Origin of the sequence: Persicirhabdus sediminis (assembly GCF_016595495.1) — a bacterium.
GTDB classification, from domain to species: Bacteria; Verrucomicrobiota; Verrucomicrobiia; order Verrucomicrobiales; family Akkermansiaceae; genus Persicirhabdus; species Persicirhabdus sediminis.
This window is the reverse complement of record NZ_JAENIM010000034.1, coordinates 1-115,343: the sequence shown is the minus strand read 5'-3', so window position 1 is coordinate 115,343 and position 115,343 is coordinate 1. Positions and strand designations below refer to the sequence as shown.

The 115,343-nt window shown below is 49.8% G+C and carries 90 protein-coding genes, 1 tRNA gene and 1 pseudogene (1 of these 92 running past the window's edge); 58 read left to right on the top strand and 34 right to left on the bottom strand.

Going from position 1 to position 115,343, the window contains the following annotated elements; genetic code table 11:
* On the bottom strand, window positions 1-584 hold the start of the coding sequence (locus tag JIN82_RS06835; RefSeq protein ID WP_200310892.1) for an acetate/propionate family kinase. It extends 589 nt beyond the left edge of the window; only the first 584 of its 1,173 coding nucleotides appear in the window; its start codon is at window positions 582-584; its stop codon lies beyond the left edge, outside the window.
* A 147-nt stretch (window positions 585-731) separates the two neighbouring features.
* Between JIN82_RS06835 and JIN82_RS06830 the strand changes: the two genes are divergently transcribed.
* From JIN82_RS06830 to fmt, 4 genes are all read left to right on the top strand, one after another.
* Window positions 732-1,628, top strand: a complete 897-nt coding sequence (locus tag JIN82_RS06830) for a LysR family transcriptional regulator (RefSeq protein WP_200310891.1) — start codon at window positions 732-734, stop codon at window positions 1,626-1,628.
* Window positions 1,629-1,784: 156 nt separating this feature from the next.
* Window positions 1,785-2,003, top strand: coding sequence for a hypothetical protein (locus tag JIN82_RS06825; protein ID WP_234041829.1), 219 nt, complete (start codon window positions 1,785-1,787; stop codon window positions 2,001-2,003).
* Window positions 2,004-2,202: 199 nt separating this feature from the next.
* Window positions 2,203-2,808: an adenylate kinase family protein gene (locus tag JIN82_RS06820; RefSeq protein WP_200310889.1), complete on the top strand. Its 606-nt coding sequence runs from the start codon at window positions 2,203-2,205 to the stop codon at window positions 2,806-2,808.
* A gap of 85 nt (window positions 2,809-2,893) precedes the next feature.
* Complete coding sequence (fmt, locus tag JIN82_RS06815) at window positions 2,894-3,853, top strand: methionyl-tRNA formyltransferase (protein ID WP_200310888.1); 960 nt, start codon at window positions 2,894-2,896, stop codon at window positions 3,851-3,853.
* Here the strand turns inward: fmt and JIN82_RS06810 are convergent.
* The gene (locus tag JIN82_RS06810; protein ID WP_200310887.1) at window positions 3,850-4,722 is read right to left on the bottom strand and encodes a helix-turn-helix domain-containing protein; all 873 of its coding nucleotides are present in this window, start codon (window positions 4,720-4,722) and stop codon (window positions 3,850-3,852) included. The genes fmt and JIN82_RS06810 overlap by 4 nt on opposite strands.
* A gap of 350 nt (window positions 4,723-5,072) precedes the next feature.
* On the opposite strand from JIN82_RS06810, the gene JIN82_RS06805 reads away from it, so the two are divergent.
* From JIN82_RS06805 to JIN82_RS06790, 4 genes are all read left to right on the top strand, one after another.
* Window positions 5,073-7,175 carry a leucine-rich repeat domain-containing protein gene (locus JIN82_RS06805; RefSeq protein WP_200310886.1) on the top strand — a complete coding sequence of 701 codons (2,103 nt, stop codon included), beginning with the start codon at window positions 5,073-5,075 and terminating at the stop codon, window positions 7,173-7,175.
* A gap of 219 nt (window positions 7,176-7,394) precedes the next feature.
* Entirely contained in the window at window positions 7,395-8,132 is a 738-nt protein-coding gene (locus tag JIN82_RS06800; protein WP_200310885.1) for a dienelactone hydrolase family protein, read from the top strand.
* Window positions 8,133-8,322: 190 nt separating this feature from the next.
* On the top strand, window positions 8,323-8,778 hold the full coding sequence (locus tag JIN82_RS06795) for a MarR family winged helix-turn-helix transcriptional regulator (protein ID WP_200310884.1): 456 nt from the start codon (window positions 8,323-8,325) through the stop codon (window positions 8,776-8,778).
* A gap of 80 nt (window positions 8,779-8,858) precedes the next feature.
* Entirely contained in the window at window positions 8,859-9,176 is a 318-nt protein-coding gene (locus JIN82_RS06790; protein WP_200310883.1) for a DoxX family protein, read from the top strand.
* A 34-nt stretch (window positions 9,177-9,210) separates the two neighbouring features.
* On the opposite strand, the gene JIN82_RS06785 is transcribed toward JIN82_RS06790, so the two are convergent.
* A complete protein-coding gene (locus JIN82_RS06785) occupies window positions 9,211-9,900 on the bottom strand; it encodes a hypothetical protein (RefSeq protein ID WP_200310882.1) in 690 nt (229 codons plus the stop codon).
* Here JIN82_RS06785 and JIN82_RS17705 point away from each other — a divergent pair.
* The 5 genes and pseudogenes from JIN82_RS17705 to JIN82_RS06765 form a co-directional block, all read left to right on the top strand.
* Window positions 9,835-10,173 (top strand): annotated as a pseudogene (locus JIN82_RS17705) (polymorphic toxin-type HINT domain-containing protein); the annotation flags it as partial. The gene JIN82_RS06785 and the pseudogene JIN82_RS17705 overlap by 66 nt on opposite strands.
* Window positions 10,174-10,260: 87 nt before the next feature.
* Window positions 10,261-10,710: a hypothetical protein gene (locus JIN82_RS17180; RefSeq protein ID WP_234041827.1), complete on the top strand. Its 450-nt coding sequence runs from the start codon at window positions 10,261-10,263 to the stop codon at window positions 10,708-10,710.
* A gap of 11 nt (window positions 10,711-10,721) precedes the next feature.
* Window positions 10,722-11,414 (top strand): pentapeptide repeat-containing protein, encoded by a 693-nt coding sequence (locus JIN82_RS06775; protein ID WP_200310881.1) that lies wholly within the window; start codon window positions 10,722-10,724, stop codon window positions 11,412-11,414.
* A gap of 402 nt (window positions 11,415-11,816) precedes the next feature.
* Complete coding sequence (locus JIN82_RS06770; RefSeq protein WP_200310880.1) at window positions 11,817-12,530, top strand: esterase/lipase family protein; 714 nt, start codon at window positions 11,817-11,819, stop codon at window positions 12,528-12,530.
* Window positions 12,531-12,576: 46 nt separating this feature from the next.
* On the top strand, window positions 12,577-13,809 hold the full coding sequence (locus JIN82_RS06765; protein WP_234041826.1) for a permease: 1,233 nt from the start codon (window positions 12,577-12,579) through the stop codon (window positions 13,807-13,809).
* Between the two features lie 408 nt (window positions 13,810-14,217).
* Here the strand turns inward: JIN82_RS06765 and JIN82_RS06760 are convergent, their stop codons facing one another.
* Window positions 14,218-14,601 (bottom strand): VOC family protein, encoded by a 384-nt coding sequence (locus tag JIN82_RS06760; protein WP_200310878.1) that lies wholly within the window; start codon window positions 14,599-14,601, stop codon window positions 14,218-14,220.
* 262 nt (window positions 14,602-14,863) lie between these two features.
* Here JIN82_RS06760 and metH point away from each other — a divergent pair, with 262 nt between their 5' ends.
* The 7 genes from metH (at window position 14,864) to JIN82_RS06725 (ending at window position 29,306) form a co-directional block, all read left to right on the top strand.
* Window positions 14,864-18,646, top strand: coding sequence for a methionine synthase (gene metH / locus JIN82_RS06755; protein ID WP_200310877.1), 3,783 nt, complete (start codon window positions 14,864-14,866; stop codon window positions 18,644-18,646).
* 426 nt (window positions 18,647-19,072) lie between these two features.
* Window positions 19,073-21,103 carry a TonB-dependent siderophore receptor gene (locus tag JIN82_RS06750; RefSeq protein ID WP_234041824.1) on the top strand — a complete coding sequence of 677 codons (2,031 nt, stop codon included), beginning with the start codon at window positions 19,073-19,075 and terminating at the stop codon, window positions 21,101-21,103.
* A gap of 2 nt (window positions 21,104-21,105) precedes the next feature.
* Window positions 21,106-21,855 carry an ABC transporter ATP-binding protein gene (locus JIN82_RS06745; RefSeq protein ID WP_200310875.1) on the top strand — a complete coding sequence of 250 codons (750 nt, stop codon included), beginning with the start codon at window positions 21,106-21,108 and terminating at the stop codon, window positions 21,853-21,855.
* Window positions 21,852-24,677, top strand: a complete 2,826-nt coding sequence (locus JIN82_RS17580) for an FtsX-like permease family protein (protein ID WP_200310874.1) — start codon at window positions 21,852-21,854, stop codon at window positions 24,675-24,677. Before JIN82_RS06745 ends, JIN82_RS17580 begins: the two co-directional genes overlap by 4 nt.
* A 20-nt stretch (window positions 24,678-24,697) precedes the next feature.
* Window positions 24,698-25,462: an ABC transporter ATP-binding protein gene (locus tag JIN82_RS06735; protein ID WP_200310873.1), complete on the top strand. Its 765-nt coding sequence runs from the start codon at window positions 24,698-24,700 to the stop codon at window positions 25,460-25,462.
* 5 nt (window positions 25,463-25,467) lie between these two features.
* Complete coding sequence (locus JIN82_RS06730; RefSeq protein ID WP_200310872.1) at window positions 25,468-28,278, top strand: ABC transporter permease; 2,811 nt, start codon at window positions 25,468-25,470, stop codon at window positions 28,276-28,278.
* A 68-nt stretch (window positions 28,279-28,346) separates the two neighbouring features.
* Window positions 28,347-29,306 (top strand): D-2-hydroxyacid dehydrogenase, encoded by a 960-nt coding sequence (locus tag JIN82_RS06725; RefSeq protein WP_200310871.1) that lies wholly within the window; start codon window positions 28,347-28,349, stop codon window positions 29,304-29,306.
* Between the two features lie 94 nt (window positions 29,307-29,400).
* Here JIN82_RS06725 and JIN82_RS06720 read toward each other — a convergent pair whose 3' ends face one another.
* Together JIN82_RS06720 and JIN82_RS17575 are read right to left on the bottom strand one after the other, a co-directional pair.
* On the bottom strand, window positions 29,401-30,147 hold the full coding sequence (locus tag JIN82_RS06720) for a PEP-CTERM sorting domain-containing protein (protein ID WP_200310870.1): 747 nt from the start codon (window positions 30,145-30,147) through the stop codon (window positions 29,401-29,403).
* Between the two features lie 460 nt (window positions 30,148-30,607).
* Window positions 30,608-30,976, bottom strand: a complete 369-nt coding sequence (locus tag JIN82_RS17575; RefSeq protein WP_200310869.1) for a PEP-CTERM sorting domain-containing protein — start codon at window positions 30,974-30,976, stop codon at window positions 30,608-30,610.
* A gap of 372 nt (window positions 30,977-31,348) precedes the next feature.
* On the opposite strand from JIN82_RS17575, the gene JIN82_RS06710 reads away from it, so the two are divergent.
* Together JIN82_RS06710 and JIN82_RS06705 are read left to right on the top strand one after the other, a co-directional pair.
* Complete coding sequence (locus JIN82_RS06710) at window positions 31,349-34,282, top strand: hypothetical protein (protein ID WP_200310868.1); 2,934 nt, start codon at window positions 31,349-31,351, stop codon at window positions 34,280-34,282.
* 91 nt (window positions 34,283-34,373) lie between these two features.
* Window positions 34,374-35,423 (top strand): hypothetical protein, encoded by a 1,050-nt coding sequence (locus JIN82_RS06705; protein WP_200310867.1) that lies wholly within the window; start codon window positions 34,374-34,376, stop codon window positions 35,421-35,423.
* Between the two features lie 86 nt (window positions 35,424-35,509).
* Here JIN82_RS06705 and JIN82_RS06700 read toward each other — a convergent pair whose 3' ends face one another.
* Entirely contained in the window at window positions 35,510-37,489 is a 1,980-nt protein-coding gene (locus tag JIN82_RS06700) for a glycosyltransferase (protein ID WP_200310866.1), read from the bottom strand.
* A 420-nt stretch (window positions 37,490-37,909) separates the two neighbouring features.
* On the opposite strand from JIN82_RS06700, the gene JIN82_RS06695 reads away from it, so the two are divergent.
* The 7 genes from JIN82_RS06695 (at window position 37,910) to JIN82_RS06665 (ending at window position 49,390) form a co-directional block, all read left to right on the top strand.
* A complete protein-coding gene (locus JIN82_RS06695) occupies window positions 37,910-39,412 on the top strand; it encodes a GspE/PulE family protein (protein WP_425511512.1) in 1,503 nt (500 codons plus the stop codon).
* Between the two features lie 58 nt (window positions 39,413-39,470).
* On the top strand, window positions 39,471-41,144 hold the full coding sequence (locus tag JIN82_RS06690) for a GspE/PulE family protein (protein ID WP_200310864.1): 1,674 nt from the start codon (window positions 39,471-39,473) through the stop codon (window positions 41,142-41,144).
* Between the two features lie 69 nt (window positions 41,145-41,213).
* Window positions 41,214-42,476 carry a type II secretion system F family protein gene (locus JIN82_RS06685; RefSeq protein ID WP_200310863.1) on the top strand — a complete coding sequence of 421 codons (1,263 nt, stop codon included), beginning with the start codon at window positions 41,214-41,216 and terminating at the stop codon, window positions 42,474-42,476.
* Window positions 42,477-42,963: 487 nt separating this feature from the next.
* Window positions 42,964-44,091, top strand: a complete 1,128-nt coding sequence (locus tag JIN82_RS06680) for a PEP-CTERM sorting domain-containing protein (protein WP_200310862.1) — start codon at window positions 42,964-42,966, stop codon at window positions 44,089-44,091.
* A gap of 525 nt (window positions 44,092-44,616) precedes the next feature.
* Entirely contained in the window at window positions 44,617-45,732 is a 1,116-nt protein-coding gene (locus JIN82_RS06675) for a PEP-CTERM sorting domain-containing protein (protein ID WP_200310861.1), read from the top strand.
* Between the two features lie 526 nt (window positions 45,733-46,258).
* Window positions 46,259-47,380: a PEP-CTERM sorting domain-containing protein gene (locus tag JIN82_RS06670; protein ID WP_200310860.1), complete on the top strand. Its 1,122-nt coding sequence runs from the start codon at window positions 46,259-46,261 to the stop codon at window positions 47,378-47,380.
* A 216-nt stretch (window positions 47,381-47,596) separates the two neighbouring features.
* Window positions 47,597-49,390: an ABC transporter ATP-binding protein gene (locus JIN82_RS06665; RefSeq protein WP_200310859.1), complete on the top strand. Its 1,794-nt coding sequence runs from the start codon at window positions 47,597-47,599 to the stop codon at window positions 49,388-49,390.
* 608 nt (window positions 49,391-49,998) lie between these two features.
* Here the strand turns inward: JIN82_RS06665 and JIN82_RS06660 are convergent.
* Window positions 49,999-50,586 carry an acyloxyacyl hydrolase gene (locus JIN82_RS06660; protein WP_234041823.1) on the bottom strand — a complete coding sequence of 196 codons (588 nt, stop codon included), beginning with the start codon at window positions 50,584-50,586 and terminating at the stop codon, window positions 49,999-50,001.
* Window positions 50,587-50,712: 126 nt separating this feature from the next.
* On the opposite strand from JIN82_RS06660, the gene JIN82_RS06655 reads away from it, so the two are divergent.
* Together JIN82_RS06655 and JIN82_RS06650 are read left to right on the top strand one after the other, a co-directional pair.
* Window positions 50,713-51,318, top strand: a complete 606-nt coding sequence (locus JIN82_RS06655; protein WP_200310857.1) for a tetratricopeptide repeat protein — start codon at window positions 50,713-50,715, stop codon at window positions 51,316-51,318.
* Window positions 51,319-51,353: 35 nt separating this feature from the next.
* The gene (locus JIN82_RS06650) at window positions 51,354-53,642 is read left to right on the top strand and encodes a ComEC/Rec2 family competence protein (protein WP_200310856.1); all 2,289 of its coding nucleotides are present in this window, start codon (window positions 51,354-51,356) and stop codon (window positions 53,640-53,642) included.
* Here the strand turns inward: JIN82_RS06650 and lpxA are convergent.
* From lpxA to JIN82_RS06635, 3 genes are all read right to left on the bottom strand, one after another.
* A complete protein-coding gene (lpxA, locus tag JIN82_RS06645; protein WP_200310855.1) occupies window positions 53,639-54,415 on the bottom strand; it encodes an acyl-ACP--UDP-N-acetylglucosamine O-acyltransferase in 777 nt (258 codons plus the stop codon). The two genes, JIN82_RS06650 and lpxA, sit on opposite strands and share 4 nt — an antisense overlap.
* A gap of 548 nt (window positions 54,416-54,963) precedes the next feature.
* Window positions 54,964-57,213, bottom strand: a complete 2,250-nt coding sequence (locus JIN82_RS06640; protein ID WP_200310854.1) for a molybdopterin oxidoreductase family protein — start codon at window positions 57,211-57,213, stop codon at window positions 54,964-54,966.
* A 4-nt stretch (window positions 57,214-57,217) separates the two neighbouring features.
* Window positions 57,218-58,804 (bottom strand): DmsC/YnfH family molybdoenzyme membrane anchor subunit, encoded by a 1,587-nt coding sequence (locus JIN82_RS06635; protein WP_200310853.1) that lies wholly within the window; start codon window positions 58,802-58,804, stop codon window positions 57,218-57,220.
* 370 nt (window positions 58,805-59,174) lie between these two features.
* On the opposite strand from JIN82_RS06635, the gene JIN82_RS06630 reads away from it, so the two are divergent.
* The 8 genes from JIN82_RS06630 (at window position 59,175) to JIN82_RS06595 (ending at window position 68,789) form a co-directional block, all read left to right on the top strand.
* Entirely contained in the window at window positions 59,175-59,975 is an 801-nt protein-coding gene (locus JIN82_RS06630) for a hypothetical protein (protein ID WP_200310852.1), read from the top strand.
* 76 nt (window positions 59,976-60,051) lie between these two features.
* Window positions 60,052-60,417 (top strand): hypothetical protein, encoded by a 366-nt coding sequence (locus tag JIN82_RS06625; RefSeq protein WP_200310851.1) that lies wholly within the window; start codon window positions 60,052-60,054, stop codon window positions 60,415-60,417.
* Window positions 60,418-60,508: 91 nt separating this feature from the next.
* On the top strand, window positions 60,509-61,234 hold the full coding sequence (locus JIN82_RS06620) for a peroxiredoxin-like family protein (RefSeq protein WP_200310850.1): 726 nt from the start codon (window positions 60,509-60,511) through the stop codon (window positions 61,232-61,234).
* Between the two features lie 123 nt (window positions 61,235-61,357).
* Window positions 61,358-62,761 (top strand): MBOAT family O-acyltransferase, encoded by a 1,404-nt coding sequence (locus tag JIN82_RS06615; RefSeq protein ID WP_200310849.1) that lies wholly within the window; start codon window positions 61,358-61,360, stop codon window positions 62,759-62,761.
* 12 nt (window positions 62,762-62,773) lie between these two features.
* The gene (locus JIN82_RS06610; RefSeq protein ID WP_200310848.1) at window positions 62,774-63,769 is read left to right on the top strand and encodes an SGNH/GDSL hydrolase family protein; all 996 of its coding nucleotides are present in this window, start codon (window positions 62,774-62,776) and stop codon (window positions 63,767-63,769) included.
* Between the two features lie 241 nt (window positions 63,770-64,010).
* Window positions 64,011-65,471 carry a C39 family peptidase gene (locus JIN82_RS06605; RefSeq protein ID WP_200310847.1) on the top strand — a complete coding sequence of 487 codons (1,461 nt, stop codon included), beginning with the start codon at window positions 64,011-64,013 and terminating at the stop codon, window positions 65,469-65,471.
* A gap of 271 nt (window positions 65,472-65,742) precedes the next feature.
* Entirely contained in the window at window positions 65,743-66,135 is a 393-nt protein-coding gene (locus tag JIN82_RS06600) for a hypothetical protein (protein ID WP_200310846.1), read from the top strand.
* 26 nt (window positions 66,136-66,161) lie between these two features.
* Window positions 66,162-68,789: a DUF4132 domain-containing protein gene (locus JIN82_RS06595; protein ID WP_200310845.1), complete on the top strand. Its 2,628-nt coding sequence runs from the start codon at window positions 66,162-66,164 to the stop codon at window positions 68,787-68,789.
* A 59-nt stretch (window positions 68,790-68,848) separates the two neighbouring features.
* Here the strand turns inward: JIN82_RS06595 and JIN82_RS17470 are convergent, their stop codons facing one another.
* The 3 genes from JIN82_RS17470 to rtcR all read right to left on the bottom strand — a co-directional run bounded on the left by JIN82_RS17470 (window position 68,849) and on the right by rtcR (window position 71,443).
* Complete coding sequence (locus JIN82_RS17470; protein WP_267906512.1) at window positions 68,849-68,983, bottom strand: hypothetical protein; 135 nt, start codon at window positions 68,981-68,983, stop codon at window positions 68,849-68,851.
* 143 nt (window positions 68,984-69,126) lie between these two features.
* Window positions 69,127-69,861 (bottom strand): hypothetical protein, encoded by a 735-nt coding sequence (locus JIN82_RS06590; RefSeq protein WP_234041822.1) that lies wholly within the window; start codon window positions 69,859-69,861, stop codon window positions 69,127-69,129.
* Window positions 69,833-71,443 carry an RNA repair transcriptional activator RtcR gene (rtcR, locus tag JIN82_RS06585; RefSeq protein WP_200310843.1) on the bottom strand — a complete coding sequence of 537 codons (1,611 nt, stop codon included), beginning with the start codon at window positions 71,441-71,443 and terminating at the stop codon, window positions 69,833-69,835. The genes JIN82_RS06590 and rtcR overlap by 29 nt, the downstream gene beginning before the upstream one ends.
* A gap of 193 nt (window positions 71,444-71,636) precedes the next feature.
* On the opposite strand from rtcR, the gene JIN82_RS06580 reads away from it, so the two are divergent.
* The 4 genes from JIN82_RS06580 (at window position 71,637) to rtcA (ending at window position 76,332) form a co-directional block, all read left to right on the top strand.
* Window positions 71,637-73,232, top strand: a complete 1,596-nt coding sequence (locus JIN82_RS06580) for a vWA domain-containing protein (RefSeq protein ID WP_200310842.1) — start codon at window positions 71,637-71,639, stop codon at window positions 73,230-73,232.
* Between the two features lie 289 nt (window positions 73,233-73,521).
* Window positions 73,522-73,662: transfer RNA gene (locus JIN82_RS06575), tRNA-OTHER, on the top strand.
* Window positions 73,663-73,745: 83 nt separating this feature from the next.
* Window positions 73,746-75,233, top strand: coding sequence for an RtcB family protein (locus JIN82_RS06570; protein ID WP_200310841.1), 1,488 nt, complete (start codon window positions 73,746-73,748; stop codon window positions 75,231-75,233).
* A gap of 76 nt (window positions 75,234-75,309) precedes the next feature.
* A complete protein-coding gene (gene rtcA, locus JIN82_RS06565) occupies window positions 75,310-76,332 on the top strand; it encodes an RNA 3'-terminal phosphate cyclase (RefSeq protein ID WP_200310840.1) in 1,023 nt (340 codons plus the stop codon).
* 145 nt (window positions 76,333-76,477) lie between these two features.
* Here rtcA and JIN82_RS06560 read toward each other — a convergent pair whose 3' ends face one another.
* From JIN82_RS06560 to JIN82_RS06545, 4 genes are all read right to left on the bottom strand, one after another.
* Window positions 76,478-78,187, bottom strand: a complete 1,710-nt coding sequence (locus JIN82_RS06560; protein WP_200310839.1) for a sulfite reductase subunit alpha — start codon at window positions 78,185-78,187, stop codon at window positions 76,478-76,480.
* A 38-nt stretch (window positions 78,188-78,225) separates the two neighbouring features.
* Window positions 78,226-79,950 (bottom strand): NirA family protein, encoded by a 1,725-nt coding sequence (locus tag JIN82_RS06555; protein WP_200310838.1) that lies wholly within the window; start codon window positions 79,948-79,950, stop codon window positions 78,226-78,228.
* Between the two features lie 850 nt (window positions 79,951-80,800).
* Entirely contained in the window at window positions 80,801-81,226 is a 426-nt protein-coding gene (locus JIN82_RS06550) for a hypothetical protein (protein WP_200310837.1), read from the bottom strand.
* 63 nt (window positions 81,227-81,289) lie between these two features.
* Complete coding sequence (locus JIN82_RS06545; RefSeq protein ID WP_200310836.1) at window positions 81,290-81,733, bottom strand: AlbA family DNA-binding domain-containing protein; 444 nt, start codon at window positions 81,731-81,733, stop codon at window positions 81,290-81,292.
* 199 nt (window positions 81,734-81,932) lie between these two features.
* On the opposite strand from JIN82_RS06545, the gene JIN82_RS06540 reads away from it, so the two are divergent.
* The 3 genes from JIN82_RS06540 to JIN82_RS06530 all read left to right on the top strand — a co-directional run bounded on the left by JIN82_RS06540 (window position 81,933) and on the right by JIN82_RS06530 (window position 84,784).
* Complete coding sequence (locus JIN82_RS06540; protein WP_200310835.1) at window positions 81,933-83,069, top strand: PepSY-associated TM helix domain-containing protein; 1,137 nt, start codon at window positions 81,933-81,935, stop codon at window positions 83,067-83,069.
* A 109-nt stretch (window positions 83,070-83,178) separates the two neighbouring features.
* Window positions 83,179-84,018 (top strand): DUF1194 domain-containing protein, encoded by an 840-nt coding sequence (locus JIN82_RS06535; protein WP_325099479.1) that lies wholly within the window; start codon window positions 83,179-83,181, stop codon window positions 84,016-84,018.
* 22 nt (window positions 84,019-84,040) lie between these two features.
* Window positions 84,041-84,784: a hypothetical protein gene (locus tag JIN82_RS06530; protein WP_200310833.1), complete on the top strand. Its 744-nt coding sequence runs from the start codon at window positions 84,041-84,043 to the stop codon at window positions 84,782-84,784.
* Between the two features lie 2 nt (window positions 84,785-84,786).
* On the opposite strand, the gene JIN82_RS06525 is transcribed toward JIN82_RS06530, so the two are convergent.
* From JIN82_RS06525 to JIN82_RS06505, 5 genes are read right to left on the bottom strand one after another with little or no spacing between them, the layout of a single operon-like run.
* Complete coding sequence (locus JIN82_RS06525; RefSeq protein WP_200310832.1) at window positions 84,787-85,857, bottom strand: DUF2955 domain-containing protein; 1,071 nt, start codon at window positions 85,855-85,857, stop codon at window positions 84,787-84,789.
* Between the two features lie 25 nt (window positions 85,858-85,882).
* Window positions 85,883-86,998: an HlyD family secretion protein gene (locus JIN82_RS06520; protein ID WP_200310831.1), complete on the bottom strand. Its 1,116-nt coding sequence runs from the start codon at window positions 86,996-86,998 to the stop codon at window positions 85,883-85,885.
* Window positions 86,999-87,015: 17 nt separating this feature from the next.
* On the bottom strand, window positions 87,016-87,711 hold the full coding sequence (locus tag JIN82_RS06515) for a potassium channel family protein (RefSeq protein ID WP_200310830.1): 696 nt from the start codon (window positions 87,709-87,711) through the stop codon (window positions 87,016-87,018).
* Between the two features lie 14 nt (window positions 87,712-87,725).
* Window positions 87,726-89,249, bottom strand: coding sequence for an efflux transporter outer membrane subunit (locus JIN82_RS06510; RefSeq protein WP_200310829.1), 1,524 nt, complete (start codon window positions 89,247-89,249; stop codon window positions 87,726-87,728).
* Between the two features lie 22 nt (window positions 89,250-89,271).
* Window positions 89,272-90,402: an AI-2E family transporter gene (locus JIN82_RS06505; protein ID WP_200310828.1), complete on the bottom strand. Its 1,131-nt coding sequence runs from the start codon at window positions 90,400-90,402 to the stop codon at window positions 89,272-89,274.
* Between the two features lie 217 nt (window positions 90,403-90,619).
* Here JIN82_RS06505 and JIN82_RS06500 point away from each other — a divergent pair, with 217 nt between their 5' ends.
* The 6 genes from JIN82_RS06500 (at window position 90,620) to JIN82_RS17165 (ending at window position 98,683) form a co-directional block, all read left to right on the top strand.
* Window positions 90,620-91,159: a sigma-70 family RNA polymerase sigma factor gene (locus JIN82_RS06500; RefSeq protein WP_200310827.1), complete on the top strand. Its 540-nt coding sequence runs from the start codon at window positions 90,620-90,622 to the stop codon at window positions 91,157-91,159.
* A complete protein-coding gene (locus JIN82_RS06495; RefSeq protein ID WP_200310826.1) occupies window positions 91,152-92,720 on the top strand; it encodes a LamG-like jellyroll fold domain-containing protein in 1,569 nt (522 codons plus the stop codon). The genes JIN82_RS06500 and JIN82_RS06495 overlap by 8 nt, the downstream gene beginning before the upstream one ends.
* 200 nt (window positions 92,721-92,920) lie before the next feature.
* Window positions 92,921-93,634 carry a PEP-CTERM sorting domain-containing protein gene (locus JIN82_RS06490; RefSeq protein WP_200310825.1) on the top strand — a complete coding sequence of 238 codons (714 nt, stop codon included), beginning with the start codon at window positions 92,921-92,923 and terminating at the stop codon, window positions 93,632-93,634.
* Window positions 93,635-93,739: 105 nt separating this feature from the next.
* Window positions 93,740-96,361: a sulfatase-like hydrolase/transferase gene (locus tag JIN82_RS06485; protein WP_200310824.1), complete on the top strand. Its 2,622-nt coding sequence runs from the start codon at window positions 93,740-93,742 to the stop codon at window positions 96,359-96,361.
* 446 nt (window positions 96,362-96,807) lie between these two features.
* Window positions 96,808-98,394 carry a glycine--tRNA ligase gene (locus JIN82_RS06480; RefSeq protein WP_200310823.1) on the top strand — a complete coding sequence of 529 codons (1,587 nt, stop codon included), beginning with the start codon at window positions 96,808-96,810 and terminating at the stop codon, window positions 98,392-98,394.
* Between the two features lie 79 nt (window positions 98,395-98,473).
* On the top strand, window positions 98,474-98,683 hold the full coding sequence (locus JIN82_RS17165; protein WP_234041821.1) for a hypothetical protein: 210 nt from the start codon (window positions 98,474-98,476) through the stop codon (window positions 98,681-98,683).
* Window positions 98,684-98,828: 145 nt separating this feature from the next.
* On the opposite strand, the gene JIN82_RS06475 is transcribed toward JIN82_RS17165, so the two are convergent.
* A complete protein-coding gene (locus JIN82_RS06475; protein ID WP_200310822.1) occupies window positions 98,829-98,981 on the bottom strand; it encodes a hypothetical protein in 153 nt (50 codons plus the stop codon).
* Between the two features lie 1,371 nt (window positions 98,982-100,352).
* Between JIN82_RS06475 and JIN82_RS06470 the strand changes: the two genes are divergently transcribed.
* On the top strand, window positions 100,353-101,417 hold the full coding sequence (locus JIN82_RS06470) for a type I restriction endonuclease (RefSeq protein WP_200310821.1): 1,065 nt from the start codon (window positions 100,353-100,355) through the stop codon (window positions 101,415-101,417).
* Window positions 101,418-101,438: 21 nt separating this feature from the next.
* On the opposite strand, the gene JIN82_RS06465 is transcribed toward JIN82_RS06470, so the two are convergent.
* The 8 genes from JIN82_RS06465 to eda all read right to left on the bottom strand — a co-directional run bounded on the left by JIN82_RS06465 (window position 101,439) and on the right by eda (window position 109,150).
* Window positions 101,439-102,074, bottom strand: coding sequence for a CC0125/CC1285 family lipoprotein (locus JIN82_RS06465; protein WP_200310820.1), 636 nt, complete (start codon window positions 102,072-102,074; stop codon window positions 101,439-101,441).
* A gap of 88 nt (window positions 102,075-102,162) precedes the next feature.
* On the bottom strand, window positions 102,163-102,822 hold the full coding sequence (locus JIN82_RS06460) for a cysteine peptidase family C39 domain-containing protein (RefSeq protein ID WP_200310819.1): 660 nt from the start codon (window positions 102,820-102,822) through the stop codon (window positions 102,163-102,165).
* A 225-nt stretch (window positions 102,823-103,047) separates the two neighbouring features.
* Complete coding sequence (locus tag JIN82_RS06455; protein ID WP_200310818.1) at window positions 103,048-103,581, bottom strand: dihydrofolate reductase family protein; 534 nt, start codon at window positions 103,579-103,581, stop codon at window positions 103,048-103,050.
* A gap of 142 nt (window positions 103,582-103,723) precedes the next feature.
* Window positions 103,724-105,094: an FAD-linked oxidase C-terminal domain-containing protein gene (locus JIN82_RS06450; protein ID WP_200310817.1), complete on the bottom strand. Its 1,371-nt coding sequence runs from the start codon at window positions 105,092-105,094 to the stop codon at window positions 103,724-103,726.
* 209 nt (window positions 105,095-105,303) lie between these two features.
* Window positions 105,304-105,519 (bottom strand): hypothetical protein, encoded by a 216-nt coding sequence (locus JIN82_RS06445; protein WP_200310816.1) that lies wholly within the window; start codon window positions 105,517-105,519, stop codon window positions 105,304-105,306.
* A 541-nt stretch (window positions 105,520-106,060) separates the two neighbouring features.
* The gene (locus tag JIN82_RS06440) at window positions 106,061-107,047 is read right to left on the bottom strand and encodes a sugar kinase (protein ID WP_200310815.1); all 987 of its coding nucleotides are present in this window, start codon (window positions 107,045-107,047) and stop codon (window positions 106,061-106,063) included.
* 336 nt (window positions 107,048-107,383) lie between these two features.
* Window positions 107,384-108,484, bottom strand: coding sequence for a PfkB family carbohydrate kinase (locus JIN82_RS06435; RefSeq protein ID WP_234041820.1), 1,101 nt, complete (start codon window positions 108,482-108,484; stop codon window positions 107,384-107,386).
* 33 nt (window positions 108,485-108,517) lie between these two features.
* A complete protein-coding gene (gene eda, locus JIN82_RS06430; protein WP_200310814.1) occupies window positions 108,518-109,150 on the bottom strand; it encodes a bifunctional 4-hydroxy-2-oxoglutarate aldolase/2-dehydro-3-deoxy-phosphogluconate aldolase in 633 nt (210 codons plus the stop codon).
* Between the two features lie 257 nt (window positions 109,151-109,407).
* Between eda and uxuA the strand changes: the two genes are divergently transcribed.
* Both uxuA and JIN82_RS06420 read left to right on the top strand, forming a co-directional pair.
* Complete coding sequence (gene uxuA / locus JIN82_RS06425) at window positions 109,408-110,625, top strand: mannonate dehydratase (RefSeq protein WP_200310813.1); 1,218 nt, start codon at window positions 109,408-109,410, stop codon at window positions 110,623-110,625.
* Between the two features lie 106 nt (window positions 110,626-110,731).
* Window positions 110,732-111,508 carry a hypothetical protein gene (locus JIN82_RS06420; protein ID WP_200310812.1) on the top strand — a complete coding sequence of 259 codons (777 nt, stop codon included), beginning with the start codon at window positions 110,732-110,734 and terminating at the stop codon, window positions 111,506-111,508.
* 71 nt (window positions 111,509-111,579) lie between these two features.
* Here JIN82_RS06420 and rdgB read toward each other — a convergent pair whose 3' ends face one another.
* Complete coding sequence (gene rdgB / locus JIN82_RS06415; protein ID WP_200310811.1) at window positions 111,580-112,173, bottom strand: RdgB/HAM1 family non-canonical purine NTP pyrophosphatase; 594 nt, start codon at window positions 112,171-112,173, stop codon at window positions 111,580-111,582.
* 59 nt (window positions 112,174-112,232) lie between these two features.
* Here rdgB and JIN82_RS06410 point away from each other — a divergent pair, with 59 nt between their 5' ends.
* The 3 genes from JIN82_RS06410 to JIN82_RS06400 all read left to right on the top strand — a co-directional run bounded on the left by JIN82_RS06410 (window position 112,233) and on the right by JIN82_RS06400 (window position 114,004).
* The gene (locus tag JIN82_RS06410) at window positions 112,233-112,748 is read left to right on the top strand and encodes a thioredoxin family protein (RefSeq protein WP_234041819.1); all 516 of its coding nucleotides are present in this window, start codon (window positions 112,233-112,235) and stop codon (window positions 112,746-112,748) included.
* 91 nt (window positions 112,749-112,839) lie between these two features.
* Window positions 112,840-112,995: a small basic protein gene (locus tag JIN82_RS06405; protein ID WP_200310809.1), complete on the top strand. Its 156-nt coding sequence runs from the start codon at window positions 112,840-112,842 to the stop codon at window positions 112,993-112,995.
* Between the two features lie 85 nt (window positions 112,996-113,080).
* Window positions 113,081-114,004 carry a pseudouridine synthase gene (locus JIN82_RS06400; RefSeq protein ID WP_200310808.1) on the top strand — a complete coding sequence of 308 codons (924 nt, stop codon included), beginning with the start codon at window positions 113,081-113,083 and terminating at the stop codon, window positions 114,002-114,004.
* A 64-nt stretch (window positions 114,005-114,068) separates the two neighbouring features.
* On the opposite strand, the gene JIN82_RS06395 is transcribed toward JIN82_RS06400, so the two are convergent.
* On the bottom strand, window positions 114,069-115,283 hold the full coding sequence (locus JIN82_RS06395; RefSeq protein ID WP_200310807.1) for a transposase: 1,215 nt from the start codon (window positions 115,281-115,283) through the stop codon (window positions 114,069-114,071).
* Between the last annotated feature and the right edge of the window lie 60 nt (window positions 115,284-115,343).

Here is a 115,343-nt window from a genome sequence, read left to right as displayed (position 1 = left end):
ACCAGCACACGTGAGTTTTCTAAATCAAAACCAAGTTCAGCGGCAGCTGCTTTGGAGACGTACGAGTGGCTGGTGCCGTGGAAACCATAGCGGCGCACGCTGTAGTCGCGGTAGCATTTTTCTGGCAATGCGTAGCGGTAGGCAAACTCAGGCAATGTCTGGTGAAATGCGGTGTCGAATACGGTGACTTGCGGGAGCTCTGGATAGAGCTCGACCATGGTCTCGATGCCCAGCAGGCTGCCTGGGTTGTGCAGCGGCGCGAGAGGTACGGTAGCGCGGATCTCATCAATCACCTTAGAGGTGACGAGTGCTGGTTCAGTAAAGTGTTCTCCGCCGTGAACGATGCGGTGCCCCACAGCGCGAGGTGTCTCAGGCAGCTGCTCAAGGATGAACTGTAGCGCTTGTTTATGGTCAGCTCCGCTGAGAGCCGTTTCACTTTTCTTCCCATCACGTTTGATGACGACTTGTGCGGCATCAGAGTTGAGTTGCTCAGCAATGCCTTCCACGCTGGCGTCCTCTTGACCTTCTGGGAATATGGCAAATTTGAGTGATGAAGAACCACTGTTTAGAACGAGTATCGACATGATTGTGGGTAAGCTCACCCTGACTAGGCAGGAAAGCAAGAGGAAAGCAGAGATGCATAGCAAATGACACAATTTGCATTTTACGCATATTTTGCTGGATGAGCTTGTCACTGGCGGGCTAGCTAGGCCATGCTGTTGGTGATGAATGTGCACCATCTAGAGCTTTTTTATTATGTAGCTAAATACGAGGGGATTACGGCTGCAGTAAGGATGATGCCCTTTGGCATTCAGCAACCAGCGGTGAGCGGGCAACTGCTACAGCTGGAAAAATCTCTCGGTGTAAAGTTATTCAATCGTCGGCCATTTGCCCTCACTCGCGAGGGGGAGCTTTTATATGATTTTGTATATCCTTTTTTCTCCCGCCTGCCCGATATGGAAACGCGGCTGGCTGGTGATGAAAGCAAACACCTACGCATTGCCGCCGCCGCCAGCATCCTGCGCTACCACCTGCCAGATGTGCTCGCCCAGCTCAAACAACAACAACCAGAGCTCAAGCTCACGCTGCGCGATGTCGATCCCGCCGAGATTCACGGATTGCTCACCAGCCAAGAGGCCGATGTGGGACTCAGCGTGGTGCACGACAAACTTGGCGACGGGCTGCGCTCCATCGAGCTCGCCCAGCTAGAGCTGCTATTATTGCTGCCAGCTGATTGTGATCATACCAGCTTCGACGACCTACTAGTGACCGATGCCCTCGGTCGCCAATTTACCAGCCAGATGCCGCTCATCTCGCTGCCAGAGCACGAGGTGCTCAATGTGATTTTCCAGCGCGAACTCAGCCGCCGCAAGGTAGCGTGGCAGAGCTCGGTAGAAGTCAGCTCGCTAGACATGATGGAGCGGTATGTGGCCAGCGGGTTTGGTGTGGGCGTCGCCGTGCGCATCCCCGGGGTGAAAATCTCACCGCAGGTCAAAGCTATCCCACTAGCTGGATTCCCGACTGTCAAAGTGGGCCTGATGTACCAAGGGGAACTCAAACCCATCGCCCAAGAATTTGTTGATATGGCAGTGGCCAAATCCAAACAACTCGAGCAGCTGGATAACTAATTCAGCCAGCTGAGGATCTGGCGGCGCGTTTGATTCAGCCCTTTGAAACTAAGGATTGTATGCGCTAAATAGGCGATTAGATGCTTGTCGCCTCGGCGATTCGTGTGCAGTTTTTTATTCATGATCAAGAAGACCAAGGTTTATTTGTCTTTAGCAATGGTGTCCTGCTTAGCATTCAGCAGCTGCGCCACTCCTGAACACACAGCCAAGAGCTTCACTGGCGCCATCATCGGTGGTGCCATCGGTGGTGCTTTTGGTGGCTGGGAAGGTGCTGCAGCAGGCGCCGCAGCCGGTGGTGTGCTCGGCTACGCCACCTCCACGGGTGACCCAAAGTACGGCACCTATAGCAATACCAGTAGCTATACTCGTAACTAATTTTCTGCCAGCTGGCGTGGGGGGAAATCCTCCACCCAGCAAGGTATTTTTTCTCTCTGAGGTGTAAATCACTCAGCTAGAGAGCTCACCAGCTGGCTAGCTGGTTTTTTGTCATTCGTAAAAAAAATGAAAATTTGCGACGAATGGTACGCAAATCCTCTTGCATGACGCGGGACATTATCTATGTTCCCGCCCATCTATGACTGACGCATTTCCAAAACGCCTTAAAGCTTTCGTTTTATTCGGTGCTCCAGGATCCGGTAAAGGAACTCAAGGCCGCGTACTTGGTGAAATTCCAGGTTTTTTCCATTGTGCATGTGGCGACGTCTTCCGCGCACTAGACACCAACTCCGAACTCGGCAAAAAGTTCGTTGAAGTCTCATCCACCGGCCAGCTCATCCCTGATGAAATGACTGTGGAACTCTGGGTGGCTCAAGTGAAAAAGTGGATCGACAGTGGCGTCTACTCACCAGACTCAGACATCATCCTGCTCGACGGCATCCCACGTAGCCTCAACCAAGCGAAGATCCTCGACCAATACGTCGACGTTATCCAAGTCATCCATCTCTCATGCCCAGATCGCGAAGAACTCGTTCGCCGCATGAAGCGCCGCGCGGTTAAAGAAAACCGTCTCGACGACGCCAACGAAGAGACCATCAACAAGCGCATCGCCACCTACGAAGCTGAAACCAAGCCAATGCTTGAGTTCTACTCAGAGGACGCGATCGCCAATATCGACGCGCTGCAGACACCAGTCAAAACGCTCTCCGATATCCTCAACAAAATCACCAAGCTAGACCTCTAATCTCTAGCTGAAAATCATTTCTAAAAAGGCGTCCAATAGCGGGCGCCTTTTTTATCTACTTACTAGCAAATATTTCTAACCAATCATGAGTGCTCCACGTGTTATTTTTATGGGAACCGGCGACATCGCCCTGCCATCCATGCAGGCATTGCTAGATTCAGATCTCGAGACCGTAGCGCTGGTCACCCAGCCAGATAAAAAAGTCGGTCGCAAGCAAATCGTCACGCCGCCAAAGATCAAAGTCATGGCCGAGCAAGCGAGCATCCCCGTGATGCAGCCAGAAAAAGCTCGTGATGGCGAATTCCTCGCCCAGCTAGAAGCACTGCAGCCAGACATCATCATTGTCATGGCCTACGGCCAAATCCTTACCCAAGCGCTGCTAGACATCCCTAGCAAAGCCATCATCAACCTCCACGCATCACTACTGCCCAAACACCGCGGCGCCTCATGTATCCAAACTGCCATTGATCAAGGAGATCAGCTAACAGGCATGACCGTCATGCATGTAGTCAAAGAGCTCGACGCCGGCGACATCATCGTCCTGCACTCCACCGCCATCGGTGAAAAAGAAACCGCAGGGCAGCTACATGACCGCCTAGCAGATATAGCTCCAGCCGCCATGATGGAGGCATTAGAAAAACTCATCGACGGCAGTGCCAGCCGCCAGCCACAAGATGATGCATTGTCTAACTACGCGCCAAAACTTCTCCGCGACCACGGACTGCTAGACTGGAGCCAGCCAGCTGAAAACATCGAGCGCCGCATCCGCGCCTACGACCCGTGGCCAGGAACCTACACCACCTTCTCAGATGCCAAAGGGCCGAAACGACTGAAGATTTTCCCGCAGACTGAGCTCGTCGAGCTAGCTGGCAATGACGCCCTAACTCCAGGATCTATCATCTCAGCTGGAGATGACGGCATCACCGTAGCCTGCGGGTCTGGAGCGCTGAAAATCACCACCTTGCAGCCAGATGGTAGCAAGCGCATGAGCGCAGCAGACTTCGCCCGCTCAGGAAAAATCACCACAGGTGATCAGCTTGCTTAGGCGTAGGAAATACGGTAGCTGCGCGGTGTGCAGCCAGTGACTTTTTTGAAGGCCCTGAAAAAGTAGTCGGGGTCTTTGAAGCCCACTTCTGTGGCGATCTGTTTGACTGGCTTACTCGTCGAAACTAGCAGAAGCTGGGCTTTTTCAATGCGTTTTTGTTGGATGTATACTGACGGTCTAACATTTAATATATCCACAAACACATTGGAGAAATACGTTGGGTGCACATTGGCCAAACTCGATAATTTGTCCAGTGTTAGGTTTTCGCTCATGTGGCTCTCGATATAGTCGATCGCCTGCAGAACTCTTTCTTGGTTGAGCTGGTTCTGGCACGGTTTTGGATTCGCATCAGATTCGAGAAAGCGCGAGATGATGAGCTTGATGATTGCCTCCGTTTCCATCGACTCGTGGAAAGGTTGCTGGTAGTCATGTTGCGCTGTTATGGTCGCATTATAGGCTTTGTGAAAGGGATCAGCGATCTTCATTTGCCGGTCCGGGTTGATCTCTACCAAGCGCTCAAATAAGGACGGAATAAATCCCTCAGCACGCTGCGACCAATTGAGATCATTCAAGGTGAACAGGTCAACTTCCGAGCCCAGCTGAGCGGAAAAAATCACCCCGTACATCTCGCAGAAATCTTCGCAGATATAGTTCACCGGTGTATAGGGCGGAGCAATGACCATAGTCCCCGGTTCTAGCAAAAATCGTTCACCGTGATGCTCGATATAGGTGCGCGATGATCGCGGTGTGAAATACAGCCGCGTGAACGGGCTGTTGACATTTTTATATGACCACCAATCGCCAATCGTTAGATGCTCGATCGAGTACACCTTGATTCTCAGTGTGTGAATTAGATCCGCTATCAACATCAATTTCAGTTCAGCACGAGTGTATGATTTGTCCAGTTATTACTTGTTTGTCACAGAGCAAATAAACTTGGCATTTTTGTAAATGAAGTCGATGGCTAGCTAGCATAGAACCGGCATGTCGTGACGCCCCAATAAAGCGATCTACACTCCAATGCGCTGCTGTTGGGCATTGGGAATGGTCCAGATTATCCAGCTCCCTTATTTCTTTAGAATCTGTTGCTTAGGGTGATTTTTTTTGCCTGCGAAATTGATTATCTGCTTTCACGCTCTAACGTGATGTGTAGATTTTCTATATGTACCCGGCTCTTCCACGCTACCCATATCTGTTGCTTCTATTAGCGAGTCTTTGTTTGGCGGCTCTACAACCATCACTAGCAGCTGATATAGATGATCTGCAATGGTCGATTCAAGATGATGAGACGATCATTATTGAGAGATGTAATGATAAGGCTAGTGGTGAGTTGATTATCCCCGAAAAAATAGAAGGCCATCTTGTGAAAGTTATTCAGCAACATGCATTTGATGGGTGTGATTTGCTAACTAAGATAGAGTTGCCAGATAGTGTAATTGAAATTGGTGCTTCAGCATTTTGCGAGTGCAGATCGCTCGTGAGTATCCAATTGTCATCAAACCTTCAAAGCATAGGTTCTGATGCCTTTGTAGCTTGTGTGAGCCTCAATGAAGTCGTTATTCCTGCAAGTGTAGGTCACATAGGTCAGCGAGCTTTCGTTGCCTGTGAATCCCTCACAGACATTTATTTTGAAGGTGACGCACCTTCGATAAATTCTTATATATTCGAGGACATAATAGAAGGTGAGGTGGAATACTGGGTCACTGTTCACTGCCGTGATACTGCTAGTGGCTTCTACCATGAGCATTGGGGAGGAGGCATCGTTTTGTCTAGCCCATTCTTATATGGAATCGAGGCTCTAAGCTATTTTGAATTAGACGGGGCCATTCACATCGAAAGTTGCGACACCTCGTTTTCTGGAGCGATGAACATTCCTGATTACATAGATCAACTTCCGGTGTTAGTGATTGAAGATGGAGCCTTTAAAAACTGTAGTTCTATCACATCAGTAGAGCTGCCAGCCTATCTGACGGATATTGGAGAGGAAGCATTTTCCGATTGTACACAAATGAAGAGCATAGAGTTTCAGCTGAAAGTTAGAAATATCGGGCCTGATGCATTTGCTAGCTGCGAAGTTTTAGAATCTGTTACATTACCTAGCCAGATCGCTCGGATTGATTCTGGCACTTTCTCATGTTGTTATAAATTACAGTCAATAAACATTCCTAGCGGAGTAGATAGCATCGGTGATGCTGCCTTTTTAGATTGTATAAGTCTCGTTGAGATAAGTATCCCCTCGAGTGTGAAGAGTATTGGGCAGAGAGCATTTTATTATTGTGAAAAGATGGAAACGATCAGCCTATCAGAGGGGATCGAGAGCATTGGAGCTTATGCGTTCATTAATTGTAGCTCATTAGGTAAAGTTCGTCTTCCGGGGAGTGTTGAAGCTCTCGCCACTAGTACATTTGCTGGGTGCTCGAGTTTGCAAGAACTAATTTTATCAGAAGGGCTTCTGACGATCGGAAGTAATATTATTGCTTCGTGTACTTCGCTGAGGATGCTAGATTTGCCAGCGAGTGTGGAGAGGATAGATGAGGGTGCGTTTACCCACAGTTCTTTGGGGGCCATCAATGTTACCACTGGAAATGTTAGCTATAGCTCTGTTGATGGAGTTTTGTTTGATGCAGCCCAAAAGCACCTGATCTTTTACCCTGTAGACAAAAAATTGTCAGTTTATCATCTGCCGGACTCGGTAGAAAGTATTGCAGAGCAAGCTTTTTGGGGGTGTACCTATATAGAATCCATGGTTATTCCTACGAGTGTAAATAATCTATCTGTGAGTGCTGTTAGCTGGTGCCTAGCCTTAAGAGCAGTGTATTTCTTAGGGGATGCTCCTGCTGGATCAGAAGCATTTAATAACTTACCAAATGAGTTTATCATTTATTATTTCTCAGACCGCACAGGCTTTACTTCACCTAATTGGATGGGGGTGAAATCAGAAGAAATAGATAGGTCTATTTACCCTGAGGCTGAGTGGTTGATTTCTCAGAATCGTGACCATGACGTGGATGTTTTTGCTGATGACTCTGGAGATGGTGTAAGTTTATTTATGGCGAAGGCATTGGGCCTAGATCCGGATGATCATCTGGCTTCACAGATGCCGCAGGCCGATCTGCAGCAGGAAACTGTGGAGATTACTTTTAAAGCCGAAGAGTTAGGGGTGGATTACTTTGTGGAACAGAGTCATAACCTAATCGATTGGGATAGCCAAGGTGTGAGCCTGACACCTATCAATGCCGATGGTGAAATTACGGCTAGTGTACCAGCTACAGAAACAAAGGTGTTCCTGCGCCTCGTGGTGGCCCGGGCTGGTTTGGAATAGTGAGTGAAGCATGAGACATGCTAGCGTGTCGTAAGTGGGCCTAATCACCTGTAGGAGCACAAGTCTAGCTAGGGTCTCAAAAATCGACCTGTTGGGAGTGAAATCGAATACCAACTAGCTGGATGAGTTAGGCTGGAAGCTGTCGATCCTGCATGGATTCATGCCAGACAAATTTTTCTATGTGATTGAATGGCATCGAGTTTGCGCTAGATCATAGTCATGACTATCACCCAATCATCTGTCGATCTATCAACAGCTACAGGCACGATGCGCTGTGGAATTTTCCGCCCCGAGCGAGCTGGAGCTTATCCAACAGTTATTTTCTATTCAGAGATTTTTCAGATCACCGCACCGATTGCCCGCACCGCGGCATTTCTAGCTGGTCACGGCTATGTGGTAGTGGTGCCCGAGGTTTTTCATGAACTCAATCCTATTGGCACGGTGTTAGCCTACGATGATGAAGGAAAAGACAAAGGTAATGACGATAAGTTTACCAAGCCGCTGAGCGATCACGACACCGATACTGAAGCGATTGTTAGCTGGCTGGACGAGCAGGATTTCTGCAATGGCGTGTTAGGATCCTGGGGAGTTTGTCTCGGTGGCCATCTTGCGCTGCGCGCTGCGCTGCATGCTCGCGTGAGTGCCGCCGCTTGTTACTACGCTACCGATGTTCATTCCTGCACCATGCCAGCTGGAAACTTGCCACAGACTATTGATCGTCTGCGCGAGATCAATGGCGAGGTGATGATGTTATTTGGTCGTCAGGACCCACATGTGCCAGTGGAGGGTCGCCAGCTGATCTATCAAAAATTCACCGATAACGAAGTTAACTTCACCTGGCATGAGCTGAATGCGCCGCATGCCTTCATGCGTGACGAAGGCGATCGCTACGACCCAGAGCTGGCGATGTTAGCCCAGCGCCTGGTGCTCGACTTATTTCACCGCGCGCTGAGGTAATTTGGACTCAGTTAGCCAGCTGGGATTACAAACCCTTAGGTATTGCTAAATTCCTGCGTGGCGGATCAGGGTAGAAAATCTACCTTCGCATAAGCCATTCAGGCCCATCATGCTTGAGCTATTATAGAAAGTATCTGTATAATACAGGTACTTTTTTGACAGCGTGAATTTTACCTGTATAGTACAGGTAATGAGCGAAGAAAAACTAAAATCAATTGATCCAGAAATGGCGACTGGCTTTCTTGTTGGGCGAGTTGCTCATCAGCTTCAGCTACGTTTAGCTACAGCCTTATATGATGCTGGGATTTCCCTATCAGCCGAGGGTGTGAGCATCTTAACGGCGTTAGCCAATATGGATTCGGCCAAAAAGATGAGTGAGCTGGCTGAAATATTAGGCCGCGATGCAACGACATTGAAACGCCAGCTAGATGGCTTGGTGAAAGCTGGCTTGGTAGAACGTATTCCCTCGGTGACTGATCGCAGGGTGGTTGAAGTTTCAGTGAGCGCAAAAGGTCGTCAGTTAGTGGCATCTAGCATGCCTGTGACCATGGCGCTGAGGAAGCAGGCGATGCACGGGATTTCTAAAGCAAAAGAGCGGGAGCTGAAAGCTATGTTGGTGCGGATGCTAGAAAATTTAGCAGGCTAGAGTAACTGAAATATCCAGTGATGAACGAGCATCGAATATCCAAATTGAACGACTAAGATTTAAATTAGAAATTAAAGGACATGAATATTATTATTTATTCAGCAACGATTTTGTTGGCTCTAGCAGGCATTCTGAAAATGGTGGGTATCAAACCCATGGTGGAGCAATTTGCCGAATTTGGCTTACCCAAGATAGCGATGCGTTTGATAGGTTTGGCTGAGGTTGCGGCCGCTGTTGGCTTATGGTTACCTGGCCTGCGTCAATATGCAGCAGGGGGCATGGTTTTGATGATGTTAGGCGCCATTGCGAATCATATTAAAGTAAAGCACCCGATTTCACAGTCATTTCCTGCGATTCTAGTGCTTGTTTTATGTGCGCTGATCGTAGCGTTTGGCTAGATTTTTTGAAAACCATAAGCTAGCTGTGAGGTCCTTAGCTTTTAGCAAGTTTCGCCATCACACCATTGACAGCTGTGGCGAGTAGCTTGCGCTGGGCGGGCAAGATAGGTTTGAGTGTGACCACGACACCGCCGGTTTTTTCTTGGTTGTAATGCAATGTTAGTTGGCATTTTTCCAGCTGCACCTCGGCGTCGGCAATCTCAGACCAATAAATCACTTGTAGGTTTTTCTCAGGTTTGAAAAAGGGGAAAACCTCCACACCCAGCGGCGTGAGCAGGATGTAGGCGTGGCGGCTACAGCGCATGCCCAGCCGCAGGAAAATCACAAACAGTATGAGGGTGGGAAAACATACCCACCACCAGCCAGGTAGCAGCGGGCTGGTGCTCCAGTTCTGTGTAGAGAGGATGAAAAATGCCATCGCCACACAGAATGATATGATAGCTAACAAATAGAACAGCGGCGCCTGAGCAGCACGCGTGAAGCGTAGCTCTTTTTCTGGCTCAGCCACTTCCTTAGGTCCGCTGGGAATGACTTTCTCTTTGATGCTCTCCTTGTCCATCGTCGCCAATGGCATAGCGCATCCCGCCAGCCGTGCAAAGTGAGGAATTTTAATTCTTCTAACTGATCGTGGGGGGTAGGCTTCAAGCCCGTCGTTCAGCTGTTCCGCAGCAAGCCGACCCAGCTGGTTCACCTCACCTACCGTAGTAAGGGTTACAAGACCCATTCATCGCAGAGCAGCCGCACTCTGGCAGCCAGCGATGACGATGACCCCGAGGGGAGTCGCCAACCTGAATCTAGCCAGACCCTAGTCGGCACCCCAGAGCACCCGTTTTGGTCGCTCGACCGCCTCGCCTGGATCACCATGGGCGAGCTGGAAGTGGGCGAAAGGCTCGAGCTGGCCGATGGCAGCACCGCCGTCATCGAGAGCACCGAGCTGGAAACATCCGCTGCTGGCGAGCACTTCTCTACCTACAACTTCGAGGTCGCCGACTGGCATACCTACTTCGTCACCCCACAAGGTGAAAGCTCCACCGAGCAAGCCGTCTGGGTGCATAACCTCTGTGCTGAAGGCACACACCGGGCTATGGAAGGTTACCTGAAGCATGGTAAGAAGTATCTAAACCGCCTCGAAGCGAGAGGCATCGTGAACAAAAATGATATTACAAGGATAAGGGGTTTAGCGATCATGCAGAAACTGACGAATAAATCTGTCAGCGATCTGGCTACTTCTCCCGGTTTAATGAGGGATGTACTTGGTGGACCCAGAATGAAGGCTCTTCGTGACAAACCGGGCCTGTATAAGGCGTTTTACGGCAAAGCTGTTGAGCTAAGGGTGGCTAAGTTAGTGAAAGACAAATCTTCCTTGAGGCGTCTATACTCTCATGTGGGAGATGGAGGCGGCGCGCCAAGCGTAGATTTCATTGGTCACGGGCAGTTTAAAGGGTTGGAATTTGATGTCACCACTGTAAAACAATACCATTCAGGCATCAAATTCCAGAAATATGGAGATGATGTTTTGGTTCCAGCCTATTAACTAACTACAGTATGGAAACTTATTCAAAATGCGATTATAGTCAGGATGAAAATCTACCTTCTTGGAGTTCAGCTCATTATCAAAGATGTATCTTCAGCGGTAGCTATATGGGAACTGATATACGTGATCCGCGTAAAAGAATCGTGATCTCAGACGTCAAATTCACGAACTGTCAATTTAAACAAGTTGATTGGTGTGGGGTTTCTTTTCATAATGTTGAATTTGAGAATTGCTGGTTCAAATCTATCAATCGATTTGATGCGTGTCTGTATTCAAATGTAAAGTTCACGGGCTCACATCGAGGCACATATTTAGGATCTCATCGATGGGATATAGGAAGAGACATCAACAGCCCTGCAAATAAAGCCTTCATAGAAGCGAATCAGCAGGCCTATGAACAGATAGATGTTGCGATAGACTTGAGCGACTACGTCATGGGTGGGCAAGCCTACTCTGAGCTACTGACATCTGGGGTTCCTATCTCTAAGATTGTAAAATCGAAGCATGGCCACTGTGAGTTTATCAACTATAAGCGGATGGTTTCACTCTTGGAGTCAGGGCTCGTGGAAGAGCCTCTCGCTGATGATCTAGAGACCCAGATGTATTTAAACAGTTCTGATTTTGTGTACCTCTATGCCTCAAACGACCTTCATTCAGCGAAGTTTATCGAGTTTTGCGCTCAGAATGATTGCATCATTTCCTGAATGATAGAAATAAAGAGACAAACAAATCATTAGGCTCATGTGCATTTTGCTCCATTCATAGAGCTGCAGTGTGCGATTCAAAAGTCTCATTGGAGCTTAAGCGTAAGCGAGTGGCCGCCCTCCCCACCATTCCCACATCTTCAGCAGTAGTCACCAAACTTAATACAATCGACCGCAATGCATTCTAATCAACTCACCTTTAGCAAGCCTGTGGGCGGTATTTTCCTATCCACGGCGATCAGCCTGACCCTGCTCAGCTCCTGTTCTGATGACAAACGCGAGCAGCAAGTTTACTTGCTGTGGTTATGATCCCGACAGAATGATTGTTAGTTCAATGAGAAGTTGCTAGCAGGAGATTTTTTTTCTTCTCAGCTGGCTGGAGGGGTTTATGCTGAACGGGTGATGAAACGGATTCTTTTTCAGACGACTCTAGCGCTGGCTGGACTGGCGGTGACCACAGCTGCTGAGCATGTAGTATTGCTGCACGGTTTGTGTCGTTCTAGCAAGTCGATGGAAAAGATGAATGAGCAGCTAAGTGAGCTGGGATATACCGTGCATAATGTTGACTATGAATCGCGCACCGCTGAGATTAGCGAGTTGAGCGAGGAGGTGATCTCGGCAGTGCTGCTAGAATGCAATGAGCAGCAGGCAGATAAAGTTCACTTTGTCACCCACTCGATGGGCGGTATCATGGTAAGGCATTATTTGGCCAATAATAAACTTCCTCAGCTGGGTCGCGTGGTGATGTTAGCGCCACCTAACCAAGGCAGTGAGGTGGTGGATAAAATTGGCGACTGGAAGGCATTTAAGAAGCTCAATGGTCCAGCTGGCCAGCAGCTATCGACGGCGGAGAGCAGCGTGCCTAACCAGCTAGGAGCGGTGAAATTCCAGCTGGGTGTAATTGCTGGTGATCGATCTATCAATGGCATCAATAGCATGATGATAGATGGTGACGACGATGGCAAAGTTTCCGTAGAGCGCACCAAGGTAGAGGGCATGAGCGATCATGTAGTGATCCACTCCACCCATCCGATGATCATGAAAAATGACGATGCTATCGAGCTAACAGCGCGCTTTCTGAAGACGGGAAAATTTGCCGACGATACAGCTGATTAATTTCGGTGGCGGGCAGGGCATCTTCGTGTAGACTTTGGCCGACGCGATGATGGTATTTTTGCAAAATCTATGGGCGATCTGTGAGGCGCTGGGGGTGTGGTTCCTGTTGGGGCTCTTGATTGCTGGGCTGATGCATTTGTTTGTGCCAGCTGGATTGTTTCAGCGCTGGCTGGGCAAGAGCTCGTTTGCCAATGTGGTGAAGGCGGCATTTATTGGTGTGCCGATGCCGCTTTGTTCCTGCGGTGTGGTGCCTACTGTGTTGGCTCTTAAAAAAAAGGGGGCGAGTAAAAGCAGCTGCCTATCATTTCTTGTTAGTACGCCGCAGACTGGTGTAGATTCGCTGATGGTTAGTGCGTCATTTCTCTCCTGGCCATTTGCCTTTTTTAAATTAGCTAGCGCCTTTGTGATCGGCATTTTTGCTGGCTGTTTGCACCATGTGCTGGCGAAGTCAAAACCTGCAGCTGCGGGGGAAATTGAATCCGCTCAGCCAGTGGAGCGATCCAGTGTTAGTCTGAAAGAGCTCTACGATTTTGCCATCAATGATCTGTTTTATAACCTCTGGCGGTGGATGTTTGTGGGCCTGATTGCTGCAGCTCTGATCGCTACCTTTGTCAGCGAGGAATTTCTTGGCAATAGCCTGTTTGCTGATCCATTGATGGGATCTATCGCGGCTCTTTTTCTCTCTATTCCGCTGTATGTTTGCGCAACGAGCTCGGTTCCGATAGCGGCGGCATTGGTCGCCAAGGGCATGTCACCAGCGGTGGCGATTGTTTTTCTTATCGCTGGTCCCGCGACTAACATTGCGACTATCGGTCTGATTTATAAAAGTTTTGGACGCCTATTCACAGTGGTCTACCTCTTGTCGGTTAGCGTTGGCAGTGTGATTTGTGCGGTCTTATTTGCCTCGGTGATTCAGGTGAAAATGCCCGAGCATATTGGCCACCACCACGGAGAATCATCTAGCTGGCTGGTTCTAGCTGGAGCTGTGGCCTTTGTTGGGTTTTTGTTATTATTTGCGCTACGCGACGCAAAAACTTGGCTGGCTGGCCTACTAGCTAAAGGAGATGAATCCATCGAGCTCGATGTTGATGGCATGGGCTGCCAAGGGTGTGTGAGTAAAATCCGCGCTAAGCTAGTGGAGGAGAAACTAGCCAGCTCGGTAGTAGGAGATCCAGCTAACAATAAGTTGACGATTACTGGCATCCAGCTGGATAAACAAAAACTTCGTCAAGCTCTAGCTGAGCTTGGTTATGAGTTAGGTGATGATGGAAACTTATAGCAGTTCTTGATCAAATCGGTCGCCAGCTAGGTGTTTTTGCAGATAGTCCCAACTGGCTAGCTGCTATTTTAGCACCCTTTCAGGGTGCGTTAGACGGGGGTATTTCTCGGGGCTGAAGCCCCGAGCTTTGTTCTGACGGGCTTTCAGCCCAATTTTGCGAGCTGGGTGCTTATAGGGCAGCCGTGCAGGTGTCTGGGTTTTGCTCTGATTGACTTTCAGTTCAAGTGTCCTGGTTTTGTTCCAGAGCACCTTCAGCTCAGGTGTCCGAGCTGCGTTCTGATTGGCTTTCAGGCCAGATTCTTTGTGACTGCAGATTCTTTATTATGGGGCGGTCAGAACCCAAGTTAGTAGTGGTGTGCAGAGCATTATTTTCTGCACACTGAAAACTACTAACTGAAAACTATCCCATTAAATCATCGGGTCTTTGCGTTGGCAAAGCTGCAGGGCGATGCCCCATGGGTCGCGCAGCATGACGAGCTTGTCACCGTCAGGCGTGACGTCGTCGCTGAACTCAGTGCAGCCAGCTGCAATCAGTCTGGTTTTATCTGCCTGCACGTCTTCGGAGACAAAGGCGAGGTGGACGAGCAGGGGGTGCATTTCTGAGTAGTTAGGTGTGCTGGCAGCTGGGTTGTTATAAACCTCAATCATGACGGTTCCGCTAGAGTCGGCAATGAAGCGGGCATCAGCTGGAGCTGGACCTGAGCGCTTGGTGGTCATGCCGAGGTGTTTTTCGTACCAGATAGCGAGTTCTTTTGAATCAGCAACTTGAATGGCAAAATGTTCGATTTTCATAGCTGGCTGAAACTTAGACTATGGCAGCGGAAATGTGAAGTCTGGGGTGAGGTGAATCATCATTGGCTGAGCAGGTGTTTAGGGCGCTTGGATTCATGCTTACTTAAGATGCCTGTGGTGCGGTTGGGGCTTGATAGACGGATGCGATGATAATTCCGGGTGATGAAACGGAATTTAGCCACCCATCAACAAATCATGATTTATTGATGGGTGGTCTGGATTGGGGCTTGCCAAGCGGCTTTGTGTCGGTTACGTCGACGGCATGCGTCCTGATTGTACTGAAGAATTAAAGGCCTTGCTGGCGGAGAGAATAGTGATTCTCGACGGAGCGATGGGCACGAATGTGCAGCGATTTAAGCCGACTGAGGCGGATTATCGTGGCGAGAGATTTAAGGACAACGAGAAGGATTTGGTTAACAATAACGAAATGTTATTGCTGACTAAACCTGAGATCATTGAGGATATTCACCGACGATTTTTGACCATTGGTCAGGCGGATATCATTGAGACCAATACCTTCTCGGCGACGACTATTGGACAGAATGATTATTTCATGCCGGACCTTCCTGAGGGCGAGCGCAAAGGGCAGGAGTATTTTCAAGAGACGATTGATAACGAATTTATCCAAGAGGTTGTCCACGATGTGAACTTTATTGGTGCGCAGCTGGCGCGAAAGGTGTGTGACGAGGTGGCTGCTGAAACTGGTCGCCCTCGCTATGTAGCTGGAGCGATTGGCCCGATGCCGGTCACGGCGTCTCTATCACCAGATGTTAATGATCCTGGTTTCCGCCAAGTGAGCTACTCTCAGCTGAAGTTTGCCTACAAACAACAGGTTGAGACTTTGATTGAAGGTGGTGTGGACTTGTTGTTAGTAGAGACCATTTTTGATACTCTGAATGCTAAGGCGGCGCTGGCGGCGATTGAAGAAGTATTTGAGACGACTCCTAACCGCCTGCCAGTGATGATCTCAATGACCATTACGGATAACGCTGGCCGGACTCTATCAGGCCAGACTGTAGAGGCTTTTTGGAATTCAATTTCTCACACCAAACCATTTTCTGTAGGTATCAACTGTGCGCTGGGAGCGGATGCGATGCGACCGTTCGCGCAAGAGCTATCACGCGTGGCGCCATGTTATATTTCTATCTACGCCAATGCTGGCCTGCCTAACCCACTATCAGAAACCGGGTTTGATCAAGAGCCTCACCATATGCATGACTTCATGCAGGACTACGCGCAGAGCGGCTTCTTGAACATCGTGGGTGGCTGCTGTGGAACGACTCCTGAGCATATTGCGGCGATTGCTGATGGGGTGAATGGCATCACGCCACGTAAGTTGCCAACGATAGAGCCAATGCTGCGTCTATCTGGTCTCGAACCTTATAACCACACTTCAGATAAGAATTTTCTAATGATTGGTGAACGCGCTAACGTTGCGGGTTCACCGAAGTTCAAACGCCTAGTGCAAGAAGGTAAGCTGGAGGACGCGCTAGCTATCGTCCGTCAGCAGGTGGACAATGGTGCTGAGGTGATAGATATTTGTTTTGATGACGGCCTCATTGAAGGTGAGGAGATGATGGTGCAGTTTTTGAACCTGATAGGATCTGAACCAGACATCTGCCGCGTGCCTATCATGGTAGATTCATCCAAATGGAGCATCCTTGAGGCCGGACTACAGTGTTTGCAGGGTAAGGCAATCGCCAACTCAATTTCGCTTAAGGGTGGCGAAGAGGCATATCGTGAAGAGGCACGCAAGCTGATGCGCTACGGTGCGGCAGTTGTGGTGATGGCCTTTGATGAAGACGGCCAGGCAGCTACTTATGAAGACAAAGTTAGAATTTGTAAGCGAGCCTACGACATTCTCATTGAAGAAGGATTTGAGAAGGAAGACATCATTTTTGACCCTGCGATTTTGACCGTTGGCACGGGTATTGATGAGCATAACAACTATGCGGTTGATTTCTTCAAAGCGACCCGTTGGATTAAAGAGAACCTGCCTGGAGCTAAAGTTTCTGGTGGTGTGTCTAATATCTCATTTGCCTTCCGTGGCAATAACCCAGTGCGTGAAGCGATGCACGCGGTGTTCCTCTACTATGCTGGTAAAGAAGGCATGGATATGGGCATTGTGAATGCGGGCATGTTAGAGGTTTATGATGAAATCGCTCCTGAAATGCTCAAGCACGTTGAAGCGGTGGTTTTGAACAAATCGCCTGAGGCTACTGACGAACTGCTAGATTACGCTGAGCAATTCCGCGGCATCACTAAGGCAGCCAAAGAAGCTGACCTCAGCTGGCGGGAAGTGAGTGTAGAGAAGCGCCTTGAGCACGCTATTCTGAAAGGCATTACCGAGTTCATCGATCAGGATACTGAAGAAGCTCGGTTGAAGTTAGGTCGTCCGCTAGATGTGATCGAAGGTCCTTTGATGGACGGCATGGGCATTGTTGGAGACCTCTTTGGTGACGGTAAAATGTTCCTTCCTCAGGTGGTGAAATCCGCTCGTGTGATGAAGCGTTCGGTCGCTTGGCTGACTCCATTCATGGAGGAGGAGAAAGCGGCCGCTGGAACGGTAAGCAAGACTGATAAGGTGATCATGGCTACGGTGAAAGGCGATGTGCACGACATTGGCAAAAATATTGTTGGAGTGGTGTTAGCCTGTAATGGTTTTGAAGTTATCGACCTAGGCGTGATGTGCTCGTGTGATAAAATCCTCGAAGCTGCTGAGCGCTTCGAAGCCAAAATTATCGGTCTATCAGGGTTGATTACTCCATCGCTAGATGAAATGGCATTTGTCGCTAAGGAAGCTGAGCGCAAAGGGATAAAGACACCTATTCTGATAGGTGGCGCTACGACTTCAGCGGCTCATACAGCGATTAAGATTTCGCCTCATTACTCAGGAACGATTGTCCATGTGCTCGATGCTTCGCGCTCAGTGCCAGTGGCCACTTCTCTGATCAGTGATGATCAGAATGCTGACTTTGTCGCCAAGAACGAAGCGCGCCACCAGAAGCTGCGCGATAAGTATAAAGGCGGCTCGAAGAATGAATTCATCTCTCTAGCTGAAGCTCAGCAGCTGAAGTTTACTCCAGACTGGACTAACTATGAAGCAGCCAAACCATCATTCACTGGTGGTCGTATCGAAGACTCTATCACTTTGAGAGACCTAGTGCCATATATCGATTGGTCACCATTTTTCCATACTTGGGAGTTGCGTGGCGTATGGGATAGTGAGAAGAAAATCCTCAAGACAAGAAACCCTGAAGCGGCTGAACAAGCGCAAACAATGTATGCGGAGGCTCAGGAGATGCTAGAGGTTTTGATTTCTGAAGGACGACTGCAGCCAAAGGGAATTTATGGGTTCTATCCAGCTAACAGCGACGGTGATGACATTATTGTTTGGACGGACGAATCTCGTAGTGAAGAGAAAACCCGTTTCCACACCTTACGTCAGCAGTTTAAGAAAACCAGCGGCAAACCTAATTACGCCTTAGCTGATTTTGTGGCTCCAGCTGGAGTGGCTGGTAGTGATAGTTTGCCTGACTATCTAGGTGGATTTGTGGTTGGTATTCACGGCGCTCATGAATACGCCGATGAGGTGGAGCACAAACAACATGACCCATACAAGGCGATCATGATCAAGGCTCTAGCTGACCGATTTGCCGAAGCCTATGCCGAGCTGCTGCATCACCGCGCACGCTGTGAGTGGGGGTATGAAACTGAGAATGAGCTAACCAAAGACCAGCTGATTCATGAAAACTACCGTGGTATCCGTCCAGCTCCAGGTTACCCATCCCAGCCAGATCATACTGAGAAACCTATATTGTTTGATTTGCTAGATGCTGAGAAACTGACTGGTGTGGAGCTCACGGAGTCCTGTGCTATGCACCCTGGATCTGCTGTTTGTGGTCTGTACTTCTCGCATCCGGAGAGCCGCTACTTTGCGGTTACGGACATCCAGCGGGATCAGCTAGAAGACTACGCAGCTCGTAAGGGCATGGAGATCGAAGAATGTGAGCGCTGGCTCGGACCATGGCTGGCTGATAGTTAGTGTAATCTTTGAGAGGTAGACGTACGCGCCTGCTGACAATGGGTGGTAGATAACAGGACTGGTTTCCTATTGTCTGCCACCCATTATTTTATACGAGACATCTTCCGCATATGCATAGCGTGGCATCGGCAGTAGCTACAGCTGTATGGGGTGAAATGAGCTTGTGTGAGTAGATGTCAGTGAAATTCGAATTAGTAATAACGATCGAATTAGCGGGAAAATTAGAAATTTATAAAATCTAAACATGCGTATAGCGCAATATGCTAGGATCACGAAATAAAGGTGTTCATGTCATTATTGGCTGACTATAGCTGATTAATCTTAATTGGCTTAGCAATAATGAAGTGTGTTGGAGAGATAAATTTAGGGGGGCGGAAACTGGCAGCCATAAGCGTGCGCAGGTGTACGATAGGCATGCTGGGGGCGATGCTTATATTGGCGCAGGCCGAACCCATGGGTGAGCTGGAGGAGACGGTTATTGAGGCGGTGCCTTTATCTAAATATCACGTCGAATCAGTTTCCACAGCACTATTGCTAGATGTACCACCTGAAGAACTACCTGTGACCATTGATGTGCTAACTGATGATTACATCAAAGAGGCAAACCCACACGATTTGCACGATCTGCTGAGAACAGTTCCAGGGATTTACACGGGCGGGAAGACCTTTCTGGATAGGACATCAGGTCAGTATACAATTCGCGGCATGTCTGGCAGCGAGGCAACGATAGATGGATCGTTAGGTCTAGCTGGACCTATGGGGACATTTATGGATACCAGTGCGCTGGAACGTGTTGAACTCGCTAAGGGGCCAGTTGGCTCTACTCAAGGTGGGGCGGGGTCGACCTTAGGAGCTTATGGCGCAGGCGGGTCAGTGAACTTGGTAATGAAGTCAGCGCGTTTGCATGAGAACTTTAGCGATTACCATTTGCAAACAAACTTTGGCAGTGACATGCAAAGATACCAGCTAGGTGGTGATATCAACCGCTCGCTGCTAGATGATCGATTGGCCATTCGTCTGCCATTCAACTTTGATATAGGGCAATCATTCTGGGCGAGTGATTATCCAGCTAGAGAATCGTATTTTTTTGCCCCTTCGATCACCTACGCCGTGCGTGATGATTTGCGTCTAGGCATGTCGATGAGTTATCAATATCTCGACCAGCCGGGCTATCAAGGAATCCCCATCTATCAGGGGAAGCCACTGCCTGGATTCGATTGGGATTCAAATCTATCCACAGAGGACATGCGGGATCGTTATCACGGTCTAACGCTGCAAGCTTACGTCGAATATGATGCTAATGATAGATGGCAGTATAAGCTAGGAGCTGGCATCTCACGCGCTAGCTTAGACTTTGAACACCTGGGTTCGTCTGCCTATGCGGGTGGCTCGTATGACCAGAAACCATTAGAGCATCAGGCTGGAGATTCTGTCTATCAGCAGAATAATATTTACGCTCGGGCTAATGCGATGCTTTCCAGTGGGAATGTAGATCATCAGGTTTTAATGCAGGCTGATTTCAACCGCAAGGTGAGGAAGGGCTATAGCTTTTTCACTTCTGTGCCCGAGTATGATCCAGGCTGGAGCTGGCGCGAAGATGATTACCAATATACGCGAACAGATAGGTTAGGTTTCTTAGTCCAAGATTACATGAGCTGGAACAAGTGGCGGGCGCTAGCTGGGATACGCTACGATTATCACAAAAGTCATTTGGGCAACACAGCCAATTCTTTCAGCCCACGTGGTGGCTTGAGCTACCTAGCTAGTGATAGAGTTATTTTGTTTGGCAATATATCACTCACTGAATCACCAAATTTTGGTTATATGTCAGGTGTTGATGAAGAACTAACCGATTCTTGGAGGGCGGTGCAGTACGAAGCAGGCATGAGATATTCTCCAATAGAATCACTATGGTTTAGCGGTTCCGTTTATCAAATTGACCAGCGCGGATTTGCTTTGGCGATCCCTGATTCTAATTATTACGAGACTGAGGGCGAGGTTCGTTCACAGGGGTTAGAATTGTCTGTCACAGGCGAGATAAGTGACGATCTATCAGTGTACGCCGCCTACGCCTATAACGACTACAGAAACCTCAGTACGGGGAGTCACTTTGATAGACACCCACCGCACTCGTTTACCGGACGATTGTCCTACCGCATCCCAGCGGGTTATTTGCAAGATGTGCTGTTAGGTGTAAGTTATCGCTATCGAGATCAGTACAGCACTACGCACAGAGCTGAGTACATCAGCGAGGATCACTTCGTGAAGGCGTCACATGTTTTTGATGCTTCCATGAGTATGGCGCTGAGTAAGTTTGGTGGCTCAGATAAGGCAGAGCTTACTTTCAGGTTAAACAATATATTTAATGAACGCTATATCGAGTCCAATAGGCATTACTATCAGGCCTTCCCTGGAGACCCTAGAAATTTCGAAATAGCTATCAGAACTAGTTTTTAAGGATGAGTGAGAAAGAGATATGTCTGGAGATGAGAGACGTTTGTAAATCTTATCGACAGGGGATTAAGCGAGTTGAGGTATTACATGAGGTTTCGCTAACAGTAAAGCGAGGCGAGTTTGTAGCGATCATGGGACCGAGTGGTTCAGGTAAAAGTACGCTATTGAACATTGCAGCAGGAATAGACAGTCCTGATAAAGGTTCGGTAGCTATTTCTGGTAAGAATGTTTGCACGAGTGACGAGAAGCTCTTGTCAAAAATCCGCCAACACCAGCTAGGTTATATATTCCAATCGTATAATTTATTACCGATGCTGACGCTGGCTCAAAATGTCCAGCTGCCCTTGAGATTACGTGGAGAAAAATGCCCATCAGATTGGCTTGATTCACTGTTGGAGCGCCTTGGCCTAGCTGATAGAGCTGGGCATTTTCCTGATCAGCTGAGTGGAGGTGAGCAGCAGAGAGCTGCTATTGCTAGGGCCTTGATTACTGAACCAAGTATTATCTTGGCTGATGAACCGAGTGGTAATCTTGACCGAGCGGCGGCAGATGGCCTGTGTAGTGTTCTAGCAGATTTGTGTGCTAGCGTAGAATGCGCGGTGGTGATGGTGACTCATGAGCCGATAGCTGCGAGCTGGTGCGACTCTGTTCGTGTGCTGATAGATGGCAAGTTAAACGACAATGTTTACCAGCCGAAAGGGCATGATTTAGATGGCCTCAATGATTTTTATCAAAGCTGTTTGTTATCGTCGTGAAAGAGTCATTTTTAGTGGTGTGGATGTTAGCTTTGGCTGAATTAAAAAGCAATAAGCTATACTACCTTGTCGCCGTATTAGGCGTAGCCATCGCAGTCACTGCGGTGGTGTGGATGCACGGTATCTTGGATACCAAAGAAGAGCAAAACACAGCCTATGCAGCTGAGTTATTAGGTTCTTATGATTACTATTTAGCAGCGGAAAACCCCTACCAAAGTAGAGGTGGGCCTGTCAATACAGCTAAGGCCAAGGCTAAAGCCAAAGCTAAGGGAGGCCGAGAGCGAGCGAGGAAGGGAACAAGAAGATCTCAGTCTGAAGGCCAGTTAGACTGGGCGTCAGGCATTGATGGGGTGGACATGGCCTTTGCTAACGAAGTGATGCTGCAGCATTATCTGCCGTGGACTGGTCCCAGCCTGAGAGCGGTGATGTTTGCCGTTGATCCTGAGCATTTTAACCCGCCGCCACAGTTAGATGAGGAGCACTGGCTGAGTTCTCAAGAGGGACAGTCTGCTGGTGTGGTCATTGATAGGCAGCAAGCAGACCGTATGGCTGTTGAGATTGGCGATGAAATTGAGTTAGTTGGCCCAGCTGGTAGAGAGCTGATAGCCGTTGTGGGCATCGTTGAGATTTCCCGTCAGTTTGGTCAAAAAGGAAACGTCTACGTCGTCAAAGAAACGGCCAGAAGCTTGATGGGCGAGGAAAGCGAACTAACTCCAAACTTACTCGCTGTGCGTGGAGTTGATAGGGCCGAGTTAGGTCATTTGCATACTGAGAGTTATGCCGAACTAAATGAATCGAGCCTACAGGCGCTGCTGGACAAGCAGGCGGCTGCGGGGAGTCGAGGGCGCGACCTCAGGCCCTTGGTGGTTGCGCTGGCTTGTATGGTTTCAGGGATTATTATTTATGTTAGTCTCAGCGTTGGCATAAGCAAAAGGATAGGACAGTATTTCACACTGATGATACTAGGAGCTAGGCGGAGGTTTATTAGGGTCTTGGTCATTAGTGAATGCCTCATCGTTGGTTTGCTAGGCGGGGTGTTAGGTTTGGTTGTCGGCGCCTTGTTATTGCAGCTGACAGTTTGGGCCGATCCCTTAGTTTATCCTGATGGCTTGCGCATAGACTATCCAGCGGTGTGTTGGGCGTTCGTGTGTAGTCTAGGTGGATCCGCTATAGCAGCGTGTGTGGCGATATTTCGTTTGTTAAAATCAGATCTAGCAGAGTTGAAATTACCAGCCATGGCACGACAGCCATTGGGGAGACTCTCCAAGAGAAAGGGGGGCATTGCTTTAGCCTGTACTTCTCTGGCTTTAGTCGTTCCTTTATTACCTAACTGTACATTCTCAATCAGAGCGATACTCTACACAACTATTGCTTTGCCTGGCTTTGTGATTGGGGCACTGTGCCTAGCTCCTACGCTGTTGCGTCTGTTTGCCGTTATTCTGATTCCTGCATTTGCTAGAGTGTTACGTTTCCCCGCTGAGCTATTGCTGGGCGAATTTCAGGGCTGTTTCAAGCGCGTACTCAGTCTAACGATGATGGTGGCTATCTGTATCGGCGCCTACACAGCAGTTAGTACCTGGGGGGCTAGCATGCTGAAACCATTTTTACCTAATGCTCAATGTCCTGATTTGGTATTACGTTTTTCGCCAACTGGAGTCTCGGCCGAGACAATGGATGAGCTAGCGAAGATAGACAACTTTGCTAAGTTCGAGCCGATGCAGATGCGTCAGTTTACTCTAGGCAGCGATCTAGCTGGAACCATTGAAAATAACGCAATGGTGAAATCTAAAGCGTCTAACGTACTAGTGCTGTCAGTTGACGGAGCGAGGACTTTTCTTGGGGAAAGACCATTGTTTGACCTCGGTCTATCAACTGGTGAGGCTGAAACTATTTCGCAGAAATTATTAGCAGGCGACGCCTGCGTGATCCCAGCGTCATTCGCTGCGCAGTCAGGTCTGGAGCTTGGAGATCAACTGCAGCTGGGCGCGCCAGCTGATGGCGGAAAAGCGAAAAATGCGATGGATAGGGAGTTCACGGTGGTAGGGATCTATACAACGCCGTGGCATTTATTAACTAAAAAGGGTGGCATGAGAGACGTGCACGGTGCTGGAAATCGATGTATGGCGATGGTTTTTGTTGGGCCGGAATCATTTAAACCATTAGCTTTCGATTCTAGTTATAATGTGGCGTGGGGCCAATATACGGATGATTTTTCTGAAGTAGCTTATGCTGATAGGGTGATGAGCTTGAATCGAGAAATCGATGCTAAGTTAATAAATTACCCGTCATTTAATTATCGATTGCCGCGCGGGGGCAAAAAGTATCACATTGAGAGACCGTGGTTCAGGGTTGGAGATCTGGGGCAGGTGATAGATGAAACCAATAGCCACGCAAGCCGGATGATAGCAAAGATGAGCCGCATTCCGCTCTGGTTCTTGCAGGTAGTTTTACTGGCACTTTTTAGTGTGCTCATGAGCTCGGTGTGGAACCGCAGATGGTCCTTTGGAGTACTGCGATCATTGGGGATGCCGGTGAGTCAGCAGGTAAGGTTGGTGTTAGCTGAAGCATTAATCATTGGATTGAGCGGTGGTTTGATAGGTTTGTTAGCTGGTTTGTATATCGGCTATACGAGTGCAAAGATGGCACATTATGCTTATATCTTTAGCGGGATCACTGTGGAGTTGGTAGTTCCATGGGCTAAACTGTTGTTAGGTATTGTCCTCGCCGTGGTGGTATCATTACTAGCGGTGATCATTCCAGCGATAGGAATGGCGCGAAGGTCTACGCTTCAGCTACTTACAGCAGGGAAACAACATCATTAGATTTTAGGAGAATTGTGATCATGAAAAGTGATAATCGAACATTAGAGATTCGCTCATTAGAAAAGTACTACTCGCACGGCGAGCAGAAAATCGCCGCTTTAGATGGTGTTAGTCTTGCCGTAGACAAAGGAGATTTTGTCGCCATCATGGGGGCGTCTGGGTCGGGCAAAAGTACTTTGCTGCATCTCATTGGGGGCTTAACAAATGCCGATCGTGGAGAAATTATCATTAACGGAACTGATATCAGCGGCTACGGTGATCATGATCTAACTTTGTTTCGCAGAAATCATCTAGGTTTTGTTTTCCAAGCCTATAATTTAATGCCGTTTTTGACAGCTGAGGAGAATATCAAGCTTCCACTGCTTGGAAAGAAAGTGACAGATAGCCAATTGGAGAAGCTGCTAGATAGGCTGGGTTTGAAGGATAGGCGCCATCATCGGCCTGATGCTCTTTCAGGTGGGGAACAGCAACGAGTAGCGATTGCTAGGGCTTTGATCACTGAACCTGATGTTTTGTTAGTTGATGAGCCTACTGGTAATTTAGATTCGGTAGCGGAAGAGGATATTTGCCAATTGCTAAGGCAGCTATGCGATGAACAACAATGCACGATAGCGATGGTCACTCATGAGCCCGCAGTAGCCTTTGCGGCTGACCGAGTTCATGTGCTGAGTGACGGCAAGATTGTAGATAGCTTTGCAACATCTGAATGTGACAACGAAGCTGAGCTGGCTGTTAAATATCAGCAGATCGTTCACCAGCAGAAGCAACTGACAAAAACTCGCTGATGAGAATGATAGTAAAATTCGCTTTGCGGCTGGCGCTGGCAAGTAAGGTGCGGCTGGTGTGGGCAGCGTTAGCTATTGGCTCAGCTAGCTGTTTGGTGCTGTGGATGTTGTCTAGCTACGATGCGGTTTTGCGGTCTCATAAGGAATTTGCGCAGCGTGCTATGGGCGAATACGACCTTATAGTTGATCCTATCAGTCAGCGTTTCGATAGACATCTGAGCAGCGAAGCTGTGGAGTTCGTTAGAGCTTTGGATGGTGTTGAGTCTGCTGACGCGATGTGGTCTGGATCGCTTGCTATTCTAAATCCCCTACAAGAGGAGGTGAAACCGCCACCGGGATCAACTTCTGAGAGCACTGGTGTAGCTGATGAGGTGTTGATTGTGGCTACGGAAGCTGATGCGGCGCCTTTTGATATGGCCAGCGGGAAATGGCTGGCGTCACAAAGTAGAGGTGACTTGTTGGAGGTTGTTATTAGCCAGTCGATTTCTGATCTCTATCACCTCTATGTTGGTGGAGAGTTGTTGTTGGGGAGTCGTGATCATGAGCTGTCGCTTAAGGTGATAGGGATAGTTACGGATCCACCAAAGCCGCTGACAGGAAAAATGGGAGCGAGCAAAAAATTACCAAGTCCTAGCGTAGCGGATGCGTTTGTTAGTTTTCCCGCTGCGGAGACCATCTTCAAACGAGCCAAAATGGTAAGTTTTCTTGGTATCAAACTAGCAGCGGAGACTGATATTCATAAATTTCGTTACCGTTGGGGGCCAAGTTTAGGCCAACTGGATCCGCCGGTTCAATTTCAGCAAGACTTTGATCTGGAGGAGCAGCTGGATGAGCAATCATCCGCGAAGAATTTGAAAATGCAGTCGATAGGGAGCACAGCGCTTGCAATGTTATTGGCCTTTTTAGTCATCTTCCACGCCTTGAATATGGGCGTTTCTGAGCGAGTTAGAATATTTGGCATGCTGCGATCTATCTGCATGACTCGCGGTCAGATTGCCGGCATCGTGATGGTTGAATCGCTGGTTTTTGCTGCGCTGGGATTTATTATTAGCCTGTTTATCTACTATATGCTGCAGATATGGACTAACATGTCGTCTGGCGATGTTTTATCAGAGTTGCTTGTATTGAGCCCAACAGCGGTGCTGGCTGCTGGGGTAACGACATTAGGTGCAGCTCTGCTTGCTGCACTGGTGCCAGCGTGGCGGAGTTATGCGACGAGTCCATTAGATGCTTTGGTTCTTCCCGAGCAGCGTTTGTCAGTTTGGTCACTTTGGAAGGTCTGCTTGTTGGCGTTTCTAGGAATAGTGTGCAGCGCGAGCGCATGTGGCTTGGCCTTCTCAAGCGCTCCTGATGCAGAGTTGCACGCGTTTTTGATCTTACTAGCGGTTGTCGTGTTGTTAGTTTTGGGGGTTATTTTATTAATTCCAGCTACTGTCCAGTTGGTAGAAAAATTGGTTTCTCCAGTACTGGCTAGAGTCTTATCTATTGAGCCGTCATTGCTAAAGCAGCAGATGTCGGCAAACATGGGACGTACTGTGGGTTCAGCAATATTAGTAAGTGTCGGCCTGGGGATTTTTATATCGATTCAAGTGTGGGGCATGACGATGCTTGAGAAGTTTGTGCCTGGGCAATGGTGCCCAACTGAGGTGGTTCGTTTCGAGCCCTATGGCGTTAGGTCACAGGCATTGCTAGACGAAGCTGATAGTTATGAGAAAATGGGGGCTACAGTGAGCCCGGTATTTGTTGAGCAGCCGCGATTGCGAGTAGACATCACCGGCAGCCAAGAACGGGCCAGCATTACCAGACAAGACAATGTCATCATTGTGGGTGCCGATTTTGCTAGGGCGGGTCGTTCATTCAGCCCATTCGATTTTGATTTTTCGGATGCGGAGGCAGAGAGGATTAAAAACGAAATTCGCTACCAACGAGGTTGTATTGTGCCTGAGCATTTTCTCAGTGATACGGGATTGGTGTTAGGAGATGAATTTGAAGTAGTGGCCCCTGAGGATCCTGCAAAGATAGTGCGCTACAAGATTTCAGCTACTGTCGACATGGCTGGCTGGCATTGGCTAACTAAATCTGTTGGGCTGCGAGTTCGCACACACCGAACGGCGGCATTAGTGATTGCTGATGCTCAGGTCGTTGCTGGTGACTTTGACCTATTCAAACCTAGATTTGCCATGGTGCGCAATTCGGCAGCTGATGAGACGTGGCTGGATAAGCTGAGGGCTGACTATCAGTCGAGTCTAGCTGAAGAGGTGACGGTCTATAATTGGGCCGATCGAGCCGAGCACCGGTCGCTGCAGAATAAAGATTCAGCGGACGAGCACAGCTATCTTTATTGGACGGAGATAGAGGACGTGAGGGAAAATATTCGCACGAGCGCGACGAAGTGGCTGTGGGCTGCGAGCGTCTTGCCTTTAGTTGCTTTGTTGATTGGCTGTCTGGGGGTAATGACCGTTATTGTGGCTTCAGTTAGGTCGCGCCGTTGGCAGCTGGGAGTATTGCGAGCGATAGGGTTTTCCCGCTGGACACTCGCGCGCTTGGTGGTTGTTGAGGCTGTATTAATTGGCTTGGTTGGCTGCTTTGTTAGCTCGCTGTTTGGAATTTTATTTGGCTGGTGTGGTACGGCTCTATCAAAGCATGTTAGTTTCTTCGGCGGGATGTCAACAGAGCTAGAATTATCGATCTCTAGCATCCTCATCGGCGTGGTGATGACCTTGGTCTTAGTGATATTTGCATCATTGGTGCCAGCTATCAGCGTCGGTCTCGCTAAGCCGCTAGATTTGTTACGCGTTGGCCGCGGAGGCCAGTAGGCCAAATCACTAGTTTAGCTACTGGGCTATCGAGTTGCCAGGTGGTGATTGGTTGATTATAGATGGGCATGATGAAAATTGCCTTTTTAGATAGCTGTACATTACACCGTGGTGAGTTGGACCTATCTCCGCTAGAAGCGCTGGCGGAGATGGTTTATTATGAGCTTACGCCAGCTGAGTTGATTGCTGAGCGGGTGGCTGGGATGGATGCGGTGATTACTAACAAAGTGCCAATGACACGTGAGACGATGGAGGCTAATCCGCAGCTGAAATTGATTCAAGCCTGTGCTACTGGTGTGAACCTGATCGATCTCGAAGCTGCTAGTGAGTTAGGCATTACTGTATGTAATGTTTCTGGTTACTCGACTGCGGGAGTAGCGCAGCACGTATTCACCTTGCTGCTGAATTTAGTAACTAACATCCACCGTTATGCCGCTGAGATTTCTAGCTGGCCAGCTGAGAAAATGTTCTGTCGCTTAGATTACCCCGTGCACGATCTAGCTGGCAAGACGATGGGCATTGTGGGCATGGGGGCGATAGCTGAGCAGGTGGCGGTGATTGCTGAGGCTTTTGGTATGAAAGTCCAGGTATTGGCTCGCGATGGGTCGAGCAATGCTAGACGCGGCGATCTTGCTAGGGTGGACAGGGAGACATTTTTTGCCAGCTCAGATGTGGTTTCGCTGCATTGTCCGCTGACGTCTGAGACCGAGCATTTTATCAATGCAGAGGTGCTATCATTGATGAAGCCAAGCGCGTATTTGATTAATACTGGGCGCGGGCCATTGGTGGATGAAGTGGCGCTGCTAGAGGCGCTGGAAGCTGGTGAAATTGGTGGTGCTGGTCTGGATGTGTTGGCTCAAGAGCCACCAGCAAAGGAGAATGCTTTGCTCAAATATGCGGCGGGGAATTTGCTAATCACACCACACACAGCGTGGACTTCAGTGGAGGCTCGCCAGCGTTTGCTAGATGGCATGGTGGCTAATGTACAAAATTTCCAGCTGGGGGCTCCTAGCAATAAGGTGAACTGATCTAAGGGGTCAGTTAGCTAGAAATTAAAAAGCCCTCACTTGCGGACAAGTGAGGGCGGAAGCTTGCATAAGCTATGTTAGTTTTGTTGAGCTGCTAGCTGCGGCGGCGAGTGAGCACAAGTGAGCAGAGTGCGCCGCCAAACAAAAGAGCGGTGCTAGGTTCTGGCACAGAATCAAATGGAGTAACAGTGAGGCTAGCGCCAGTCATTGAGCCAGACCATGAATCAGCATTATCACCATAGGCGCCAATGACAAATGAGCTGTTTACACCATTGTTAAAGATAGGATTCAGGTCGCCGATGTCAAAAGGCTCAAATGCATTCTCGCCGTTGACGGTCATGCTCATGGTATTATTTTCCAGATCGTAGCTGATGGAGATGTCTAGTGGCTGGGTAAAGTCGATATCGATGACACTGTGGCCCCTTACCCAACTCTCTTGACCACTACTTAGCCAGAATCTTAATTCCCCTTTATTGATAAGAAGTTCCCAGCCGACTCCGCTATCTGTACGGCTTCCGGCGATGGCTTGCGCTCCGCCACTAACGTTAGTTGTGACACCAGTGAGGTTCAGTGTCCAAGAAGCGTAGCTGTTTGGATCTAGCGATGTGTCAGTTGGATTATCTGAGAAATCATAGAATAGATGGCTACCGGCATCCATCTCTATGCCATTTTCTCCTGGCGTTACATTGCCGTAGTTGGAGAGATCATAGCCGTTGCCAGAGGTATCTTGTAGCGGCGTGCCGCTAGTGAAGTCCCATGAGGCCAGCACCGCTGCGTTGGCGATATTGGACATGAGGGTGAGGGAGAGAACGGGTAGGGCGATGAGTTTTGCTAGTTTCATGATTGCGTCTATGGATTGTCAAGATCTGTCATTCACATTGCCGGATATGAGTGACAGAATTTCATATCTATAGATAATAATTATGCATGTTTGTTTCAATGGTGGGGGTTTGTGCTTTTTGATAGTGGGACAGTCTAATTGAAACGACTTATTGTTTAGTTCGGTTAAAATGAATGTCTGATTATTTGTTATTGTCTGAGGATTAGTTTGTTCAGGGATCGCTATATTTATTTTTGATGAGGTGTTTAGTCGTTAAAACATGTTGGCTAACAAAAAGTTTTTTTGCCTTCGTGGATGTAAATGCATTTAAGTAATCTGTTGATTTTGAGCTTTCAGTGCATTTTTCTAGCTGGATTTGAAGTGGCTATTTGCCTGTTTGTAGGCACAAAAAAAGCCCTCACTTGCGGACAAGTGAGGGCGAAAGGTGAGGGCTTGTTAGGTCTATATGAATGATGAGTTATTATTGGCGTCGGCGATTAAATACTAGTGCGCCGAGGGCTGCGCCAAATAAGAGGGCGGTGCTAGGTTCTGGGATTGGATTGAATGGAGTGACGTCTAGTGTTGCTGCTGTCATCGTGCCGGCCCATGATTGTTCATTGCCGCCATTTTCTCCATAGGCACCAATGACAAATGAGCTGTCTGGGTCGAGTACAGTACTTCCTGAGTTAGGGTTGCCATAGTCGTAGTACAGGTTGTTGGAGCTGCTGAATGTAGCTCCTGTACTGGTAGAGAATGTGACCTCTCCGTTGTTAGTGAGGTCGTAGTCATTTACTGAGGTGCCAGCCAGCGGGTTCACATCAGAGGTAAAATCCCATGATGCGATTACCACGGCTGAGGCGAAATTTGAGCCCAGTAACAAGGCTAGAGCGGGAAGGCATATTTGTTTAGATCATTTCATGTTCTTGTGTGGAAATTAACAGTTTGTTGGTTTCTTAGATCGTGTATCACGCATAGAATAAGAGACTTTAGTAGGTCATTTTTGTTGGGGTGGCTCAATGATGATTGTTTGGATATTTGTGATTTTTTCATATGAGAATGAACAATAGTGATTGTATTGAGGGCTGGGGGAATCCTTTGATTTCATTAGAAATCACTTGTAATCGACTGATTCTGAGCGTTTATTTCACCATTAGATTTGAATGTTTTCTGCGTCGGCGACGTCGAAGGGGCAACTAATGGATCAACGACCTATCCAAGAGATATGAAATTACCTAAACTGAAACTCAGCTGGCTGGCCGCTTGGCCGCTGGCAGTTACTATTGGTATGGTGGCAGCGACGAGTACACTGGCGCAAGAACCAGCTACCAATAGTGAGCAAGAAGCCAATGACATCGGTGATGTCAGCTGGCCCGTCAGCTATCAAGTTGACGATTATGAAGTGATCTTTTTTAGCCCGCAGATAGATGCTTGGGAGGATTTTAAGACATTGAAGACACGCATGGCGGCGTCAGTGCGCTCGCTGAAGAAAAAAGATGCGGAGGCTGCCTATGGTGCGGTGATGCTGGAAACCACTACGGTGGCGGTGAAAGAAGAGAATGTGGTGCACTTTGGTGAACGCAAGATCTTGGCGCTGAGTTTTCCCGATGCGGAGAGCGACGAGCAGAAAAAGCAGCTGGAAGCATTGATGACCAAGGTGGTGAATAAATCTACTGATTTGACCATGAGCCTGGACTCGATGGTGGCGGCAGTGGACCGAGCTGAGGTGAGCGAGAAAGATGCTGAGGTGAGCTTAGACCCACCGCCGATTTTTTATTCTGAAACGCCAGCTGTGTTGGTGAATTTCATGGGCGACCCAAGTTTTAAAGCGGTGAAAGAGGGCGACAATAGCCTGCTTTTTGCCACCAATACCAACTGGGATTTGCTGATGGATGGAACCAGCTCGCAGTATTACCTGCTGGCTAGCGACGTGTGGATGCAGACGGGTGATGTGATGAAGGGGCCGTGGGCTCCGGCAAAGAGCCTGCCTGCTTCTTTCAAATCACTGCCTGAGGATGATAACTGGGAAGCTGTGAGAGAGGCTCTTAGCTTAGAGCCCGTGGCTGAAGGGCCTGTGGTTTTTGTTTCCAACCAGCCAGGTGAGCTGCTGGAACTCGATGGCGGGGCTATTTTAGAGCCGATTTCTGGCACCAAGCTGATGCAGGTGACCAATACTGAGAATGATCTCTTTTTCTACCCAGAAGAGAAAAATTGGTATTATCTGACCGCTGGTCGATGGTTCCGCTCGCAGGAGCTGGATCGTGGCTGGAGTGCGGCTACTTTTGATCTGCCGGAGGAATTCTCCAAGATCCCTGAAGATGGTAAGCAAGCTGATGTGCTGGCCTCGGTAGCGGGAACGTCTGCAGCTGATGAAGCAGCGGTGGCCGCTGCGATTCCACAAACCGCTACGGTGAACCGTGCGGATATGACGCTGGAAGTAGCTTACGATGGTGAGCCGCAATTACAGGCAATCAAAGGCACTACGGTGCAATTTATCACCAATACCGAGAACGATGTCTTTTTGGTCAATAACAAGTATTATTGCTGTTACGACGGGGTGTGGTTTGAGGCGCCTACGGCAAATGGGACATGGGTTGTTTGTGATAACGTGGCAGAGGAAATTTACACCATTCCAGCTGAGCACCCGACACACAATGTGACCTACGTCAACGTGTACAATTCCACCCCAACCACCGTGGATGTGGGGTATACCACTGGCTACACAGGTGGCTATCTGTGGCGGGGATTGCTATTCTTTGGAGCTGGTTACTGGCTGGGCAACAACCACAGCCATTATCATTGGTACCGCCCTGCCTACATTGGCTGGGGCTGCGGCGCTAGATATAGCTGGTATCGCCGTGGTTATTATCGCGGAAGTTACCGTGGTTATGGACCGTGGGGTGGCTGTGTGCGTCCTGTGCCATATCATCGAGGCCGCTACCATCGTGCTCACTATCGCTATGGTGACCGCTACGGATCATCATGGAGACCAGCCTATAACCCAACACGTCCAAGACCTGGCTATCGTCCAGGCCGACCAGGTGCACGCCCAGTGCCAACGCCATATGGGAGTGGCTGGAATAAAGGGGTGAAACCTCACAACAGAGATTGGGCGAATAATAAAAATCGTCTACCAGCTACCGCTGATAAGCGACCTAGTAAACCTTCACAAGGGTTCAGACCTACTGCCCGCCCGAGCACCAGAGACAATGTCTTTGTTGGTAAAGACGGTAAGGTTTATAAAAAAGATAAAGGAAACTGGCAGACTAGGGAAAGTGGCAAATGGAAAGATACCAAGCTGCCGAACAATCCATCTACGAGACCCACTCAAAAACCAACGACGCGACCAAGCCAGCCAGGGGTTAAGCCGGGGCAAAAACCAACAACCCGTCCGACTCAGCCAGGGGTGAAGCCGGGGCAGCCAACGACTCGCCCAAGCCAGCCAACGACTCGCCCAAGCCAGCCAACGACCCGTCCGAGCCAGCCAACGACTCGTCCAAGCCAGCCAACGACTCGTCCAAGCCAGCCAACGACTCGCCCAAGCCAGCCAACGACTCGCCCAAGCCAGCCAACGACCCGTCCAAGCCAGCCAACGACCCGTCCAAGCCAGCCAACGACTCGCCCAAGCCAGCCAACGACTCGTCCAAGCCAGCCAACGACTCGCCCAAGCCAGCCAACGACTCGCCCAAGCCAGCCAACGACCCGTCCAAGCCAGCCAACGACTCGCCCAAGCCAGCCAACGACTCGCCCAAGCCAGCCAACGACTCGCCCAAGCCAGCCAACGACCCGTCCGACGCCGAAGCCTGCAACCCGTCCAGCGCCGAAGCCTGCAACCCGTCCAGCGCCGAAGCCTGCAACCCGTCCAGCGCCGAAGCCTGCAACACGCCCAGCGCCGAAGCCTGCTTCGAGGCCTGCGCCAAAACCGGCAGCGCGACCTACTTATAACAACTCTAGGCCAACATCTAGCAAGTTGAACTTTGATAGTCGTGCTAGGCAGCAGAGTTCACAACGAAGCGTGCAGCGCACTCGTTCAGTGCAGCGTGCCGCGCCACAGCGCTCGTCATCATTCCGCCCTAGCCCAAGTAGATCGGCTCCATCTAGGCCAACACCTAGCCGCTCAGGTTCTCGACCTAGTCCGGCTGGCAGGTCTAGGCGTTAGCTTTTCTAGCTAGCTAGATGTTATCTAATCCCTTATGGGCAAGCTTTGAGCTTGACCGTAAGGGATCGTTTGTTTTGTGTGGTCTTCAGTTATGAAAAAAACCATTCTCACAATAGCGCTAGTTTCGGGTGCTTATCTAACAAACCCAGCTTTGGCTGAAGATCCAACTGCACCACGCGAAGATGCAGGTCCAGCTGCTACAGCTGAGCTAACTGAAGAGGAATACCAGACGCGCAAACTCTCCATCCCTGTGATGGAGTCTCGTATTTCTGACCGTACAGCTCGTATTGATCTTCTTATAGGAGAGATCGAAAAGTTAGATGCACGCATCGAAGAACGTGTTGGCAAGGTTGTTGAGAATTTGGAGAAATATAAAGATTCACAAGATTCTAAAATTCGCGTGGCTGAAACTAAGCAAGACGTGATGCAGGCGCTGGGTGATTCGATTGATAGATACAACAAGACACGCACCGAGGTCATGAACAATATTGCTGCGGGAAAATCTGCAGACGATGAAAAGGCCGAAGAGTTAGTGGATTCCTTTGATGAGAAGATCGACAAGCGTATCAGCCAAATTGTCGACCTATCAAAAACTTTTACTGACCACAAAGACTATAAAAAGTACGTCAACGATGGCGGAGGTTATGGCTATGGTCGCTGGTACCGCAATGGTGGTGAGAAGGTGAATGAGAAGTGGAAGCAAAATCGCCGTGAAACCACTCAGACAGACAAGCAACGCAAAGAGGTTATTGATGCACTAACAAACAGCATTAGTGAGCTAGAGCGCGATATTAAAGCAGTGCAGGCTAAGTTGGACGCGGGTTCACTTTCTGATGCTCAAAAAGGTTTCTATCAGCAAGATGTCGAACGTAACGAGAAGGCTCTAGCTGAACGTAAAGCTCAGCTGGCTAAGATGATGGATTTCTCTAACGAGGCAAGCACAGTGGCGATAGGTCGCAGACAAGCACACGAGCTACAGCTGATGATCCGTGAGCTAATGACTGATATCCGCCAAGACTCAGACGACATGTACCGCAAGTTTGACGACCTTAAGCGCCGCGCTAACGAACTGGCTGGCATGAAGGAGAATCTCGAAGCTCGCAAAAAATGGCTGGCTGAGTACGAGAGCAAGCACAAGTAATTGATTCTAATTGCTAGATATTTTTGATGCCCCCAGCTGGTCAGCCAGCTGGGGGTTTTTCTTTTTAAAAGTTAGCCAGCTAGATTTTAGGCTGACTCTCTGACGAGCTGCTCTTGGATCTCGTTGATGTTGGGGAATGGGACCTCAAACTCCTCGAGTTCGTCGGCTGGAGCTGGCGTTAGCTGGGTACGTTTGAGGAAATCTTGATAGGTGATCACTTCCATCGCGCCATGGTGGTCTTCAATGATGCAAGTTAGAGACTCTACCCAATCGCCACTATTGAGGTAGTGGGTATGGTTGATCATTTTATCCGCTGGCGTATGGATGTGGCCGCAGATGATGCCCTCGCAGTTTTTAGAAACGGCGAGTTCTTCTAGTTTTTCTTCATAGCTGGAGATGAAGTTTACTGCTGACTTTACCTTAGCTTTGATCTTCTTGCTGATAGAGTAGTATTCTTTGCCACGCATGGCCCGGTACTTGTTGTAGAAGCGGTTGATTTTGAGTAGCAGGTTGTAACCCAATGAGCCGAGCACAGCGACCCACTTGTGGTTAGTGGATACACTATCAAATCCGTCACCGTGGATGATGTAGTAATTTCTGCCGTCTGCCGTCTGGAAGTGATAGTCCATAGCGAGCTTAAGCCGGCCCATATTGAGCGGCAAAAATCGCTCTAGGATATCATCATGGTTGCCGCGCAGATAGATGACTTCGACTTTATCTTTTTCTATCTTTTTGAGCAGTGTGCGGATGACCCGTGTATGTGTATTCAGCCACTTAGCGCCGCGCTTGATCTCCCAGCCATCAATGATGTCGCCGTTGAGGATAATGCGCTCACAGTCAGTATTTTTAAGCAAGTCAACGACCTGCCTAGCCTTGGCATCTGGGGTGCCTAGGTGGAGGTCTGATAGAATCAACGTGCGCACATTGAGGCGGTTTTTGACACGTTGTTTTTTAGCTGGATAGCTGCTGCGAATTTCCCGCAGGTGGGATTCAAATTTTTTGGCGACTTGTGGCCAGCTGAGGTGAGAAATGCTCTTTCTCGCCGCCATACCAAGCGATCTATCTTGTCTGCTAACATGCTCTAGCGCGAGTCGGCATTTATTTTTAAACTCAGCCTGATCACCTTTGTTAGCGGTGAAGCCATTCTCACCATCTTTGAGGTAGAGGGCGGCGGCTGCGTAATCATAGGCAACGCATGTTAGCTCGCAGGACATTGCTTCTATGAGCACATTGCCAAAGGTTTCTGTCTCGCTAGGGAAAATGAATAAGTCTGCGGAGGCATAGTGGGCGGCGAGTTCATCATCGCGCTGGGTGCCTACAAATTTGACCTCGGGAAATGCCAGCTGCAGTTTTTCTTTTTCGGGGCCATCGCCCACACAGACTGCTTTGAGTGATGGGAAGTCGACTTGTAGTTCGCGAATCGTCTGCATGGCTAGCGGCAGGTTTTTTTCGCTAGCTAGGCGTCCAACGATGAGAGCAACGGGCTCGTTAGCTTCTGCTTGCCAGTAGCTGCGCAGCAGTTTGCACCTTTTGTTGGGGTGGAAGCGTTCGTGGTTAATTCCGCGCCCCATCAGCTTGACGTTTTTGAACCCAGAGTCTTCTAACATAGCGACGGTGTCGGGTGACGGTGCGATGGTGCAGTCGGCCTTGTTATGGGTGCGCTTGAGGTAGGCCATGGCAATGTCCTGCATGTGCGGGACTTTGCTTTTGTCTAGGTAGTCGTGAAAATTGGTATGAAAGCCTGTGGCCACTGGGATGCCTAGCTGGCGAGCGGCCTTGATAGCGGACGCTCCCATGGGGCTTTCTGTGGCCACGTAGATGACGTCTGGGCGTTTGTGCTTCCAGCGTTTGCGTAATTTGAGCGGGCTTGGCAGCCCAACTCTAACTTCATTGTACCCCGGCAAGCTGAGTGACAGATGGCTAGTTTCACCGCGTCGCGTCTCGCCTGTATGGCAGATATGGACGAGGTGATTTCGCTTTCTCAGCTCTGCGGTCAAATTAGCGAGTGTCATGGCGACTCCATTGACGTCAGGCGGATAGGTGTCAGTGACAAAATCGATACGCATGGTGCAGTTACTGTAAATGACTGTTTCTGTGTGCGTAACTCTCTTTTACGTGCCAAAATCGACACCTATGATAACAAATGATTGTCTGTCTATTGTATGTACGTGGTAATACAAAATTACAAACGTTGGCAAATTAGATGCTTGCATCCTTGACGTGTCTGAAAGTTTTACCCAGTGTGCTCGTATTGCTCGCCTTGTATGCTGCAGGTGGGTTGATAACGCTAAAATAGATTAAACACTGTGTATTCCAACGAAGACTATCTTCTAGAGCTGCTATGTGAGGCACAACTTGTGACTCAAGAGCATATCGATTATGTGCGGGCCAACCTGAACGGGAGCGAAAGCGTAGTTGAGGGACTAATTCGTCACAACTACCTGAGCGAAGAGCAGGTGGCACAAGTTTGTGCTCATAATTCGAGCATGGATTTTATCGATCTGACACATACGCCACTCGACCCTGACTTGATTTCTCGCGTGCCAGCGGATGCTGCCAAGAGATATCATTTTGTGCCACTTGTGGATGATGGTGTTTATATGACAGTTGCGGTGGCTGACCCTCTCGACTTCGAGATGTTGGATAGCTTGCCTCACCTGCTAGGGCGTGAAATTACTCCAGTGGTGGCTACATACAGTGCGGTAGCGCATGTTGTCCACCAGTACTATGGAGGTGCCGCTGCAGACGATGCAGCTGCTAATGAGTTTGTTGTTATTGGAGCCGGTGGCGGTAAAGCAGAGACGGCCAGCGCCGAGGATGCTCCTATCATCCGCATCGTTCAGAATATTCTATCAGAGGCATTTAAGATGCGTGTTAGTGATATTCACATTGAGCCAATGGAGACCTATTTGCGCATCCGCTACCGTGTGGATGGTAAGCTGATCGAAGTGGACCAGCATCCTAAGAAGCTGCACCCAGCTATCATTGCCCGCTGTAAGGTGATGAGCGGAACGATGTCTATCGCGGAGAAACGCCTGCCTCAGGATGGTCGAATCCAGATTCGCTTTGGCGGCAAAGAGATTGATCTTCGTGTATCTTCTGTTCCTAGCAACCACGGTGAAAGTATCGTGATGCGTATTTTGGATAAGTCAGCATTGATGCTTGGCCTCGGCGAGCTCGGTTTCTTATCTGATGACCAGGAAAGTTTTGAAAAACTCATTCGCCTACCAGACGGCATTGTGTTGGTAACAGGTCCTACCGGTTCTGGTAAGACGACCACGCTTTATGCTTGTTTGAACTACATCAACAAGCCGGATCGCAAGATCATCACGGTGGAAGACCCGGTGGAATATGAAATGCCAGGTGTGAACCAGGTGATGGTGAAAACAGATATTGGCATGACCTTTGCCGCCGCGCTGCGAGCGATGATGCGTCAGGCGCCTAACGTCATCATGGTGGGTGAGATTCGAGATGCTGAAACTGCTAACATTGCGATTAACGCGTCTCTCACAGGTCACTTGGTGATGTCTACTCTGCATACTAACGATGCCCCAAGTGCGGTGGCTCGTTTGGCAGATATCGGCGTGAAGAAATTCTTAATTGCCTCATCACTGCGTGCGGTGATCGCCCAGCGTTTGACTCGTAAACTCTGCCCAGAGTGTAAGTCACCAATCGAGCTGGATGATCGCCAAATCCGTATCTTGGGTATCGACCCACAGATGCTAACTGGTAATACCGTCTATGGACCTAATGGTTGTGGCAAATGCCGCAATACTGGCTTCAAAGGACGTATGGGTATTTTTGAATTCCTCAAAGTGGACGATGAAGTGCGTCACATGATTAACCAAGACATGAGCTCGCCACAGCTACGTAGGCGCGCTCGTGAGTTAGGCATGAGAACGCTTCGTGAAGATGGTATTCGCAAGATTCTGGCAGGCATGACCGCGCCGGATGAAGTGATCAACGTAACCATGGCTGATTCTGATTAATAGACAGGTAAGCCATTCATTCATGAACAGACAAACTTCATAGATACAATTTTTCTCAATGGATAATCAGCAATTAGTCGACCTATTTATCAATCGCGGATTGATTGACCAATATTTAGCTACCGACATTTTACAGGAGGTAGATAATAGCGGTAAGGAAGTGGCGGAGATTCTCGCCGACTTCGAAGTCATCAGCCATAAAGACGATATTTGGCCAGCTATCGCCAATGAGCTTGGCGCCGAGATGGTAGACCTTACTAACTGGGTGCCATCACCAGAGCTACTGCAATTGGTGCCAGTTGGCACGGCACGTCTGCATGGGTGTTTGCCTATTGCCGTTAGTGCAGAAGGGCTCAGCATGGCGGTGGTAGACCCACTCAACCCGCAAGTCGTTGAAGACCTTCGCTTTGCCTTAGGGTACGAGATTTTCTTGGTCATCGCGCCAGATCACGTGGTCGAAGCCAAGATCAACGAAGCCTACGGCGGCACCGGTAACGCGATGGAAGATTTGCTCAGCCAGCTATCAGCTACTGAGTTCCAAGTGGACGGCGCTAACGGTGGCGAGTCTGAGGCAAACTCAGCTCCTATCATCCGTTTTGTAGACCTCGTTCTCTATCAAGCGATTAACGAAGGTGCTTCTGATATTCACTTCGAGCCATTCGAAAAAGAATTCAAGATCCGCTACCGTGTGGATGGTTTGTTATTCGAAATGTCACCACCACCAGTGCATCTAGCATTGCCAATTCTATCACGTGTAAAAGTGATGTCGGCGATGAACATTGCGGAAAACCGCGTGCCTCAGGATGGTCGTATCGTTAAGCAAATTGGTGACAAACAAGTCGACATGCGTGTATCTACTCTACCTACTCAGTACGGTGAGAGTATCGTAATGCGTGTGCTAGATCGCGGCAATGTGAACCTCAGCCTCGAGGCTCTCAACATGCCGGAGTACATCTACGACTACATCTGTGAGACGACGATGAAGCCGAATGGTATCTTCATTTGTACGGGGCCAACAGGTGCGGGTAAGACAACCACACTCTATGCGGCGCTGAAGCGAATCAATACCATTGATAGTAAGCTGCTCACAGCTGAGGATCCTGTGGAATATGATGTCGACGGCATTGTTCAGGTTCCCGTCAATGATGCCATTGGCTTGACCTTCTCACGTGTGCTTCGTGCTTTCTTGCGTCAGGATCCAGACCGCATTCTAGTGGGGGAGATTCGAGACCAAGATACCGCGCAGATTGCGATCCAGGCATCACTAACGGGTCACTTAGTTCTATCAACCTTGCATACTAACGATGCCTCCGGTGCGGTGACTCGTTTGGTGGACATGGGCATTGAACCATTCCTTGTGGCGGCCTCCCTAGAGGGGGTGTTGGCACAGCGTCTGTTGCGTACGATTTGCTCTAGCTGTCGTGCCTCCTACGAACCAAGTGAGGCAATTATCAGCCAGCTGGGACTTTCTCCACACGAGCTGGGAGATAAGGAATTCTACACAGGTGGCGGTTGTGACGTTTGCGGCAATACGGGGTACAAAGGCCGTCAAGGTCTGTTTGAACTCCTCAACGTAACGGATCCGCTTCGCGACCTGATTATTGAGAGAGCTCCATCCGTGGTGCTCAAACAGAAAGCTATCGAACTGGGCATGCAGACACTCCGCGAGGACGGGCTGCGCCATATCTACGAAGGGCAGACGACGATCGAAGAGGTACTTAAGTACACCTAGGCCGCGCAGTAGTAGATTAAAAACAACCAACCAAAGACATACACACAATAAATTCGAAACGATAACGCTATGGCGAACTTTGAATACACAGCGTTTAACGCGCAAGGTGAGGAGACTAGTGGAGTAGTAAGTGCGGCTAGTGAGGCTGAAGTGATTCAGCAGCTCAAGGCGCAGGGGCTCTACCCTAGAGAAGTCGTGCCTGCTGGAAAAGGCAGCGGCAAAGCTCAGAAGAGCGTGCCTAAAGGGAAAAAATCAGCCAAGAAAAAGGGCGGCAAGGTGAAGCCTAAGGTGCTGATGATCTTTACTCGCCAGCTGGCGACATTGATTGACTCAGGCCTACCACTTCTGCGCAGTCTTACCGTGCTTGGCAAGCAAGAGCCAAACCCGGTGCTTAAGAATACCATCGATTCTCTAGCTGAATCTGTACAGACTGGTGCCACATTCTCTGAGTCTCTAACTCAGCACCCAAAAATCTTTAACAAGCTCTACATCAACATGGTGAAAGCTGGTGAGCTGGGTGGTGTGCTAGAAGTCGTACTCGACCGTCTTGCCGAGTACATGGAGAAGGCTAACAAGCTGAAGAACAAGATTGTTTCAGCCATGGTTTATCCGGTGATCGTTTTGTTCATCGCGATCTCTATCTTGGTTTTCCTGATGATCTTCATCGTACCTAAGTTCCGCGAAATGTTTGCTGAAGAGGGCGACCTGCCAGCAATCTCACAGTTCGTCTTTGGTATGTCCGACTGGATGTTAGCGCGGGCCTTTGTATTGCCTAACGTCGCGTGGATTTTCCTCGTCAGTGGTCTCGTATGGATGGGCTTGAAAGCCTGGGCAACGACAACCAAAGGGCGTCACATCACGGACAACATGAAGCTCAAATTGCCAGTATTTGGTGATCTAACGCAGAAGAGTTCGATTGCACGTTTCTCTCGTACTCTGGGTACGCTGGTTACTTCTGGTGTGCCTATCCTTCAGGCGCTCACCATTACTCGCGACACTTCTGGTAACGTGATTATTTCTGAGGCCATCGATAAAATTCACGAAGCAGTTAAGGAAGGTGAATCTATCGTGACACCTATGCAGGTCAGCAGCGTTTTCCCATCTATGGTGATCTCAATGGTCGACGTGGGTGAAGAAACCGGTCAGCTGCCTGAGATGCTTCTGAAGATTGCAGACGTCTATGATGATGAAGTGGATAACGCGGTGACCGCGCTGACTTCTATCATCGAACCATTGATGATCGTATTCCTCGCGGTGGTTGTTGGTGGTATCGTATTTGCGCTCTTCCTGCCACTCATCAAGATGATTCAGAACGTGGATCAGGCTGGCTAGAAAAGCTCGCGATTCACAAATTTTCAACCTCAGCTGGCGCAGGCCGGCTGAGGTTTTTTTATCTCAAATCACGGCGATGGGCTGGCTCCAGCTATCAGCTAGTGGCTCAGATGTGTATTAGGCCAGTGTTCTGTTGTGAGCATGGCGGCATGCTCAGCTGAAACTACGGAATAATTGCTCTGCGTATAAGGACGTCTGTTTGTGGTCAGACAGGGGGGCGGGATGCGTTCAAATAATGACACAAATTAAACTAAATGTTTAGCTGTAGCCAATTGATCGTTAATTTGTTAGTGGAGGTTTGTTGGTGGCCATTATTCTTATCAAGTCTGAACTGTCAGTGATCGTTTGTTTCCGTCTACGCTCTTTTGAAGTGTCCGTTTGTCCGTCTTGATAGAGCTCACTCTCACTTGATATTCAATGTCTTTGGCGGGTTAAGTTAGTCAGAACATATCTGTAAAGATAGCAGACAAAAACAACTCCAAGTAAAATGAAAAGACAGACATATAAGATTGCGACGGCGCTAGGTTATCTAGCGAGCATGGGCCTCACCCATGGCGCGCTCATTTTGGGTTCTCCAGATCCTGAGGACCCTAATGTGGCCCCACCGGGAACATCAAATGGCTTAACTTGGGATCTCGATAACCCATCTTGGTGGGATGAGGATAAAAACCAGTACGTCGCATGGAACAATGATGGCAGCGCAGACGCCATCTTCATGCACGACGGTGGCCGAAACGAAGTCAATGTTGGCGAAGGCACATTTAATGTAAATACCATCTCGCGGAGGGCTACTGAAGGCGCTGTGCTAAATCAGGCATTAAAGCTTAAAGGTCTAGGAGCTGATAAAACAACGTTGAATGTAGGTTCATATATCAGCGGTGGTTATGTGGGCACTCCTAAAGTATTTGAGGTAGAAAATCTGACGCTTACGGGCACCTTCGAAGTGAGAGATACCAATAGATTTCTCGCTCTAGGTGGCTCCGTGATTAAGGCTGATATCACGATGGCTTCTACTACTACTGAGTTTCGTATTCAAGGTGGTGACCTTTCTGAGGCGACTCTGCGAATGAATGGTAAAAGTCTAGGTCTGTATGCAGACGGGGTGGTGGGCAATCTCATTGGCCACGGTACACTGGCGTCTAATGGCAATAGGACACTGACGATTGCCAACCTCAATATTGGCGCCAATACTGATGGCTCTGGAGGACTAGCGTCATGGACAACGACTGGAACTGGAACTGTAAATGTTAATTTTGGAGGTTCTTATGGTGGCGAATTAGGCACAGTGGCTATGACGGTCGAACTCGGCAGCTCGCTTTGTGATACCTTTGAGATCAATGGAACTCTTACATTGGGTGGTAACTTAGTGATTAATACGCTTGGCACTGGCGATTTTGTCTCTGGTGATTCGTATACATTGTTCACCGCTGGCAACATCGTTGGTGAGTTTGACTCCATCTCCCTGCCTGAGCTCGATGAAGGCCTCGAGTGGGTTTGGGAAAATACTGGTACCTCGTGGACGATTACGGTGACGGACAAAATTCCTGAGCCAGCTGCGATCATGTTGCTCGGCCTCGGTGGTGTGGCACGCATCCTACGCCGTCGCCGTTGCTAAGGAGTAATTGATTTTCTAGCCAGCAAATCTAGCTGGCTGGCAACCGACGGAGAGGATTCTCTTCGTCGGTTTTTGCTGTCTGCGATGAGCTTTATTTTGTTGTTATTAGCCATTCAGGTCACAAAAAAGGTTATTACTGACTGAAAATAAGCGTTTTGATGGTTTTCTGCTGTGGGCCAATAGTGGAATTAGTTGCCTGCCGATTTGAGACGTGTGTTCTCGAAAATTGGCCAAGCTGACGGCACTGAATTTATGGTGAAATTTTGCCAGTCACTTGACTTTTTCGCCTCATCTAACTAATTAACGCTTAGTTTGTTGGATTCTTTATTTTAATTTTCACGGACAGGTTTAGCTGCATTTTTTTGAAGTCGTTTGTTTTTTGGATACGGCGGCTTGAAGTGGCTGTTTGTTTGATGTGATAGGTGGTTGAATGGCTTGATTATCAATGGGTTCAGCAGCTTAGGTTTGTGGGTACATATTTGCCAAGGAGCCCTCGGAGGCAAATGAAACTAGTAACCAGAAATCATGAAGAATCCTAAATCTACACTCTCGTTGATGCTTGCCTATGCAGCTAGCATGGGGCTGAGTCACGCCGCGCTAATTATTGGGGGGATTGACCCAGATCATCCAGATGGTCCTCCAACTGGCCCAGCAGGTGGCTTGACCTGGGATCTCGATAGTCCAATTTGGTGGGATGGTGAGAATTATGTGACCTGGAAGAATGATGGCAGTGAGGATGCTATCTTTATGCACGACGGGACGCGTAATAATGTGAATGTTGGAGAAGGGGTCTTCAATGCCAGAAGCATCGCTCGTCAGTCAACTGGGGGCCCTCTGAGTGAGGCCATGAAGCTACAAGGTCAGGGAGCTGATAAAACAACGCTGAATATTGGTTCGCATATCAGCGGTGGTTTTGAGGGGGCGCCAAAAGTATTTGAGGTGGCTAATTTAACTCTAACTGGAACTTTCGATGTGAGAGATACGAATCGATTCATCGCTCTAACTGGTTCGGTAATCAAAGCCGATATTACCATGACATCTACAACGAATGAGTTTCGTATTACTGGAGGGGATCTTTCAGAGGCGACTTTGCGCATGGATGGGCAAAGATTTAGCCTGTATTCAGATGGGGTTGTGGGTAATCTCTTTGGCCACGGTACTTTTGAGGCGAAGAAAGATACGACTCAGACGCTTACGATTGCCAACCTCACCATGGGTAATGGTGAAAATGGTCTAGCTTCATGGACTATGGAAGGTCAGGGAACGGTCAATGTTAACTTCGGCGGCCAATACGGTGGTGACATGGGCACGGTTACGATGCGTGTGGAGCTTGGTAGTTCGCTCAGCGATACCTTTGAAATCAATGGCACACTCACGCTGGGTGGTAACCTAGTGATCAATACCTTGGGAACGGGCAATTTTGTAGCAGGTGATTCTTATACTTTGTTCACCGCTGGCAACATCGTTGGTGAGTTTGATTCCATTACCCTACCTGAGCTCGATGAGGGTCTTGAGTGGGTATGGGAAAATACTGGTAACTCATGGACGATCACTGTGACGGATAAAATTCCAGAGCCAGCTGCCATCATGCTGCTTGGCCTTGGTGGAGTGGCTACCATCCTGCGCCGCCGCCGTTGCTAGTATATTGATTGATTTTCTAGCCAGCAAATCCAGCTGGCTGACAACCGACGGAGAGAGCTCTCTTCGTCGGTTTTTTGTATTTATGACCATTTGCCATCCCTCTGAAAACAACGCTCAGAGATTATGCAATGTTGTAATTAGCTGGAAATGAGTGAGCTACTGTTTTTGCTAGTGAGGTGGAAATTGCAAATAATGAGCTGTCGTATTGAGACGTCTGTTCTCTCGTGCGTGTCCTAATGGCTTTTGTCCAAGTGAGGTAAAGTTGGGGCAATTACTTGACTTTTTGATCTGGGTTAATGTTCTTATCCTGAGTTAATTGTGCATTTATTGCAGATATTTCCAGCTAGTTTGCGGTTCATTTTTCTGAGGTCGTTTGTTTTCAGCACACAAAGGTCTGAAAGGGGTGTTTGTTTGGAATGATAGAGTGCGGTAAGCCTTGAAAATGAATGCCTTTGGCGTGTTAAGTTTGTGGTCACACATCTGCATAGGTGCCACTGGTGCCAGCTGAAACCGCTAACTCAAAATCATGATAAGACCGAAAACTACACTCTCGTTGATGCTCGCTTATGCCGCCAGCATGGGGCTGAGCCAAGCCGCCCTCATTATTGGGGGAACTGATCCAGACAATCCAGATGGTCCACCATCAGGTGGTAGCAGCTGGTACTTCTCATGGCATCAATGGTGGGATGAAGAGAGCGGCAGTTACGTTGACTGGGAAGATGGTCGCGATATGGCGGTTATTACTCAAGGTGAAACGGGAATCAACATGAGAGGCGACATTGAAGTTGGCGCTCTCTACCGCATTGCTCACAATGGCAACCAATCTGGTAAATTCAAAATCCTTGGGGAAAATAATAGTGATATCCCAACAAATCTAACCATCAATAACTATATCCAAGGTGGATTTGATGATGGAACCAAGCGCGAGATTGATATGGGGAGAAATCTCCACGTGCACGGCGACTTTGAAGTGCGCAATACGTCTTACCTCAACTTCAATGATGGAGCGACCATTCACGCCACCATCACCATGGCGGACTCTAGTACTGGTATTCGAGTGAAAGAAGGGGCTGATTTATCTCAGGCCACTCTCCGCATGAATGGTCATGCGCTGGATTTCATCAATACAGATGCCTCCATCAAACACCTCTCTGGCAACGGACGATTTTTCACCTCCTTTGAAGGTGGTACCACACAGACACTCAAGCTGCAGAACCTCACCATCGGCGCCAATGCAGATGGCTCAGGTGGGCTGGGTTCATGGGTACAAACCGGCAATGGTGCGCTCAATGTCGAATTTGGCGGTGGCACCGTAGCCATGACAGTAGAAATGAATACTGGCCTCAGCGATACCTTCCAGATCAAAGGTCAGCTGACACTAGGTGGTCATTTGGTTATCAATACGCTGGGAACGGGCGTCTTCCAAGCTGGTGACTCCTACACCTTGTTCACTGCCGATGGCGGTATCACTGGTGAGTTTGACTCCATCACGCTGCCTGACCTCGATGACGGCCTTGAGTGGGTATGGGAAAATACTGGTAACTCATGGACCATCACCGTGCAGGACAAAATCCCTGAGCCAGCTGCCATCATGCTGCTCGGCCTCGGTGGTGTGGCCACCATCATGCGTCGCCGCCGCGTGCGCTAATCCCAGCCAGCTGGATCATGCATTTCCAAACCGTCAGGCCAGCTGCCTGGCGGTTTTTTACGTCTAGCTGAATGCTTGATCAAGCCCAGCATCTACAGCTGAAAGCTAGGCAGGTGGCCTCAGCCCGCAGCCATTGTCACTTATAAACTCGTTGGCATTCTACACTTGTTCTGGCAGGGCAACTGGTAAACACTGACGCGCCCTCGGGGCTAAGTTATGAAAAGATTTCTTCCGTACATGCGCCATCTCGCGGCGGTCAAATGGCAGTTTTTGGCGGCTATTTTATTTGGTCTGATTTACGCTGCAGCGAGCGGCTTTGGTATGCCTGTGATGATTGGCACGGTATTTCCTGTCGTCTTTGGCGACGAAGCTGCACCAATGTGGCTGCAAAACATTGTAGTCTCTGTAGTAGGGGAGGACAAACTTGAACAGAGCCTGTTAATGGGCACTTGCCTCTTGATACCCATCGTCTTCACCGTCAGAGGTCTATCAGGGTTTTTGAACGCCTACTGGGTGAGCTTCTGCGGCATGAAGATCTTGGAAATTCTGCGTGTGGAAATGTTCCGCCGGGTACAGTCATTGCCAATGGCGTTTTTTGGTAAAAACAAAAGTGGTGATTTGATGAGCCGCATCATGGGCGATACCGCGATGCTGCAGTCGGTGATTACTCGCTCATCCAATGATCTCATCAAAGAGCCGCTTACCTTAATTAGTGCTCTGAGTACTTTGATTTATCTATCAATAGCAGCTAAACAAAATGCTATTCTGTTACTTTGTATCATTACGGTGCCTGCTGTCATCATCCCTGTACGGTTAATTGGTAAGCGAATGCTCAAAAAGGCTCGTCAGCTGCAAACTGAGACGGGTGAACTTACTTCATCGCTAACGGAGAGCCTGCAATCGCCGATGGAAATCCGTGCTTATAACATGCAGGACCGCCAGGTGAACCGCTTCGAGAAAGACATCAATAGTATCTTCAAGGTGAACATGAAGATCGTCAAATACGGTAAGATTCTATCTCCAATGATCGAGGCGCTGTCGGCATTTGGTATTGCCATAGCACTTTATTTTGCGGTGGGCTCTGGCATTACCTTTGCTGCATTTTCACAAATTGTTGGTTGTTTGTATATCTGTTACGAGCCAGTGAAAAAGCTCTCTGCGCTGGTCAATACCTTGCATCAAGGTGAAGCGTCGTTAGATCGTCTCGAGTACATTATCAACCAGCCAGATAGTCTGCCAGATCCAGATCATCCTATCGAGCTCGGCAAGGTAGAAGGTCGCGTAACATTCAAAGACGTGCATTTTTCCTACGACGACGAGCCCGTGCTGCGCGGCATCAATGTCGACATCCAGCCGGGTGAAGTAGTCGCTCTAGTTGGCCCATCCGGCGCTGGTAAAAGTACCTTTGCGAACCTCGTCGAGCGCTTTTACGACATCGACTCCGGCGCTATCGAGCTGGACGGCAAAGACCTGCGCTGCGTCACCAAGGCGGAGCTGCGTGAGAACATCGCACTCGTGCCGCAGAGCCCCGTGCTCTTCCACGGCACCGTGGGTGAAAATATCGAGCTGGGCAAACCTGGCGCGCTGCAGAGCGACATCGAGCAAGCCGCTCAGCGGGCGCAAGCACACGACTTCATCAGCCGCGAGCCAGCTGGCTATCAGTCTGAAGTTGGCGAAAAAGGCAGCCTATTCTCAGGTGGTCAGAAACAACGCATCGCTATTGCTAGAGCCTTCCTTAAGGATTCGCCCTTGTTGATTCTCGATGAGGCGACGTCCGCGCTCGATAGCGAGAGTGAAGCGCAAATTCAAAATGCGCTAGACCAGCTAGTTAAAGGTCGCACAACATTCATCATCGCCCACCGATTCAGTTCTATCAAAATTGCCTCACGCATTCTGGTATTCGATCAAGGCGAGATCATTGCCGACGGACCACACGAAGAAATCTATCAGTCATGTGGACTCTATCGCGAACTCTACAAACGCCAAAGCGGCGAGCGTGAAGGAGCCTAAGGCAATCACCTAAGCTAACACTTTAATCATCTCCAGCCTGCGCCCAGCTAGCTGGAGATTTTTTTTGCTGGCGGTGTCCTCTCCTCAGCCAGCTGGGCAGAGCGGCTGGCGCAAGCAGCATGAACAGACGCAGCTAAGAACCAGTGCCCCAGCTAAGAGCAAATGACTTGGCCCCGAACCAATGGTCAAGCTGAGGAAAAATAGCTCAGCGAGTGAGATCATTGATCTTGATGAGCAGCATGAGCAGAGTAGCCCGGAGGGCTAACAGACTTTAGCCATGGATAAGCGAGCTCAGCGAGTGCCATCCATGGATGAGGCCAGCAAGCACCTCATTCCCCGGAGGGGAAATGGAAGGCGTCGGCAGCTGCCTAGCTAAACTTACAGCTAGTTAGGATAATTCACCAATGCTCAGCTGGCTAGTTGTGAACTCAATAGCCCGCGCGATCTTTAAAACGCGAGCTGGCAGCTGGGAAAGTAACCCGGAGGGCTAACAGAGTTTAGTCATGGATAAGCGAGCTCAGCGAGTGCCATCCATGGAAATGGCAACAAAGGAAAGGTTCCCCGAAGGGGAAATGGAAGGTGAAGGCCTAACTTAGCCATTGAGGGGCTTAAAACTTCTTACCAATGCTCAGGTTAAATGGAATATCGATGCCCGGGTTAGGTTTTGATAAATTAGCGTTAGATAAATGCCGGTAGCTGAACATCACCTCCCAGTCTTTATTTTCTCCAAAATAAGCACCTACGCCAAAGTGATCGTCAAAGATGAAGTTAGATCCTTGTCTGCGATAACCCAAACTATCCTCAGTCATATACGCCGGCGCAATGGTCACATTAAGAAATGGTCGAATCCAATCGCGCTCGAGAAAATAATAACGCAGGGTGGTTTTGATAGAAAATAGGTGAAGGTCCTCATTGATATCAGCATCCGTCCATAGATAGGAATAGCCAGCTCCCAGCTGAAATTCCCAGTTGTCACAATCAAACAGGCTCGTACGATAGAAGGTATAGCTGAGATCAAAGCTGCTGTTATTTTGGTCAGGATTTGCGCTTGGCTGTTTGCCATAACCGAGGCCGAGATTCCATTGATCGGCATTGGCTAACTGGCTGGAGAGGACAAGTACGGTGGCGCAAAGGGGAGATAGGATGGTTTTCATAGCGTAAAAAATGAGACGTCTATCACATTGCTGTGAATTCATCAGCTTGGCGAGAACTATTTGTATTGAATGTGTTATGTTGGATTTTCAACATCTCGAGCTATGTTTGATTAGGCGTCTCTTTTTTATCTTCCAGCTAGCTGGAGCTTGTGCTAATGATAGATGGTTATGAAAAAGTGGTTTGTGCACGGCGTCATTATTCTGTTCCTTTGTTGTTTGAGTTACGAGGTGTTTGTAGTGGGGGATCCTGAAAGCCGATCGGGCACTTTCTTCTATGCTCTGGGCACGGTGGTGATGATTGGGATCTACTCTGCTATTTGCTTCCTGCTTTATGTGCTTCCAGCGCTAACAGAGAAGGCGACCGACCTTGTCTACAGCGTGGGTGATGAAGTCGAAGACGATCCGCTGCATGATGCGCGTGCTTGTTTTGCTCAGGGTGACTACGCTGGTGCTATCCGCGAATACCGCAAGGTTGCTGAAACTGACAATTCATCGAGGCTTGCTTGGGTTGAGATTGCTAAAATTCAACATGACCAGTTAGAAAATCCTGATGCCGCGCTGGCTACTTTGATGGAGGCGCAGCAATCTCACGACTGGCCGGTTAATGACAAAGCATTTTTCCACTTCCGCATGGCAGACATTTACGAGAAAGATAAAGACAATGCGGCGGCAGCCATCGACCTCTATCAGCAGGCGATGGTGATGTTTCCTGAAACTCGCCACGCTGCCAATGCTCGCCATAAACTTAACGAACTTGGCGTCAAAGATGCCTAGCTAGTAAGCTGTAAAAAGCTCGCATCCAGCCAGTTGTGCGCATAGGATGCCGGGCGGTGAATACGCTATTCTCATACCGATCTGAGCCGCCACTTGCCAGTAACCGCCGCATGCCCGTGCGCCCTGCGGCCAAGTGGTGGGTGCTCTATCCGCTCGCTCCAGCAGTGATTGCTGTGGCCTTAGCGGTTTTGTTAGCCGATCATTCACCTGCTCTAGTAGTGGCAGGAGTTAGCATTTGCTTGCTTGTTGTCTTAGCCATATTGTTAGCTTCAGGCCGCTATTGGCGCTGTATTTGCTACCTCAGTGTAGCCCTGTTGGTGTGGACTTTGCACACTGCCAGAATCGCCGAGCAATCGCGCTCTCTCGAGCTGGCCGAACCACCAGCGGAATACCTCAGCGAGTTGCGTATTGTTGATGATGCAGCTGGCCCACGCGCTAGTTATCTAGCTGAAATTGTAGCCATTCGTCGGCTAGAAAAATCAGCAGAATGGCTAGAGATGACAACTGTCAGATTGGTTCTTATTGTTCCTGGCCATGAGCTTCGCTGGGGGCAGAGAGTACAGGTGCAAGGTATTATCGAGCAGATCCCATCTGAGCGAAACCCAGCTGTGTTTGATCGCAAAAAGTGGAACCATAGACGCGGTGCCGACATCCAGCTAGTGGCCACCGCTCCAGCTGAAATTCTCAGCTCCGCTGGCTGGCGCGACTATCTAACTCAGCTGAGAATACGTATCAAAAATCAGCTGACACTTGGCTTGGATGATGAGGTCTCAGCCGCGGTGATTCCCGCGATTGCTCTGGGCATAAAACCTCCAGCCACCAGCGAGCTGATGCAGGTATTTCGCCATAGCGGAGCCTTGCATGTCTTTGCGGTTAGTGGACTGCATGTTGCTCTAGTTGGTCTCATTGTTAGTGTGGTGTTGCGCTGGCTGCGAATGCCGCGCTGGGCTATCTTATTGCTCTCGCTGATAGTGATGGTTTTGTATGCTGGTCTCACCGGCTTTCGTCCGCCAGCTGTGCGCGCCTGCCTGATGGCTTTTCTGGTGATTCTGGCATTGATGAGTCGCTACCGGCCTGCGTTGCTCAATGGGCTATGCGCTAGCTTTTTGATAGTGGTCTTGTGGGATTCTCACCAGCTGTTCATGCCGGGGTTCCAGCTATCCTACGGCGTTTTGTTAGCCATCATTTTAAGCGCCAGCTGGTGGAAAAAAGTGTACGCACCATTAGCGGCTATCGATGAATTTATGCCGCGATCCTTGCTAGATCGCTGGCAGCTAGCCAGCCTATATTGCCGCAGGAAAATGGCTGATGCACTGGCGGTTTCTAGCGCTGCCTGGCTGGGTTCATCACCACTCACATGGGTGCATTTTGGTATCCTAACACCAGTGTCGATCTTGATTAGTGTGCCGCTCTTGTTATGTGCTTTTTTGATTCTAGCATTATCGATGGTTTCACTTTTTGTTGGCATGATTTGGTCACCACTATCTATACCTGTGAATCACGTTAATGGCTTGATTGCCAGTGGCGCTAAGGGATCTGCTGAGCTAGCTAGCAAGTTGCCAGCGGGTCATTTCAAAGATACTTCTAGCTGGAAAAATAAGGTCATCATCTACGATGTGGCCGATGGCGGGCAAGCGATCTATCTGGGCTTTGGTGGCGGTGTTTTGCTAGATGTAGGCAGCGAGTACTTTTACCGCAGTCAGCTGCGCCAGTCACTCTTTCAGTTAGGCGCGCCGGTTGACTCCGTGATCATTAGCCACGCGGATATCAATCACTATGGAGCTCTGCCTCTCATCGCTGAGGATTTTCCCCTGCAACAAGTGATGGTGGCCCACCGGCAGGCAGAAAATTACCTCTATCAGCAATGCTTAGATCAGCTGGATGCCCGCCAGCTGAAGCTTTCCGGGCGAGGCATGGTTTTACCATTAGGGGAGGGAATTCAGCTGGAAATCATTTACCTCGGAGGATCCGACTGGCCGCGCGCCGACGAGCAGATGATGGTCGTTGTGCTTCACTGGCACGGTGAGAAAGTGATGATTCTATCAGATGTGGGAATGGTCACTGAGCGGGCCATGATGTCCAGCCAGCCAGCTGGGAAATTGCAGGCAGATGTAATTGTGCGCGAGCAAAACCGCTGGGACCTGCAAGGAAGTGAAGTATTCTATCAGGCTGTTGGCGCCGAGCAGTTGATTCTGCAAGGTGATCGCCAGCCAGCTAGAAATTTTCCAGCTGGAATGGCAGTCTGGCAGCAAAGCCAGCTAGGCGCGGTGACTCTGCAGATGATAGATGGAAAAGTGACCGTCTCTGGTCACCTCTCGGACTAGCTCATTTTTCTGAGGATGCCTTTGGCGGACGGTGATTTTGCCGCCTCTATCAATGCGCTAGCTGCCTCTGACCACTCGCTTTCTTCAGCTTGGGTAACCGCGTCTGATAGACGAATACCGCTGCGGAAGAGCAACTTGTAGAGGTTTTTGATTTCTGATCGGGTCGCGGCGTCAAAGCCAGCGCGGCGCAGCGCAACGACGTTGATAGATGCTAGCTCGTTATCGCGACAAGCTACTGCATACGGTGGCACGTCTTGGCTGATGCTGGCATTTCCTTTGACCATGGCGAAGCTGCCGATTTTGACAAACTGGTGGAATCCACCACCACCACCTAAAAAGATGCGGTTGCCCATCTCGATGTGGCCGCCGAGCATCACATTGTTAGCTAGGATGTTGTGGTCGCCGAGAATGCAGTCGTGGGCGACGTGGCTGACACTCATGAGAAAGTTGTCATTGCCGATGACCGTATTTTTTCCAGCGTAGATGCTGCGGTTGATGGTGACATATTCGCGCAGCGTATTGTTATCGCCAATGATCACGCCGGACGCAGTAGCTGGATCAAAACCAATTGATTGCGGTAGCGCACCAACAACGGCGCCGTAGCCGATGTCGTTATTTTTTCCCAGCTGGCTGTTGCCAGTGATCCACGCCTGAGCGCCAATTTTACAACCAGCTCCAATGCTGCAGCCAGCATCAATGATGGCAAAAGGTCCGATTTCGACGTCGTCAGCGACGCTGGCGTCCGGGCTAATTATCGCGCTAGGATGAATCATGTCGCATCCTTGGCAGATCGTGATCTAACTGACAAGTGAGAAGGCGCTGTATTCTGGGTGAAATAGATCGAGCTAGAAAAACGGCTGCTTATTCATCGGCCGTGGCCAAATAATATGTGAGGGCTAGGCTGGCGATTGCGGCGCAGATGTAGATGTGGATTTCTGCTAGTTGGAAACTAGTCTGATGGTATCCGCCGCCGTAGCTGTTTATCGAGGATTGGTTATTGTAGCCAATGTCCAGGTAGCAGCCGGCTATCAGTGCGGCATATAAGACCCAGCTGCAGGCTAGGCTTGTTAGTACCAAGGTGACAAGCGGAACGCTTTGAAATTTAGCTGTGCATCTGATAGAATAGCCTGCTAGCAGGGCTGAAACTAGAAACAAAACTGGCCAGTAGCTGTGGGTATAGCTGGAGAATGAGAAAGCATAGACGGCTACCGGCAAGCTGCTCAGCAAGGCAAATATGCCAAGCTTCGCGCTATAAATGATGCTATTTGTTAGCTCCATGCATTGGTGTATAGCATAGAGCTGTGGCGACTCAAAGAAAAAGTTAGGTGTGTCCGACTTGCTGGCTTTGCTTCACGGTTTGGTTAATTTTCTTAGCTGGGAAAAGTGCCACTGCTGAGTGCTTGTAGTTAGGCTGGCTGGAGTACGGGTCAAAGACATCTTGAATCAGCTGGTTCACCTCGGAGTAGTGCATTGGCAAAAAGACCTGACCGGGAGACACTGTTGGGGTGATGAAGGCGGTGGCTTCAATGCTCGCGCGGCGGGATTTCAGCGTCACCATTGAGTTGCTCTCAATGCCGAGCTCGTGGGCATCTTTTGGATTAATCTCTACATAACAGTGTTTTGGGTAGAGAGCCTGTAGAACTTTGGATTTTCCAGTTCTTGTTTGGGTATGCCATTGGGCTGAGGTTCCACGCCCTGTTAGCAGGGTGAATGGGAACGCATTGTCGCTAGGTTCGGGGAGTGGTTTCACGGCTTCGTAATGGAATTTTGCTTTGCCGTTAGGGTGATAAAATTGATTATCTGAAAATAAACGGCGCTGGTTGTCAACTAATTCAGCGCCAGCTGGATGTGGCCACTGAATGCCGCCATTCTTATCCAACATTTGGTAGTCTTCAATCCCCGTGATGTCACAAGGCTGATTATTTGTTAGCATTTTCAGCATTTGAAATACCGCTTCCGGTGAAGTCCACTTTTTGAACAGCTCACCACAGCCCCAGTATTGGGCAATGAGACGGAAAATATTAAAATCACTAAGCGCCTGGCCGGGTGCTTTGGCTACTTTTTTAGCCAGTCCAATTCTGCGTTCAGAGTTGATGAAGGTGCCATCTTTTTCTCCCCAAGCGGCAGCTGGTAGAACGAGGTCGGCGTGCACTGCGGTTTCCGTGGTGGAGTACATATCTTGCACCACGAGGAAATCCAGCTGGCCTAGCAGTTTCTTCAGTCTGCCCTGATTGATCCATGAATGCACTGGGTTAGTGGCGATAATCCACAAGCCTCTGATAGATCCAGATTCAATGCCGTCGATGATTTGGTTATAGGGCATGCCGATGGCGTCGGGAATGACTTCGTCGGGAATTTCCAGAACCTCACACACTTTGGCGCGATGCTCTGGGTTGGCAAAATCATGGCCACCTAGCAGGTTGGTAGTATTAGAAAATAGGCGTGATCCCATGGCATTGCACTGACCGGTGATAGAGTTAGCTCCCGTACCGGGGCGACCAATATTGCCAGTCATCAGCGCGAGGTTGATGATGCTTTGCGCCGTGCGGGTAGCTTCGTATCCTTGGTTGACGCCCATGGTCCACCAGAAGGAGACATTTTTCCCTTCGTGAATCATGCACGCTAGCTCGTAGATGTCTTCAGCTGGAATGCCTGATTTCTGGCTAACAAACTCAGGAGTGAATGTTTTGACGTGCTCGATGAAGCCGTCAAATTGCTCGGTATGCTTGGCGATGAAGTCGTTGTCCAGCCAGCCGTTAGCAATCAGAATATGGGCAATGCCATAGAAAAAAGTAAGGTCTGATTTTGGCGCAATCGGATAGTGGTGGGTCGCCGCCACTGCGGTTTCAGTTTTGCGCGGGTCAATGACGATGATCTTTGGCTGGTTCTTGTTGCGCATCACACGCTGCCACATGATAGGGTGGGCGATGCATAAGTTAGAGCCAATGAGTACGATGGTATCGGACTCTTCAAAATCTTGATAGGTATAGGGCGGCGAGTCGAAACCAAAGCTTTGTTTGTAGGCTGCTACGGCGGTAGCCATGCACTGGCGGGTATTGCCGTCGCCATGTTTGATGCCCATGCCAAACTTGCTGAGTGAGCCGAGAAAAGCCATTTCTTCGGTACAAATTTGCCCAGTGCTGATGAAGGCGACGGATTCTTTGCCGTGTTTTTCCTGCACTGCTTTGAATTTGCTAGAGAATGCCTTCATCGCGGTGTCCCAGTCGACCGCTTCTAGCTGGCTGTCTCTGGAGCTGCGCAGTAGTGGCTGGCTAGCGCGTTCGTTAGACTGAAGTGGAGCGAGTGCTTCCCATCCTTTTGGGCAAGCCATGCCGATGTTTACCGGGTATCGGGTATCGGGCGTTAGGCCGACGGCTTCACCTTCTTTGAGGTGGATATTGAGCCCGCAGCCGGTGGCGCAGAACCCACAGACCATGGAGGTAGTGGCGTCTGGTGTTTTTTTATCTGGCACCTGCCCGAGGCCAAACTTTCCGGGGGAGCGCAGCAGTTCGGCAGTTTTAGTACCGTTCCATGCGCGTAGGATTTCTGGCTTTCGTTGATGGCTTTTCATTAGGCTACTGAGTGGAGATATTGCCGGGCATTTTCAGTGGCACGACGGATTTGAAAAATAAAACACGCTCGAGGAGTTCACTAGCAATTAGCAGGCCAACAATCAAACAGCCTGTAAATAGTGAGAGCGGAAGGGCTAGGAATAGCAGCGCGGTGGCTGCTAACAATAGGCGGCAGTTGAGCACTCTAGCTAGCGGTTGTAGCTGGATGAGGGCGCTGCGCTTGGCCGAGATGTTTTTATCCTGCGCAGCTGGAATCAGCGACATGGCTTCAAATAACAGCTTGCTAGCTAGCGTGAGGATGGCAAGCAGCTGCATGTAGGGAACGCCCGCTACTGCCAGCGTGATGAAGAAACTGACGGCCGCTGAACCAAAGAACCTGCCGCCGCTGCGGTGAAGTTTCCAAAACTCACGATGAGTGTCTGCATAAACCATCACCGAGCAGAAAATGCCTAGCAGGCCAGTCGCTGTAGTCGCTAGGCCGACGAGAAGGTCGAGCGGAACTGGCAGCCAGCTGAGCCATTGGTAGGGGATTAGATCCAGCTGGAAATGGCTATCCGTTAGGATGGCGGTGTAGAGAATGGCGAGCGGGAACCAGCCACCTAAGACAACAATCTCGCGGCTCAGCCAGGATTTTCTCAATCCCAAAAATGACCGCCAAGCGCCTAGCGGGCTGCCGAGGTGGAAGACGCTGCTGGCCATGCCAATGCCGCCAATGATGAGGGAGATGACCACCAGCCAGTAGCTGCCAGCAATCATCGCTGCTGCCATCATGCCGATAGAAATCTGCGTTAGCGTGAGCATGCTAACAAGTGGTCCGTGAGTGTGCTCAGGAGTGATGTCGTGAGCGTCGCCGGCTTGCATGTTAGTTGGCAATGGCTGGCTGGATCTGAAGCTGGTGGTTGGTTTGGTATAAATCGAATTGTAAGCACCAGCAATCATCTGGTGGTCTGGATCTTTAGCGCGCTCGCGCATGTCGTCGGTTTTGACGATGCGGATGGCAATCGCTTCTGTTGGACAGGCTTGCACACAGGCGGGCGCTTCACCTTCTGCTAGACGGTCGATGCACATGTCGCACTTGCGCACGATGCCGAGTCGCTTGTTGTACTTGGGCACCTCGTATGGACATTTGAGAATGCAGTACTGGCAGCCGATGCATTGGTCGTCGAGGTGGCGCACGATGCCGGTTTTTTCATCTTTCTCGTAGGCGAGCACTGGGCAGCCATCCATGCAGCCGGGGTCGGCGCAGTGGTGGCAGGCGGAGGTCACGGTTTGCACCTTGGGCTCGATGGTGGTGCCGCCAAATAATACGCCGACGTCGCGCCACGCTTCCCCTTGGTCGAGGCCGTTGAGGTTGTGGCAGGCGGTGACGCAGGCCTTGCAGCCAGTGCAGGCATCTAGGTTGACTTCAAATGAATATTGCTCGCCAGCAGATGGCTCGCGCCCCGGCATGAGTGCCTTATAATAAGGCTCCTGAGCGGGCAGCGCATCTCTATCATGCAGCTGGCTGAAGCGCTCAATTGCGGTGAGCTCCTGCTGTTCTTTGAGGAGATCATCAATCAAGTTTGTAGGTTCTTCGGCGCTGTAAGACATTAATTAGGGAATGATAAGGTGGGCTGGGAAGGTGCCAGCTGGCTGCTGGATGTCTCCTATGGTCGCAACCTGCGTGCCATATTTGCTAAAAAAATACCTGACATGAAAATCATTCATGACCAGCCCATCTGGCTGGGCTTTTAGCGATAGCTTTGCTGTAAATAAAGGCTAATTCGCTGCGAGCTAGCTGGCGGTATGATGGTTCATAGGATTGTCCTTTTTTCAGCTAGCTGGAAACCCTAGCTAGGAGGTCAATCGCACTAAGCCTGATTATAGAGAGTCGGCTAGCAGTTGATTTTCATTGATAGATGACGGTAGTTGCGGTTAGTTGTGGAGCGTGAGTTGATTATGGTCTCACATCTAGACTCCTATGGATACTAACGATACAGCTACAGAGAAATCTAAGAAGGCAGCTGAAATTGATTTGACAAAATATCAGACTCCCGAGCTAGCCGAGCGGCTTACGGAATTGATTAGTGTGCCTCAGGCCTTAGCTAAGATCTTGAAAGTGGCTGCGTTGATTGTCGTTTTGTCCTTAGTCATCTGTTATTTTGTTTCCAGTCGCTACCAGCTTGATCTGTCGCGGCAGCTAGGAGTTGGTATCTATTTTTTAATTGTTGGAGCGATCAGTGGCCTGATATTAGGGCTTTTGCGGGTGATTTCTCAGGCGCTCGAGCACATTGAGTCGATCTTGATCATGGTATTGGAGATGAGTGCTCAGGTAGCATCGGACTACGAGCAGCTGCAGTTAGGTGAGGCTGAACTTCCCGCTGGAGATGAGTTGATAGAAATTGTTTATGACAAGATATTGATGCCTACGCTGGAGAGAGCGGTAGCGTCGGCATTTGGTTTTCTAGCTAGCCCAATGATCTGGCTATACCATCGCTCTATTGGAGTTGCTGTTCGTCGCCTAGTGAAACGAGCTAACAGAGCGTCATCGGCACGTGAACAGACGCAGGGTATAGTGGATACTTTGGGATCTGGTGTGGCGACAATAGCCCAGTACACCTTGGGAATTAAGGCGTATCTACTTACCGCTTCAGAGATAGCTAGAAAAATGGGTAAATCACTGCGCTTCTATGTGATGCTGCCGATGTATGTTTTGTTTTTCATTTCGTTGTCGGCAGCTGTCTTGCCATTAGTCATCATGAGGTATGCGATGATGAGCTAGTGTGGTCCTGCTGCAATAGTGATTCTGGATAGATCGGGTCTGGACAGATGGGCGGTTGTTTTGTAGTTAGAATCTTGTGAACCTTTCAGAGGCAGAGAAGAAACGCATTAGACGCTTTCGTAAGATGAGGCAATGGAGTGGTAGTGGTCAGTCTGATTATGATTTTCTCAATAGAGCTGAAGTTGGGGCTATATCATTGCTAGTTTATTTTGTTATCAAGCTACCAGAAACGATTATCACGGGAATCGAATGCTGTGAGCAAGCTGAGTACCTAGGAGCCGCGAGCGCTTGGTCATGGCCAGTATTTTGTATTTTCTTAGTTTGCCACATCTACAATTTACGCAAAATAAAAGGCATACTCGCTCAACGTGGGCCACAAAACTTCATAGAGTTAGAAAATGCCGACGATCAAGCGGCAGCGGAGCGCGCCTCGCTGTCATAATACCAGCTGGAAATGGGCGCGGGTTTGACAGCTCGACTAGCTGGTAGATATTGACGGGAATTTTTTACTTAGCCCGCACTCATACGATTCCATGAAAATACCAGCCCTATCAAAAATTTGTACCTTTGGCGGATTGTTGACGCTTCTACCGTCCTCATTGTTAGCTGACTCACTACAAGACCAGCTCGATGCACGCCGCGCCGAGTTCACCGCCAATGCGCCAGCTGAAACCATTGAAGAATATAACAAAGGCGTTCAGTCTGTGATTGAGTCTGGCATGCTAGAGCGCGCGCTCAAGGTGGGTGATAAAGCTCCGGATTTCACGCTGAATAATGCCACTGGCCAGCCAGTGACACTTTCCAAGCAGCTGGAAAATGCTCCTGTGATATTGACTTGGTACCGCGGCTCGTGGTGTCCGTATTGTAATATTACGCTCAATGCCTATCAGAAGAGTTTGCCAGAATTTAAAGCCGCTGGCGCGCAGTTGTTAGCGCTGACACCTGAGCTGCCAGATAAATCACTGACAACAAGTCAGAAGTTCAAGTTAGACTACCAAGTGCTCAGCGATGTGGACAATCAGGTGGCGGAGAAATACAAAATTGTCTTCAAGATGAGCCCGTGGGTGGAAAAGGCGATGCGTGAGTTTGCCGATCTGAAAAAGTATAATGGCGCCAGCTATAATGATAGCCAGCTGCCGCTCAGCGCAACCTACATCATTGATCAGAAAGGTATTATTCGTTGGGCATTTCTTGATGCCGAGTACCGTAATCGCGCCACATCTGAGCAGATTCTAGCTGAGTTGAAAAAGCTCAATTAGAAAGGGCTAGATAGGGATCTAGCAGTTGAGGTATCCCTCCAGACTGCTGGAGCTGACGATTAGCAGTAACAAATCTAGCTGATTTGTATTTGCCTTTTTTTGCTAGCTGCTTACAGACATGGCGTGCTCTTTAACAGCTACCTTTTCTGGATATTTTTTGTTCTGCTGTGGGCGGTTTACCGTGTGTTACCGCACCGCGGCCAGAACTTGTTACTGCTAGCGGCGAGTTATTATTTTTATTCCTGTTGGGACTGGCGGTTTTTACCGCTGATCATGACCACTACGCTGGTGAACTACTTCACCGCAATTGGTATCGAGAATAGTGACAAAGCAACGCGCCACCGCTGGCTGCTAGGTTTTTCAGCTGCAGTCTCTTTAGGGCTGTTAGCATTCTTCAAATATTGGGGGTTTTTCACCGAAAGCGCCTACGAGCTGATGACTCTGCTAGGGATTCCGGTGCAGATGTCGACGCTGAATATCATCCTGCCAGTCGGCATTTCCTTTTATACCTTCCAGACGATGTCGTATACCATCGACGTCTACCGCGGGCAGATCAAGGCGAGTCGGTCATTGGTGAATTTTGCTTTGTACGTGGCCTATTTCCCACAGCTGGTGGCTGGCCCAATCGAGCGCTCGGTGTCGCTGATGCCGCAGATAGAAAACCCACGCTCACGCCGACGGGGTGATTTTGCTGAAGGTCTCTATCTGGTGATGTTAGGTCTCTTTCTGAAAGTGGTCGTTGGCGACAATTTAGGATTCATTGCCGATGGTGTTTTCATGGCTGAGCCCGGCACCATCACGGGGACTGACGCGCTGGTTGGTGTGTATTGTTTTGCCTTCCAGATCTATGGTGACTTTGCTGGTTATTCTTCCATTGCTCGCGGGGTGTCCAAATGGTTAGGCATTGATTTGATGACAAACTTCCGCATGCCCTATCTAGCGCGCAACCCGTCTGATTTTTGGCAGCGCTGGCATATTTCGCTATCGTCGTGGCTGCGCGATTACCTCTACATCCCGCTGGGCGGCAACCGCGTTTCAGCTGGAAAAGTCTATCGCAACTTGATGATCACCATGCTGCTAGGTGGTCTGTGGCACGGAGCTGGCTGGACATTTATCGTCTGGGGTGGGCTGCATGGGCTCATCCTCTGTGGCTACCGCGCACTGGGTGATAGATTCACGCTGCCCGGCCGCTGGGGGCGCACATTGGCAACGGTATTTTTCTTCCACCTGATCTGCCTAACGTGGTTATTTTTCCGCGCTGATAGTTTTGCCCAAGCATGGCAAATGTTGAGTCTGATCTTTACGGATCAAGGGCTGAGCGAGCTGTCGCGCTATGGATTTGGCATGATTGCCTTTTTCTGTCTGCCGCTGATGGTTTATGAAATCTGGCTGGATAAAGCACATAGCTTACGCCGCCTCGAGCTCGTTCACTGGGGCTGGCGCTCCGCTGTTTATTGTTACATTGTGTTCATGATCATTGTATTTCCGCCGCCTGTATTTGGTCAGTTTATTTATTTTCAATTCTAACTCACTCAGCTGATGGCTAAGAAATTTCACGATTACGACGCGCTGCCTAACGAAGCTCACGCACCAAGGTTGCGCACCGAGATGAAGGTGGTGGCTGTGGTCGTCATCTTTGTGTTAGTGCTCGAAATTGTAGCGCGGTTTTTAGCTCCGCATCTCGACTACGATAGAAAGCACATCCACGCCTTTGACCAGACGCTATCCCAGCTGGAGAGTGATGCGCTCGAGTCTGGCGCGCCGCGTGTGGTGTTTTTTGGCAACTCATTGATGATGCACGGGCTCAAGCCAGAGATCCTGCACGATGAACTCGACCGTCTCGGCGGGCTGGACATCGAGACGGCTAAGATCACGCCTGTGGGCACGGCGATGCTCGATTGGGTCTATCTCTATCAACGCTACTTTGAAGGACCTGAGAAGCATCCTGATGTCTTAGTTGTTGGCTTCGTTAGGCATCACATTTACGATCAAGAACCTATCAAGCTGCGCCGGCTGTCGCGCCATTTTGTCGCCAGCCAGGACCTGCCTGAACTATGGCAAACTGACCTTCCAGATTTCCACAGCATCGTGCAGTCCAGCCTGTGCAGCGTGAGCGCGCTGTGTGGTGATCAAGAGCTGCATCAACGCTCTATCCTCTACTGCGCGGTGCCAGATTACTCAGCTGGCGTGAAACGTAATAATCGCATTGTTAGTGCTGCCAAAAAACGTCACGCCCAACAAATGGGAGCCGCAGCGCCGCCGACGGATACCTTCCAGCGCATGGAGCGCTTCATCACCGCCTGCAAAGAGCGTGGAGTGAAGCTGTATTTTGTGCCCATGCCACAGCCTAAAGTGTGGCCATTTAATCCAGCTGCCGCAGAGGTGATAGAAAATCACGGTATGCAGGTGCTAGACGCCCGCCAGATTGAAGGCATGGACGCTGAGGATTTCTCTGACGGCTATCACCTCGGCGAATCCGGCGGCGAAAAATTCTCCCGCTGGCTGGCGGGACAGCTGAAGGACGAGCTGGATTAATGCGCTTCTATTGTTGAGCATGTTACAAATGCTCAGGTCTTTAATGGAACGCTAGCTGGTAAATGGGCCATAAGTTTAGCTGAGGCAGTCGCGTAGGATAAAAAGCTAGCTAGCTCAGGGATGTCTAACCATAGATGGGGAGGGGAGGTAGAAAGTAGCTAACTATTTTTTCTGTACGATGCTGACATTTTTGCTGACATGAGCTAACAAATCTTTTTATATCAGGGATATGATCCCTCCGATGAGAATTCTCACATGCGCCCTGTTAGCTGTATCTCTCTGCTGTATCCCAGCACCACTTCAGGCTGGAGGAGAGGTTCGTCAATTCACTAATAAGCAGGGACAAAGCATCCAAGCCTCCGTAGAATCGATCTCGGATGATAAAGTCACCTTGCTGCTGAAATCTGGTAAGTCATATACCATCCCTATCAGCTCGTTGTCGCAAGCAGATCAAGATTTCCTCAAAGAAAATGCTGGCAAACTAAATGCCGGGCTAACAGGGATAGCTGACCAGCTCAACCAAGCCGCTGGCCACCAGCTATTCACAGCGGACAGTCTATTCACTCGCCCAGCTGATGAAATAGCCAGCGCGCTCAAGCTTAAGCCAGAATCGAAGACAGATTATAGCCAGAGCTGGCGTCTCTACGCCGCCTTCCGAGCCAAAGATTACACACTCTTCGGAGCCATGCCTTACTCTATCGCCATGTACGCAGATGCAGAGGGAAATATGCAAAGCCTATCCGCTGTATTTGCTAACAAAGGTGACTTTGGCCAAGAAGCCAATTTTGGCCCCGACCACTTTCTCAACAAACGACCAAACCCACCGGGCAGCTTACAAGAAGCTATGGACATGGATGACGCCGCCGTTCATGGCGCAATCACGCCGATACTAGGGGAACCCAAAAAACAACGCTACGGCGAAGGCAAAGCGCGCCGTTGGACACAGCGCTGGGACTGGAATGGACTCAGCATTTTACTCTCCACGGCTGAGAATGAATATGTCACCCTGAGCATCGTGCCCACCGCTCTAGCAGACAGCAAAGGCAAAACTGAGCGAGTCAAAGACGAGGTCATTAAAGCTCAGCTAGAAAAAAACCTCAGCCAGAACGAAAATGGCGATGTATTGCTGAAAAATATCCCAATGGTCAACCAAGGGCCCAAAGGGTACTGCGTTCCTGCTACCTTCGAGCGCGCGATGCGCTACATGGGTATCGAGGCCGATATGTATTTGTTAGCCATGATTGGCGAAACTAACGAAGGCGGTGGTACCAGCGTGAGCAAACTCGTTGATGGGGTAAAATCCCAAGTCTACTCAAAAGGGCGTCGCACCAAGGATATCGATTTGAAAAATCCAATCCGCATCCGCGACATCAAACGCTACATCGACCAAGGCGCCCCACTCATGTGGCGTATGTGCTCAACTGACAAGTACAACGAGCTAGCCAATAATCGAACCAAAGCTCGCCAGAGCGTTACCGACTGGGCCGAGTATGCCAAAATAGCAGCTGAAGAATCCGCACCATTTGCCGACTATCCATCAGCTGAAGACTCCTATCACATCTGCATGATCATCGGCTACAACGAAACCACAGGGGAAATTGCCGTCAGCGATTCATGGGGGCCTCGTTACGAAGTCCGCTGGATACACAGCTTAGAAGCCAGCCCATACAGCAAAGACGCCTGCTTCATTATTTTGCCATAAAGGGTGAGCTGCTGGTTAAATTATTGGAGTGTTAGTTTGTTGGGGTAGCGCGGAAAGGCAGTCTGCTAAACTCTTCTCTGAAAAGTTTTTCGTTGGATTGATGGAGTTATTGCCGTCTGAATTACTTAGTCCGTGGGATGACTTCATCACATTGTGCAGGGCTGGCATTGAGCTGATCCTTCGGGATCGACGTGCGATCTATCTTTGCTAGATTACCCATTGCGCTCGCTAATCAAGTTTGCTAAGCATTGTTAGCTAAACCGTTGACCTAATGACTACACTTACGATATCTGACCAAAGCCTAGCAGGCGCTATCACTCATCAGTGTGATGTTCATTTCGATAATAAAAAAGTAACTATCAAAGACATCATCAGCTCACGTGTTCAGCAAGAGGTTGAGCAATATAACAAAAGAATGGAAGGTCATTTCTATGGCCTGATCCAGCCGAGTGAGCTCGAGCAAAGGCTTAACTCTTCAGCAAAGAGGACATGCAAAGAGATTGATGCCGAAAAACAAATCTATGTGGCATTAGATGCTTTCCAGAAAAATGGATTTTTCGTTTTTGTGGATGATGTGCAGGTCGATGGCCTGCAGCAGGTTGTTGATATCCAGCCGGCTACTTCCGTCAGCTTTGTAAAACTCACGCCTCTCATTGGAGGTTAATTTCCCACCTTCCATCACACCCTATCATGTCTGAACAATCTATACTTCCTGATTACGCCGCTATTGTCTCTGATTTTATTGAGCAATCCTGCCCGATGTTTTTTACCAACACTGATAGCCACGAGGTGAAGCTGACTCAGCTGCAAGTGAGCGCAGAGTTGAAAAAGTTAAACGCAGAGCAGAAGGCTAAACTCACGCTATATTGCATGGATCTGTTATGCGCTCGGAAGGATTTTACCTCAAATGATCTAGCCAATGGAGATCTGTTGGCGAGAGGGAGAGAGGACTATTCTACCAAAATGTATATACCGACCTATGCGTCATTTATTAGAAAGGCGGCTATTAACCGTAGCCCTCAGCTTGGACCTGCCGTAATCACTCAATATTTGCTTAAATATCTGCTGAAACTTAAGCTGACTCTATCAAACGAAGAGCTGATTATTCTGTTCGAATCAGCCAAGCAACTTGTTCCATGCGACGGCGGTGAGAAGTCGCCAACTATTTACGCAGGGGATTGGGCGATTAAACGAATCATCAACCAGTTAAGCTCGAACATTAAGACCAATGGGCTTTCTGATGAAATCATTGAATTCATCAACAATTACCTTAGCTGGAGATACTTTAAGACCAATGGGAAAGCAATTCTGGCAATGAAGGCTCAGCTATTTGGGCTAGTCAATGAGGGAGGGAGTGCTATGCCGCTGTTCGAGCTAGCAGATGATGATGTGATTGCTGATACGATCAAGAATTTGATAAAGGTAGCGGCCCCGCCAGAGCGAGACATGTTATACCGTATGCTAGAATTGAGCTCGGGAGCTAAAGCTGGCAAACCCACTGCTGCCTTTCTAGAGAAATCTAAGGGAATCATCGAGACGAATAAAGACTTCTTCCGAGAGAGCATGCATAAGATTCTAAAGCAATTGTGCGATGCTGAGCCTATTGAGGAGGCTGGTGACGATGGATACACCTATCATATCTTCATCGATGGAGATAACATCCCTATCATCAAAGGTCTGGTTTGGTCATCGGTGCAGTTTCACGATGAGACCATGATTGATCTGCTAACAAAACTAGCTGAGAAGTCATTTAAAAAGATCCCTGGTCAAGGGCCTATGTGTGTTATTGTTGGTAACGCGTGTTTATACACCTTGGCGAATTCAAAAGGATTACATGGCATCAGCCAGTTGTCTCGGCTGAAGTACTTCATCAAGCAAACGAATGCGAAGAAGATAATCGACAGCTACCTCCAAGAGGAGGCCGAGAAACGAGGTATCAAAGCCTATGAGATTGAGGAAATAGCAGTGCCTGATTTTGGCCTCCAGCTAGGATCACGTGAAGATGAGTTTGACGGCTACAAGCTACAGCTGAACTTGGTATCTCCAGGCAAGACTTCGCTGCAATGGTTAACCCCAGAGGGCAAAGCTCAGAAAACCAAACCGGCGCTGATAGCCAAAAGTAAAAAGCTGAGCGACAAGCTCAAAACGGTTCAGGAGACGAACAAGCAGATTCAGAAATTCTCATCAGCTCAGAAGGAGCGGATTGACCGTTGTTACGTTGAAGATCGTGTGTGGGACTATGAGACTTTCAGAGAATATTACATCGATCACGGTCTTGTTGGGCCGATCGCAGCTAAGCTGATATGGAACTTCAGTAATGGTGATCAATGGGAGGCTGCTATGTTGATAGATAGTGAATGGTTAGCGGCTGATGGTTCGGCTATCTCGCCGCCTGATAGATCGACTAAAGTCCAGCTGTGGCACCCGATCTCATGCACTGAAACAGAGATCGTGCAGTGGCGAGCTAGGGTTAATGAATTAGAGATTCGCCAGCCATTTAAGCAGGCCTACCGAGAGGTCTATCTGCTAACTGATGCTGAAGTGATAACAAAAAGCTATAGTAATAGAATGGCAGCACACCTGCTGAAGCAGAGACAATTTAAGGGCATTACTGCAGGGCGTAGCTGGAAGTATTCGCTGATAAATGAATACTATCACGGCAGTGTAGCTAGGCCAGCTTGCTTGAGGGTGCCCGCCTATCATCTGACGGCTGAGTTTGGTATTAACGAGGTATACGTAGAGGACGGCAATGAGCCGGACGGTGTGAATCGCTATATTTCTACCGACCAAGTGAAGTTTATCAAAGATGATGGCGAGGTATTAGATCTGGTGGATGTGCCTGATCTTGTTTTCTCGGAGATCATGCGTGATGTCGATTTGTTTGTTGGTGTCTGCAGTGTGGGCAATGACCCTGAGTGGAGCGATACCGGTGTTGAGCAATTTAGTAACTATTGGGAGGGCTATTCATTTGGTGATCTCAACGAAATGGCGAAAACTCGCAAGTCAGTTTTAGAGATGTTAGTTCCTAAACTTAAGATTCGTGACCAGCTGAGATTTGATGGAAAATTCCTGCGTGTGCAGGGCAAGTTGCGTGAATACAAAATCCACATCGGCAGCAGCAATATACTGATGGAGCCAAATGACCAATACCTGTGCATCGTACCCTCAAGAGCTTCTGAAACCAAAGCAGATAAGATGTATCTACCCTTTGAGGGAGATCGTGGCTTGTCTCTAGTTTTAAGTAAGGCGGTGCTTCTAGCTGACGATCATAAGATTAAAGACTCCACTATCATCAGCCAGATCAGCCGCGAGAATTAGTCAGAGCGTATGACGTGAGCCATGGGCTCGGTTGTGGAGCTTAGTTCAAATGTACGCTGTTATTCGCTGGGGTATTGGCCGTAGCCGGGGTCCGCATAGGTGAAGTCGCGCAGGTCGTGGGGAGTTATAGACTGGCGAGTGTGTAGAAATAGATTGTAGATTGCCGATTTCATGTTAGTGGATGGTCTGAGCATGCTGCTTAGCAAGTTCCTCTTTCGAATGGTTCGAGGTAACATGCTTATTCATCTAACCCTATCTCGGAGATTTTATCTAATCAAAAAAATCCCAGCTGGGTTTCCGCTGGGATTGGTTGCTAGAGAAATTCTATCTTAAGAGATTACCTTTTCTTCGGTACTCTCACGGCATCGATTATGAATTGGGTGTCTGGGTTTTCTATCGACCCACAAAGTTGTTTTGTGAGCTTTTTCCAGTGTGGGCCATTCCCTTGGTCTAGACCAAACAGGAGTTGGGCATTGCAGACCTTCCAGTTCAGGTCGTCATTTTCGCGGACATCCTTATCATCCTGAATCAGCTGGCTGGCGGCTGCGTCAGCCGCTTTCCAATCAGAGGTCATTTGGGCGAGGAAAATGGAGGCGAAAGTAAAGTAGGGGTAAGTGACTTCGGTGTTTTCAGCTTTAAGGACTTCACGAGCACTGTTGATGGCTGGTCGGAGGAGTTTTAGGTATTCTCTGTCGGCTGAGCCAGCATCTGAAACGATGGCTGCTGTTAACTGGCTGGCTCTCGTTTTATCGTCATCGAATGCCCCTTGTTCGATTAACATCAGCACAGATGATGTGATGAATCGACGGTAATTTAGAAAGCGCTCGAGCTGTTCAAATTTGGGAGAAGATATATTTTCGTAAAAGGCCATTGAGATTGGTTCAGCATCTATGTCGGCTGGAACCTCTTTGGTCTCATAGACTAGTAGCCACTCTCGGAGGTATTCATGATAGCCGGGGTCCGCATAGGTAAAATCGCGAAGGTCACGGGGAGTTATCGACTGGCGAGTGTGCAGGAATAAATCGTAGATTGCCGAGTTCATGTTAGCTGCGGTTTTGGCTTGTGATTTCATTGAAATTCAATCCAAAGCGGGCGAGGTATTTTTTGAGTCGATCGCTGTCGTTAGGGTTTTGTTTCTTGGTTCTGGATACCGCAAAAAGCGCTCGGCCCGCCTCACTGAGGGTTTTGCTATTGCGGCATTGGTGGATGACAGCAGCCAGCTGGGGGCGGTCGAAGGGGTCAATCTGTTCGATTTGTTTGTCACTTAGGAACTCATCCAGCTGAGCCGTTTGCTGCTGCTGTTGATTTGGCCGCAGCCATGAATGTTGAAGCCGTTGGATTTCATCACTAACCTCATCATGGCGAATTCTTCCTCTGGGCGCTAGGGTGGCCATGCGAGTGATAGCGGCATTGAGGTCGCGAAAATTTCCTCTCCATGGCTGAGCTGGATCTTTAGCAAATTTAAGAAATTCCTGTTTGGCCTCTTTGTTGAAGCTAACAACTCTACCGTGTTTGTTGGTGAAGCTGCTGAGTTCGTAGTCAAGGTTAGGGGCGATATCATCACGGCGATCAGCTAGCCCTGGGAGCTCAAATGTCCACAGGTTAATACGAGCGAGAAGGTCCTCGCGGAAGCGTCCCTCTGAGACGTCTTTCCGCAGATCTCGGTTGGTGCCGGCGATCAATTGAAATTGGCTTTTAACCTGATGGTCTGCTCCAACTGGCATGAAGGTTCCTTCTTCAATAGCTCGAAGTAACATCGCTTGCTCATCTAGGCCTAACTCGCCAATTTCATCGAGGAAGAGTAAGCCTTTGTGTGCTTCGCGAAGTAGGCCAGCTCGGTTGTTCTGCGCTCCAGTAAAGGCTCCTTTTTTATGGCCAAATAGGGTGCTCATGGCGGTGTCTCCTCGCAGCGTGGCGCAGTTGACTTCTACAATGGGCCCATCTAACTGACATCTGTGTTGGCGTAGCTCGTAGATTCTACCAGCTAGATGGGATTTTCCTGCTCCTGTGGGGCCAGTTAGGAGGATGGGCGCGTCAGAGCGCAGGGCGACAACTTCGATTTGTTGGATCAGCTGGTTGAACTTTTTGTTACGGGTTGCGATGCCTGATTTGAGGAAGTCTTGCGCTTCGGCTTGCTCCTGATTGAAGCGACTAGCGAGCTGGTCGTACTTCGATAGATCCAAGTCTATCACCGTATTCGAGCCAGTTGGCTGGTGTGCGTCTCGTCCACGTGGTGGTTCTGATTGCAAGAGCTTGCCTGGCAGGTGTCGTGACTCTGTTAGCAGGAATAAACAAATCTGAGCCACGTGTGTGCCTGTGGTCATATGAGCTAGGTATTCCTCGTTCTCTTGGTCAAATTGATACTTGGTGAAGAAGTCGTGCAGCTGGCTGAAAACGTCTTCAAAGTCCCAGTATTTTTTTATACCTATCAAGTTGAGAACGATTGTGGTTTCCGGCGAGATTTGCTCGATATCTGCTTTTACCCGACGAGCTAGACTGCTGCTGTGGTGGTCGTGAAATAGTTCTAGCCGATGAACGATTTCATCTTCGTGGCTGCATAGGCTCACGTTAGGACGCCATTTATCCCAGCGTTCAGGGCCAGATCCTCGATCAAGTTTTGTACCAAGAAATCCAAAGACGACACGTTGCTTCATGCGTGTATCTTAAAAGATAAAGCTGTATAAAAAAAGATATTATTTGGAGGTGTTTTGTCTGGATTGGTTTGCCTGAAAATCTGGCCTTAAACTTTTTAAGTCGCACGGCGTATGGATTACAGAGTTTTCGATATTGTTAGGTTATCAGTTTGGCATGGCGAATGCAATAAGGGGGCCAACAACGCAAACGACGATGGCTAATAAAAATCTATTTCAACGAATCAAAGGAGGACTCATGCCTCACGCTGATACACAGAACAGTGCTGGAGGTAGAGCCTATCAACTTAGCGACAAGCAAGCACTGGCTCAGTATGTGGCGACTGGCTGCTTGAACGGGACTTTTTACAATTCAGACAAACAGCAACTTGAGAATGTATTGAAGCTAGCAGCTAAGGTTGAAACTCGCTTTCTCGCTCAGCTTGCATTGTATGCGAGAACCAAGGCTTACATGAAAGATACACCAGCTTTGCTCTGCGCCATTATTGCGACGCGGGATACTGATCTATTAGCTGAGATTTTTCCTCAGGTGATAGACAATGGTAAGATGCTGAGAAACTTCGTACAGATCATGAGATCTGGAGTCACTGGGCGAAAGTCTTTGGGCAGTGCTCCGAAGCGTATGGTTCAACAGTGGCTGAACAGGGCTAGCGACCAGCAGCTTATCTATGCTTCTGTTGGAAATGATCCCTCACTGTTGGATGTCATCAAAATGGTTCATCCTCGTCCAAAGTCTAGTGAGAGGGAGCAGCTCTTTGCTTATTATCTAGGCCGTGCTTACGATATCTCTAAATTACCACATCCACTACAGGATTTCGAAAATTACAAAAAGACGGGACAAGGGGAGATTCCTCAGGTGCCCTTCCAATTGTTAACTTCGTTAGGGTTAGGGAAGCAAGAGTGGCAGAGTATTGCTAGGACAGCTCCTTGGCACATGACGCGGATGAACCTGAATACCTTTTTGCGCCACGGGGTTTTTGATGATCCAGCTATAATAAAGCTGGTGAGTGATAGACTTCGAGATCCGCAAATCATCAAGAAGGTGAAGGTCTTTCCCTATCAGCTGATGGCGGCATACATGAATGCAAGTGATGATCTTCCAGCTGCGATTCGTGAGGCATTGCAAGATGCTTTAGAGATCTCGCTGGAAAATGTACCTGTTGTTGAAGGTAAGGTTGCTGTATGTATCGATGTTTCAGGATCAATGCACAGCCCGATTACTGGATATCGTGGGACTGCAGGGTCGAAGGTGAAATGTGTCGATGTGGCTAGTCTGATTACCGCTGCAATATTGCGCAAAAACCCATTGGCTGAGATTATTCCCTTCACTGGGGATGTGCTTAAGGTTCGGCTGAATCCGAGGGATAGCGTGATGAGTAATGCCGCAAAGCTGGCTTCATTGCCATGGGGTGGTACGAATTGCAGTGCTCCACTTAGGTGGCTTAATAAGAAGCGGAGACAGGTAGATACCGTCATCTTCGTTTCTGACAACGAGTCCTGGCTGGATTCAGCTCACTACGGCTGTTTCGGTGGGGCCGCGGCCACCGAGACCATGAAGCAGTGGAGTCAGATCAAGCAGCGTTCTCCAAGCGCGAGAATGGCGTGTATCGACCTAACTCCTCACGGAAACACCCAAGCTAAAGAGCGGGACGACATTCTCAATATTGGCGGCTTTTCTGATCAAGTATTCAAGTTGTTAGCTAGTTTTTCTAGTAGGCAGACGACTGCTGATCTTTGGGTCGATGAGATTGAGAAAGAGCGGGTCAGGATGCCTTTGAAAAGCAGTGCCTGAACAATCAAGGGCTGCGGCGGATGCCGGTGGAACTACATCAAATGAAAAATAGGTTTCACCCCACTTGCCGCCGTAGCCCCTAGGTCGATGAATGCATGAGAAATTACATTGGTTAGCGAAAGCGGGCGGGTTCGAGTCCCGTGCAATCGCCACTTCTTCGGGAGAGCGGTTGATTCATTTCTCAACCCTTGTCATCGATCGATACAAAATAACAAATACACACGGGTGAATGCCTGAGAAATTACATCTTTAATGCACAGGTCGCTGGTTCGAGTCCAGCTCGTCATTTATGGCGGTAGCTCAGTTGGTAGAGCCGTGAAACATTTCTCACTTCCTTGTCACCCACCTTAACAAACCTAAATACAAATTTCTGGCGTGATGAATGCTGGAGGAATTACATTTGGCGCGGGTTCAAATCCTGCTCGTTATTAATAACGGTAGCTCAGTCTGGTAGAGCAATGCTTAGCAACGGTTTCTCTCTTTTTGTCATCACTCCAACACTTTAAGAATACCATGAAAGAACAGATACATAAAACTGGGGAAGCGACTGGATTTCTCCCAGCCCGAGAAAATAAGGGCAAGCCGATCACGGTGATCGGCACGGATAAGATTGTCGAGGGGTTTGACGATGGGTGCCTGCGCCAAGCGCTGAATGCTCGTTCCGCTCCTGGAGTGAGCGAGGTGGTTTTGAATCCAGACGCTCACATTGGCTACGGGGCTCCTATTGGCTGTGTGATGGCATCGCCTACACATATCTATCCGGGGCCTGTTGGGGTGGACATCAAGTGCTCGATGAGCCTGCTGCAGCTGGATGTTCCGGATGAGGTGATTGCGGATAAACGAGTCCGTCGCGCCTTGATTAATGCCATTTGTGAACGTACGCCAACTGGCGCTGGCAAGGGGCAGCGCTCGGTGAAGAAAGCTCGTCGGGTTGATATTGAAACTGGTAAAAAGGCAGTCATTTACGGTGCATCTGAAGATGTTTGTGAGCAGTTAGGCATTCCCGTGGAATGGGCCAAGCGCTGTGAGGACAGTGCCCATGTTGGTCATGATGGCACTCACGATGCGCTAGCTCGTCGGCTCCAGCTGATGCTAGATGGAGGATATGCCGGGCGATTTCCTAAAAAAATTGAGCAGCTAGGATCCTACGGTGGTGGCAATCACTTTGGTGAAGCCGAGTCAGTTAGGGTGGCGGATACAGGCGCAGCTCGTTTGGCAGCGGATGTTTTTGGGCTAAAGGATAGACACGTTGCCTTTCTATCGCATTGCGGTTCGCGAGGTTTTGGTCACGATCTAGCGACGAATCAATTCCGTGTCTTGCAGAAGAAATTTGAAGCTTGGGGAACGGAGTTTCCAGCTGGCGATAAACACCTCTGTTATGCACCGCTAGGGACGCCCGAGGCAGATGCATATATTGATGATATGTCGCTGGGGGCGAACTTCGCGACGGTGAATCATCTGCTGATCAACGCATTAGTTTTAGAGGCTTTCCAAGAAGTGTTGCCGGGGACTAAGGGGGGTCTAGTTTATTTTATCAGTCATAATATAGCTAGAGAGGAAGTGATAGCTGGCACAAAACAATGGGTCCACCGTAAAGGCGCGACTCGAGCTTATCCAGCGGGTCATTTTGCGCTCAAGCAGACACCATTCTTTGATACGGGGCATCCTATTTTGTTACCGGGGAATCCGCGTGATGGATCAGTCGTTATGGCTGCTCTAGCAGGTGCAGAGAAATCGTGTTATTCGGTCAACCATGGCGCGGGTCGCCAGCTCGGTCGCAAGCAGGCATTTAGGACCCTAGATCAGTCTAATGTAGACTCTGACTTTGATCAGAATGACATCATGACGAATTGCCGTAAGTATCCACGCGACGAAGCTCCCGATGCTTATAAAGATTTCAATGAGGTGTTGGACTCAGTGAAAAAGGCTGAACTAGCTCACGAGGTAGCTCGATTAGATGCTCGTTTTGTGATCAAAGACGCTAGTGCCGCTGACGATTAATGTCCTGCGAGAATGGTCACGATCATGTGAAAGTTGATCGTGGCCAATTTAACTTTCAATTGATAGATACAAGAATATGTCTGAACTGATTCATATTGACGGTAGCCAAGGTGGTGGACAAATACTCCGCTCTAGCTTGTCATTAGCCATGCTAACAGGGAAGGGGTTCCGGATTAAAAATATCCGTGGGCAACGACGCAAACCTGGCTTGCAACGGCAGCACCTTACCTGTGTGCAGGCAGCTGTAGCTGTGTGTAATGGCTCAGCTGATGGTGTTCATCTGGGGGCGGATGAGCTCATCTTTTGTCCCGGTGAGATCACAGCTGGCGACTATGAATTTAGCATTGGTTCAGCGGGTAGCACTTCGCTGGTATTGCAGACTCTATTACCAGCCCTGCTTATGGCTGATAGCGTGTCGAGTCTACGTCTACATGGCGGGACACATAATCCAATGGCGCCGCCGTTTGAGTTTTTAGCTAGAGTATTTCTGCCTCAGCTAAGAAAAATGGGGGTGAGCTGTGAGTTAGAGTTAGTGAAGCCAGGTTTTGCTCCAGCTGGTGGCGGCGAGCTACATTTAAAGCTAAGCCCTTGGAAAAAACGAAACCAACTGCATCTACGAGACCGGGGAGCCCAGCAGGCAAAACGCGTTGCCGTGTACGCGGCTCATTTGCCCGCCAGTGTGTGCCGACGTGAGTTAAAGACCTCGCTGAAATGTTTGGCTTGGCCGGAAGATTGCGGGCAAGTGGTTGAGATGGATGACAGCTCGTGTTCAGGTAATGTGTTAGCCGTTGAGTTTGAGAGTGAGCATGTCACCGAGCGAGTCTCTGCTTTTGGTTCTTATAGTCGTAGTGCTGAGTCTGTAGCGAAGAAGGCGGCCAAGCAAATGAATGACTACCTCAGCAGTGAAGCGGTGGTTGGTAAATTTTTAGCTGACCAGCTGTTACTGCCAATGGCTATGGCAGGCGGGGGATCATTGATCACTCTGGCTGCGAGTAATCACCTGAGAACTAACGCAAAAGTCATCGAAGCCTTTTTACCTATGAAGGTGGGGATCGAAGAGCTTGATGGTGGGCGATGTTTGGTTCGCGTCGTGGGCTGATGCTCGCGGTGTGATCACAAAAAATCCCAGCTGGGTGGCCAGCTGGGTGGCCAGCTGGGATTGGTTGATGAGTTCGGGAATTGTGGGAGGGGCCAGCTGTGGGCATGGGATGAGCCGTGCTTCAGCTGGGAAATTGTACTGGATGTTAGTAGACGTCGCGGCCGTAGCGTTTGTCGGCTTTGAGCATGTTAACGTACTCGGCAGCTTCTTCGGCGCTCATTTTCCCGTGGGTCTCGATGACTTGGTGGAGTGCTTTATCGACATCTTTAGCCATGCGTGAGGCATCGCCGCAGACGTAGAAGTGGCCGCCTTCTGATAGCCATTGATAGAGGTCTGCGCCGTGTTCTATCATCTTGTCTTGAACGTAGATTTTTTCTTCCTGATCGCGTGAGAATGCGGTGCTGAGCTGGTGCAGGTAGCCGTCTTTTTGTAGCTGCTGTAGCTGGTCTTGATAGAGGAAGTCTTGGGCGACGTGTGGGTTACCAAAGAACAGCCAGTTTTTGCCAGTGGCTTGGGTGGCTTCGCGTTCTTCGAGGAAGGCACGGAATGGGGCGATGCCGGTTCCTGGGCCAACCATGATCATTGGTACTGTTGGGTCAGCTGGTGGGCGGAATGCTTTGTTGCTGTGGACAAATACACGTGGTTGAGCTTTGTCTGTGCGCTCGGAGAAGTAGGTGGAGCAGACGCCTTTGCGTTCACGTCCTAGTGAGTCGTATTTGACCACACCGACAGTGAGGTGGACTTCATCTTCGTGAGCCTTTGGGCTGGATGCGATGGAGTAAAGTCTAGCTGCTAGAGGCTTGAGCATGGCGAGGAAATCAGCAGCTGATGCGAAGCTGATAGGGTGCTCTTTGACGAGGTCAATGATCTCGCGGCCCCATAGGTAATCGCTGAGGGCGGCGCGGTCGTCAGCTGTGGTTAGGGCGCTGAGTGATTCGCTGGCTGAGGCCTCGGCCCACGCTTTGGCTAGCGGCAGGGTGATGTTGCGGATTTCGTAATCTTCGCTAAGCAGCTGGCTGAGTGGCTTGCCGTCAATTTCTTCACTGGCATCAAATCCGAGTGCGTCGATGAGGTCGTCAACTAGCTGGCTGTCGTTGATAGGGTAGACGCCGAGGGCATCACCCGCTTCGTAAGTTAGGCCGGAGTCTTTGAGGGAAATCTCTACGTGGGTGGTAGATCTAGCACTTTCTTCGGCATTGAGGTTTTCTAGCTGGAGGACTTCGGCGGTGAATGGATTCTTTTTGTTATAGCCAGTGTCTTCGTCATCGTCGTCGCTGGCTACTTCTACTGAGCTGAGCTCACCGAGTAGTGAGCTGGTCCAACTGGCGTAGTCGTCGTCATATTCTACGTCGAGGTCGACACGGGCGACGATTGGCTTGGCGCCGAGTTTTTGCAGTGCGAGGTCGAAGTCGATGCCGCACTGGCAGAAATCTGGGTAGCTGGAATCACCGAGTGAAAGCACGGCGTAGTTGAGGTTTTCTAACTTAGGTGCCGCGTCGCTGTGGAGGAAATTGTGGAAGTTTTGCGCGTTGTCTGGCGCTTCGCCATCACCGTAGGTGGAGGTGATGATGATGAGGTGCTCGAGAGTCGTTAGGCTAGCTGGATCGAATTCACCGAGGTCGACGATGCTAGGCTGCAGGCCGGCTTTGGTAGCGGCTTTGGCGAACTTTTTGGCGAGTCCTTCAGAGGTGCCGGTTTGTGACCCCCATGCGATGGTGATAGGGATTCCTGTTGGGGCCTGCTCTGCGCCGCCAGCGAATGGTGCTAACAAACCTGTGAGGTAGCCGTTGAGCCACTCGCGCTGCTCTGGCGAGAATGGGGCGTCTTCTGGAAGGATGGCTGAAATAGGATTCATGGTGAGTGAGAGAGTGTGAAAGTTAGAGTGGATGAAAATTATGCGGCAAGGGGTGAGAAGAGCTCTCTGAGTTCCTCCACGCTGTGTCTTCTGGTGAATGCGCAGAAGTCTTCGTTAGCTTCATGTTTTTCGAGGTAAACTTGCAGCATACGAACGATGAGGTCGGGGACTTCGGTGAATGGGATGGATTGGAAAACGTCCTTGGCGATGGCGCGGTTGTCGTCGACTCCGCCACCGAGCACGATGTGGTAGCCGTCTACGGTTTCACCATTTACCTTGCACGGTGCACCTTGCAGGCCGATGTCGCCAATGTAGTGCTGGGCGCAGCTGTTGGGGCAGCCAGTTAGGTGAATATTGAGCGGGCAGTCTAGGGTGACGCGCTCTTCGATGTATTTGGCTAACAATCGCGACTGGCTCTTGGTAGCGGCGGCGCCTAACTTACACCCTTCGCTACCCGTACAGGCGACGAGCCCGCCGGAAACGTTAGTGGTGGTGTGGCTGAAGCCAATGGCTTTGAGGTCATCGAGGAAGGCTGGGATGTCTTCGTCTTTGATGTGTGGGATGATGAGGTTTTGCCAAGCAGTTAGGCGGATGTCACCTTTGCCGTATTTATCAGCTAGATCTGCAATGGCATGCATCTGGCCAGGAAGTAGGCGGCCAACGGTGGTGACTACGCCGACGTAGTTGAGGCCAGCTTGTTTCTGCTGGTGAACGCCAAAGTGACCTTGGCGGTCTTTGATAGGCATTTCGGCACATTTTTCCAGCTCGGCGAAGCGCAGTGGGAAGGCGAGTTTTTCTTGAACTTTTTCTAGCAGCTTAGCGTGACCCCAGTCATCAACGATGTATTTGAGGCGGGCTTTTTTGCGGTTCGTGCGGTCACCATTTTCAATGAATACACGAAGGATGGCGGCGGCGACAGGAACACATTCGTCTGGGCGAAGCAGCACACCGCAGTCGCTAGCGAGCTGGCGGTGGCCAGTGATGCCACACAGCTGCATGCGGAAGTAGACGCCTGGCTCGACGCCAGCTTCTTCACCTGCTTCGATGGCATAAAATCCGATATCGTTAGTATCAGCACAGGTGCTAACCGCACCGCCACTATCAAAGCAGATGTTGAACTTGCGCGGCATGCCGTAGAGGTCGCGGTTGTTCATGATGTAGTGGTGCATGGAGCGCGCCAGCGGCATCACATCGATGAGTTCTTGTGGGTCAAATCCTGATGTCGGTGTGGCGGTGACGTTTCTAACGTTATCAGCGCCGGCACCACGGGAAGTGAGGCCGAGGTCGGTAAGTTTGTTGAGCGTATTGACGACGTTGCGCGGCATGATCTCGCGGATCTGGAAGTTGCCACGGGTGGTGATGTCGGTGTAGTTGCCACCCCAGTCGGCTGCCATTTCTGCCATGCCGCGGAACTGCAGGCTGTTCATCTGGCCACCGGGAATGCGGCAGCGCAGCATGAATGAATCCTGAGCTGGCTTGACGTGGAACATGCCGTAAAACTTGTAGCGGAACATGTCGTCTGGATCTGGGAAGATGTCCTTGGCGGCGTTGACACACATGGTGTCCCAGCAATCGAGGCCATTTTGTTTGTATTTGATGAGCTCTTCTTTGCACAGGTCGTCAACTGGTGTGCCGTAGACATCTTCTTCTGGGTCATTGGTGAATTGCCCAGCTGCATTCTGCCCGAGAAATGGGTAAGCAGTGCGCACGCGCTCAGCTAAATACTGCTTTTGCTCTTCTGTGAATGGTCCGATGTAGCTCATACGAGCGCTTTATCAGCACAAGTCGTGCCAAAAATCAGAGGACGCTTAAAAAATGATGAAAATTGCTAAATGTGAGATCTAATCAGTCGTTCTAGCTGGCGGCAAGTTATCATGCATGAATTTCATCGATGCCGCCGATGAGTGGTGTTTGTGGTGGTTGGGCCGCTTGAATGGCTTAGTTTTGTCTCGCCCCTTTGGGGCTTCAGACTTGTTGGTGGCGTTATCCCAGACCTGCGTTGGGCTTTCAGCCCTGCCTTGGTCTGGGCTGTAGTCTCTCGGTCCTTTGGACCTTTTTTAGGGGGGCGTCGGTGAGGGTGGCTGGACGGTGGAAAAGCTAGCTGGGCGATGGAAAAGCTAACTGGATGGTGGAAAAACTAGCTGGATGGTGGAAAAGCTAGCTGGGCGGTGGAAAAACTAGCTGGGCGGTGGTGAGGGTGGCTGGACGGTGGAAAAGCTAGCTGGGCGGTGGAAAAACTAGCTGGGCGGTGGTGAAGCTAGCTGGGCGGTGGTGAAGCTAGCTGGGCGATGGAAAAGCTAACTGGATGGTGGAAAAACTAGCTGGATGGTGGAAAAGCTAGCTGGGCGGTGGAAAAACTAGCTGGATGGTGGAAAAACTAGCTGGATGGTGGAAAAGCTAGCTGGATGGTGGAAAAGCTAGCTGGGCGGTGGTGAAGCTAGCTGGGCGGTGGAAAAACTAGCTGGATGGTAGTGAAGCTAGCTGGATGGTGGAAAAGCTAGCTGGATGGAGGAAACGACCTGCTAGATGATGCAAAATTAGACGATGCTGAGATTCTGCTTCATTGAGGGTCATTCATGCCAGAGCCATTTCATCAATGAGCTGGCGGGCTTGTTAGTCAGCTGGTGCGCCGATGAGCCCGCGGGTGTGGCAGCTGGGGCAGGTGAGGAAGGTTTTGGCGCTGTGGTTGGTTTGGCCGATTTCTTCGTGCATTTGGGACTGGCAGAATGGGCAGTTGCTAGGTAGCGGGAGAAATTTATCTAGCAAACGGTGGCGATTTCTAAAAAGGAAAACGAGCGCGATGAGCTCGGCTACGATGAAAGCGCCGATGATGGCTATGGCTGGGCCAGCTGGCTGGATGGTGGTGAAGGCGATGGCGGCGCTAACTAGCGGGCTGACCAGAGTGATGGCTGCTAGGGCGATGGTGACGAGTCCGCGGGAGAATTTGCGCCACGCGTAGCTACGCACTTGTTGGCGAAATTGTTGGGCATCGGCTGAGTCTTCGCTGATGCCAGCTGGGAATGAGAACCATTGGGACACGGCGGTGTGGGTAGCGTTTTTCCAGCTAGCTGGGAAGGCTGGAGTTTGGCTGGGGGAATAGTATTAGCTAGTGAGCTTCATGTCTGAGCTGTGGATGCGCTGGTAGCTGCCGGTTTTGGCGTTGCCGCCGATGTAGACGGGGCGCTGGTGGGCGGGAGCTTGGGGGATATGGATGTGGATGAGGTTTTTGCCGGCTATGGTGAGCACGCGGATGGAGTCTGGTTCTAGCAGGTTGTGGCTAACGATTTTACGATCATTGGCGCCAGCTAGCAGTTCGTCGATGACTTTGCTGGGATTTTCTATGCCTGAGATGATGTAGGATTCGTCTGGCAGCTCTAGCAGCCCGAGGAAAATATCACCGCCGTGGGTATTGGCGAAGGCGCTGTAGGTTTCCCAAATATCATGTGGCAGGTGGCCTGAGCCGTCGCGTCCTTGGGCGAGTTTGCATTCTACGTCGACGCTCTCGCGCAGCTGGGCGATGTCGTCGAGTGAGTAGATTTTGTGCATACGGCAATGTAAACAGAGGTTTGTAGCATGGCAAGGATTGGCGGGTTGTGAGCAATCAGGCGCTAGTTATCTGCGGGTTTTTGCTGTAACTTGTCTATTATCAGCTGGTCGCAAGGTATTGAGTTTCAAGCTGGTGTTTAATCTATCAAGAGCAACTCTGGCCAGCTGGCTGAGTTCATGCCCGCAAGGAATTATTTATATGAAGAAGAAATTACGCAAAGCATTGTTTTGGCTGCACTTAGTGGTGGGGATTTTGGCTGGAGTGCTGATCGCGGTGATGTGTTTCACGGGTCTGGTTTTGGTTTTTGAAAAAGAAATCCTCAGCTGGGCGGAGCGCGATGTTGTGGAGCTGAAGGTGGAGGATGGCGCTGAGCGCTTGTCTGCCGATGTGATGATGGCGCAGGTGAGAGCCGAGCACCCTGAGCGACGATTTTCCAATCTGGTGGCGGCAAATGATGAGGGGAAAATGTGGACGCTGCGAGCTGGCCGCCGTGAGTTTGTGTATCTCAACCCATACACGGCTGAGGTGGTGGAGCCGCCAGCTGCGGGATTGCGTGAGTTTTTCTGGGTGAATTTCCAGCTACACCGCTGGATGCTGATGAAGGGTGAGTCTAGAGATACGGGCAAGGCGATCAATGGCGCGGCGAACCTGGGATTCCTCGGCTTATGCATCACTGGGCTGTACCTGTGGTGGCCAAGAAATCTGAAGTGGAAATCATTCAAGCAAGCGATGAAACTGAAGTGGCCAAAGGGTGGCCAGGCTAGAGATTTTAACTGGCACAATGTGTTTGGTTTCTGGTTTTTGCTGCCATTGATCATTGCTACGGCGACTGGCGCGTATTGGTCTTATGGCTGGGCTAGAGACTTGTACGATGGCGCGCTGGGGCCACGGGTGACGCGAATGCCGCTGGAGCAGCCAGCTGAGCAAATGAGCCGAGGCGCTCAGGGGATTTCGCTAGAAAAGCAGCTGGAAATTGCCGCTGACTGGAGCCCTGAGTGGAAGACGATTTCGCTTCCTGTAGGCAAAAAAGCGATTGCGCCGTGGCTGAAAAATACCATCTCGGTGAGCGAGGGGCAGAATTTCCCAGCTGATCCGTCGCGTCTGGTTATCGATCCAGCTAGCGGCGAGATTGTGGATGAGCAGCGCGCTAGTGAACTGAGCACCAAAGAAAAATGGCGAGCGTCCATCAAGGGGGTGCATACGGGAACTGCTGGCGGATTTATTGGCAAGCTAGTAGGCGCGCTGGCCTGTGTGGCTGGCATGCTGCTGGTGTATACTGGCTTTGCGTTGAGCTGGCGCAGACTGGCTAGGTTTCGCAAGAAAAAGCGCGCTTAGTGAAAATTTGTTTTAAACTTATGTAACGCATTCATTTTTAGTTCGTTAGTAGTTTTGGGTGACGGGGTTACGTCGCCATTAAGGGAAACCTCTAAGGAACGAAATGAAAGTGAAACATAAAATTGAAACCTCAAAATTGAGGAATGCGGCTGCAGTAGTAGCGGTGATGCTGGGGGGATTCAGCCAGCCACTCTACGCAGTGGATGTAGATACGGAGCTCTTGCTGCTGGTGGATGTCTCCGGCAGTGTGGACTCCTCGGAATACGACTTGATGATGCAGGGCTACGCCGATGCTTTTGACTCGGCTAGTGTACTCAGTGCCATCCAGAGCGGTGCTCAGGGAGCGATTGCCGTATCCTTGGTATTCTGGTCAGGCGCTACGCAGCAACAAGTGGGCGTCGACTGGATGCTGATTGACGATGCGGCCTCGGCAGCGGCTTTTTCGGATGCGATAGAAGCATCGACTAGGCCCTTTAACGGAAGTACAGCTATTGGCTCAGCATTACAATATGGAGCTACGGCTTTTGGTACTGAGACGGGCCAAGCTGATAATGGCTTCACCTCAGTATCACAGATCATCGATATCTCAGGTGATGGTACTGATAATAATACACCGCCTGATGAGGTATCGCGTGAGCTCAATGTGCAAGCTGGCCGAGATGCCGCTCTGGCGTCCGGTGTGGACATGATCAACGGTTTGCCGATTGGTGATGAAGACGGAGTGCTTAAGACCTATTACGAAGATAATGTGATTGGTGGCTCAGCTGGCGGGGTGGATGCTTTTGCCCAACAGACTGATACTTTTGGTGATGTACAGACATCATTAGAGGCCAAGCTGATCTCTGAAGTGGGCGCAGGCGCGGTTCAATCCACTGCGATCCCAGAGCCGCGAGTCGCTGCTCTAGCTGGCTTAGGCATGTTGTTTATTTTGTGTAAAAGACGCGTCTAATTGACCTCAAATCAAAATCAGCATGAGCGGGCGTATACATAGAGGCAGTAGTGATCCAGATCGCAGGCACCAGATTCATTGTGAAATCATTGGCAAGGAATTGCTCAATGGTGACTATGAACCTCGTTGTTACGCCCGTGCATGCGCTCAATGCGACGGTGATGAAAATCTACGGCGCTCAATTTATGCTAAGGAGCGAATGGATTCGCTGCAGAAAATAGATGCGGTAGAACCATTCTCCGCAGTGCTCAATACCGATTCCTATGAGAAGCGCAGCTCGCGCAAACGTAGATCCAGCAGCAAAGACACAGCTGATGGAAAATTAGAAATTAGCAAACTAAGTGGTTATATAGATAAGCTGCTAAAGCTGATAGATGTGTCGCTCAAACATTTCTGCATGGCTCTAGCAGCTACGGGTTCATTGATCGTCTATCGCCTCTGGTCCGATGGTGATATCGATGAACGAATTTATTGGCAGGTCATTTTAGTAGTAGTTCTCAGCCTGGTAATGCCGCTAGTGAGCTATCTAATGACATTGCCGTGGGTGGCTGGCATCGAGTACCGGAAAATTCTATCTATCTGGGTGCCGAGCCTATGTTTGTTATCTACCATCTCAGGTTTCTATCTGCTCAAGGCTGGTATCCCTGAGCGTAACAAAATTGCAGAAAAGGCAGCTCCAAAAGTGGAGCATGTTGAGGTGCTAGTGCCAGCCATGAGCATGCAGCAGCCAGATGAGCTGGGCAGCGAGATCACTATGAGTGACTAAGCTTAGGGCTTGCTAGCAGCTGGAGATTTTCTCCAGAACATCCAGCGGCGCGGTTGTTTGCGTCTCTCTAGCATGTGCTCGGTGACGATCAGCGCGACAATGCAGAAGATGCCAGCGAAGAGGATCTGGGCAATGCGAAGGTAGAAGTTAGAGCTAGCCTCGGCGTCATTTCCTGTTGAGCTGCCGAGCAATACCAAAAAGGTAGTAAAGCCAGACATCCACGAAGCAGCGTTTTTGCTAGAGGTCATCTTGTGGCAGAAGAACAATGAGAAACAAAGGGTGAGGGCAACCAGAAAGTCGTATTTAGGAACTGCCACAAGCAGGTTGTAGGCAATGATGATGGCTACCCCGCCAATGGTGCAGGCGATAGAGTTAGCCTTCATCACTTTGATGCTGGCGTTAGTATTTGGTGTGCCAGCCATCATGCAGATGTAAATCATGGCTAGCGAGTATTGTGCTAGATTGAGGGTGAAAAATAACATCACCGCTGTGGTAGATACAATGGTGCTAACCAGCGCTAGGCGAGCTCGTTCTTCGCGCGGCGCTATCGGTGGTTTGGCTGGTGGTGCTTTCTTGGCTCCAGCTGCTGGCGCCGGCATGATGGTCGCTAGGCTGTTGGGAACTAGCTGGAAAAATAGCCAGGTAAAAAACAACCCCAGCGACATGTTGATAAACAAATAAGTCGTGATCAGATGGGCCGCCATCGTCGCCTGCAGCGCAAGGATGGGCACCATGGTCACGCCCATGGTCATGAAGATTGTCGCCATTGGCGGCGCCTTCGCATCGTTATAGTAGATGAAGAAGAATATTAACAGATAGAGCGGCAGGCAGAGCAGCGGGTAGCGAATGAAAAACTCCGCAATCACTAAACCCATAAGTAAACCAACCGTTAGGCGCTTGAGTAGCTGGCTAGCCACTTTCCAGCCAATCCACTGCGGGAATGGCAGCGCCAAAAACATGGCGGCGAAAAGCGGCATGATAAATGACAATGGCCAAGCCATGCCGTAGGCTACCGCCACTGAGGTGGTGGCTCCGAGAGCGATGCGTAGCGCTTTGACGTTGGCTGGTGTCATGATCTTAGCTTGGCCCTGCTAGGGGCTAGTAGATGTGTGAGAAGAAACTAACGATGCGTATCCACGCTTTGCCTAAGCTATTAAAGACAACGCCGTCACCTGTATAGACGATCACGTTAGACTGGCCATTGACTCTTTTGAACCCTTTGGCGTTAGCGTCTGTGAAGTCGATAATGACGGGAAATTGCTGAGCTTCACGAAGCCACCCTTGAGTGGTTTTTACGGTGGTGAGTCCACCTAGCTGGTTGCCTGTGTTGTCGTCTACTCCAAAGGAAACACTGCGCACGTGGCCAGTGAATACCTTACCCGGTGCCGCATCGAGCACGATTTCTACTGAGTTGCCGGGCTTGATTCTGCTGAGGCTATTTTCACGCATGTTAGCCTGAATCCAAACATCCCTCACAGAAATGAAAGTCATGATTGGCGCGCCAGTATTGGCAAAGTGGCCGACGTCGACGGAGAAGTTAGTAATCACACCATCAGCTGGTGCTACGATAGTGGCGCGCTGCAGGTCGAGCTGAGCCTTCTCTAAGTTAGCCAGTGCGGATTTGATGCGTGCATTGTCTTGGCCAGTTTGCCCGAGGTTGCTCTTGGCTTTTTCTAACTCAGATTTTGCGCTGAGCAGTTGAGCTTCGCTAGAGGCGATGCGTGAACGCGCATCATCGGCACGTGACATAGACGCTGCTCCTTGTTCAGACAGACGAATAATGCGCTCACCCTTCACCTTGGCGTTGGTTAGGTTAGCTTCAGCCTCGGTGACTTTCGCCTGAGCTGTGGTGACAGAAGAAACATCCGCACTGGATGTCTGGCTCGCCTGCTGCAGGTCGGCTTGAGCTTGTTCTACAGCCAGCTGGTATTTCTCGGCATCAATTTCAATGAGCTTGTCACCAGCTTTCACCAGCTGGTTGTTATTGACGTAAACTTTGGAAATATTTCCAGACACCTGAGCTGAAAGTGGCACGATGTAGGCGTCGACTCGGGCGTTGCTCGTATAGGGCACATACTTGTCACTGAGAATGTGAGCAAAGAACATGACGATGACCAAAACCACAGTGATCTTTGTCCAGAATTTGATAGGATCACGTTTTGGTTTCTCAGCTGCGGGTTCAGCTGCTTTTGAATCTGATGCTTCTTCTGACATAATGAAGGTGGGTTAGATTAGGAGTCTTGTGATGGTAAGTTGTTTTGTTCCTGCTGTGATTGTTCGCCGTACTTGGTTGTTTTTCCATACATACCAACGAGCCAGGCCACGAGGATGGCGGTGAAAAATTGTCCAACAATAGCCTGCATCTGGCACAGTGATGAGGCGGCTGGGTTTTGTGGAGTGATGTCGCCGTAGCCTAAAGTTGTTAGCGTGACGAAGCTGAGGTAATTGAAAATATGTAGATCGGTGCGGCCATTTTCAGCTATCAGCGTGCCGGAATATGATCCCGGAACCAGATCTTGCAGCAGCGCGTAGGCTGACCCCCACATCAGCCCCATCAGCATGTAGATGCACATGGCGCATAGGATCACAGCAAAGTTGATGGTTTCCACCTTGGCCATTTGTTTGAAAAAGGAGGTGATTACCATGCCATAGAAAAAGATGAATAAGAGGAAGCTGCTTTCTACGCTGAAGCGCACATCGATGATGTGGCCTAACCAATAGACAGCTAACAATGGCAGAAGGATCATGGTCGCGATTGATCGCTGTTTGCGCGCCTTTTGCACAGCTAGGGTGGCCATCAGCAAAACGCCAGTGACACAGCCATGAATGATGTATTCTGTGGCTGTGTTAGCTGGAATCATCGGGCTGATAAAAACGTAAATCAGCAAGATGGCTAGTAGTCGTCCAAAACTGTTTTTATTATTCATACTCAAAGAGGGAATTATTTTTTGTTAGCTGGAGAGCTTTCCACAGCTGGCTGCGGCGGGGTCATGAATTTGCCCCAGTCTGTGCGCTGCATCATCTTGTTCTTTATGTCCTGAGGGATGGTGGCTTCGCGGTCTTTATCCGTCCATCCACCGCCGAGAGCTTTGTACATGGAGATCAAGTTAGTAGCGATGGTTCCCTGAGTGGCAGCGTACTGATCCTGCTTCTGGGTGAGTGAACGTGTAGAGTCTAGCACCCTCTGGTAGTCAGCTAGACCTTCTTTGTATTGCAGCATGGAGAGCTCAGCTGAGCGTTCAGATGATTCCACACCTGTGCGCAAGAATTCTGCTTCGCGCTTTGAGTTAACAAAACCAGTCATGCTGTCTTCAACCTCACGCGCAGCATTGAGCACGACGTTTTGGTAGCTAGTTAGGCTTTGTTCAAAGCGTGCATCTTGCACTCTGACGGAGTTTTTGATGCGTCCGTAGTTGAGAATATTCCAGCGAAATGCTGGGCCGAAGGTAAAACCAAAGTTGTCAGCATCAAAGATGTCGCTGAGCTCGTTAGGGCCAGCGTCGGATGCGCTCCAGCCGAGCGAGCCGAGGAGTGTAAAGCTCGGGTATAGGTCAGCTTTGGCAATGCCGATCTGCTGGCTCTGGGTGATGGCTAACATCTCGGCCTCGCGCACATCGGGCCGGCGGCGGAGAAGCTCAGCTGGTACGCCAACGCCAACGGATGTTGGTGCTTGTGGGATTTTGCCAGTAGTCGCAATCATCGACTTGGTTGACCCAGGTGATTGACCTAGCAGTACAGCCAGAGCGTTATGAAATTTCTGCAGTGATGTCTGCAAGTTAGGAATCTGTGCCTGAGTTGAGCTAAGTAAGGTTTGCGCTTGCAGAACGTCGAGCTCAGTCACCGTGCCTGCTTCAAACTGCAGCTTGACCAGCTCTAATGAATCCGTTTGTAGTTTGGCGTTTTTCTTAGCTAGCCGGATTCGTTCTTCCAGCGTGCGGATGTTGACGTAGTTCGTCGCTACCTCAGCGGTGAGGGAAACGAGAATGTCGTCGTAGCTAGCAATGTCAGCTAACAATGAAGCATTTGCGGAGTCGATAGAGCGGCGGAATTTCCCCCAGAAGTCGAGCTCCCAAGCAGCGTCAAAGCCGAAACTTGCGGTGGTGAAGTTAGGGTCATTTCCCGGTGCGCGGACACGAAGTAAATCACCACTTGCCGCTTGGCTCTGCGGGAACATATTGCCCTGCGAGATGCCGAGGATGGCGCGTGATTCAAGAATTCTCAGTGCTGCGGTGCGCAAGTTTAGGTTCTGATCTGCGGCCGTACTAACGAGATTGTTTAATGTTGGGTCATTAAATTGTTTCCACCACTCTAGGTTGACCTGACTGTTTGGGCCAGAGGCGAGGCTAGCATCAGATTCGCTCCAGCTGGCTTCGATGTCAGTGGCTGGGGCGACGTAATCAGGGCCTATCATGCAGCTGCCGAGTATCAATGGACTGCAGCAGAGTGTGGCGGTAATGACTTTCATGTGAAGTGGGTGAAAAGGTTAGTTAGGCTGGCTCAGCGTCGTCTTGCGCAGCTTCTTCGGAGCTAGTATCCTTGTTATTAATAGCAGCGTCTTTCTCATTCACCCAAGCCATGAAGATGGTGTACATGATAGAGAGAACGACTGCGCCAACGAATAGTCCAACAAGACCTGATAGGATCATGCCGCCAATGGCGCCGAGAAGGATAACGAGCATTGGGGTATCAACACCGCGCGACATGAGCAGTGGCTTGAGAACTCCATCACCAAAGTTAATGATGAGCGCCCAGATGAGGAAAATAGTGGCAGCGGTACTGCTGTTGGTAGAGAATACGTAGGCGGCCACTGGTCCCAAGATGAGGATTGGTGGAAGCTGCATGATCGCACACATCATTACGGCGAGACCGAAGAGACCAGCAGCTGGCACATCGACGGCGACCATGCCAATAGTGGCGAGCACGGCCTGGATGAGGGCAACTCCAACAACACCTTTCATCACGCCACGGATGGTAGCGGTGGTGAGGTCGGTAAACTCGACACCTTTAGGGCCAGCGATGGCGCTGATGACTTTGCTAGCAGCTGCGCGTCCTTTATCTGGAGAGACCATAAAGATGCCAGCGATAATGAAGGAAATGACAAACTGAAGAATAGCAAATACACCGCCTTTGATAGATCCGAGGATGGAGGTGGCTAAGTTTTGCGCAAAGGGATTGGTATTTTCGATGGCTTCCTTGATATCGGTGGAGGCCATGTTCCAGATGTTAGCGATTTTTTTGCCAATGACTGGGATGTTTTCTACTTTTTCTGTAGCTGGTGGTAGGTCTAGCCCGCCAGCTTTGAGGTTCTTAGCTAACCACTGCACGGCCTCTAATGATGATTCAGCTAGTAAGACGACCGGCATGATGAGCGCGGCAACGGCAATCAGTGTGAAAAGCGTACATGCGAGCTTTCGGCGACCACCTAGCATAGCGGTTAGTTTGCCCATTAGAGGGGTAAAAGTAACCGCAATGATAATCGCCCAGAGGACCGGCATCATGAATGGTTGGATGATATTGAACGACCAGATGGCCATTAGTGCGAGCACACTGATTTTGATAGCGGCTTCAATCGCGTTTTTGACAAAGTGATCGTTGCTAGCGTCTGTTGGGCTGTTCATGATAGAGATTTACTGGTGGTGGATTGTTCTAATTAGTGCATTTCCTGCTAGTTGGGTCAAGAGTCATCTAGCGAATGTTTGAGTTAAACAGGTTAATTTGATGGGTTGAGCATTCTGTTGGGAAGGAGTCTAGTGACATAGATTTTAAAACTATTGGTTAACATTAGTGCTGATTTGAGTATAGCTATGAGGACAGGCAATAAACACCACGCAAGCCATGGCATTGACTCCAGAACAAGAACGAGACTTCGTAGGTCTGCTAACTAAGCATCAGGCTTCTATCCAGGCTTACATTATTTCCATGATGCCGGGTTTTTCTGGGGTGGCAGATATTTTGCAGGAAACAAATATCATTCTGTGGGAGAAGCGTGAGGTGTTTGAGTTTGGCACTAACTTTGGTGCTTGGGCGAATACCGTGGCGCGTTTTCAGGTGCTCAAGCAGCGTGCGAAGCTGAAAAAAGCGGACGTGCCTATCATGGATGAAGGGGTGATGGATTTTCTAGCATTGCAGTGTGATGTTTCTGAGGAAGAGAGTGATTACCGGCTAAAATCATTAGATGAATGCTTACGCGGCTTGAGTGAGCCTGATAGATGTTTAATCGAAGCCCGCTATGGTTCGCGGATGAGCTTGCGTGAGTACGCGGGTGAGATCAATCGATCTGAGGGAGTTTTGAGGGTAACCTTGTATCGCATCAGGCAGGGTTTACGCCGGTGCATCAACGGAAAACTAGTGGCAAGGAGTGTGCAAAATGTCTAAAAAGCCAACTGACGAACTGATTAACGATCTGTTTGAAGGGGTGATCACCCATGAGGAACTTGTGCGTTTGGAGGCCGAGTTGTTAGTAGATGCGAATGCTCAGGAGAGTTATAAAGATCATGTGATGCTGCAATGTGGGCTTGAGCAAATGGCCAGCTATAAGGTGACTTCTGTGAACGATGTGATTTCATTTGATGAGGTCTTGCGCCGTCAAAAAATCCGCAACTTCAAACGCTCCTCTCTAGCAGCAGCGGCGATTTTTTTGCTGCTGGGTGTGGCCTTGTACTTTGTTCATTTTGCGCGTCAGGGTGATGGCTCGGCAATGATCACGATGGCACCGCGATCTGTGATTAACCGGACTGGCCAGCCAGCTGAAGAGGGCCAGAATAGCCGTCTATCTGTTGGGTCTGTTATCGAACTCGCACAGGGATCTCTGCAGCTCACATTGGACAATGGTGTCCAAGGTTACGTGATCGGTCCGGCTAAGTTTGAGTACTCGGCTGAGAATGCATTGCGCTTAGATTATGGTTCGGCGTATTTTGATGTGCCACCAGCTGGCCACGGATTTGAGGTGTTAGCTGGCGATTTACGTGTGGTTGATCTGGGCACAAAGTTTGGCGTTTCTGCGATTAGAAATGAAGCGCGTGAAGTTCACGTTGTGCAAGGTCGCGTCTTGCTGAGCGGTGCAGCTGTTGGGCATTCGCTTGAGCTGGCTGGCAGTCAGGCGGTGAAGATAGATGATGCGGGTGAGGTGGTAGAAATCCCGCTGAAGCGAGGAAATTTCATCGAATCATTACCAGAAGATTTGCTCTATCTGCAGTGGTCATTTGAGTCTATTGTTGATGGTCGTGTATTTGCTGGTGGCAACCATCCGATTCTACCAGAATTGCGTACTGAGCTGGTAGAAAGTGAAAATCATCCTGACGTGGAGGCTGGTGGTTGGGTCGAGCAAGGGCCATTTGGCGATGCTTTGAAATTTGGTCGCAAAGGAATGAATGCCGTGACTAACTGGCATGGAGTAGCTGGCGATTCGCCACGCACGATTTGTTTTTGGGCCAAGCTGGATGCATCACGCCGATCAACAATCGTCAGCTGGGGGCGCAATGCTGATAAGAAGCATGCTAGTAAGTGGAAGTTAGAGCTGCGGCCAGATCATGATGGCCAATGGTTGTTTGGCACTAACATAGGTAAGCAGGTTAGCTATAGTCCTGTAGAAAATTTTGTTTTAGGCGATTGGTGCCACTACGCCAGCGTTTATACTGGTCGCGTTGCCGCTAATGGTTGGCCGGAGATCGAGCACTATATTAATGGCCAGCGGGTCACTTCCGAATGGAAGTCCATAGGCAAGCGGTTAGATCGTTTGCCTTCAGTACCGCCGCAGGTGGCTACTAGCTCAGTGGAGTCTGGCGCGCGTCCACTAAGCTTTGGTAAATTGGTAGAGAGTGAGCCTGGGCGCCCTAACGGTGCGATGTCAGGAGCTATTGATGAGGTATTTCTCTTTGCTGGCGCCTTGAAACAGGAGGAAATTCTCCACCTGATGCAGTATAACAGACTGCCCTAGTCATCTCTTCGTGCGCGTGGAGCTAGCTGGGGTTACATAATATAGAAGTGAAACAGTTGTTCGTCCTCTTGTCATACATTGAAGGCTATTTTTGTTAACATGTGGTCGTTATTTTTATGAATAAATATGCCGTGTGATCTTTTTGCACCTGAACGGGGTGGCTATATCGATAAAGCGGCGTGAAATAACACATAAAAGCTATGACTATAAAAAATAAAAAAGCCCTGCTGGCAGCGTTGGCAGTGAGCGCCTGTGCATCGGCTTCGCTGCACGCGGCGACGATTCGTATTGATATTGATCTGGATGCATCGAGCATGCTTAGCAGTGGGGGTGTAGACCCTAACAGCGACTCGAATAATGTAGATAAATTCGATATAGAATTGGGTGAAGAACTCTACAATCCTGATGCGGCAGATTTATATATTCGGCATAACGGTGGTACTGCGACTCGCACATCAAAGGCGAACTTTGTATTCAATATAGCGGACTTGGAGGCCCCAGTTGATGTGGATAATATTGAATCGGTCAATTTGGTTTTCACAATATCACACCAATTAAATGGTAATAACTCGTTAACGCTTACTTTTTCCCAGCTATCTGGTGTTTTTTCGTATGATCTAGATTCTCCTGTATCTGACGACCCTTCCTATATCCATTCTGCGGACGTAAAGGGGAGTGATTGGGCTGCAGGTCAATCAAAGTCAATTGATACTACTGAATTAGTAAAAGCTTGGATGGAGGGTGGTGATTCTGAGTTCAGCATATTTGTTGGTCATGATGAAAGTGGTTCTCAAGGTATTGGTTTTACAGGTATCGCTTTAGAGGTGAATACCTTTGATCCAATTCCTGAGCCTAGCAGCGCTGCTTTACTTGGTCTTGGTGGCTTGGCCATGGTGCTGCGTCGCCGTAAGTAAGTTTTATTATATCCGTGGCCCAGCGCGATGCGTATTTGAGGCCACGGATTTTTTGTTTTTTAGTGATGGTGGGGGATTTCCCATGGCTTGATAGATCGAGTGCTTATGAATAAATATATTTGTTGTGGGTTGTTGTTAGTTTCTGTTGGGCTGCTGGAGGCAGCTGAGCAGCCGAATGTGGTTTTGATGATGGCTGATGATATGGGCTGGGCGGATGCTAGCTATAATGATGGCTGGATTGAAACGCCACATCTGGATGAGATGGCGGCTGAGGGGATTGAGTTTACCCGTTTTTATTCTGCGAGTGCGGTTTGTTCGCCGACGCGAGCTAGCTGTCTAACTGGGCGGAACCCAATTCGTGTGGGTGTGCCATCGGCAAATGTTGGGCGAATTGAGAAGGAGGAAAACCTTCTTTCCGAAGTGCTGCAGGAGGCAGGTTATGCGACTGGGCATTTTGGCAAGTGGCATCTAGGCACGATGACGACTCTGCGTACGGACGCAAACCGCGGTAAAGCTGGCAATACGAACCATTACTCGCCGCCATGGCAGCACGGATATGATTTTGTTTTTGCCACTGAGTCTAAGGTGCCAACTTACGAGCCGATGCGCAAAAATGCTTCATTAGATATGCCTGTTAGCTTTGAGGATGAAAATTATTACGGCACGGCGTACTGGATGTGCCCAGATGACGAGAGTTCCTGGCAGACGGCTCTGGAGGGAAAGAGGGTGGCGCTGGATGACAATCTGAATGGTGATGATTCGCGCATCATGATGGACAGGGTGATTCCTTTTGTGGAATCGGCTGTGGCTGAGGGGAAACCATTTTTCACAGTGATCTGGTTTCATACTCCGCATAAGCCATTGGTAGATCCAGCTGGTGTGGCAGGTAAAGATTCAGCTACCTCGTATGATGCGGCGATTAGAGACATGGACGAGCAGATTGGGCGATTGCGCACTCGGCTGCGTGAGCTGGAAGTTTATGACAATACGATGATGTGGTTTTGCTCCGACAATGGCCCAGAGGGCGGCGATTCAGCGCCGGGTAGAGTCGGCGATTTACGCGGACGCAAGCGCGACCTGTATGAAGGAGGTGTGCGCGTACCTGGTTTGTTAACTTGGCCAGCTGGCATAGAGGCTCCTGTAAAGACTGACTATATAGCAAGCACGAGTGATTATTACCCAACCATTATCGATATGTTGGGTTTGGATTACCCTGCAGATCAAAAACCAATTGATGGCAATTCCCTGCGGCCATTGATAGAGGGTGAGCTTGCTGCTAGAACGAAGCCAATTGGTTTTGATTTCCGCAATCAGCTGAGCTGGGTGGAGCAGCAATATAAGTTGATCCAGCCAGCGGCGGATGCGGACTATGAGCTGTACGATGTTAGCGCTGATCCTAACGAAATAACAGATCTGTCTGATTTGATGCCTGAGAGAGTTGAGTCGATGAAGGCATCACTAGTAGCCTGGAAGCAGGCGATTGATGAAGATTATGGCTACAGCAATGGCATTGTGTTTGAGCCTAATGAGCCAGAGGTGGACCCATTGCTAGATTCAGATTGGGACGGCATTGCGGATATTTATGAGACGGGAACTGGAAGTTATCTGAGCCAGCTGGATACAGGTACTGGGCCAGCTTGGGTTGATAGTGATGGAGATGGCTGGGCTGATGGGCTTGAGTTGCTTCTAGCTACTGATCCAACAGATGACGCATCGGTGCCAGCGTTGAGCCAGCCAGTGACTACTGTGCTCTATCCATCTGAATGGGTAGTGGTGGCGACAAATGGTACGGCTGATGATCCAGCTACTGCAGAGGGCGCTGAGAGCTGGGGCAGCGCTGGAGAATTATTTCTCCGTGAGCGTGCGAGCAGTAATACACAGCGCAAGGCGCGGGTGTATTTGAAATTTGATCTAAGTTCACTGCCGGAGGGGATCGTGCATTCAGCTAATCTCTATCTGCACCAGACTGGTAGAATTAATAACAATGCTGATAGTAGCGAGCTTGAGTTAGCTTGGTTAGGTAAAGCGTGGAGTGCGGCAGCTGGGTCATATCCACTGTATGATCATATGCTAAATGAGCCGTCATTTGCTTTTGGTAAGTTAGACGATTTTGGCACGAATGCTTCGTCAGCTGGTGTTTTTGCAGCGGCACCTGGCCAGCTGGATTTCGCTGGTGGTTCTATCTGGCTGCGACCGCTGGTATCTAGCTGGCTGAATGACGCTACCTCTAACCATGGCATTGGCCTAGCCATTTCTGAGAGTGGCAATACGGGCATTTCCTTTTCCTTAGTAGACGATGAGTCGACTGCTGAGCTGGATGAATCGCTACGTCTGGAGGTGGTACAGTTTGCTTACGATAGCCATGGCAATGAGCTGCCAGACAGCTGGGAATATAAGTATTTTGGCACATCTGGTGAGCAGCTAGCTGAGGGCGATGATGATGGTGACGGGGTGAGCAATCGCGACGAGTGGCTGGCTGGAACCGATCCCACTGACAGCCATTCGGCTTTTGCCATCCAAGAAATCGCCAAGACTGGTGATGGTGCTCAGCTCAGCTGGAATGGTGAAGTGATGAGAAATTACTGGCTGGAAAGCTCAAATGACCTCGTCAACTGGGTCGTGGTCTCTGGCCCGATCTCTGGTGAGGGTAAGCCGATCCAGCTCATGGTGGATGTGGATGCCGAGTCGCGCCAGTTCATGCGCGTGCGGGTGCAGCCAAAGTGGTGAATTTAGCAACTAGCTGAAAGCAAGTCCCACACGTCCAGCTGGATGTGCTGGGGCTTTTTTGTCTCATGGTGACGGGGAAATAGGCTTATTCGCGGGCAAAAAAATACCCGTAACCGCCCCCTATTAGCAGTCACGGGTAATAGCACCACCACATAAATTGTTCAACTTTCGCTATACTAGCCGCTGCTGACCTTTGGTCCTCTAGCTCCCACACAAGAGGAGGTAAACAGTGCCTGGTGTAACTGCCGTTGAACTGCGTTGGTTACGTGAATATTGATAACCCATTTTTAGAATATATAAAGAGATTTTTTTCCGTGATGTGATTTAGTTTAAAACTTAGTATACATACTGTTTTTCTGTGGATTTCCAGAGTGGGCGAATGATCGCTTGCACCTAGGCCGTTGAGGTGCTTGTATCCGCGGCAAGATTAAAGAATTATAAGCACTATGGCTGAACGCGAAAATACCGATCCAGAGAAGATGGAAAAAATCGTTTCCCTGTGTAAACGCAAGGGGTTCATCTTTCAATCAGGCGAACTGTACGGTGGCCTTAACGGCTGCTGGGACTATGGCCCGCTTGGCGCAGAGCTGAAGCGTAACCTTAAGGACTACTGGTGGCGCAAGAACGTGCAAGAGCGCGACGACATCCTAGGCATGGACGGCTCCATCCTTACTCACCAGGCAGTACTCACTGCATCTGGCCACGTGGGTGGATTCTCAGATCCTATGTGTGACTGTCTGCTGACAAAAGCACGTCTGCGTGCAGACCAGATCGATCCACAGACCGGTACCGCCTACCACTACACAGGTGCGAGCCACGAAGAGAGTGGATTTTCTGTAGAGAAACCATACTCAGTACTGGTTACTGGCCCGAATGCAGATGAAAACAAAGCGCGCAAAACTGCCAAACAGTACTACGCACAGTTCCTCTCTGATAAGCAGATCGCGCCGAAGAAACTTAGCCTGCAGGGTGAAAGCACCAGCGAAGAAGTAGATACCATCCAGTACAACCCTGAAAATGGTTCACTGCTTACTGAAGCTCGTGAGTTCAACCTCATGTTCCAGACGAAGATGGGAGCTTCCTCTGACGACAATGATCCAAACGCAGTCGCTTACCTGCGCCCGGAAACTGCGCAGACGATTTTTGTCCAGTACAAGAACGTGCTCGATATCTCCCGCGTGAAGCTGCCATTTGGTATTGCCCAGATTGGTAAAGCATTCCGTAACGAGATCAACCCACGTAACTTCACCTTCCGCTCACGTGAGTTTGAGCAGATGGAAATCGAATTTTTCTGCCGCCCAGAAGATGGCCTCGCGCTGACTGAAGAATGGCTCGAGCGTCGCCTCACATTCTACGCAGAAATCGGTGTGCCGCGTGAAAAACTCCACGTGCTCGACGTTCCAGATGGTGAGCGCGCTCACTACTCAGAGAAAACATACGACATCGAATACGAATTCCCATTCGGCATTCAAGAACTCGAAGGTGTGGCCTACCGCGGCGCCTACGACCTCGGCAAACACCAAGAAGCATCTGGCAAAACTCTCGAGTACTTCGACGAGGAAACCAAAGAGCGCTTCATCCCGCACGTCGTCGAGCCATCAGCTGGCTGCGACCGTACCGTGCTCGCCGTGATCTGCGAAGCCTACGACGTAGAAGACCTCACCAAAGAAGGTGGCAAAAAAGACGTCCGCACCGTGATGCGCTTCAAGCCATGCGTTGCTCCTATCAAGGCTGCCATCCTGCCACTTCTCAAAAACAAGCCAGAGCTCGTTGCTAAAGCCAAAGAAGTGCAAGCACTGCTCCAGCCACACGTCAACGTCGCCTACGACGCCACTGCAGCCATCGGTCGCCGCTACCGTCGCCAAGACGAAGTAGGCACACCATTCTGCATCACTATCGACTTCGAAACACTCGGAGAAGAAGGTGGCGAAGACCTCAAAGACACCGTGACTATCCGCCACCGCGATAGCATGGAGCAAGAGCGCGTGAAAATCAGCGACCTGCTCGGCTGGCTCCTGCCACGCCTTGCCTAAGCAAGATCCAATCATCTACCAAACCGCCAGCTGGACCAATTCCCAGCTGGCGGTTTTTTTGTGCCGATGAGGGCGAAATGTGAGCTTAGAAGCTCCAGCCAGCGTACAAATGGAGCTAGCTCCCGCAGCTCTAGCCAGCTGGAAAGACTCAGGAAAAACCCGCTTTTGTGAAGGTGTAATCATGATTAATCCCTTTATTTATAAGGAATCATCGGTGAGACATAGAAAAAATGCCGTGCATTATTTGAAGGCAAATTCCAGCTGGATTTGGTTCCAACTAGCTGGCTAGCCCGAGAAAAAATACGGTGCATGATTTAGCCACGGAGTGGCGGTCGTTCGTAGCCCTAGGCAACGCCTAGGGGGAGAGTGGAAAAAATGGGAATAGCCACAGCGTGGCGACCGTTCTCCAAGCGACAACCATGATTTCAGCCAGCTCAAATTCCAGCTAGATCTTCTCCAGCTAGATCTTTTCCAGCTGGCTTGGGTTTCAGCTGGCTTGTAAAAAAATGCCGTGCATTATTTGAAGGCAAATTCCAGCTGGATTTGGTTCCAACTAGCTGGCTAGCCCGAGAAAAAATACGGTGCATGATTTAGCCACGGAGTGGCGGTCGTTCGAAGCCCTAGGCAACGCCTAGGGATTGAGATCCAGACAAGGGAATAGCCACAGCGTGGCGACCGTTCTCCAAGTGACAACCATGATTTCAGCCAGCTCAAATTCCAGCTAGATCTTCTCCAGCTAGATCTTTTCCAGCTGGCTTGGGTTTCAGCTGGCTTGGGTTTCAGCTGGCTTGGGTTTCAGCTGGCTTGGGTTTCAGTTTAGGCTGGCTAGCCCGGAGGGCTACTGGACTTTAGCCGCGGGTAAGCGAGCTCAGCGAGCGCCACCCGTGGATAGCCAAGCCAGGAAGAGGATTTCCCGGAGGGAAAATGGAAGAGATAGCTGGCTGGCATGCCCCCAGAAAAACCCACTTTTCAGGCCCATAAAACCATGCTAATCCGCATAGTTACAATGAACTGGAAAATTCTAGCCAAAAAATGCCGTGCATTATTTAGCCACGGAGCGGCGGTCGCTCGTAGCCCTAGGCAACGCCTAGGGATTGAGATCCAGAAAAGGGGAAAGCCACATCGTGGCGATCGTTCTCCAAGCGACGACCATGATTTCAGCCAGCTCAAATTCTAGCTAGATCTTCTCCAGCTGGCTTGGGTTTCAGCTTAGGCTGGCTAGCCCGGAGGGCTAATGGACATTAGCCGCGGGTAAGCTAGCTCAGCGAGCGCCACCCGTGGATAGCCAAGTCAGGAAGAGGATTTCCCGGAGGGAAAATGGAAGAGATAGCTGGCTGGCATGCCCCCAGAAAAACCCACTTTTCAGGCCCATAAAACCATGCTAATCCGCATAGCTACAATGAACTGGAAAATTCTAGCCAAAAAATGCCGTGCATTATTTAGCCACGGAGTGGCGGTCGTTCGAAGCCCTAGGCAACGCCTAGGGATTGAGATCCAGAAAAGGGAATAGCCACAGCGTGGCGACCGTTCTCCAAGTGACAACCATGATTTCAGCCAGCTCAAACTCTAGCTAGCCTGCGGCCAGCATTGAGTTTTAGCTGGTTTCAGCTCGGGCTGGCAGGAACGATCATAGCTGATATCTTTCGAGCGAATTTAGACAGACAATCTGAGCTGGGTGAAGTTTGCGGGCGTGTTGTACCGCATTCCATTTCCCCTCCGGGGAACCCACTAGCTAGCTAGGAAACCACGGCTTGCACTCGCTGGGCTCGCTGACCCGCGGCTAAAATCTTGTAGCCCTCTGGGCTGGCGAGGCTGCCTACAATGTCATCTTGTTTGTCTAGCAAAACTGCCGTCAGCTGGTTATATGCTAGCTAGTGTTATAGTTTCTAACTTTAACGTTTGTCTTTGGATTCTGATCTGCCTAGTGTTAGCACTATTAATAATTTTAGATATTATCTATGGAAAATTTACTAAAACTCTCGTCCATCATTGAAGATAAAGGTCACAATTTAGTTACTGAAGAGGCTACAAAAAACGGACTGATCATGCCTTTCATTGCTAACATACTAGGTTATGATGTTTTTGATGTGGATCAGGTAGTACCCGAATACATAGCTGATATAGGAATTAAAAAGGGGGAGAAAGTCGACTATGCTCTACTGAAGGATGACGAAGTTCAGATCCTCATTGAGTGCAAGAAGTTAGGTGAGCCATTGAAAAATGCCCATGCTAACCAATTGCTACGCTACTTCACCGTAACCAAGTGTCGTATTGCCATTCTCACAAATGGCGCGGAGTATCAATTTTTCACTGATCTCGATGTAGCTAACGTGATGGATAACAAACCGTTCATGTCACTAGACCTCAGGGACATTGACGATCATGTTGTTCCCGAAATCAAAAAGCTTAGAAGAGATACCGTTGATATTGAGGCAATCATGAGCGTAGCTTCAGAACTGAAGTACCTCAACCAAATCAAGAAGCAGCTCAAGGGTGAGTTTACAGAGCCAAGTGAGGAGCTTGTTAAATTTCTTACTGGGAAGGTTTATGAAGGGCGCATAACTCCAGCAGTAAAGGCCCAATTTACAGCGCTAACAAAGAAAGCGCTAAAGCAGTTTCTCAATGACAGTATCAATGAAAGACTGAAAACTGCTTTGAATAGTGACGTTCAGCCAATCGACGTAGAACTTCCTGATCCAGCAGTGGCGACAGAGCAAGAACCAGACAAATCTGAAATCGTGACAACGGTAGAGGAGATCGAAGGCTACAATATTGTGAAAGCTATCTTACGATCTGAAGTTGAAGTAACTAGGGTATGCGCACGTGATACGCTCAGCTATTTTGGCATTTTATTAGACGATAATAATCGTAAACCTCTATGTCGTCTTCATTTTAATCGAGCGCAGAAATACATAGGTATCATTGGTGAAGATAGGAAGGAAACTCGCCATCCAATTGATAGCATGGATGATATTTTTAAGTTTTCCGACCAGCTTCTGGAGGTGCTTAAGCGTTATAATTAGTTAGGTTTACAGCTAGCTAGATTACTCCGTCCCCAGCGCGAGGGCGGATTTGGGGAGGTGGGGCCAATTTTTTCTGCCGTCTTCGAGCAGCTGGGTGGCGTTGTAGTGGTTGTTTCCAGCTGGCTGGCTGCTATTTGTTAGCTGGATGGTCATGCTGCTTTCGATGATAGAGTTTTTCACTCTGTGGGCGGGGATAGATTCTCCCTTCACCCATTGATTGCGGTACTGGACGACGGGAATGCTCTCGCCGTTAGGGAGTTGTTTGTAGGTCTGATAGCCTTCTTTGGTATAAAACCCTGGGGTTTCGTGCGCGGGGATGTCTGAGTATTCAAAGCGGGTGCTGGTTTTCTCCTCGCTAACAACAAATGTCGAGCCGCCGTGTTGCACGGTGAGTTGGGCGGCTCTGAGCAGGCAGAGTTGTCTGCATTGCGCTTCGGTGAATTCGTTATAACAACGGTAGCTAACTTGCCAGCTGGTAGGTGATAGGGGTTTGTCGGAATAACCACCCCAATTTTTTGATGTTCCTTCCCACGGTTGCTGCGGGCGCGAAACTTCAGCTCGGTAGTCACTGCCAATCAGCGAGGAACAACTAGATAGACCAAGCCAGCCAAGCGCGATGGCCACCAAGCTTAACAAATTAAATAACTTACCCTTCATGCTGAGCATTCATAGGAGCGCACCGTTGCTGTGTCTAGCAAACAGTTAGTCTATCTTTGAGGTGTCGTAAATGTCAGCTGCTAGAGAGCTAAGGGCTGACAGTCATGATGAAGCCAGTGTGATGGTATTTCTGGTGAAACTGCTCGATGGTCATGGTTTGTTCAGCGCGCAGTGGATCGGCCACGCTGAGTTGCCCATTGCAGTAGCTAAGGATGGCGATGAAGTGGCCCATCAGCCCCATTTTCACCCCCACGATGGCGGGCAGCTGGCTGTGTTCATCTAGCTGGGCGTGGTTGTGAAAGCTAGTATGATAGCCGCGTGACCGCAGTGCTCTAGCAAGATACCAAACTTCCGTGCCGCCAGTGTAGGAATAGGCATCTCTGGCTATTTCTTGTTCGCTAGCTGGCGTGCCAAAGTAGCTGTGGATGGTAGCGCTGGAGGCGGCTCCACACGTTGAAGGTGTGCTTTGCTGGCAGACTTTGCCTTGCCACTTCTCTTTGAAATCGTCGTCTTTGATAGAGCCAAAGATGGGTTTGATAAATGGCACGGTGACAACGATGATCAGCATCAGAGCGGGCGCGGTGCGGAGGATTTTGGGTAGCCAGCTGGCTAGAATTCCAGCTGGTAGAGCGATGAATATCAGGCAGAGCTCGCTAGCTGGCAGTGAGCGAAATTGAAAATACCACGCGGGAGGATCAATGAGATGAAGGTAATATAAGGAGAAGCTGAGGCCGGGCAGCGCTAACAAAGATGAAATTGTAGCGATGGCTAGCTTCCTTCTGATAGGTGTTTGTTTCAGCTTCAGCTCAGCTGATGGTGATCTTGTTCCTCAACATCATGGGAACCATCCTGTATTGGCTATTCGCGCAATGCAGAGAGACTAGCCAGAAGGCTGCTAGGGTGGCGAATGCTGATGCTGAGAGAGAGCGGGCCATCAAAGAGCGCGCGAATCGCGGCGCATTGTGATGAGTAGTTAGTCTTTTCTCAGGTAGTGGTTTTTGACCATGGCATTGAGCAGGACTTCGCTTTTTTCTAGCTGGAAATTTTGCTGTTGGTCTAGCGGTGAGAACAATGGTGTGCCACCACCGAGCAGGACGGGAATGGTGGTGATGATGAGCTCGTCGATGAGACCTTGTTGGAGGAAATTCTGTACTGTTTTACCACCGTCGATGTAGAGCTGATGGTGGCCATTGTTAGCTGCCGCTGCAATGATCTGGCTAGGCGTGCCAGCTAGCAGCTGAGCTTTGTCACGATAGCCAGCTGGGATTTCTTTTAAGCTATGGCTGAGCACGTAGACGGGCACTGGGTAGGGCCATTCGCAGGCGAAGCTGCAGACGGTTTCAAAAGTAGTGCGGCCCATGATGATGGCGTCAATGCGCTGCATGAATGCAGCAAAACCAAAATCATCGAGTTCGGGGTTAGGGATGCTGTGAAGCCAGTCGAGTTTGCCTTCTTTGTCGGCGATGTAGCCGTCGAGGCTGGTAGCAATGTAGACGATGTTAGCCATTGATCGAGTCTAGCTGGGTTTTGCGATAATTGGAGATTATTTTACCGTGACCATTCCAGCTGGCGGCTGGTCATTGATAGAAAAAAAGCCGCAAGGTGGCTTGCGGCTGTGGAGGTGGTTAGTTTTTTCTAACGATCTAGTCTTAGAGGAATTTTCCTGGGTTGAGGATACCTTTGGGATCGAGTTCGTTTTTGATGCGTTGGTGGAGTAGGTATGATGTCTCACCGAGCGCTTGTTGGGCCCATTTTTTCTTGGCGAGTCCGATGCCGTGTTCGCCGGTGATGGCGCCGTCGTTAGCGAGCACCCACTGGAAGAGTTGGTCGACGGCTTTGTCGGCGCTTTGTTTGGTTTTCGGGTCGTCGTAGTCGCCCACCATGAGGTTGGTGTGGATGTTGCCATCGCCGGCGTGGCCAAAGCAGGCTACGGGGATGCCGGTATCGGCTTCGATCTGCTGGCAGTATTCTACTAGCTGGACGAGCTTGGAGCGCGGCACGACGATGTCTTCGTTGAGTTTGGTCATGCCGGTATTGCGCAGTCCGTATGAGAAGTCGCGGCGCAGTTGCCAGATTTCTTCGCAGGCGTCTTCGTCTGGGGCGAGGTCGATACGCAGTGCGCCGAGCCCTTCGATGAAGGATTTGAGTGATTGGATTTCGCTAGCCACGGTATCTAGCTGGCCGTCGATCTCGACAATCAGATAGGCATCTCCTGGCGGTAGTTTGTCTTCGCCTAGGTAATCTCTAGCGGCTTCGAGGGTGAAAGCGTCGGTGATTTCTAACGCGCTAGGCAGTACTCCGGAGTCGAGGATGGCATTGACGGCGGCAGCGGCGGCGGTGAAATCTGCAAAGGCCACACCGAGCATGGCGCGGGTTTGTGGATGTGGGATAATGCGCACGGTGACCTCGGTTATGATGCCGAGCATGCCTTCTGAGCCGCAGAAGAGGCCCACGAGGTCGAAGCCGGTTTTGTTTTTATGGCAGCGGCCACCGGTGTGCATGATGGAGCCGTCGGCGAGCACCACTTCCAGCCCGAGGATGTAGCTGCGGGTGACACCGTATTTCAGGCAGCGTGGGCCGCCAGCGTTGGTGGCGACGTTGCCGCCGATGCCACATTCTTTGAGTGAGGCGGGATCTGGCGGGTAGTACCAGCCGTGTTCGCGCACGGTGTCGGCGAGCGTTTTGGTAATCACTCCTGGCTGGGCGCGGGCAATGCCATCGCGCGGGTTGATTTCGAGAATTTTATCCATGCGCTCGAGCGCTAGAGCGATGCCTCCATTTACTGGCACGCAGCCGCCGGTGTAGCCTGAGCCGCCTGAGCGACCGTAAACGGGGATGTCGTGCTCATGAGCATACTTGAGCGTAGCTGACACGTCAGCGGTCGACTCAGCAAAGACGACGACCTCGGGAGGCGCGGAGGCATTCCAGCGGTCGATAGAGTAGGTGGTAATATCCTCGGCTGAGGAGGAAACTTTGCCGGCTCCGAGTAGGGAGACTAAATTTTGGTACAAATCACTCACAGAGCTGAAATAGCTGTTATTGGGCGATTGATAAAGTGATTTCGCAGCTAGCTGGCCGCAAGCTGACCATTCTAGCTGGAAGATGAAAAATACAAATGGTGGGCGTGAGCCTGCAGCGACAAATTTGCCCGCTATAAATGATTAGCGCAGGCATCTAGCTGATGTCGTTGGTCTCATGCCGGGTGGGAGGAAGCACTCTCCCTAGCTGCTTAGTGGCGTTTGATCCAGGCGGTTTTAGTTTCGCCTAGCCAATCAATCTTCACTTCTTCGCAGCCGCGTCCTTTACTTAGATAAATGGTGCCTTCTGGGTCATTGCTCTCGTGCTCGTATTTCATGCAGCGAGCGATTTGTTTGGCATTGAGGCGTAGGCCAGTGTGGCTGCGTTGTGGTTTGATCGCGCTTCTTTTTCCAATTGTAGTATTCATTTCTCTATAATGTTGTTGAATTTAAATTAGGTCATTGCTAGATTGGGAAGTTAAATGGTTTTTTACACACTTGTTCACATTCTTGTCCACAAAATTCAGAATTCATTAATGATAAAGATTTCTTGTTAACTTGTGGATCAATGGATTCTCTTACTTCCTGACCATTAATGGACTAGCTGGCCGAGCCGTGGAGAGATTTGTAAACCTTAAGTTATTTTCATCTGTGAATGACTTAGCTGATTCGACGATGAAAAAGGAACTGTGATGTTATAAAAAATAGCGAGAGATAGGCGTGCGTCAAGTGAGCTTGAATAGGCTTAATCACCCGTTTCGTTAGTTTCTAGCTGCCATGCTAGATTTTACCAATGATGCATGAGATTGCAGTGGTAGAAATTATTTTGAAAAAAAGAAATTTATTACGTGAATTGATTTAGCTGATTTAAACAAATATGCATTTTTGGAGATTTTGGTCAGTGATCATCTAGCGGCTGGAATGGCGTCTAGGCCACCAGTAGCTGGATAATTTAGTGGGTGAAATGGCTTAGTTTTCGATACGAGCAGGTTTGCCGGCGACGATTTTTTTCACCTCGGGAATGGTGGCGGTTGTGGTATCGCCGGGAGTGGTCATGGCGATGGCGCCGTGGGCAGTGCCAAATTCCACAGCTTTGGCTGGATCATTGTATTTCATGAATCCGTAGATCAGGCCGGCGGCAAAGGAGTCGCCACCGCCAACGCGGTCGAGGATTTCTAGCTTATCTAAATGGGTGGACTCGCAGCGTTTTCCCTGATGGTAGGAAACGGCGTACCAGTCGTTGCTGCAGGCGGTATGCACGGTGCGTTTGGTGGCCGCACAGGCCTGGAAGTCTTGGTAGTGGCTATCGTCGCCAATCAGGACATCAACGTTTTTGGCAATTTTGTTGCAGAGGTTTTCGTGGGCGTCAAAACCACCGCGGTCGCGCCAGAGCGAGTGGCGGTAGTTGAGGTCAAATGAGACAATGGTGCCGTATTGTTGGGCAATCTTGCAGGCCTCGATAGTTAGCTGGGCGGTGCTATCTGATAGCCCGGTGAAGATGCCGCCTGTGTGAAACCACCGGCAGCCACATTTGCCAAAGATGTAATGCCAGTCGACATCTCCTGGCTGCATATTCATAGCGGCGGTGTGACCGCGGTCTGAGACACCGTGAGCCGCCCGCTGGCCGTAGCCGCGCTCGGTGAAATTCACGCCATTGCGCAGCTGGCTGTCTTCGTCACGCCAGCGAATCAGGTGACTATTCACCCCGCTGTGAAGAATGAGGTCTTCTAGCAGATGGCCGACTTCGTTGTCGACAAGCGAAGTAACGATAGCGGTGCGCAGGTTGAAGTTAGCGCGTAGTCCGCGAGCCACATTATATTCGCCACCACCTTCGCAGCAGTCGAAACTTTTGGCGTAGCGTACAGGTGACAGAAGTGGGTCTAACCTGAGCATGACTTCGCCCAGGGCAATGAGGTCGAACTGACAAGAGTTCTGCGGTTTAATTTTTAGAGCCATAACAAAAAATGGGTAAACACTGAAATGATGACTCACCTGTGGGGGTGTTATGAGAGCTTCAGCTAGCGCAAGCTTGTTAGCTGGCGAGCTGCTTTTTGGGGAATGTAATTGGGCCCAACGATTGGTGAGTACGTTGTCGTTGAGCTGATCTAAATTTAGGAGAAATCTAGCTGCTTGAGGAGCTTCAATATTTAATATTTAGGCAGTCAATTTACCATAAGTGGCTATGTGACAAGGGATTATTATTTTGTTTCTAGCTGGTATAAAAATCCCCTCACCAGCGCGGCTGATGAGGGGTGACTTTACTTGATAGGGAGGGGGTTTAGAAAAATGACCTTAGCGGTCAACGCGAGCTGAGCCACCGCCAACAAGCTTCTCAACTTCTGGTAGAGTTACCATAGTTGTGTCGCCAGGTGTGGTCATCGCCAGCGCTCCGTGAGCGGCACCGTATTCTACAGCTTTAGCGGCGTCGTTGTATGTCATGAAGCCGTAGATCAGGCCAGATGCGAATGAATCGCCGCCGCCAACGCGGTCCATGATTTCTAAGCGATCGCGCTGAGTAGCTTGGTGGAATTCACCGTCGTGCCATGTGATTGCGCCCCAGTCGTTGATAGAAGCTGTGTGAACGTCACGCAGAGTAGTCGCAGTCGCCTTGAAGTTAGGGAACTCAGTGAGCACTTGCTCGATCATCTTCTTGAAGTTAGGAATGGTGAGGCCTGTGATGTTTTCTTCGTCAACACCCTCTACTTTGAAGCCGAGGCATGCAGTGAAGTCTTCCTCGTTGCCGATCATTACGTCGACGTACTTGGCGATTTCACGGTTCACTTTCTGACACTGATCTTGGCCACCTTGTGATTTCCACAGTGATGGACGGTAGTTGAGGTCGTAAGAAACGATGGTGCCGTATTCTTTAGCTTTTTTGCAGGCTTCGATAGCCAGCTCAGCAGTTGTTTCAGAGAGAGCGGCAAAGATGCCACCAGTGTGGAACCAGCGCACACCGCACTCACCAAAGATGTAATCCCAGTCGATGTCGCCCACTTTGAGCTGAGAAACGGCAGTGTGACCGCGGTCACTAACACCCTTAGCTGCGCGAACACCAAAGCCACGCTCAGTAAAGTTGAGGCCATTGCGAACGGCGCCACCAAAACCATCGTAGTCACGCCATTTGATGAACTGAGTATCTACGCCACCCTGAAGGATGAGGTCTTCTACCAGACGTCCAACTTCGTTGTCAGCAAATGCGGTAACAATAGCTGTGCGCTTGCCAAAGCAGCGGCGGAATCCACGCGCTACGTTGTATTCTCCTCCGCCTTCCCAGCAGCGGAAGCTACGAGTGGTGCGAACGCGTCCTTCACCTGGATCGAGGCGGAGCATGACTTCGCCGAGAGAAACCAGATCGTACTGGCAGGATTCTGCTGATTTGATATCAATAGCCATAATGTTTATTGGGTGTTAGTTTTATGTGATTCGTTATTTAACGGAAGCCGCTACAGCAACCGCTTCTTTAGTGAGTTCTACCACCTTGGAGAAATCGCCAGCTTCATACAGCGATGGAGCAACCATCCAGCTGCCGCCACATGCGAGCACTTTGTCGAACTCGAGGTACTTAGTGACGTTGTTAGCGTTGATGCCACCTGTTGGGATGAAGTTCATCATGTTGTAAGGAGCAGCTACAGCCTTGAGAAGTGGCAGGCCACCTACTGCTTCAGCTGGGAAAAACTTCACTACTTTCAGGCCGAGGTCGAGAGCGAGCTCGATGTCTGTTGGGTTAGAAATACCTGGAGTGATGATGATGTTGTTATCCACGCAGTACTTCACTACTTTTGGGTTGATGCCCGGAGAAATGAGGAATGTTGCGCCGTTATCGACGGCTTCTTTAGCTTGATCGATTGTGAGGACAGTGCCCGCACCTACGATCATGTCACCGCGCTCAGCCATGATCTTGATAGATTCAGCAGCTGCAGCAGTACGGAATGTAACCTCTGCCACTGGAAGTCCACCTTCTACCAGGGCTTCAGCTAGTGGAGCTGCTTGGCTAACTTTATCCAGAGCGATTACTGGTACGATGCGGTGTTGTGCTAGTTGTTCGATAACGTTTGTCATAAATTTGTATTTGCCTACTTCTGCATCATTTTGCGAGCATTAATTTAATTAATTTTAGTGTCGTTAAATATAATCTTTTTGCCGCAAAAATGAATTAACAGGAGTGGTGGATCTTTGTAATCGTTTATAAATCAATGTTTGTGGGGGTGTTGTGAATGCTCGTTTTTAGTTGTGCTAAATGACATAGTGCGTCAAAAATGCGACTCTCTAGTAATTTTTGGGTCGTCAAATCAATTTTGGATGTGCACATTGCACTTATGAGTAAACTCAATGAGCTGCCACAAGGCATGGTTGAATCGTTTCGCTGGTATGGTCCAAGTGATCCAGTTAGTTTGCAGGATATCCGCCAGTGCGGTTGTGAAGGTGTGATCACTTCTCTGCACCACATTGCCTATGGCGAGGCGTGGAGCCGTGATGAGATCCGCAAGCGCATCGACGAACTGGCTGCAGCTGGGCTAACATGGTCAGCGGTAGAATCCGTGCCAGTCTCAGAAGCCATCAAAACTCGCACGGGTGATTACCAGCAGCACATCGCTAACTATCAGGAAACTATCAGAAACCTCGGTGCTGAAGGCATTGAGGTTATTATCTATAACTTCATGCCAGTGCTCGACTGGGTGCGTACTGATATGGAGTATAAACTGGATGACGGCTCCGAGTGTTTGCGTTTTGATCCGGTGAAGTTTGCTGCCTTTGAAATCTATCTGCTCAAGCGTCAGGGGGCTGAGGCCGACTACACCGCCGAGCAGCTGGAGAAAGCCAAAGACTTCTACGAATCTATGAGCGCCGAGCAGGTTGCCGTGTTTGAGCGCAATACCATTGACGTCTTTCCTGGCTGTAAAATGGGACTGTCTCTTGATGAAGTTAAGGCGATGTTAGCCAAGTACGATGATATTGATCGCGCCCAGCTGAAGGAGCATCTTAAGCTCTTCCTGCAGGCAGTTATTCCAGCTTGTGAAGAAGCTGGTGTGCGCATGGCGATTCACCCAGATGATCCACCATTTTCTATCATGGGGCTGCCGCGCATCATCTGCACTGAGCAGGATCTGGTAGATCTAGTAGAAATGGTTGATAGCCCAGCTAACGGACTTTGTTTCTGTTCTGGCTCACTCAGCCCAATTCCTGACAACGACCTGCCTGCGATCATCCAGCGCCTCGGTCACCGCATCAACGTGCTGCACCTGCGTAGTACGCAGCGCGAGCCAGATGGCAGCTTCTACGAAGCTAACCACCTTGAAGGCTCAGTAGACATGTACGCAGTGATGAAGGCGGCTCTACAGGAGATGAAAAAACGCCACGTTGCTGGCCGCGCTGATTGGCGACTGGCATTCCGTCCGGACCACGGGCATACCATGCTAGATGATCTATCCAAACCAGCTGCGGATAATCCTGGCTACAGCTGCCTCGGCAGAATGCGCGGGCTAGCAGAACTTCGCGGACTGCAGTTAGGTATTCTTCGTTCAGGCCTGAGCTAACAAATTTCTTTGGTTGGAAACAGGTACCCTGACTTCGCTAGTATTCAGCGAGGTCAGGGTTTTTTGTGTTGTCGCTAGAGTGTTGGTGATTAGTGTGTTTTTTGTAATGAAAAAATCATTTGTATTCACCGTCTTAAGTCTAGCTTCAGCTATGGTTGCCGCTGGGCAAAGTAAGGATCTGGCAGCTGCGGCGCAGAATCCGCTGGCCTCTATGATTAGCCTGCCGTTCCAGAACAATACAACTTTTGGGAATCGTGACGGCGATGTGTCTAACACTCTGAATATCCAGCCGGTATTGCCATTTGAGCTGGGTGACGATTGGAACCTAATCACGCGGACAATCATCCCTGTAGTTAGTGCTCCGGATCCATTTGGAGGCGGCAATGTGAATGGCATTAGTGATACCTCATTTACTGGCTGGTTTTCGCCAAAGGAGCCGGTGAATCACATTACGTGGGGTGTGGGACCAACGGTGAATATTCCAACAGGAAATAAAGATTTTGGTTTTGACCAATGGGGCGCGGGCATTTCCGCGGTGGGTGTTTACATCAAGGATAAATGGGTAGCTGGTGGGCTTGCTAGTAATACTTGGGGATTTGAAGATACTGGTGATCTCAATCTTTTTTACTCACAGGTTTTTGTGAACTATAACATGGAGAATGGCTGGTATGTGGTGTCGGCGCCAATTTTCACCGCTGACTGGAATGCGGATTCTAGCGACCGCTGGGTGGTGCCGATAGGTGGAGGCATTGGTAAAATCATGCGCTGGGGAAAACAACCGGTGAACCTCAACGCGCAGATTTATTACAACATAGAAAAACCTGAAGACTACGGCGATTATACCTTCCGCCTGCAGTTGCAGTTTATGTTTCCTAAATCCTAGCAGGTGAATCTAATGAACTCGGCTTTGGACTTTTCAGCCAAAGCCGAGGTCCCTGCTGATAGGGGTGGATGTTAGTAGTTTTCTTTCAGCCAGCTGATGAGCGGCTGCATGGCATTGGCGCGGTGGCTCATGCCATTTTTGATTTCTTCGCCCAGCTGGCCGAATGTCTGGTCGTGACCAGCTGGCGCAAACATGGGGTCGTAGCCGAAGCCATTGTCGCCGTATTCTGCATCTAAAATGCGACCTTCCACGGTGCCGTCAAAGTGGGCGAGGCGCTCGCCATTTTTCGCCACCACAATCACGCAGCGGAAGCGCGCGCTGCGCACGGTATCATCTGGTAGTTTGGCTAGCTCAGTGAGTAGCTTGGCGTTGTTAGCGGCATCATTGCCATCTTCACCAGCGTAGCGAGCTGAGTAAACACCCGGGTCGCCGCCAAGCGCATCGACTTCGAGTCCTGAGTCGTCTGAGATGATGAGGCCATCAACGAGCTGGGAGATTTCTACCGCCTTAAGGGTGGCATTTTCCAGAAATGTGGTGCCGGTTTCGTCAACTTCTGGCAGGTCTGGCTGGCTGGTGAGGTCGCTGACCTGATAGCCGCTGCCGAGCATGGCTTGGATTTCTTCGGTTTTATGCGCGTTGCGTGTGGCGATGAGAATTTGCTTCATGGCATGAGTATGTTATGGATGGTGGTGACTTTCGAGATAGAAAGAGCAAAATGATGAGATTGGCAATAAAGAGAATGGTTGGGTGTTTGATCCTTGGTGCTGGGGCGCTTGCCGTGCCGCTGAGCGCGGAGCAAGCTCAGGCTGAGAGTGGCGCTGGCAAAGCGGACGCCGTGGCCGCTACAGCAGCTGATGGCGCGTGGCAGACGAATTTGGAGAAGGCTCAGCAGCTGGCTAAAGATGAAAACAAGGCATTGCTAGTGCTTTTCACCGGCTCTGACTGGTGCCCACCGTGCATGATGATGGACGAGAAGGTATTTTCCAAAGCTGAGTTTGCCGAGCAGGCGAGTGAGCAATTTGTTTTGCTAAAATTGGACATGCCACGCGAAGATCCTCAAAATATTGGAGAAGTGAATGAAAAGTTGATGATGAAGTACAAGGTGACGGCGGTTCCTACGGTATTATTATTGGATGCCGAGGGTAAGGAATTTAAGCGTTTTTCTGCTGGCGAATACCCTGATATCAAGGGATTTGTCGAGTATATCGGCCGTCAGTACCGGCGGAAAGATATGGAATAATGGCGGGTGGATTATTTTTTTTTAAAATTTCAGTTGCATATGCGGCCGATGCGTCCTAGCTTCCGCCGCTCTCAAGCAAAATTTTAATACTATGTCTAAGCATTCTTCACTAAAAGCAGTCGGTGGTGCCGGCGGTAAGCGTTCTGTCATGAAGCGTTTTGAGCGCGTAAAAGTTCTCAAGGAGCGTGGTCAATGGGAAGAGGGCAAAAGCGCCGTCGGACTACCAAAGACTAAGCCTGTTAAGTAAGGCTTAATCCCGATCTATTTCCTTCAACCCGTCTGTCGATGCATAATTATGCACCGTAGACGGGTTGATTTGTCTTAAAAATATCATGAACCAAGAAGTACGTCTGAACAAATATTTAGCCTCATGTGGGGTAGGGTCTCGTCGTGCGTGCGACGAAATCATTCAAGCCGCACGTGTGCAGATCAACGGCGAGCCAGTCATCAAGCCGGCAGTCCAAGTTCAGCCAGGCGATCACGTTCGGGTTGATGGTAAACTGGTGGCGCCTAAAGAGGTGTCCGCTATTTTGATCAACAAACCACGCGGGCTAGTCAGCACATGCGACGACGAGCTCGGCCGTGAAACCATCTATTCCATCCTGCCTCCCAAGCTGCGTCATTTGAAGCACGTGGGTCGTCTGGATCGTGATTCGGAAGGTTTATTGGTGATGACTAATGATGGTGATTTAGCCCAGCTGCTGACTCATCCTAAGAAGACCATCGAAAAAGAGTACGTTGTAACTCTCAACCAGGCCTTTGGTAATGAGGTGCTCGATAAAATGATCGAGGGCGTCTACACTCCAGAGGGTAAAGCTCGTGCGAAGTCAATTCGTCGCATTTCACCTCGCCGTGTGGTAATGGTGCTGGAGACAGGCCTGAAACGCCAAATCCGCATGATGTTCCAAGCTGTGCACCTGCGTGTGTCAAAGCTGGTGCGTGTGCGTATTGGCACGCTCGTAGGCGGTGGCCTCGAGCCCGGTGAATACCGTGAGCTGGAAGAGCGCGATATCGAAAAGCTGCAGAGAAATCCGAAGCCGCGAACAGATATTTCTCCTACTGGTCAGAAGTTGTTGGATAGCGACGGACGCGTGAAGCGTACGGTAGCTAAGAAGACATTTGGCGCGCGTAAATCTGCCCGCAAACGTCCAGCTGGAAATCGTCCGTCATCTGGACGCCCTTCAGGTGGCCGTCCATCTAGTGGTCGCCCGCCATCTGGTGGTCCACGTAAATTTGCCAAAAAGCGCAAGAAGTAAGCGTTTTGGCTGAAGTCGATGGTGCCAGCCAGTTAGGCTGGCATGTATCGATGATTTTTTGACTTTAACTTGTGCCGCGAAATCCGCGCAGGCTGTAGAGTTTGCTAGGACTTTCAGCTGGCTGGCCAGCTGAGGTGATAGGTTTTGCGCCTTGCTTGCGCTTTTTGCCAAACTTTTTGCGGTGAGTTCTGAATTGATTGTTGATGAAGGCTTTGCCGCCGATGGCGACGCCGTCGGTGAAGTATTTTATTTTGTGCCGTAGTAGCTCGGCGGGAGAAATTTTGCCCTCTCTAGCACGTTCATTTTCTAGCTGGGATTTGGCATTTTCATCAGTGACGGCTGCGTCTTCTATCAGCCAGAGTCGGTAGCGATGAGCGTTTTTGTGCCAGCTGGTTTGCGCTACACGCATCACCTCGCAGAGCCCGTAGCGACAGCGTTTGCTGCCAGCCAGCGCGGCGGCGTATCCACACCAGCGGTAGTCTTTTGGATCGCTAACGATGCCCGCTCTAACTGGATTAAGATCGATGTAGGCAGCGATGGCATGCAGCGCGGTGAAATCTTCACCGGTTTCGTGTTCGGCGAGTTTGTTAGTAGATTCTACCAATACGCTTTTGTAACGCCCCATCCAAAGCGCACCGCGTCTACCGTGAGTTTTGTTATACCACCGGCTGTAGCGCTCTTTGAGTTCTTTAACGAATTTTTCTAAATTACAAAATCGCTCTTTGTATTTAGTTAGTTGTTCATCGGCGTAGCGTTCCATGCCATTGGCGCGCATGTGCGCCAACTCGGCTCGTAGCTGGCTGATGTACGCTTTGCTATACAGCGTCCGCAGGTGGTCGATCAGCCGCTCTTCCCCTTGATGCTTGGTTTGCGATGGTCTTTCATCTGGCCGACCGTGTGACTCGTAGGCTTCAAATTTGGCATTGAATTTCACCCTGCTAGGCACGCGAATGAGCAGGTGGAAATGGTTATCCATCAAACAATAAGTCAGGATCTTTATGCCTGAAAAGCGCGCCATGCGCCACATGATGCGCAAAAACGCTTCTTTTTCTTGGTCGCCAAACAGGTAATCTCCGCCCGCCGTGCGACTCATCACGTGGTAGCAGTAGGAGTGCTGAGCATCACCAACAATGCGCACATGTCCGCCAGACGGCGGCGCACAAATCATGCCCGCGGCGCCACCAGAAAAACCCGTTTTACAATCCGCCAGCTGCAGCGGCGTCAGCGGCTTCGACTCAGCTGGTTTTTGTTGATTCTGCAATGGTTCTGGAGATTTCATAATCACCAATATCGCACAGAATCAGTGGCTTGCATCTAAAAAATGCCGTGCATCTTTTCG

What these genes read in the sequence shown, in the direction of transcription:
- metH (WP_200310877.1), top strand. Translation starts at nt 14,864, where the DNA reads ATGCGTCCTGATTGTACTGAAGAATTAAAGGCCTTGCTGGCGGAGAGA.
- JIN82_RS06745 (WP_200310875.1), top strand. Translation starts at nt 21,106, where the DNA reads ATGAGTGAGAAAGAGATATGTCTGGAGATGAGAGACGTTTGTAAATCT.
- JIN82_RS06465 (WP_200310820.1), bottom strand. Translation starts at nt 102,074, where the DNA reads ATGAAGGGTAAGTTATTTAATTTGTTAAGCTTGGTGGCCATCGCGCTT.
- JIN82_RS06705 (WP_200310867.1), top strand. Translation starts at nt 34,374, where the DNA reads ATGAAAAAAACCATTCTCACAATAGCGCTAGTTTCGGGTGCTTATCTA.
- JIN82_RS06590 (WP_234041822.1), bottom strand. Translation starts at nt 69,861, where the DNA reads ATGAAATCACAAGCCAAAACCGCAGCTAACATGAACTCGGCAATCTAC.
- JIN82_RS06695 (WP_425511512.1), top strand. Translation starts at nt 37,910, where the DNA reads ATGGATTTTATCGATCTGACACATACGCCACTCGACCCTGACTTGATT.
- JIN82_RS17180 (WP_234041827.1), top strand. Translation starts at nt 10,261, where the DNA reads ATGGAAGGTTACCTGAAGCATGGTAAGAAGTATCTAAACCGCCTCGAA.
- JIN82_RS06540 (WP_200310835.1), top strand. Translation starts at nt 81,933, where the DNA reads ATGAAGAAGAAATTACGCAAAGCATTGTTTTGGCTGCACTTAGTGGTG.
- JIN82_RS06610 (WP_200310848.1), top strand. Translation starts at nt 62,774, where the DNA reads ATGGCTAAGAAATTTCACGATTACGACGCGCTGCCTAACGAAGCTCAC.
- JIN82_RS06455 (WP_200310818.1), bottom strand. Translation starts at nt 103,581, where the DNA reads ATGGCTAACATCGTCTACATTGCTACCAGCCTCGACGGCTACATCGCC.
- JIN82_RS06655 (WP_200310857.1), top strand. Translation starts at nt 50,713, where the DNA reads ATGAAAAAGTGGTTTGTGCACGGCGTCATTATTCTGTTCCTTTGTTGT.
- JIN82_RS06785 (WP_200310882.1), bottom strand. Translation starts at nt 9,900, where the DNA reads ATGGGTCTTGTAACCCTTACTACGGTAGGTGAGGTGAACCAGCTGGGT.
- JIN82_RS06515 (WP_200310830.1), bottom strand. Translation starts at nt 87,711, where the DNA reads ATGAATAATAAAAACAGTTTTGGACGACTACTAGCCATCTTGCTGATT.
- JIN82_RS06750 (WP_234041824.1), top strand. Translation starts at nt 19,073, where the DNA reads ATGCTTATATTGGCGCAGGCCGAACCCATGGGTGAGCTGGAGGAGACG.
- JIN82_RS06720 (WP_200310870.1), bottom strand. Translation starts at nt 30,147, where the DNA reads ATGAAACTAGCAAAACTCATCGCCCTACCCGTTCTCTCCCTCACCCTC.
- JIN82_RS06500 (WP_200310827.1), top strand. Translation starts at nt 90,620, where the DNA reads ATGGCATTGACTCCAGAACAAGAACGAGACTTCGTAGGTCTGCTAACT.
- rtcA (WP_200310840.1), top strand. Translation starts at nt 75,310, where the DNA reads ATGTCTGAACTGATTCATATTGACGGTAGCCAAGGTGGTGGACAAATA.
- JIN82_RS06765 (WP_234041826.1), top strand. Translation starts at nt 12,577, where the DNA reads ATGATGGTATTTTTGCAAAATCTATGGGCGATCTGTGAGGCGCTGGGG.
- JIN82_RS06510 (WP_200310829.1), bottom strand. Translation starts at nt 89,249, where the DNA reads ATGAAAGTCATTACCGCCACACTCTGCTGCAGTCCATTGATACTCGGC.
- rtcR (WP_200310843.1), bottom strand. Translation starts at nt 71,443, where the DNA reads ATGAAGCAACGTGTCGTCTTTGGATTTCTTGGTACAAAACTTGATCGA.
- JIN82_RS06520 (WP_200310831.1), bottom strand. Translation starts at nt 86,998, where the DNA reads ATGTCAGAAGAAGCATCAGATTCAAAAGCAGCTGAACCCGCAGCTGAG.
- JIN82_RS06680 (WP_200310862.1), top strand. Translation starts at nt 42,964, where the DNA reads ATGAAAAGACAGACATATAAGATTGCGACGGCGCTAGGTTATCTAGCG.
- JIN82_RS06660 (WP_234041823.1), bottom strand. Translation starts at nt 50,586, where the DNA reads ATGAATTCACAGCAATGTGATAGACGTCTCATTTTTTACGCTATGAAA.
- JIN82_RS06420 (WP_200310812.1), top strand. Translation starts at nt 110,732, where the DNA reads ATGAAAAAATCATTTGTATTCACCGTCTTAAGTCTAGCTTCAGCTATG.
- JIN82_RS06665 (WP_200310859.1), top strand. Translation starts at nt 47,597, where the DNA reads ATGAAAAGATTTCTTCCGTACATGCGCCATCTCGCGGCGGTCAAATGG.
- JIN82_RS06790 (WP_200310883.1), top strand. Translation starts at nt 8,859, where the DNA reads ATGAATATTATTATTTATTCAGCAACGATTTTGTTGGCTCTAGCAGGC.
- JIN82_RS06395 (WP_200310807.1), bottom strand. Translation starts at nt 115,283, where the DNA reads ATGAAATCTCCAGAACCATTGCAGAATCAACAAAAACCAGCTGAGTCG.
- JIN82_RS06675 (WP_200310861.1), top strand. Translation starts at nt 44,617, where the DNA reads ATGAAGAATCCTAAATCTACACTCTCGTTGATGCTTGCCTATGCAGCT.
- JIN82_RS06725 (WP_200310871.1), top strand. Translation starts at nt 28,347, where the DNA reads ATGATGAAAATTGCCTTTTTAGATAGCTGTACATTACACCGTGGTGAG.
- JIN82_RS06400 (WP_200310808.1), top strand. Translation starts at nt 113,081, where the DNA reads ATGAACCAAGAAGTACGTCTGAACAAATATTTAGCCTCATGTGGGGTA.
- fmt (WP_200310888.1), top strand. Translation starts at nt 2,894, where the DNA reads ATGAGTGCTCCACGTGTTATTTTTATGGGAACCGGCGACATCGCCCTG.
- JIN82_RS06445 (WP_200310816.1), bottom strand. Translation starts at nt 105,519, where the DNA reads ATGAATACTACAATTGGAAAAAGAAGCGCGATCAAACCACAACGCAGC.
- JIN82_RS06530 (WP_200310833.1), top strand. Translation starts at nt 84,041, where the DNA reads ATGAGCGGGCGTATACATAGAGGCAGTAGTGATCCAGATCGCAGGCAC.
- JIN82_RS06600 (WP_200310846.1), top strand. Translation starts at nt 65,743, where the DNA reads ATGACTACACTTACGATATCTGACCAAAGCCTAGCAGGCGCTATCACT.
- JIN82_RS06635 (WP_200310853.1), bottom strand. Translation starts at nt 58,804, where the DNA reads ATGTCTTACAGCGCCGAAGAACCTACAAACTTGATTGATGATCTCCTC.
- JIN82_RS06435 (WP_234041820.1), bottom strand. Translation starts at nt 108,484, where the DNA reads ATGGCTATTGATATCAAATCAGCAGAATCCTGCCAGTACGATCTGGTT.
- JIN82_RS06605 (WP_200310847.1), top strand. Translation starts at nt 64,011, where the DNA reads ATGAGAATTCTCACATGCGCCCTGTTAGCTGTATCTCTCTGCTGTATC.
- JIN82_RS06825 (WP_234041829.1), top strand. Translation starts at nt 1,785, where the DNA reads ATGGTGTCCTGCTTAGCATTCAGCAGCTGCGCCACTCCTGAACACACA.
- JIN82_RS06595 (WP_200310845.1), top strand. Translation starts at nt 66,162, where the DNA reads ATGTCTGAACAATCTATACTTCCTGATTACGCCGCTATTGTCTCTGAT.
- JIN82_RS06670 (WP_200310860.1), top strand. Translation starts at nt 46,259, where the DNA reads ATGATAAGACCGAAAACTACACTCTCGTTGATGCTCGCTTATGCCGCC.
- JIN82_RS06630 (WP_200310852.1), top strand. Translation starts at nt 59,175, where the DNA reads ATGGATACTAACGATACAGCTACAGAGAAATCTAAGAAGGCAGCTGAA.
- JIN82_RS06820 (WP_200310889.1), top strand. Translation starts at nt 2,203, where the DNA reads ATGACTGACGCATTTCCAAAACGCCTTAAAGCTTTCGTTTTATTCGGT.
- JIN82_RS06770 (WP_200310880.1), top strand. Translation starts at nt 11,817, where the DNA reads ATGAAACGGATTCTTTTTCAGACGACTCTAGCGCTGGCTGGACTGGCG.
- JIN82_RS06525 (WP_200310832.1), bottom strand. Translation starts at nt 85,857, where the DNA reads ATGACACCAGCCAACGTCAAAGCGCTACGCATCGCTCTCGGAGCCACC.
- JIN82_RS06440 (WP_200310815.1), bottom strand. Translation starts at nt 107,047, where the DNA reads ATGGCTCTAAAAATTAAACCGCAGAACTCTTGTCAGTTCGACCTCATT.
- JIN82_RS06810 (WP_200310887.1), bottom strand. Translation starts at nt 4,722, where the DNA reads ATGTTGATAGCGGATCTAATTCACACACTGAGAATCAAGGTGTACTCG.
- eda (WP_200310814.1), bottom strand. Translation starts at nt 109,150, where the DNA reads ATGACAAACGTTATCGAACAACTAGCACAACACCGCATCGTACCAGTA.
- JIN82_RS06570 (WP_200310841.1), top strand. Translation starts at nt 73,746, where the DNA reads ATGAAAGAACAGATACATAAAACTGGGGAAGCGACTGGATTTCTCCCA.
- JIN82_RS06555 (WP_200310838.1), bottom strand. Translation starts at nt 79,950, where the DNA reads ATGAGCTACATCGGACCATTCACAGAAGAGCAAAAGCAGTATTTAGCT.
- JIN82_RS06795 (WP_200310884.1), top strand. Translation starts at nt 8,323, where the DNA reads ATGAGCGAAGAAAAACTAAAATCAATTGATCCAGAAATGGCGACTGGC.
- JIN82_RS06620 (WP_200310850.1), top strand. Translation starts at nt 60,509, where the DNA reads ATGAAAATACCAGCCCTATCAAAAATTTGTACCTTTGGCGGATTGTTG.
- JIN82_RS06730 (WP_200310872.1), top strand. Translation starts at nt 25,468, where the DNA reads ATGATAGTAAAATTCGCTTTGCGGCTGGCGCTGGCAAGTAAGGTGCGG.
- JIN82_RS06480 (WP_200310823.1), top strand. Translation starts at nt 96,808, where the DNA reads ATGGCTGAACGCGAAAATACCGATCCAGAGAAGATGGAAAAAATCGTT.
- JIN82_RS06405 (WP_200310809.1), top strand. Translation starts at nt 112,840, where the DNA reads ATGTCTAAGCATTCTTCACTAAAAGCAGTCGGTGGTGCCGGCGGTAAG.
- JIN82_RS06700 (WP_200310866.1), bottom strand. Translation starts at nt 37,489, where the DNA reads ATGCGTATCGATTTTGTCACTGACACCTATCCGCCTGACGTCAATGGA.
- JIN82_RS06495 (WP_200310826.1), top strand. Translation starts at nt 91,152, where the DNA reads ATGTCTAAAAAGCCAACTGACGAACTGATTAACGATCTGTTTGAAGGG.
- JIN82_RS06545 (WP_200310836.1), bottom strand. Translation starts at nt 81,733, where the DNA reads ATGCACAAAATCTACTCACTCGACGACATCGCCCAGCTGCGCGAGAGC.
- JIN82_RS06475 (WP_200310822.1), bottom strand. Translation starts at nt 98,981, where the DNA reads ATGCACCGTATTTTTTCTCGGGCTAGCCAGCTAGTTGGAACCAAATCC.
- JIN82_RS06775 (WP_200310881.1), top strand. Translation starts at nt 10,722, where the DNA reads ATGGAAACTTATTCAAAATGCGATTATAGTCAGGATGAAAATCTACCT.
- uxuA (WP_200310813.1), top strand. Translation starts at nt 109,408, where the DNA reads ATGAGTAAACTCAATGAGCTGCCACAAGGCATGGTTGAATCGTTTCGC.
- JIN82_RS06760 (WP_200310878.1), bottom strand. Translation starts at nt 14,601, where the DNA reads ATGAAAATCGAACATTTTGCCATTCAAGTTGCTGATTCAAAAGAACTC.
- JIN82_RS06470 (WP_200310821.1), top strand. Translation starts at nt 100,353, where the DNA reads ATGGAAAATTTACTAAAACTCTCGTCCATCATTGAAGATAAAGGTCAC.
- JIN82_RS06640 (WP_200310854.1), bottom strand. Translation starts at nt 57,213, where the DNA reads ATGAAAAGCCATCAACGAAAGCCAGAAATCCTACGCGCATGGAACGGT.
- lpxA (WP_200310855.1), bottom strand. Translation starts at nt 54,415, where the DNA reads ATGATTCATCCTAGCGCGATAATTAGCCCGGACGCCAGCGTCGCTGAC.
- JIN82_RS06580 (WP_200310842.1), top strand. Translation starts at nt 71,637, where the DNA reads ATGGCTAATAAAAATCTATTTCAACGAATCAAAGGAGGACTCATGCCT.
- JIN82_RS06690 (WP_200310864.1), top strand. Translation starts at nt 39,471, where the DNA reads ATGGATAATCAGCAATTAGTCGACCTATTTATCAATCGCGGATTGATT.
- JIN82_RS06685 (WP_200310863.1), top strand. Translation starts at nt 41,214, where the DNA reads ATGGCGAACTTTGAATACACAGCGTTTAACGCGCAAGGTGAGGAGACT.
- JIN82_RS06800 (WP_200310885.1), top strand. Translation starts at nt 7,395, where the DNA reads ATGACTATCACCCAATCATCTGTCGATCTATCAACAGCTACAGGCACG.
- JIN82_RS06735 (WP_200310873.1), top strand. Translation starts at nt 24,698, where the DNA reads ATGAAAAGTGATAATCGAACATTAGAGATTCGCTCATTAGAAAAGTAC.
- JIN82_RS06710 (WP_200310868.1), top strand. Translation starts at nt 31,349, where the DNA reads ATGAAATTACCTAAACTGAAACTCAGCTGGCTGGCCGCTTGGCCGCTG.
- JIN82_RS17470 (WP_267906512.1), bottom strand. Translation starts at nt 68,983, where the DNA reads ATGCTCAGACCATCCACTAACATGAAATCGGCAATCTACAATCTATTT.
- JIN82_RS06485 (WP_200310824.1), top strand. Translation starts at nt 93,740, where the DNA reads ATGAATAAATATATTTGTTGTGGGTTGTTGTTAGTTTCTGTTGGGCTG.
- rdgB (WP_200310811.1), bottom strand. Translation starts at nt 112,173, where the DNA reads ATGAAGCAAATTCTCATCGCCACACGCAACGCGCATAAAACCGAAGAA.
- JIN82_RS06560 (WP_200310839.1), bottom strand. Translation starts at nt 78,187, where the DNA reads ATGAATCCTATTTCAGCCATCCTTCCAGAAGACGCCCCATTCTCGCCA.
- JIN82_RS06490 (WP_200310825.1), top strand. Translation starts at nt 92,921, where the DNA reads ATGACTATAAAAAATAAAAAAGCCCTGCTGGCAGCGTTGGCAGTGAGC.
- JIN82_RS06505 (WP_200310828.1), bottom strand. Translation starts at nt 90,402, where the DNA reads ATGAACAGCCCAACAGACGCTAGCAACGATCACTTTGTCAAAAACGCG.